We start from the raw sequence: 114,999 nt of genomic DNA, 5'->3' as shown, positions 1-114,999 counted from the left end.
AAGGAGTTCAACGAAAAAATTCAAGATTAAAGATCCGACCCTCGAGTGTTTAATTCCTTTGCCCCCATGTGAGTATCTGCTTTAGTATTTAGACTTTTTACTCTAGAAGTATTTACTCTACAACTTCTCGCAACCTCAATTAAGACTAAACTAAGCACGATATTGAGGAAAGAATTCTTCATCGGTAATGCCTGCATTAGTCTTCGAATTCTTTAATTTAAGTCGGACCAGTTTTTGATAGATATCATGAAGATGAATGTATCTATAGGTATAAAATGGGGATCGCTTTTCAGAAAAACCCGACTTAAAGGTAAATAGGTTATCTTTTGGATGGATACCGCCCCCTAAATGGAAATACTTTATACCTTTTTGTTGCGCCCACTTAGCAACTTCGTAAATCAGAAGATGATTGCTACATAAACGAAGAGAGTCGCTATTGGATCCAGAAAAATGGTAATGAATAAACTCTCCGCAATGTAAAAAAATTGATGCAGTTGCTACTTTTGCTTCATGTAATGCTACAAATAAAGAAGAATGCTCTCTCAGCAATTCTAGTGTATCTTTGAAGAAGCTCAAAGGAAAGAAATAAAAAGGCGAAGCTTGCTGCCTTTTCATGGTCTCTGTGTATAGATCGTAAAATTGATTTATGTAATTCTGGCTTTGGTCACGAATGACTTCGACTTTAAAACGAAGGGCTTTTTTTATGCTGCTTTTATGTCCTTTTCGAATACCCTTCCAAAGATTACCTTCATCTTGTTTCAAATCAATGAAAACTGTCTCATGATGAAAAACTTTGTTTGATTTTGGCATAACTTGGTGATTGCCCAGCAAAGGATGAAGTCGCGCAAATTCACTGACAATATGGTGATCGCAGCAATATGAGTGGAAACTTTTCAAAAAATCTTTGATAAGTCGATGTAGGGAAGATTCATTAGCAGACAAATAAATTGGCCCTCCATAACCATAAGGGGTTGTAATGTCATAACACTCATCAAAATCTTGAAATGTATGTATATCATTGATGCGACGCAACAAAAAAGAATATAACACCATGCCATCATCCGATTGATATACAAAACAACGAGAAGTTCCGTCACATTTTCGCTCATAAATTCCAGCATACTGCGGCAAAAAATACACGTCAGCACAAGGAATTTCTTTCAATAAGTGTTCCCACCGTTCAATGTCTTGTGGATCAGATCCGCTTAGCACTTCTATTTTACTCATAGTATCACCACACATTTAAAATTAGACCCTGGAAAGAGATCTATGTCGGCAAAAAGCCATCTTTCCCTCCATACGCTCGCATATGCTCGAATCATTATGTGTTGTTACCAAAAAATCATATAAATGCATTAGTATTATTGGAATATGTTATATTTCTGATTCGGTATCCATTCGTGTCCAGATACCTATATTAAATAATATTGATAAATAACGTCTCTAATTTTCTGAATGTCCTTGATGTCATATCTCTGATCACAAGGGATTGATAAAATCGTACGATAAATGTGCTTGCTAAGTGGATAGCTATTAATATCTACTTGTGGTGGGATGGGCCAATGTATTGGACAATATATATCTTCGCTGATAAGCAACTCTTTTAATTTGTTTCGTCCAGCGTGTACATATACTGGAAAAAAAAATGGGCAAGTAGCATTTGAAACATTTTTAAATACTGGTTCAATATCTTTGAGATTCTTTAAAGCATCATGTAAAAATACAAAATTTCCTCTACGCCTTGCAATTAAAACGTCTGTATCAAACTCGCTTATAATAGCATTAGAAACCTCATCTATCAAATAAGGGCCAAAGTCTTGATTTAAGATCTTTTCTGCTTTGTCAAACATATTTAGAAATTCTTTCTTTAATTTGCCATCGTTTGATTCTATATACTGCCTTTTTAATAATAAAGCTTTTTTTCTGATGCTAACAAAATTCCTTTGTGTATCAAAACAATAATTAACATCATCATATTTTGAAGCTATGAACCCACCACTGGGAAGGCCTGCCCACTTTCTTAGGCTGGCTACATAGTAATCGTTTTCAGGGTATCTTTCAAATTTCGAAAATAATGTATGAGTCACATCTTCAACAATTATTGTTCCGGATGCTTTTAAATCATTAATGATGGTGTATAAATTATCATTAGTTGAAAAACCAAAATATCCCATATGTAAAAATATACCTATTTCGAGTTTTAAGTAACTTTTTATACTTTCTATATTCGGCTTTAGGTCATAATTTATATCGTAAAAATAACAATTATATCCCTCTTTGATAAAAGGCATGATAACGGATTCGCAAATATATGCAGGCAACAATGCGATTTTAGATGTGACCCTATCTTTAACATGTTTCAACATTAACATTATAGCGCCCCTACCTGATGAAGTCAGTATATGATTTCCCCATTCATTTATCCATTCAGGGCTGCTATCTATATATTTATTTGGGACTTTAGTAAACCAAAATTCTCCCCCTATTTCTTTACTCATTAAATTCATCCTTTAAAATCGACCATACAATAACATCATGGTAATTGCCATTTTTATAAATCCTTTCTCGCAAAATACCTTCCTTTTTAAAACCAAGTTTTTCTACAACTTTTTGAGATGCAATATTATATTCAATAACCTTACAGTAAACACAATGTATATTAAGTTCGTCAAATGCATATTTAATAAGAGCTTTTACAGCTCTTGTGCCATATCCTTTACGCCTAACATCAATTCTGTTAGCAATCTTCCAGTGAGACTCGGCAGTACGATTTTTCCAATCTATATCGGTAAGCATCACTGTGCCAATAGCCCCATGCTCTTTGGTGTCTATAATTAATCTGAGTTCGTCTGATCTGTTAGCCAAACTTTCAAACCATTTTCTTTGTTGATATACAGACACGGGATAAGAATAACCACAAGTCATGCTTTCAATTTCGGGATCATTGATCATTTCTCTTAGTAATTCTAGATCGCTTTCTTCTATAGCTCTTAACGTTATATCCTCATACTCTATTATCATTTTTTATGCCTCCGACGGAACTTTTGTAGATGTAATTTTTAGGTTTTCTTATTTCATGTAAAGATTTATCGGGGAAATCTGCCCCCCTTACACCTATATCAGACTTCGTAAGAACTTTTTTTACAGTCATTAAAAAAATTTTTACATCAAACAGAAAGCTCACATTATTGACATATTCTAAATCGTATCTGAATTTTTCTTCCCAGGTTAGATAATTACGACCATTTACTTGAGCCCATCCACTAATGCCTGGCCTTATATTATGTCTATGTATCTCCTCATCTGTATAATAGGGTAAGTATATAACTGGCAATGGTCTAGGGCCTATGAAACTCATCTCTCCTTTAATAATATTTAACAATTGTGGCAGTTCATCAATACTCAATTTTCTTAAAATATTCCCAACCCTCAATAAACGATCTGCATCACTTAATTTGACCCCATTCTTTTCAGTTTTTACTATCATGGTACGAAATTTATAAAGCGTGAATATTTTATTATCTTTGCCTGCTCTCTCTTGCTTAAACAAAATTGGTCCACAAGGATCCTCTATTTTTATTGCTATTGCTGCAGCTAACATAACAGGAGAGAAAATTACTAATAATAAAATTGCGAAAAGAAAATCTAGCAACCTTTTTATATATTTTTTATACATCTTTACCATTCCTCCAGGTAGCTAGTAGATGCATTTAGGCATATCGTTAGTTTGATTTTAAGCAGTTAATTGCTTTTAATCTTATTTTATCGAATAACATCTAGATAGAACAACGATTTAAGCTTTTATAGTTTAATCGTATCAGGGTATGAGATTCATATTTACAAGCTCGCAATATTTATGTCAATTATTATTTTATGCTGCACAGCAAAATTTTTATTTATCATATAAAATTCTCGCATGCCTTTCATCCTCATTAAACATCTCATCTCCAAACCCCTTTAATTATTTCACATATCCTGTTTAGGTCATCGTCCGTCATTTTTGTATCGCTTGGAAGACATAAGCCATGTTCGAAGAGCTTTTGGGATACGCCGCTTCCCAAAAAGTCGCAATCCCTGTAAAAGGGCTGCATGTGCATGGGCTTCCATATGGGCCTTGATTCGATGTTTTCGCGCTCCAGAGCCTCAAGGATTTCTAAAGGCTTGACTTTGCCAGATAAGGTGATACAGCTCAGCCAAAAGTTAGGCTCGTTCCAGTCGTTTACGGGCATCATTTCTAGCCCTTCAAGATGGCTTAAGTTTTCTTTGTAAAATTCAAAGATGTGCTTTTTTTGGGCTAACCGACGGTCCAAAACTTTAAGTTGGCCCCTGCCGATGCCCGCCAGCACGTTGCTCATCCTGTAGTTGTAGCCAAGCTCGCTGTGTTCGTAGTGTCGTGCCTTGTCCCTGGCTTGGGTGGACCAAAATCTGACTTTGGCTATCCTTTCTTCGTCGTCTGAGACGAGCATCCCCCCGCCTGACGTCGTGATGATCTTGTTGCCGTTGAAGGAAAAGATGCCATATTTGCCAAAGGTGCCCGTGTATTTGCCCTTGTACTTTGTGCCCAGGCTTTCGGCGGCGTCTTCTATTAATGTGACGTTGTGGTCTTGACATATCTTCATGATCGGGTCTAAGTCTGCGGACAAGCCGTAAAGGTGAGTCAGTATGACCGCCTTGGGATTAGGGTATTTCTTGAAGGCGTCCTCTAAGGCCTCGGGGGCCATGTTCCAGGTCTTTAAGTCGCTGTCTATAAATACTGGCGTCGCGTTTTGATACACGATTGGGTTAGCCGTGGCCGAAAAGGTGAGAGACTGGCAAAAAACTACGTCGTCTTTTTCCACTCCTGCGGCCTTCAGCGCCATATGGATGGCGGCAGTTCCTGAAGAAAGCGCAGCGGCATGTTTCGCGCCAACCCAAGCGGCAAGCTCTTTTTCAAAGGCGTCCACGTTTGGTCCAAGGGGCGCTATCCAGTTGGTATTAAAGGCTTCTTTCACGTATTGCAATTCGTAGCCTTCACCGCTCATGTGCGGCGACGAAAGCCATATCTTTTTTGTCAACTTTATCCCTCACTTTTTAATTTCAAACTTTAAAATATTGCGTCCTTTGTTAGAATAAAAGCTCAAATACTTTTTTATTTGTTCACACCTCAACCGTCTGCTCCAACCTAAACGTCGGCACGATCATCTTTATGACCGAAAGTATTTCTTCTTTGTCGCCGTCTTGGGCCACCTTTAGCAGATATTCGAGCTTTTCGTCGAAGCTTTCGTCAATGTCGTTTTGGTTTGCTATATAGATCTTTTCGTGAGGAGACGGTATGGTGCCTTCTTCTGCTGTAAGTAACTCCTCGAATAATTTTTCGCCGGGCCTTAAACCGGTGTATATGATATCTATGTCTTCATGAGGCGTAAAGCCTGACAGCTTGATGAGGTCTTCTGCCAGGTTTTTGATCTTTACGGGTTCTCCCATGTCTAAGACGTAAACTTTCCCGTTACATGGCAAGGCCGCAGCCTGCAAGACCAGTTGGGCTGCCTCCGGGATGGTCATAAAATAACGTTTCATCTCGGGGTGAGTGACCGTAACTGGACCCCCACTAGCAATCTGGCGTTTAAATATGGGAATTACGCTTCCCCTGCTTCCCAGGACGTTTCCAAATCGTACGGAGACAAAGGTATGCCCTGGAGCAGCTTTTTCGGCCAATTTGCGCACTATCATTTCAGCGATGCGCTTGGAAGCGCCCATGACCGACGTGGGGTTTACGGCCTTATCAGTGGATATATTAACAAATCGCTCGACGCCCCATTTTAGCGCCAGCTCGGCTACGTTTTTGGTGCCGAGGACGTTATTTATTATGGCCTGATCCGCATTTGTCTCCATCAAGGGAACGTGTTTATGTGCGGCAGCGTGGAATACAACTTGAGGCCGAAATTTCTTAAAGACCCGCTCAAGCTTTTGGCGATTTTGGACGTCGGCAATGACAAGTTCATATTTCAATCTTGGAAATAAAGCTTTGATCTCAAGCTCAAGTTCAAATAAGCTGTTTTCTCCCCTGCCCAAAAGGACCACCTTTTCCGGTCCAAAACGCGCAACCTGCCTGACAATTTCGGAACCTATGGATCCCCCTGCTCCCGTAACGAGTATGCGTTTGCCCTTCAGGTATTTTGATATGGCATCGACGTCAAGGCTCACCGGTTCCCTGCCCAGTAAGTCTTCTATGTCTACCTCGCGTATCTGTGAAATGGAAACTTCGCCTGAAAGAACTTGATAAACGCCTGGGATGATGCGATAAGATACGCCCGCTTTACTGGATAAATCCACAATTCGACGCACAAGGCGACCATCGCCAGAAGGTATGGCAATTAAGACCTCTTGGATACGGTGGTTTCCGACCTCTATGGGCAGAGAATCGATGGGGCCAAGGACGGGAAGTCCTAAGATTTTCGTTCCCTCTTTTGAAGGGTCGTCATCCAAGAAACCCTGGGGTTTTAGGCCGGCCTCGGGATGGCGCAGCATTTCACGGGCAATCATGGTCCCGGCTTCGCCGGCGCCGACGATCAGGATGTTTTTGGGCTCGACTAAGGATTCCGTATTTTTATAGCCATGGTTCTCATGATAAAGCCTGAAAAGCGCCCGGGTACCGCCCAAGGCAAGCATCGCCAGAAAAGTATTTATTATGGGGATGCTGCGCGGCACGCGTAAGGAAGTACCACTTATGAAACACAGCCCAGAAACGGATAAACCAAAAATTACCATGGCCTTAAATAAAGTCACTAAATCGGGAATCCCGGTGCTTCGCCAAGAACGCAAAGGAAGCTTGTAAACAACTTCAACTAAAAGCAAAGATACGGCTGTAATCAAAATATATGGAGGAATTTGATTGCTGTAAGAAAGAAATCCTCCTTCAAGCCGCAAATAAAACGCCAAAAAAACACATACACCACAGGCTAATAATAAATCTATTGCAAACTTTGCAATGTAAGTTCTTCTAAAGATCTTCATTGCTAATCACCAAGCCTCGAGTTGCAAATTTGGGGCAGTAAATCCTGCTAGATGACAATCAGGGTGTTTACTCCCCCCACTTCATGCTATCATTTTATCTTACTTTGCGCATATTTTACAACTTCAATCTGTCTCGGCTTGATTTTGTCCGCCAATGGGGTCAGGTCTTTAATCTTGAATTTTAATTTATCACATGGAAATAGTCTGCCCCCAAATTCATGCAGACTTTAATGATATCAGTTAATTTTTGCTAATATATAGTGCGCCATCGAGAACCGCCGAATTTACGGCCTTGCCAGTGGCATTAGTGGGTGATTTGGTTCAATAACAAAAAGCCAGAGCGGTTCACAAAGGACCCACCGCCTATTTAGTGGTTTTATAATGGTAAACCCCAATGCACAACCCTAATACATAAAAAGAGATTCATCAAATATCGCTGTATCACTTAGCAAAAATTCTATTTTTCTGAAAGTATTTTTGTATAGTAACTCTGTCCCTTTACTGTCCAAGCAGCTTTAAAACTTCCTCTTTCGATTTGGCGTCAAGGACGGCTTCGGCTGCAGCATCAAGTTTGGATTCATCGGTGACGGAGCGGATCATCTTTTCGTCAGAAGACGACAGGCCAAATTTTCGGCGCAGTTGTTTTATAAGCAGATCTTGTTTACCTTTGATTTCTCCCTTGCTCATCAATTTCTCTGCCAGAGACGGCACGATTTCTTCACCTCCAAGTTCTTTTACTATCCGTTGCATGGTGGTCTTGGTCTACATCCACAGTGTAAAGCAGGTATAAAAACAGTATCTGTTTTTCTTCTTCAGGCAAGTTAATTATAACAGTTATCTTCGCGATATCCTCTATGTCACGTAAGGCTACAAGCTTCATGATCATCAGGCTTGCCATCAAAAAGGGTGTATCTTTTGCCCTTTGTTCTATCTCTTCGTTAGGAATTTGGGTTAGGTCCACTAATACGTAGTTGAACTCAGGGATGTAAGGTTTTATGGATTCACCTATATTTTGAAACTGTCCTTGAAAATGAGTGGTAACGTTCCAGCTTGAAGAGCCGTGATAGATGACCACGGGAATTATAGGTGTAAGTGGTTTATTCTTCTTTCTCTGTTCATCCCACGTTACGGTCATATAATTTAGTATTTGAAGTAAAACTCCAGGGTCAGGATATGACTTGTGTTCAAATACGAAGTAAACTTGTCCTTTAGTATTTGATATATGGCATTCAACGGCTATGTCCATGTAGTACTTGTTGTAGCCCTTGATCTTTTCTGTGGGAATGAGCTTCATTTCCTTTAAATCTATTTGACTTGAAAGCTCTTTTGGCAGGAATTCCTTTATGAACTGTCTTACGTTTGCTTCGTCAGACATTACCCTTTTAAAAAGCCTGTCGTGTGGGTCTTTGGGCGTTAGGTCGTCTTTTGGCACAGGCGAGGCCTCCTTTGGTTGAAAATAGGCAATATGATTTTATTTTTGGTAGCCGAAGAAGAAAAAGCCAGCATATGTTGCATCATTTGCTGATGATATCACAAAAAGATGCCGAACGTAACTTGATCTTTAGTCTAAATTAAGCCTTGGGAGCATTTAAAGGGAAATTAGGTATTTTTGATAGCCTCGTTAATTTACTAAATTAAAAATTCAAGATTCGAGACCTGATCAGATCTTGAGTTTTGAGTTTTTCATCGCTTGTCAATTTAACATTTTATTTTATCCATCACAAACTTGGTCTCTAAAATTCCTGCCCGGTTCTTAAATTGGAGGGTTGGTGAAGGCTTAACTTCGAGGATTGAGCCTTTGCCTGCCTAAAAATGCTTTTCTTACAAATTATCATGTTAGAGTAAAATTCAAAGCTAAAGATCTGAACCAAATATCTGACTCCAAAGACCTATTTTCTTCTAACTGAATCATTAATGGAATGATGGAAGCAATAAACTTCTCAAAATCGCCCAATTGCTCGGTTATAATTTCGTATAACAATTCCCGCGATACATCCTCGTAACCACGGACGAGACGATTACGCAGACCGACCATAGCAGAATAGGTGTCAAACTCCGAGGCCGAAATGACCTTTTTCTTGCTGAGCATTTTTAAGGCGTCACGTGCGTCACTCGGTGGGTAATTAAATTTTTTGGCAGCCACGTGATAGACTATGTCAATCATTGCTTCAATGCTCGTCTGCAAAAAATACTTTATGGCGCTCAGTATCAACGTGTCTTCGATTATTTTCTGTCGTCCGTAAGTTTTTACTATTTCGTTGATAGTATTCACTTGCTGACGAATGTAGGCTATCTTTCGTCTGTGGCGGGTCCGTGTCAAGAGTCATCGTTATGCCCCCACGATGCTCTTCAGGCATTCGATGTAGCGCGGGTAATTTTCCCCATAACGACGGCTCACGATCTCTATGAAATTGGTGATCGTTTCGTGATCTCGTTCGTAGATCAACCTTCTTTATAAGGTCCTCATCTATGCGAACCATGGTTCTCAACTTGCCTTTCTCTCCCTTTCGCCCTTTTAGCTTCCTCATTAATATATATTATACATATAAATAAACGAATGCTATCCGCGTTCTGCTTTAACTAAACCTTTTTTAAATTGGCTGGCCATGCTATATTTATTACGTCAAACTAAATCAATTATGCATAAATGGGGAGGATGCGATGAATTTGACACAAGCATTCGTCAACTTAAGTCCCGTGATGCAGGCGCTCATCGCAACGCTTTTTACCTGGGGAGTGACGGCCCTGGGGGCTGCGGCGGTCTTTTTGACCAAAGAGGTGAGCAAAAAGCTGCTCGACAGCATGCTTGCCTTTGCCGGAGGTGTCATGATAGCGGCAAGCTACTGGTCCCTGCTTGCTCCTGCCATCGAGATGTCCGAAGGAAAGCCAATACCGTCCTGGGTTCCGCCTGCCATCGGGTTTCTGGCCGGCGGAGTATTTATGCGCATTATAGACATGATACTTCCTCACCTTCATATAGGACTTGAAAAGTCCGACGCCGAAGGGATTAAAACCTCATGGCAGCGAAGCACGCTTTTGGTGCTTGCCATAACCCTTCACAACATCCCCGAAGGCATGGCTGTGGGCGTCGCCTTCGGTGCTTTGCATTATGGGCTGCCTTCGGCTTCCTTGGCGGGTGCCGTGTCTTTGGCCATCGGCATTGGTCTTCAAAACTTTCCCGAGGGCTTTGCCGTATCCATGCCCCTGCGCCGCGAGGGCGTTTCGCCATATAAAAGCTTCATGATGGGACAACTTTCTGCCATGGTCGAGCCCATAGCAGGCGTCATCGGCGCTAAGGCCGTCATGATAGCCCAACCGATCCTTCCCTATGCACTCGCTTTTGCGGCGGGAGCCATGATATTTGTGGTCGTCGAGGAAGTCATCCCCGAAGCCCAACGTAGCGGTGAAACAAACATCACCACCATGGCCGCCATGTTAGGTTTTACCGTGATGATGACCAAGGCGTCGCTTCCTTCCATGGTCTCGTATTCGTTTTGACAGTAAATGATCCTGTCTTCGATGTTTTTGAGCCTCCATTTGGCTTCCCTATGGGCTGCGGGGTCGTAGACCTTAAAGGTGGCACCTTTTTGGGCGAGCTCGTTTAGTATGGTTATGGAGGGTGCCTCGCGCATGTCGTCAGTGTTCGGCTTAAAGGCAAGCCCAAGCACTGCCAATTGCTTTCCCGATAAATCGCCTAAAACGCGCTCTATCTTTTGTGCGGCCAAAAGCTTTTGGCGTTCGTTTGCCTCGACGGTCTGCTCGACCAAGCTTAAAGTCACGCCGAATTTGCGCGCCATCTCGGCAAAGGCCCTGGTGTCCTTGGGAAAGCAGCTTCCGCCGTAGCCCGGCCCCGGGTGCAGGAACTTGGGCCCGATGCGGCCGTCCATGCCCATGGCCCTGGCGACGTCCTGCACGTTTGCCCCCACGTGCTCGCAAAGGTTCGCCACCTCGTTTATGAAGGTCACCTTCATCGCCAAAAAGGCGTTTGAGGCGTACTTTATCATCTCGGCCGTCTCTATGTTCGTCTCGACGAAGGGCGTCTCGTTTAAGTACAAGACCCTGTAGACCTGCTTCATCACCTCAAGGGCACGCTCGGAATCCGTGCCGATGACCACCCTGTCGGGGTGGGTGAAGTCGTGCACGGCCGAGCCTTCCCGCAGGAATTCAGGGTTTGAGACGACGTCAAACTCAAAGCTTGCCCCTCTTTTTGCAAGTTCTTCATTTATCCATTCTTTGACCTTCTTGCCCGTCCCGATAGGCACAGTGCTTTTGTTCACGATGACCTTGTAGCCGTTCATGTAGCGGGCGATGTCGCGGGCGACCTGCTCCACATACGTGAGGTCCGCGCTTCCGTCGTCTGCGGGAGGCGTTCCCACGGCGATAAATATCACGTCGCAGCTTTCGACGGCCTGCCTTAAGTCGGTGGTAAACTCAAGCCTCTTGTAGTAGACGTTTCTTTCGACTATCGGCTGTAAGCCCGGCTCAAAGATGGGGATCACGCCGCGCTTTAGGCCTTCGATCTTTTCTTCGTCTTTGTCCACGCATATCACGTTTAGCCCGAAATCGGACAAACAGCTTCCCGAAACAAGCCCAACGTAACCCGTCCCAACGACAGCTATCCTGTTCATGAACGTCCACTCCTTGCCCTTTAAACTTTATAATATTTCCTGTACCACTCCACGAACTTTGCCAAGCCTTCCTCTATTGGCGTCTCGGGCTTGAAACCGATGGCTTTTTCAAGGTCCGTCACGTCGGCGTAAGTCATTATAACGTCGCCCGGCTGCATGTCCAAGTATATCTTTTGGGCCTTTTTGCCAAGGCAATTTTCGAGGACGGCAATGAACCTTGAAAGCTTCACGGGGCTGTTGTTTCCCAGGTTATAGATCTTGTAGGGGGCAAAGCTTTCGCTTATCGGGCCTGCCTTTTCGTCCCAGTCGGGGTTTGCCTTTGGCGTGAGGCCAATAAGGCGGTAAAGGGCTTTTACCACGTCGTCAATGTAGGTAAAGTCGCGGCTCATCCTGCCGTGGTTGAAGACTTTAATAGGCACTCCTGCCAAGATGTCGCGGGTGAAGGAAAAATAAGCCATGTCGGGCCTTCCCCATGGGCCATAGACGGTAAAAGCCGCACCCCCGTCGAGGGGATGCCGTAAAGGTGAGCGTAGGTGTGGGCCATCAATTCGTTTGCCTTTTTCGTGGCAGCATACAAGCTCACGGGGTGGTCCGTGTTGTGCTCCGTCGAAAAGGGGACGGTCTTATTGCCGCCGTAAACGGAGCTTGACGAGGCAAAAAGCAGGTGTTTAACGGGATAACTTCGGCAGGCTTCAAGGACGTTTACGAACCCCACCAGGTTTGAATCCACGTAGGCGTAGGGGTTTTCGATGGAATAGCGCACCCCCGCCTGGGCCGCCAGGTTCACCACGTATTCGGGCTTGCAAGCGGCAAAAATTTCGTCCACGGCAGGTTTTTCCTTTAAATCTGCGCAGTAAAAGACGAAATTGCCATAGGCGCGCAGTATATCCAGGCGGTCTTCCTTGAGCTTGGGGTCGTAGTAGCTGTTTAGGTTGTCTAAGCCAACGACGAAATGCCCCCGCTCAAGCATGAACTTGGCGAGGTGAAAGCCGATAAACCCGGCAGCGCCGGTGATCAGGATTTTTGACTGTGTAGGTAAGGTATCGGTCATTTGGTGGTCTCCTTTGGTTAAATCTAAATTAGGCCTTTATGGGGCGCAAAGATTGCAAAATGGGTATTGCTGTAATGCTTAAGACATAGTGCAGCCGCGAAGGAAAATGAGGCATCTTTGCAGGTGTCGTTAACATTTTATATTAAAATTCAAGATTAAAGACCCGACCTGCATTGACACAAAACCCTGCCCAGGGGTTGCAGCTGTTGAATACTCTATATTACATGTTTAACCTATTAGGTAAATCCAAGATTCAAGACCCGACCCTGGGGCTTTTTCTTGATAAATAAAGGTCATATATATCGGACATCTCGGCCAGGACATTTTCCAAAGAATAATCGCGTATCTTTTTTTGCCCCGCAATGCCCATGGAAATTCGCAGTTGGCGATCCAAAATAAGTTTTTCAAACGCCTGAATTAATCCAGAAACATCTTCAAGTTCTACCAAAAACCCTGTACGCCCATGTTCCACTAGATCGCGGTTGCCGCGGACATTGCTTGCTACAACTGGTTTGCCTGCAGCCATGGCTTCCATCATGCATTTCGGCAGGCCTTCGTCGCTTGGAAACAAGGGTAGCGATATCAGTTTCTCTAAGAATTTGCGGAACATCGCCACGGTAGCCCAAAAAATAAACTCGCTTAAGTTGCTCTTTTATGACTCTTCTCTGTAACGTTTTCATTTTTTCTCCAGTGCCTACAAATAACAAATGAATGTAATCATGCCGACTTGCCAGATCACCCCAGGCATCTAATAAAAAATCTTGATTCTTATTTTCGTTTAGTTCTGCCACGCACGTAATCACTGATATCTTCCTGGCCAATTCCTAAGGATAGCACGAATGTTATTCTCGCTTACAGACGGGTTAGCATATTTGGATAAATCGACACCCACTCCATGCACGTAAAACAAATTTTCTTCGGCCTTGAAGTCAAGCTTTTGGGCATTCTCAAAATCCTCATCGTTCATAACAATTAACCCGTCCGTCCAGCGGGAGGCAATTTGCTCTGCAGTATGGTAGATAAGCCAGTTTCGCCTCGGAGCTCCCTTATAGAAGTGAAAACCGTGTGCAGTGTATAAAACCGGCCCCTGATGTGTTGATTTAGCTAAAAACCTTCCCAAAAAGGCAGCGACAGGCGTATGAACATGGATGAGATCAAAATGATGGTTCTTTAATAAAGATCTCAACTCAAGGAAAGCCTTAACATTAGCAGGGTTATAAGGAGAACGCTTGAAAGGGATCTCCCAACATATCACACCGGCATTTTCAACATCATCCCTGCGTCCTGTCACAGAAGAAGCTGCGGCATGAACCTCGTAGCCTTTTTCCTGCAGCATCTTCATAAATGGGATGTGAAAAGCTGCCAAGTGGTTATAGACGGTGGCGATGAAAAGGACTTTGCCTTTATTTTGGGAATGACTGTTTTTATTTGTCGCGTTACAAACTTGCACTTATGCCAATCTCCTTTTGGTTAAAAGCTCTTTGTAAAGTGCCTCCCACTGGTCTACGACATGCTCGAGGCTGTAGTTTGCTTCGATATATGCTCGACCTTACCTAGGGCAGGGAATACATTATCTTTATATTTTTCTTGCTTTCTTTCCCATCTTACAAGCATATGGCAGCTGCTTCTAAGACATTTTATCACTGGTATGGCAAAACTTTCTGCTCTTGTTGGACTACATAGTCTTAACTTCGTGTCCAGCAAATCGGGGGATCAACAGCTATAACAGAAAAAATAAGCATAGCCGCTAGCGATAGCCTTAGTCTACAAGTTTAGCCCAGTCCTGTGAAATAAGATTTACAGGCAATCGGCGCCCAGCTCCTGCAGGGGCTGTTCAAAGCCTGCCTCGGGCCCAAGACAAATAACTTTATGGCCCAGTCCAACCATGGCCCTTATCAAATCACCGCAGAAATTAACGAGCGACGGTGAATAATGCGAAATTATGACGACTTTAGCCAACTATAAATACCCCTTTCGATCCCGACTCTATATTTACTAAGATAGGCAAAATAGCAATTAAATACCATCTTTTACAATTTTTCAAAAAATAGTTCTTGTTCGTTTTGTTAATTAAGCATGCAAAGTAATGTCCTTCATTATCAATCACATATACCAATAGAAGCCTATAAAGTAGTACAGACTTAAACAAAGAATATTTCTGTGTTTATAAAAAAATGCTTCACATCCCTTTAAAGCTAAAAATATTTGACACAATTCACTATGTGTTGCCCAACATAAAGGTAATTCTGGTTTTTTAAAACATTATCCTACTATGTCAAGTTACAATCTTGATATATCCGTTAATTGATGTCTACCTTTCATGCTCAAGATTTACGTTTTGGGCATTATCTAGATTTATCTTTAATTTAATATTTAAAAAGAACATTATTATTTTGCAAAGAAACCAAACAATAAACAATTGTCCAATTATTAAAATAAGTCCCTTTTGTAGGGGAAAATGTGAAAATCCTCCAGTTATAGATTGTGTCTTAAAATACAATAACGTGGCCATAGGCCAACACAATCCTTTACCTATAACTCTTTTGAGCAAATCAATTAATATAGTTAACCCCAACGCAGTTGAAAATGCAACTATAATTGGCGATAGAAACACAAGCGGGAATCCTCCTATTGCGAAAGCTTCTGCGATAAAATATGAGTTTTTAACACCCATTTCCGAATACCCATACCCTTCGGTAACCATCATTAAGACCTTTTGAAAGTCCATGTAGTTTGCAAAAAACCGAGCACCTGGAAACATATGCCAATAAAAATTGCCCTCCGGAAATAAACCCGCTTTCCAGAGACCGAACGTTTCGTATACGCCCGCCATCTGACCAATGCCTAATCTATTTGTCAAATAAAATACATATTTTTCAAAAGTTAATTCAGGGATATATAATGATACGATATAATAAAGCATACTTATTATAAAACATGCAATAAGCGAAAAATACAATAATGCTTTTAAAGAAAATAACCTCTTAGGAGCTAAGGATCCTTTAGCTAATATCCAAATAATTAGCCCCCAAGCCGGGGGAGCTTTACTGCCAGAAGCGGTTAGAATAAAAAGAGCTACCATCAAGCAGACTAATGACTTTTTTAGATTTACCCGACCTTGATAGCCGGCAAGCGCTGCAATCAAATACCCTAATAAATCTATTATAGATTGAACTTGCGAAGGAACATGAGAGAAATATCTATTGGCAAGCCGTACCTCCGACAGCCTTTTCCCCTCTAAAATCGACGTAAGAAAAGCATGTTTATATCCTAAAAAATAAAAACCGGCTATGGACAATATTCCGACAAAACATAAAGAATACAACAGTCTTTTATTTGAAGGCGAAAATACCGGAGCTTCCATTGGTTTCGTTCTTTTTTTATAAAGTCCAAATAATCTAAGTGAAAACGCTAAAGTTACCACATACATCACTAACGTTATAATAACTAGAACAGCTATTTCTCCCTCAGTTCCTGGTACTGCCTTAAAAAAAATGGGTACATGATCAATACCAACAGCACTTACTATAATAAGTGGTATCAATACCAGCGCAAGCTCATAATACCACATTAGAGGCCAAGGGTTATTTTTAGGCGATGAGACATCAAGAATAGTTCCCTTGAGCAAAAAGTACGATATCAAAGGCACTAATATTAAACCTAACACAGAAATAATAAATGCTCCTTCATTCATTCCCTTTTACCCCTTTTTGAAGCTATAATCTGACGCAAGAGGTCATCTGTCTTTGCAGCACGACAATCCCATGAATGTTCTTCTTCAATTGCCTTACGACCTCGCACTCCCATATCCAATCTCATCGTTGGGTTGGCATAAATCGTTGCAACTGCTTTAGCCAACGCATCGGGATCATCGGGGGGAATTACCAATCCACAGCTGTATCGCCTTACCAAATCAGCCTGGCCGGGAAAGTCTGTAACAATAACAGGAGCACCACAGGCTATAGTCTCAAACAGTTTCAAAGGAAATAAGCCGGTAGAGGAGCGATCGCCTTGATTGTTTTTAGGTACAAGACTAGCCAAACTGTTGGCAACAATCCCAGCAATGTCAAGATATGGAACAGGTCCTAGATATGTAATTTTAGTATTATCGAGAGCTGCCTTTTCAACAACTTCACGTTCTGCGCCATCTCCAACTATTATCATGTTGACATCAGGGGGCCAATAAGGGCTATAGGCTGCTTTAATCAAAGTATCTATTCCCTGCCATCGCGCTAAAGCACCAAAAAAAACTGCATAGGGTTTGGGAAGATCATATTTTAACTGAGCCTGCGGCTGGAAAATTTCCGGGTTAGCACCATTGGGTATAATTTGAATTGATCGCTGTCCGGTTTCGCTTTGCACCCATTCTCCCAACTGCGGCGTCACAGCCACAACTGCATCCGCCCATTTTAGTTGTTTGCGTATTAGCCACTTAAATAGGGGCGCAAGCATTTTAGTTTTTGGCCAGGCTATAAATAAATCCTCATAAGGCCCGTTTACCTCCTGCACCACGGGTTTGCGCAATAGTTTAGCTACTAAAGCTGTAGGAAAAGTAGCAAAGTGATTTCTAATGTAAATAGCGTCCGGCTTGATCTTAATCAAATTAATTAACAGTATAAATTGAACTTTAATGAAAGCCAATAAACGGACGAAGGGGCCGGGTGTGTGATAGCTCTTTGAATAGGTTGGTTCAAATAACTGCACCTCCCATCCCCTTTTGCGAAGCCCCTTGATAATTTCATGTACATGAGCATAACTTGCCTGTCCTTGTTTAGTGGCCTGGAGAGACAAATATATTAGCCGTTTCACTCAAAGATGGCTCCTTTCATGTATCAAAAATAAACTATTTCAAGAGAAAATGCAAAACTTTCTCCGCCGAATTCCCCTTACCGTAAGGGTAATGCTCTGATCTATCATGATTTATATAATTGTAGCGAATACCTGCGATAATGGTTTCTTTCGATATAGGGGAGGTAAGAAAGTTCCACCCCAGCTCGACCAATTCCACCCATTCCGTCTCCTCCCGCAAGGTAACGCAGGGCACGCGATAGAAAAACGCCTCCTTTTGCACGCCGCCGGAATCTGTGGCGATGAGGCGGGCATTTTTTTCAAGCATCACCATATCAAGATAGCCAACTGGCTCAGTCAGGCAAATGCATGAAGCCACCTTATCGTACATGCCGCTTTTTATCAACGCCTCACCGGTACGCGGATGTAAAGGCAAGACCACCTTTATATCGCGGGCTATTTCACAAAATGCGTCAAATATGACCCGAAGCCTTACGGGATCATCCATGTTTTCGGCGCGGTGCACAGTAACAAGGACGTATTCCTTAGGTTTTAAACCCAGTTTATTTAATATATGGCTTTGCCGCTCGGCCTTTTTGCCATAATAAAGGGCAGCGTCGTACATCACATCTCCGACTAATTTAATCCTTTCTTCTGGGATTCCCTCGTGTCGCAAGTTCATAACGGCCGTCTTCGTGGGAGCAAAGAGCAAATCCGAGGCATGATCGGTAAGAACCCTGTTGATCTCCTCAGGCATTCGGCGATTAAATGAGCGCGGGCCCGCCTCAACGTGTGCCACCGGTATATGAAGCTTGACGGCCGCCAGCGCACCGGCCAGTGTGGAGTTTGTATCGCCGTAAACCAGCACCCAGTCAGGTTTTTCTTCCAACAAAACTTTTTCGATGGCTTCTAGCATTTTCCCAGTCTGCGCGCCGTGCGTGCCGGAACCGATACCCAGGTTGTAATCGGGCCTTGGTATCTCAAGCTCCTCAAAGAATACGTCAGACATATTTGTGTCGTAATGTTGACCCGTATGCACCAAGATTTCATTGACGCCTTCTGTTGCCCTAAGCACCCGCGATACTGCGGCAGCTTTGATGAACTGCGGGCGGGCACCGACCACAGACACTATCTTTAGCATAATACGACCACTCCGTTTTTTATGCCGCCTTCACGACTACGCCTCAAATTCAAACCCCCACCAACACCTTACCGTAAAGCTCCCTGTCCTTTTTTGAGAGCAAGCTGCTGTTATGCCATAACAACGTAAAATCGCCATTAAACATTTTACACGTTTCTGCCAGCTTTTGGATCAATGACAGGGACTTTTCATGCGAAAGTCCCATATATTGGCATCCTAGCATGCTTCCTTCCATCACTATCAAGGGCCTTTCGCGCAAGGCTAAAGGTTTCCGCTGCAGGACGTCGTAAACGGGATACTCAAAACACACTCCGCAGCGAAATCCGACGTGATCCGCAAAGGTCAATGTGCTGTCGGTAATCTAGCCCTGCTTCCTCCCACGCCCGCCACGTCGTCGGAGCCTCCCAGCGCAGGTAATGCTGCCTTCCGCCCCAAACGTCCTGGCAAATCCCCTCTTCTTCCGCAACCGAAATAAGCCTTTCAAACTCCCTCTTCACCTGATCCATGCTTCGAAAACTATTATAGCTTGCGTGCAGCCCTATTTCATGTCCCCGCCCGCAGATCTTTTTCATGAGCTTTCTAATCCATGGATCTTCAAGGCGGTAAATTCCGTCGATTCTACCCGCCGTATGGTCGGCGATGAAGTAAAAAGCGCTCCTTAAGCCCTTTCGTTCGCTCGCGTCCATGATGAAATCAAAGGTATTACTGATATCCGCATCGACGTTTCCCGTGCATACCTTTGCCAACGACATAAGCCTGCGCGTCAAAAGTTGCACATCTTTTCTTTTTAAGACATCTCCCGCTGCGGTTTTTAACACCCTTAGAGGATTGTTGCCGGCGACGCTCAAAGGCCAATCTACGTCATGGCTGAGACATACTCTGTAGCTTCTTTTTTTACGCTCAAGTCCAGGCCAAAGCTTCTTAATGGACCACCACAGAATCTCCAGGTATTCATTTACTATCGGGCGCATTAAAAAGCCCTCACGGTAAGCAAGCGATGCCCGGGCCGGAAAGCGCTCGTGCTCGTCTTTGACCGATTTAACGACCTCTTCGTATCGCGTGAGCATGAAAAAGGCGCTCCCAAAAATATCGAGGCCCAATTTAACTTTAGAATCTTGAACATCTATATAATTGCCGCTATCCAATCTGCTTCCGTAGATGATCGGGATAATATGATTTACACATGCAATATCGACAAGAACCTGAGATAAATCAAATGTCTCCAGCGGTTGGTTCGGCAAAGAATCGTCCTTAATCCATTTGTCCGTTGGAGTTTGAAATAAGACGTCTGAGACAAGCAATTCGCGGCCTTCTGTGTCATTCATGGTTATCAGGACGTCTTGTCGTTTCTCTGCAACGGAGCGATAATCCAGACCCAAGAACTCCTTTAGGATCACATGAAATGCATATAGTCGTTCATTTTCGAATGTTGGCGGATGTTTGATTAATAGTGTCAATGGTTGTATCACCTCGCAAATAGACCACGATATCTTAATATACCAAGACCGTATTTAACCAAGCCTCTTATGTCGGGAGATCTAAGCACATAAAACGGAACCAATGGTCCTCCCCAAGTAGCCTTTGCAGCTGCCACGCTTGGAATATTCGCTCCCGAATAATCAAACCCAATAGCACCTTCTGAAGCAAGATTTTCAAGAGCAAACGCAATTACAGCCTGAGTGGCTCCACTATTTAGGAATTCTCTTTTTGTACCGGCAACCCAATCAATAGCCCGGCTTCCATGAGAATGTAGGATTATACGAGCACTAGCAATCTCTCCGTTGGGGGCATAGCAACCATAGCATTTAAAGTGTTCCTCTCCCAAAAGGTCTTTGGCCAAACAAATGTCTGCAGTTGTTAGTCCATGAGAAAACCCCTGACGATCTTCCGTTTCCTTTAAACATTCTATTATTTCCTTTGGCGACGCGGCATCAGAACACTTGAAACCGCTTTTGGCGGTCTTTTTTAATTTGCTTGCGAACAGCGTGGTCAATCTGATTTTCATCTATAGGAAAGTTTAAGTAAAAAGTATATCGGACCTGCGCATGGAAACCTTGCCATTGAAAGGGTCTCATATCGGTTATGGTTGGTGAAAACGCAATTGATCCTCTTACCCCGCTGTGGCGCAGTTCTTCAGCCATCATAGCACCTAAAGCTAACCACTGCCGTCCAAGACGACCCAAAAGCTCTGTCGGTGTCGGCTGGAAATCTACAGGCAAGTACGGGTTTCTGGGAGGCATTTTTACACGGCCCTTACTATCATAATAAAGAACCGCTCTCAAAAGGGGCTGTTCCTTGTTATTTTCTCTGAATTCCACAACCTTGGGTTTTAGGTTCCACTTACGCTGGTTAAATTCTAACCATCCGTCCAAAAATAACGGAGATGTAATTAAAATTGAGGTTGACATAAAATCATTCCTTTCTAAGCAAATCAACAATTAACATTTTGGGTATCCCTTGAACAAGTAAGCAACGATTCATATTGCTAACATATCATTTAAAAGAACTCTTCCCTTTATTTATAGGCGCTCCTTTGTAAATTAGCTTGCATAAGCTTCCATTGGCACATAATAGATGTTAATAAACATTTTAAGTCCCTTATTCTTTAGAAATGGATTTTATGTATACATATAATTTTAAAACCGTTTTTTCCGTTAAACTTCAGCCACCCATCCAGAAAAAGGGCGGAGCAGCTAGTCGCAAGGTCCCTATAAAAAGGATCATGCATCAATTTAACTCATCCTTTTTTTCGGAAGGGCTCTTTCTTGTTCTTCATTCGTATTGCATTCCCTGTATGGCGCTAGGTCACAAATGAGATAAGCCCTTTCTTTGTCTCTGCTTTGATCAAAGTAACATTCTTTTATCTTGTATCCAACTTTTTGGCCACTTCTCAAGGAAGCCTGATTATCTAGATCTATTCGAGACGAAAGAGCTTTAATCGAAGGACAGCGAGCAAAATGGCACAAAATATGAAGTCGTTGTGCTGTGCCAATCCCCTTTCCCCTATAATCTGAATGCAGGCTAATATCCCCTTCGTGAATAGTGGCTTCTTTTATATCGCGGCGGTTGAAGTAATACAACGCATATCCAACGATTTGATTTGTCTTCTTGTCCCTTACAACAAGACACAACTTCTCTCCAGCCAAACTGTATAACGTTTTCTTATCAAGGCCGAGCTTTATGCCTTCATGGAATTGAGCGTAAAGGTTCGACACATAGGGCACAAGATCTTTCGTACAGGGAATAAATTCAACGTCATCATATGCCCCTTTGTTGATAACAGGGATTTTCCTAGCTTGCCACAGGTTTCTAGCAAGGAATGTGGTTATCCTAAAAAGAGCTTTAGGGAATCGTATAAGTTTTAAAAAATTCACTTGTCAGACTTCTCCTTTGCGCAAGTTGTCTTCTAGTCCTTTAATATAAAAATACGCAGCGATTCCATTCGAGGAATATGCTTGGCGCAGTAATTTGATTGCGTCTTTCCGAGGAAAGCAGCCCAACACTCCTATCGGATGATTTTTAATATGCCTCGTTAATATAGCTTCAGGCAACATCCAACGATATCCTTTTGGCAACCTAAGATATTTTTTGGCCATGTCTGGCAATATGCGCTTTGCTGCAGGTCTTATAATTTTCATTAAATTTACTCTTCTCGAAGATCCGTTTGTCAATTGTGCCCGTAATTTCTGCGGAAGTCTTCCATCTCTAAATAAGGGGTCTATATCGCCAAGAAGATTTAACTCTCGTGTAATTTTTGCCAGATATGACGTATACAATTTTTGCCTATACCTAAGTTGATGTGGCACGTTATACCAAAAGCTGGCAAACTCATCATCCCAATACGGCGTCCACCAGTCAAAACCAAAAAATTCATATACTCTAACGGAATTCAGCACAAATTTTGCTACCTTTTCTGTAGAAACCCAACACTCAAACTTTTCTCCATATGTGCCACCATAAGGTTTGTTGTTAATTATTCTATGAATCTTCTGCTCGATTACATGTTTAATATCCAGAGGAATATTGTTAAAAGGATATAATTCATAACTATAATTCAATATTAGCTTTATCAAATCATCTTCAGTTGCATTTGCTTCGTAAATAGATGGATATTTTTCTATAAAACCACCGGTGTTAAGATCGGCCGATATTCCTGGAACAAAAATAGCTGTCGCTATCAATGTCATTTTTTAACTGCAAAACAGCAGGCCAATCCTGTATGTGAGGCAGAGAACAAAAATTTCCCGCCATTTTAAAATAATGTCTCATTGTGTCAGTATTATACCATTGCCTCCAAAGCTCATTTGTATATTCTACAAATCTCCATCGAATATTAAGTTGATTAGCAATAAATTTGCTTATTAGGCTCTCCTCGTTGTTGGGTATTCCGTAGCTAAATGCGCAAATATTACCATAACCAAGTCTTTTTAGCATAAGGACAATGAATCTAGAGTCATACCCGCCGCTAAGGGGAACGAAAATTGTTCGCCCATTAGCTATTGTAATAAGCCGGTCAAAAATATTCGACATTACAACATCAAGCTGTTGTAATAAATATTCATTATCTGTGTCATAGTAGTGTGTATGAAAATAGTCGTAATAACGGGCAGATTTTAGATTTACACAACCTTCATCATTAAAAAAGATTACCTCACCAGCTTGCACTTGCTTAACATTCTCAAATAAAGTATCTGGTCCTGTAACGAACCCTGTGAGCAAGAATTCTTGGCGAGCTATAGGATGAATATCAAGATCACCGACTTGTTCTTTTACCCAACTGGCAACATCAGAAATAATCAGTGAATCTTTTTGTTTTCCATAAAAGAGGGGAAAACTTCGAATCCTATCCACAGCCATCCAGCCGTTGTTTTCATTAACATTAACAATGCTGAAATAACCATTAAGATGGCGAAGGCAATCTATAACTTTCGATTCCTCAAGCTCACTTAGCTTGTCAAAAACCTCTTCAGGTTTTAATATACGATTACCCTCAAATATAGTCCCTTTTATATAAATATTTTTAATTTTCTTCCAGCCATCGTTCAGGTTTATTTTCACATTAGTCATAAGTTTCACCCTTTATGATTCGGAATTTAATGAACATCTTTCATAAAAAGCCCCTTATAGAATCAATATCGTTCCCCTAAAATGGGGAATCCCCGGATGCCAATTTCTGGTCAAGTTAACGATAATTTTGCCGTTCATCAGATTCTCCCTCCGGCCATTTTAAACGATGCAAGAGCCCTCTTTGAATATGCGCCAAGCGATAATAATAAGGCTACTACAATGATTACAGGATGAAGTTCAAATAACATAGAGGCAATTGGCAGTACAAGCAGTAACCCCGTTTCCAGAAAAATGCTCATGTTTACCTTTAAAATATGTCTCATGTCATTGCCTGCCGCGGACAATATGTAGTTCATTCTAAAAAAAAGCACCGTAAAACCAACCAACCCAAAAAAGGCAGCTGCGAGCAATGGGCCACCAAATGTAGTGCCTGCCCAGAAGGCAAAAACTCTTGCTGAAATGTAAAAAATTTCAAAGATAAGCCCAGCTGCTTGGCGATCGAGTATTGAGTATAAATTGCTCATAGGGCTGTAGGCAAAGGAAAAAGCTATCCATGGTCCCAAAACGCGCGCAAAGGATCCTGCCTCAAGCCATCTTTCACCAAGCACGTATGCAAACAGAGGTGGCGCAAAAAAGGCAAGTAGAAGAATCGGAAACAACCCTAGTCTGAGAAGGATCATGTAGGTACGCATCGATAAATCCTTTAGGTTGCCCTGGTGGCGAGCTACGCTCGCACGCTGTAAAAATACTTGGCCTATGGCTTGTCCAATGAAGGCAGAAGGAAGACCAAGAAGGCTTTGAGCCATTGAAAAAAGCCCTGCAACATGAGTATTATAGAAACTCACTAAAAGAATGGGCATAATTTGCCTTCCTACCGTATTAAGCATGCCTGCCCATGCGTCATACATTGGAAACTTACGGTATCTAATTGCAACTCTTTTTATGTCAGGCCTTGTTGGCTTGGGGAGACCTTTCCCCTTTATCAGACCAAAGGAAAGTGTCGAAATGCCGCCCGCTTGCGACATTATAGAGCCCAACAAAAGGCCTATAGGTCTAAACCCCAGAAAACCCAAGGCAATTTTCGTCAAGGCACCACTCAACGATTGCGTTACCCTTGTCCTTCCTATAGTTGAAAAGAGCTTTTTCCTGATAGCCCAGTAGGTTAAGATCAAGTAGGTTCCCATGCCCAGAATACCTATGGGAATGAGAAATTGATAAGGTATCAAAACATCCATGGAGAATTTGGAAAGAATCGTTTTGCCGAAGACAAGAAGCACCAGGCTTATAATAACCACGAACAAAGCTTGAAGTAAAAAGCTCAACACGACAAGAGCATCTGCATAACGTTCCTGCTTTGGAAGCGGGATCGCAAAATGATAGCGAAGGCCCGATATTTCTACCAAAATTGATGTAACTGAGACAAATACAGCCATAACCCCAAAGTCTGCCGGCGAGTAAATACGGGACAATAAAGGCATTGTTACAATGCCGATGCCTTGGGCTATCGTCGTACCTCCGGCAACCAACGAAACGTGTCTTATTGCCGATCCCTTTGGCAGAAAACGGTCAATAAAGCTCTCCAAACGGGCTATCATAAAACTAATTTCTCCCTGAAACCGCTTTTAGGTAAACTGTCCTGCAAGTCTTGATATCATTCACCTCATAAATCCCTTTACCGCCTCCGCTACTTCCCCCTGCACATCCTCCTCTATATTCGGCCATATAGGGAGGCTTAAGACTTCGCTGCTCAGCCTTTCTGCGACGGGAAGCACAGGCGCGCCCTCCTTATATAGAGGGAGCCTGTGTACGGGTACGGGGTAGTAGACCATCGTGCCAATGCCGCGGTCGGCCAGGTGTTTTTGAAGTTCATCTCTTTTGCCGTCCAAGACGCGAATGGTGTATTGGTGGTAGACGTGTTTTGATCGTGCGTCTTCAAAGGGGGTTATTATCCCTGAGACACCCTTCAGTAAGTCGTTATACCTGTGGGCAGCCTTTCTTCTGGCTTCGTTTGCTTCGTCTATGTAGGGAAGCTTTACCCGCAGTATCGCGGCCTGTATTTCGTCCAAGCGTGAGTTGTAGCCGACTGTTTCGTTATAATATTTTTTCTTTGAGCCGTGGACTCGAAGCATCTTGGCCGTCTCTGCCACTTCGTCGTCGTTTGTAGCTATAAGGCCGCCGTTGCCAAAGCCGCCAAGTGTCTTTGAGGGAAAGAAGGAAAAGCAACCCACGTGGCCTATGGTTCCAAGCTTTCGACCCTTGTAGTCACCTCCAAAGGCCTGGGCGGTGTCTTCTATGACCTTTAGGCCGTAGGCATCAGCCAACTCCATGATGGGGTCCATGTCCGCGGCCTGGCCGTAAAGGTGCACGGGAAGTATCGCCCTGGTGCGCTTCGTTATGGCCTGCTTTACGAGGTCAGGATTGATGTTAAAGGTGCGTTCGTCTATGTCCACGAACACGGGCGTCGCACCCAAAGCCGTGATGGACTCGGCCGTAGCAAAAAAGGTAAAGGGCGTCGTTATGACTTCGTCATTCTCCCCTATTCCTGCAGCCCTAAGGGCAATTACCAATGCGTCGGTGCCCGAATTTACGCCTATGGCGTGTTTGACCCCATGGTAACGGGCGACTTCTTCCTCGAAGGCCTTTACGTTTGGTCCCATGATGAACTGGGCGGATCTCAGGACTTCCTCTATGGCCTTCATGTATTCGTTTAAGTGCTCGTTTATCTCAGGTTTCAGGTCTAAAACGGGGATCTTAAGCTCGCTCATGTCTTCACCTCATTTAATTCGAACTATGCACGCTTCGTTTTCCTTGCGGTATTCCTTCAGGCATTCAGGACATAGGGCATGTGCGTCGGCAAAGCGCAGCGGAAGGCCGCGACTCACAGGCCCAGCCGATGATCTTTGCGGGCACGCCCGCTACCAGCCCGTAAGGGGGCACGTCTTTCGTGACGACGGCGCCGGCGGCAACAAAGGCCCATTCGCCTATCGTCACACCGCAGACTATTGTGGCGTTTGCGCCTATGGAGGCGTTTCTTTTTACCAATGTCTTTACGTAATCTTCGCTTGTGTTTCGTGGGTAGGCGCAGCGGGGAGTCCTTACGTTGGTAAAGACCATGCTCGGTCCGCAAAAGACGTAGTCTTCAAGGATGACGCCCTCATATACCGAGACGTTGTTTTGTATCTTCACGTGATTTCCTATCTTCACGTTTTTTGCCACATATACGTTTTGTCCGATCGAGCAGTGAGAGCCTATCTCGCAGTCGCCGCTTATGTGGCAGAAATGCCATATCTTGGTGCCCTCTCCGATGCGCGCTCCGTCGTCTACGTAAGAAGATTCATGCACAAAGTAATCGCTCACACCTTCACCCCCAGCTTGTTGCTTGCTTCTTCCAAAATTTTGACTACCCCAACGGCGCTTTCGCCGTCGGAGTAGGGCCTTTGCCTGCTTTGGCAGCACTCTATAAAATGTTCGAGCTCTAGCTTCAGCGGTTCGCTGTTTCCTTTATATACGACTTGCTGGCCTTCGTCCATGTTTTCTAATTTTGAATTTATGTATTTTTTATGAAGCGTTACTATCTGGGCAATTTCGTCGTAGACGAGCATGCCCCGTTCGAATACGGCAGTCAATCTGCGGTGCTTTTCCGGCCAAAGCCATGAGGCGTGAAGGTGTGCCGCTACTCCCTCGGGAAAGGCGAGGTGAAGGTACACGTCGTCTTCAATGCCATCCTGGCAAAACGGGCTGGCCTACTACCTCGACTCTTTGTGGATTTCTTCCGACGAGGTCTAAAAACACGGCCACGTCGTGGACGCCAAGGCTCCAAAGCGCGTTTTCGCCCCTCCTTGCACGCCCCAGGTTTAACCTCTCCTGATGAAGGAAATACAACTTTCCCAAGGTATTTTTTAGGATGCAGTCTTTGATCCACCTTATGGCAGGCTGGTAAAGAAGGAGATGGCCCACCATGATTATGCGGCCTGAAGATTTGGCTAGCGTTACAAGCTCTTCTGCTTGACTTGCGTTTAATGTAAAGGGCTTTTCGACGAATACGTCCCTGCCCTTTGAAAGGGCTGTTTTTGTTATTTCGTAGTGAGTAGGCGCTGGCGTAGCTATTGCAACCGAGGGTATGTCCATCTTCCATAGGTCGTTTAAACTGGTAAGCAAATGCACACCCTTATAGTCTTTGCCTACTTTGTTTAGGCGGCCTTCGTCCTCGTCTACGACGGCAAAAAGCGCGCCGAGTTCGTAAAAGTTTTTAGCTAAGTTTTTGCCCCAGTTTCCTGCGCCAATTACGGCAACTTTAATCGAGTCCTGCAACTTCGGTGTCTCCTTTGGCATAAAAGTTTAAAGCAGATGAAGCTTCGGGCAGCTTTTAAGATCAACGCCAGTGACTTTTGAAATGACGTTTTTGGTGTCAAGTATCAGCGGTGAAGCTTCTAATACCAAATTGTAATCAACGCCCTTGGTGTGAGCGCAAGTTACTACGACGGCGTCGGCTTTTTTTAGCATATCTTCGTCTAAGGAGCACGACTCGTAAACTTTGCCTTTGCGCTTCACCGACCTGCAGTAGGGATCAAAGTAAGTGACGTCTGCTCCTTTGGCCTCTAGCTGGTCCCACACCTTCAGCGCGGGCGATTCGCGCACGTCGTCTGATGTCGCCCTTGTAGGCGATGCCTAAAAGTATGACCTTGCTTTCCCTTAGGGGCTTTCTTTCGTCGTTAAGCAGGTCCTGCAGCCTCGCGGTCACGTATTCGGGCATGTAGTCGTTTATCTCGCCTGCCAGTTCTATGAGCCTCGTGTGATAGTCGACAGACCTTGCCTTGTAGGTCAGGAAAAAGGGATCTATGGGGATGCAGTGGCCACCCACGCCCGGGCCGGGATAAAAGGGCATGAAGCCAAAGGGCTTGGTCGAAGCAGCCTCTATGACCTCCCAGATATTTATGCCAAGCTTCCTGCACACGATGGCCATCTCGTTTGCCAGTGCGCAGTTTACTATACGAAAGGTGTTTTCAAGTATCTTTGCCATCTCGGCTTCCTTTGGAGAAGATACGGCAAATATGGGAGCCTGCAGGACTGCCTCGTATAAGGCCTTGGCATGTTTAAGACATTGGGGCGTGCATCCACCTACCACCTTTGGCGTGTTTTTGGTCTTATAAAGCAAGTTGCCGGGGTCAACGCGCTCGGGCGAATAGGCAAGGTAAAAGTCGCGGCCTACCTTTAAGCCGCCTTTTGAAAGGATGGGAAGAAGCACCTCTTCCGTGGTACCGGGATAGGTAGTAGATTCTAGGACGACGAGCATGTCTTCGTGCATGAATGAAGACAGGGTATCAGCCGTATTTACTACGTAGCTTAAGTCGGGCTGCTTGAAGTTGTCCAGAGGTGTAGGAACGCATATCGCCACGACGTCACATTCGCCAATGCGGGAAAAGTTGTCCGTGGCCGAAAGGTGCCCGTTTTTGGTCAAAGTCGCCAGGTCTTCGGGGACGACGTCTCCTATGTAGTTTTCGCCGCGGTTTATTTTGTCCACCTTTTCGCGTTGGATGTCAAAGCCCAATACGCTAAAGCCCGCCTTTGCCTTTTCCACCGCCAGAGGAAGGCCCACATATCCAAGCCCGATTACGCCGACTTTCGCAGATTTCGTAGTGATCTTTTCGTACAACGTTGACATAAGTTTTGCTTCTCCTTCCAATTTCCAATTTGGGGTCACATCTTTAGTTTTGAATTTCCACCCTCACCCTCACTCACCCCTGTCGCTGCTCCACAGCTCTATTGCCTCTTCAAGCTTAAGCGTAGCTTTAAACTTTTCAAGCTCGTCTTCGCTTAAAGACAGGCAGCGTATTTTTCGGTGAAGCATGGGCTCGACCTTGTCTATTAAATTTTGTAGGTAAGCTTTGTCGACTTTGCCTACTAAGACGAGGTCAATTATACCCGAATCCATTCCCCTTGCGTAGTCGCCCACGTAGCAGGTCAAATATCAAGATTTTACCATAACAACTCATTTCAAGCCTTATCTTTGCCCCTTTCCGGCAGTGCTGCAGCGATGCCATACAAGGCCCAGAAAAGAAAGCCGATCTTTTGTCTTGCGGGAAATATACTTCCCCCCATGCTATAGACCAAGATAGCCAATATTGTGGCAAGGACTGCAGCGTAAAGATACTTATTTTCGCCTTTACAGCTTTTAAATTTCATCCAGGCAAGCCATGCGCCGCGAAGCATCAAGCCCACGACGACGATAAGAAGCGGAAAACCTCCATAAGTCAGCAGCTGAATGTACATGTTGTGAGGCTCAACGGGAATGCCTACTCCTGGTATCGCTTCAAAATTACTCATCAAAAACAAGGTCTTGTATCTAATCCATCCCCATCCCGTAATGGGCTTTTGGGAGATCAAGTGCGCCGTTTTTTCCCATATGCGCGTGCGATTGGTGGTAAATTTTGAGAAATCCCCCGAGAAAGAAATCAATTGAGATATCTCTCGTTTAAAGAGGTCAAGGTAAGTAGGTTGAATTAAAGCAAACGAAAATCCCAGAATGGCCGTAATTAAAAGGGGAATTAATAACCCCTTATATAAACCATATTTCCCAGGGCGAGCTATTATCAAGAAAAGCAAGATCTCTATCCCGCCTACCAGCCAGGGGCCGGAGCTAAAACTTAGAAAAAGCGCTATTAAATTAAGGACAACCGTCAAAGAAGAAATGACGTATAGCAGCCTTCTGTCATATCTTCGAACTGCAAAGTTAAGTGACATGGGAAGGGTCACGACGGCATACAAACCAAGGGTGTTGTGATGAGAAAAGACGCTAAACTTAAGCACATTCACTGCCTGCAAAATACATGCTACAAATATCAGGACGCTGGAAGCCCACCACACCTTTTGAAAACGCCCCGTACCTTCTTTAGACACGACGAACGCCGTCAGCCATATGCCAAAGACAGCCTCCAAAGGGTTTGATACCCCCTTGCCAAAATGGTACCATCCGTAAAAATTAAGCAGCGTGGTAAAAACAGACCATATTATCATTATATATATAATGATTTTTACCGCAGGGTCCAAAACCGGCCTTCGAAGCTTCGAGCCTTGAAGGATAAACAGACCGACTATCCCGATGATCGATAAAAGCCAACCAAAATACCTGGGAATGGGACCCCAGGGATCTAAAAAGAGGGAAAAGTAAAACCCAAAAGCAATTAAAGACATCGGCCACGAAGGGATTTTAGCAAGGGATTCATTCATCGTTTCATCCTCCATTATGTCAGATAATTAGTATCACTTACGCACAAAAAAAGAAACAGGGCATAAAATGCCAAAATATTTTATCACATATTACAAAAGAAAAGACGTAGCGCCTATAGAAAATTTGAGCGACACACCTTTATTTAAACCCTGTATAATAAAATAGTAACCCAAAGATCGGGAGGTTGTTACTGTGAGTGAAGAGATAAAAAAGCAGATACAAGATTTTTACGGGAAGTTAGCTAAAAACGCAAAAGAGGGAAATTCCTGTTGCTGCAGCGGCTCATGCTGCGGGCCCATCGCAAACGCACCGCTCATTTACGGCGAAGAGTTTCTCGAGGGTCTGCCTGAGGAGGCGTTGGCGGCCTCTCAGGGGTGTGCCAATCCGCTGGTATTCGCCGATCTAAAGGAAGGCGACGTGGTGCTCGATTTGGGAAGCGGCGGCGGAATCGACGCATTTTTGGCAGCAAAGATCTGTCGGAGACAGGGGAAAGGTTTACGGCCTTGACATGACAGACGACATGCTTGCCCTCGCCGAGGAAAACAGAAAAAAGGCGGGCCTTACGAACGTGGAGCTGATTAAAGGCTACATCGAAGATATCCCCTTGCCCGACGAATCCGTCGACGTGGTCATTTCAAACTGCGTCGTGAACCTGTCGGAGGATAAGGAGAAGGTCTTCAGGGAAATCTACAGGGTCATAAAGAAGGGCGGGCACCTGTCCATAGCAGACATAGTTACTTTAAAGGAGGTGCCCGACCGCGTCAGACAAATGACAGATCTTTGGGTGTCATGCATAGCCGGCTCCATGCCCGTCGACGAATTGAACAAAACGCTTGCCCACGTCGGCTTTAAGGACGTCACGATTTCCCTGGAACACGTGTATACCAAAGACGTGATAAAATCCATGCTCGGAGACGAGGCAAAGATCGATTCTGCCGATCTCGACCTGCTCGACGGGGCCTTCGGCAGCGCCGTGATAAAAGCCGTTAAATAAGCAGGTCTTGACATAAGGGGAGATCGGAATGTATCTCCCCGTTTTTTTACCCTAGCCCCACATCCATAACTATCATTATGGCAAGTCCAAACATGGTAGCCTGGTAGTGATGTTGATTTCACTGCCACGCCGTGCTTCGAGGATGACCTACTCGATTGCCACTTGCATGTATAATAAAAACGTGGAATTACAAGATCAAAAGGGGAGAAAAGCAAATTGAGAAGCATGGTTCGCATTGACGAAGATCGCATAAAAGAAGCTGTCGGTTCGGCATTAATGGATATGAAAGAAATTGCCGGAGTTTACCTCTTTGGATCTGCCCTTGAGTTGTGTCGCCCCGACAGCGATATAGATATCGGCCTGGTCATAAAACCCCTTTACGGCAAGCTGGACAAATATTATTTAGACATAGCCCTTGCCGCGGAGATACGCCTTGACCCCATCGATGGACACCCCTTCCAGGTTGTCCCCTTAAACATAACGGACTGCATCTTCGCCTTTAACGTCATCAGAAAGGGGCGGTTAATTCACGAGCCTGATCATGAGGCGGTGACCGATTTCACGGAGATAATAAGCCGTCGATACAGTGAAAATTACCCGCGTTACATCAAATATCTAAAGGAAATAGTGGGGGCATAATGATGACTCTCGATACGGAACGGGTCAGAAGAAAGATAGCCTATATTCGCCAGCAGATAAGCACTATAAACAACATAACCAAAACTTACAGCCGACAAGATATAATTGGAGATCCTTTGAAACTTTCCGCCTTAAAGTATTTGCTACAAACAAGCATCGAAGCAATGATAGATATTGCCTATCATATCACTGCCAAAAACTTCAACTATCCACCATGTGATGCTAGGGATGCGTTCAAAATGCTTAATACGAAAGGCATTATTCCATCTTCTGATTTTGACACTTATTCTGCAATGATAGGCCTCCGTAACCGTTTAGTTCATGGTTACGATGACGTACCGCCTGAAGTGCTGTATGACATAATAACCGAACAACTTGGCGATTTCGAGAAATTCATCTCTTCTATTATTCCACTAATTCAGCCATAGGTTTTACCACTTACTAACAAACCCCTTGGGACCTACAGCTTATTTAGTGGCTTTTGTAATGGTAGACCCTCAATCATATGAGAAATTAAAATATGCATAATTAAAAGAGAGGCTTTAACAATACGATCAAATCATAGTGATATAATCATAAAGAGCTGGCACCCTATCTTTGAATACTGGAACTTTGGTTCTTGCTTCAAGAACTTTGTCAGGATCAATGTCGACGAAATACAAACCTTCTTTGCTCCCGGCATCTAACAAAACCTCACCCCATGGATCGACGACCAGCGACCTCCCATCAAAGGTATTTTCCGTTGTGACTCCGCACCTATTACACGATATAACGAATACTTGATTTTCTATGGCCCTCGCTTTAAGCAGTATTTCCCAATGCTTTGCCCGTGCAGATGGCCATTCGGCACTTATGAAAAGAAGTTTCACCCCCTTTAAGGCATAACATCTCATCCATTCGCAGAATCGCAGGTCGTAGCATATTACACATCCTGCACTTACGCCTTCCCAGTCGAATATGCAATCCCTATCTCCCGCCACTAGATATTTGTCTTCTTCCATCAATGGGAACAAATGCACTTTATCATAAAAGGCGATCAGCTTGCCTTGCGGATCTATTACCTGAGCTCTGTTCGTAACACCTCTTTCTGTTTTGGCCAAGGTGGAACCACCGATGAACCAAACGCCGTATTTCCTTGCTAATTCTCCCAAAAAAGAGGCGGTCTCGTTTCCTTTAACTGAGGCAAGCATGTTAGCTTTATCCAAAGCATAACCGGTATCCCAAAGTTCTGGAAGTACGATCGCCGTCGGCAATTCAGATGGAACCCATGACCTTTCTATACATTCTTTTACGCGTATGAAGTTTGCTTCTCTATTACCCGCTTGAACGTCAAGTTGTAATACACCTACTCGAAGCATAATTTCCCCCTCGCTTTTATCTGGCAAAATTTGGACTTCGTAATGCTTTACTTAACCTATAGCATTTACCGAAAATAAAACTTTATTTTAACGTCTACCCCAGCGCCACGTCCAAAATCATCATTATGGTAAAGCCAAGCATGGCGGCCATGGTGGTGATGTTGGTTTCACCGCTGCGCTGTGCTTCGGGGATGACCTCTTCGACGACCACGAATATCATCGCTCCTGCCGCAAAAGCAAGCGCGTAAGGAAGGATTGGCTGGGCGATCATGACGGCCCAGGCACCTATGACGCCTGCAATGGGTTCGACCACCGCCGACATTTGACCCATCATAAAGCATTTTCTTGGAGAAATGCCCTCGCGGCGCAAAGGCATGGATACGGCAAAGCCTTCAGGGAAATTCTGAAGGCCGATGCCCAACGCCAAAGATACGGCTCCGGCCAGCGATGCCGTTGGCAGCCCGTATGCAAGCGCTCCAAAGGCGACGCCAACGGCCAGGCCTTCGGGGATGTTATGAAGCGTTATGGCAAGCACCAGCAAGGTGCTGCGCCGCCACGATGTCTGGATTCCCTCGGCGTCGGACCTTTCCAACCCTATGTGAAGGTGGGGAAGGACCATGTCGATGGCCCGCATGAAGGCTCCGCCGGCCAAAAACCCTACGGCAGGCGGAACCCACGACGGAATGTCCTTTCCTTCGGACATCTCGATGGCAGGCGCAAGCAGAGACCAGTAGCTTGCAGCTATCATGACGCCCCCGGCAAAGGCAAGCATGCTGTCGAGCAGTTTTTTGCTCACCTCTTTGGTCAAAAAGACCGCCGAAGCACCAAGGGCCGTCACACCCCAGGTAAAAAACGTGGCCAATAACGCCTGCACAATTGGGTTTAAGCTGACAAAAGTCTCAACCAGGTTCACGGGCATCCTCCCCCATTCTCGCAGAGTTTGTTTCGTTTGACGTTACAAATATACCATGCCCGGCCAATTTAAAAAAGGTTTAGTTAAAGCAGAACGTGGTTCGGCTTTGGGCACTTGTCGTCTCGACAGTTTAGGGGGCCATCCCTTTCAAATTGTTCCGTTGAACATAACAAACTGTATTTTCGCTTTCAACGTGATAAAACACAGGCGTTTGATCTAAGAACGAGACCATGGAATAATGACCAATTTCATAGAGGTCGCAAGCCGTCGATAGGGGGAAATTACCCGCGGTGCATCGAATGCCTGAAGGAAATATTGTGAAAACAATAAACAATAATGTTAACATCCATGTTAACAAACATGTTATAATATAGGCTGAAGATTATCTTATTTGGCAGTCGATGGAGGTGCTAATAATGGAAAAAGTAATAGGCGTAAACGAATTAAGGCCAAAGTTGGGCAAATATTTGGATGAGGCAGAAAAGGGCGAAACCTTCGTCATTTCATCAAGGTCAAAGCTAAAGGGCGTTTTGCTCAGTTATTCAAAATACAGGGAATTAAAAGAACTGACCGAAAAAGCAAAGCGGCTTGAAGTTTCCCTATTGGTCAACAAATTCAGAGACAGAGCCTCAAAGGCCGGACTGACCGAGGCAGATGTAGAGGAAGAGATCGAAAAAACAAGGAATTCGTGATGCGCATTGTAGTAGATACGAATGTGCTACTTTCAGGTTTCATAAGCAGGGAAAGTTATCCAGCCAATGTAATCGACAGTTGGATTGCCAAGAACTTTGAGCCTACAGTGAGCAGTGAGATCATTCAAGAATACTGCGAGGTCATGGTGAGAGATAAATTTTCGGCCCTGGGCACTACAGAAGAAAGGCTAAATCTAATTCACACGATGCTATCCTTTGAGCATGTAGTATTGGTAGACCCGAAAGAAAAATCTGCTTGATCGAAGACGATCCTAAAGATAATATCTTCATAGAATGCGCCTTAGCCGGCGAATGCAAGTTCATCGTTTCTGGAGACCATCATCTGTTGAAATTGAAGGAATACAAAGATATTAAGATCGTAACAGCAAAAGAATTTATGTCCTTGGGGTCAGATCTTTAATCTTGAATTTTTATTAGCCCATCGGGTAACTATCAGGGTCAGATCTTTAATCTTGAAAATATAATTTAACGGACTAATATCTATCGCAGCTATGTATTGGCATTATGGTGTTAATTACAAGGAGTAATTGTAACCAGCGCGGTCATTTTTATTGTATGGACTGAAAATTTTCAAACATACAGCATATCTCATAGGCTTACCTTGGGAAATACATTTGCCCCCGGGTGCGAGCATACAATATCGATAACGAAAACTATATCAAATATGACCGCTGCATATTCAAGCTTTACGTGCTTAAAATCCGTATTTGTTAAATCAAAGGAATAGCGAAATAATGAGGAAAATCAAAAATAAAGACCTGACCCCACAGATTGTCATGATTGTTAATATAATTGCTATAATGTCTTTAAAGAAAGAAGCTTAAGGGAGACATCAAAATGGATACAGATGCATTTACTGCAGGTTGGACTGAGAGGCTCGAGATCGAAAGAAAAAGCAGATGCAAACGAATGCGTGAAGCCTATATTGCTGCGCGCAAATGTGCGCACATACTTTACGACAAATACAGGGTCCGCAGAGTCTATCTGATCGGCTCTCTTGCCAATCCTGAGGATTTTCACGAAAGATCCGATATTGACCTCGCAGTCGAAGGGCTTCCGTCGCACCTCTATTTTAAGGCTCTTGCTGAACTTTGGCGTGAACTGCCCGCCGGCTTGGAGTTGGATTTGATTCCTTTAGAAGATGTCGAACCTGTTTTTTTGAGTCGAATATTAAAAGAAGGGGTAATTATTGATGACTAGATTTGCTGCGCTAAAAGCAGATATCGACCATGAATTACGCAACCTCAAAAGATTAGCCAAAGAATTAGACGACATACTTACAGCAACAAAAGAGAGGTCAATCGCAAGAACGCGTGCGGTCGGCAGCTTGCTTCACGACTTTTATACTGGAGTCGAAAAAATATTTAGCCAAATTGCAATAAAGATAGACCAAGACTTACCTGCAGGCGAAGGTTGGCATATTCAACTGCTCAAAAGGATGACAATTCCAATAGAAGGGATCCGACCTCAAGTAATTGACGAAAAATTAGAAAATGATCTCGAAGAATACCTTCGTTTTCGCCATCTTTTTTGGATTCAATTACATAAAGACCCCCTATCAAAGGAGAAAAGCAAATTGAGAAGCATGGTCCGCATTGACGAAGATCGCATAAAGGGGACCCTTGCTCGGCATTAAGGGCACCCCTTCCAGGTGGTCCCCTTAAACATAACGGACAGCATCTTCGCCTTTAGCGTCATCAGAACGGGGCGGTTAATTCACGAGCCTGATCATAAGGCGGTTACCGATTAAAGTAGACCCCGCTGGGTTAGGATTCGAATATTGTCTGTTCGGATATATCTGTCTGCAAAGCCTTTAAAGCCCGAAGCACGAGTTTTCTTCTCGTCTTTTTGTCCTCCTCTGGGCCTGCCTCGGGGTTGCCAACAGGATGAGGTATGGCAACGCCCGGCACGATCCGATTGGCCCCCACGGTAAGCATTATGGGCACTATCGTCGCTATCTGGGCAACGGGGATTTTGTGCCACCCTTTCTATTTCCCTCGTCATCGATGCGCCGCATCGCGTGCACGTCCCTCAGGTGGAGGTCAAAATTACGCCGTCCACACCTGCTTCTTTCAGTTCGCGGCCTATCTCTTGGCCAAAGCGCTCGGCGTTCGCGACTGACGTCCCCGTTCCTGTGGTCGTGTATAAATAAAGATGAAGTTTTCCAAACACCCCTTCCCCTTCAAGCTCCCTCATGACGTCTAAGGGCACTACCACGTCGGGGTCTAAGTTTGCCCACATCCGGTCGTATCCTCCGTGGATCGACTCAAATTCGTCGGGAGTCAAGTCATCCAGCCTCGAGATGTCGTATTTGGCATAACTTTCGGCCGAGGAAACGCGAAGCCTGTCGGGGTTGCCCCTAGGCACGATCCCGCCCGATGTGACCAAGGCTATGGTTGCATGTTTAATGTCCTTGATCGGAGGCGCTGGAGGGATCTTTTTAAAGGCGGGCATCTCGTATTCCGTGCGAAATTCTTGCCCTGCGATTTTTTGAAGCAGCATGTCGATGGCCCGAAGCGATCCTCTTTTTTCCTTGAAGAAGTTCTTGCGTATGCCGCGGTGGATGTAGCCTTCTTCGTATGCAGGGCCGAGCAGCTCGCCTTTTAACAGCTTAAGGCCGAGGCGCGCCATGCTCGTCAACGCCTGCTTCATGCCCCTGGCGCTGCCCTCGGTTTTAACGATGAACGTTTGGGCACGGTACAGCTCAACGCCCGGGTTTTCGGGAAACATGCCCGTTAGGGAAGGTATGCCTAAGCTTTGCGTTACGGCAGCACATATGTCGCCACAGGCCACACCGTAGCGACCGGCGTTGAAAGCCGGACCTGCGATGAAAAGGTCTGGTTTTAACTCTTCGACGATCTTCAAACACTCGACACGGGCTTTTTCGATGTGCTCGGCGTAGCAGCCGTCGCCGCAGATAACGGTGCCTATTACCCTTGCTTCGTCGCCAAATAACCTTTGAAGCTCAAGCCCCGGCCCCACGGGACCTTCGACGAGCTCGGGCTTGAAATCGGCAACTTCCTCTCCTCCCTTTCCTCCGTAAAATTGGTTTATGTAGCAAACCACGCGGTAAGACATCGCACTTCCCCCCTTATACCCACTCGCAGCCGACCTGGCTGTAGCCAATTTCCACCGTTGAGCCGATGACGGACTGAAGCTCAACGTACATGGAGCCGTCTTCCAGCAAGGATTCGGCAGAACCGCCCGAAAGCAGGGCTATTGCCTTGGCGTCGCCGATCACCTTTTGCACCGGCGGGACGACGATCATCTCGTTGACGTTTCCCGTCGACACAAAGGCATTCATCTCGGGCGTCGCGTCCGCCAAGCTCTGGCTTTTGCCGTCCGTGCCCGCTGCTTCGTCTGAGATGACGACCGTCCTGATGCCGGCTTCTTCGAAATATTTGGCCGTAAGGCAAAGGTCGGTATCGGGGTTGCCGTAACCTTCCTCGGTTATGACTGCCCCGCTAGCGCCAAGCTCTGCTCCTATGGCGGCGCTCATCCTGGCGTTTCTTTCCTTTCCCGCCAAAACGGTGCTTTCGGGCGAGATCACCACGCCAAGGAAGTTAATGTCCTTGCCGTGGCGCTCGTACAGGTCGCGCACGACGGGGTTATTTACGTGGTGATAGGTCGTGTTTTTGTCGCAGGCAGAGACGCAGTTTCCCGACACGACGGCGCCGTCTAAGACCTCGTTTGGGTGAAGCAAGAAAGGAAAGCTCATCTTTACGTCCGTGCCGTAGACGTAGGTATCGTGAAGCAGCCCTTGGGCTATGGACATGCATACGTAAAGAATCTTTGGAAGGCCCGGGAATTTCGCGCTTTCTTCAGCGATCGAACCCTTTTCGAAGGTTGCCACCTCGTCTGCCTTTGTGCCCATGCATGCCCTGGCCAAGTATGTGGCAAGCTTTAATCCTGCGATACGCAGGGCAGCTTCGTATTTGTGCTTATCCAGGCCATCGGTCGGCTCTACGACGAGGACTACGTTGTTAGTTTCAGAAAAGGGCGTGTAGCGTGCTCCTTGGCCGCTCATGTCGATGAAACCCTCCTGGAAGGCCACGATGGACCCACAGGTCACGACCGCAGCGCCGTCAAGCACAAGCGTTGCGCCCCTTCCTGTCCTTTGTAAAGGGGCACAAAAGCCGGGGAAGTATTCCTTTCCGCCCGATAACTTCACCCTCGGTTGGATGCAGTCCTTGACAGGGATTATCCTTATGCTTTCGCCAGGCCTTGCAAGCTCAAGGTCGACCTTGGCGAAGGCGTCGTCTGTTACCGCCTCTAAAGCGGACGCCTTATCTACGTACAAGACTCCTTCTTGGACCTTGGTGACGTCGTCCCAACGGATGTCGCGCACCTTTACCTTATGCAACTTTAGCTGCATGACAAGCCCTCCTCATGCGTAATGACTTAAAGATATTGTAAAATAGCGATGCTCAAAAAACATTGGGTGATAGCATAAATATATATGCTATAATTATTTTTATATAAGGCGGATGCATAATGCATTTGCCATGTCTCTGAGATAGAGGTGTGTTAAATGTTAAATCAGGTGGCACAGGATATTGCCGTCACGGTAAGCGACATCATCGGCCACGGAGTCCTGGTGACTGACGACAAAGGGGTCATAATCGAGTGCGACGATGTGTCTCGAATCGGAGTTTGCCACACACCGTCTCTTGAGGTAATGAAATCAAAGAAGTCCCTCGTGACAACCGAAGCCGAGGCCTCAAAGATGTCCGGAGTAAAACCTGGCTTCACGCTGCCGATCTTACTGGCTGAAGAAGTTGTCGGGTCCATCGCCATAGCAGGCGACCCCGATGAGGTCAAAAAGTTCGGGTTGCTCGTGCAAAAGCAGGCTGAAATAATGTTACGGCAACAGGCCCTCATGCAGCAGAACATGCTTCGCGAAAAGGCGCTCTGCGATTTGGCCGAAAGCATAGCGTCCTTCAATCCTGCGTACGGAAACGAGACGCTTATTTTGCTGCAGGGCGAAGAGCTCGGCTACGACCTTAAAACTGTGCCGCATAGCGATGATCGTAGAGCTTGAATCCTACGTCGGCGAACAAGTGGGATCCACGATGCGCCGTGTGCTGGACCGCTTAAAAGTGGCCTTTCACCATCCCAAAAACGTCTTCTGCCCCTTAAACAGCTTCTCTGCATGCGCATTCCTCGTAAACAACCGCAAACTTGACGACGACAAATTTGAACGTTACGTCTTCGCGCTGTGCCGCTCATGCATGAGCTTGCTTTCCAAAGAAGGCATTGCCATCTCGATCGGCATCGGGCAACCAGCTAAAGACATCGGAGAGCTTGCCGAATCCTACAGGAGGGCCAGAGAGGCCTTGACCCTGGGCAAAAAGATTTGCCAAAAAGGTGAGAGCTGCTTTTCTGCAAGCGACATCATCATGGAATGCGCCCTAGCGTCCATCCCTTTAAAGAAACAAAAAGACTTCGTTGTGCAAATCCTTGGCAAACTGACAGCTCATCCCGATTCTAATCAGCTCATCGAGACCTTTTGCGCCTGGTGCTACCATTCATTCAAGACGAACGAAGCCGCAAAAAGCCTGTCGTTGCACCGAAACACCCTTCTTTATCGCCTCAAAAAGTTAGAGTCCATCTCCGGCCTTTCCCCCTGGAACTTCAAGGACTGCATGAAGCTTGCCACGGCAATCTTCCTCAAATCCTTGGGGTCAGATCTTTAGTTTTGAATTTTTATTAGCCCATCGGGTAACTATCAGGGTCAGATCTTTAATCTTGAAAATATAATGTAACGGACTAATATTTATCGCAGCTATATGTTGGCATCATGGTGATAATTACAAGGAGGAATTGTAACCAGCGCGGTCATTTTTAATGTATGGACTGAACCTTCTCAAACATACAGCGTATCTCATAGGCTTACCTTGGGAAATGCATTTGACGCCGGGGGGTGGACATACAATATCGTTAACGAAAACTATATCAAATATGACCGCTGCATATTCAAGCTTTATGTGCTTAAAATTAGTATTTGTTAAATCAAAGGAATAGCAAACAATGAGGAAAATCAAAAATAAAGACCTGACCCCCACGGGCAGGCTCAAGTTTAGGAATTGCTGTCCTTTTGTTTTAAGATTACACTAACGGTGGAATAATGAAGGCCTAAAAACCTTGCAACTTCGGTTTGCGTGTAACCGTGTACGCGGACTGCCTCGTAAATTTTGCCGTTTCGCTCACGCTTATCATCAATCTTAATATTGGCAAATAGCTCCTTCAAAGTTGGACGTGCTGCCTTTCTTTGATAGATCGGATACTCGTTATCCTGTTGATAGTTGTCTAACAAAGGCTTCACAGCATCAAGAAAATTTTCGCTGCCAAGCACTACCCCGCCTTTGAGTTCTTCCCACGGGCCTGTTTTGCCATCATTTGCCACGAAAGCCCGATATAGCTGTCTTGCCCGCTCGCTGTTTTTGTCAAATTGATCCAGCAACCAGCTAGTATGCAAAAAGGGTGGAGCGCCTTCAATCCCCGCTGTCGCCCTGTAGCTACTCCAGGGCCAATCCTCTGGTCGCTTTACGAATCCCGCCCTCACGGGATTCAGCACAATATACCGAGTCAACTCAAGCAAATGACTGTCACGCTCTACCAGTATAGACTTATACCTGCCCTGCAGTACATGACCAACTCGATCGTGATTGCGATTGAAATATATCGTATACACACAATTGAGGTAATGCATCCCCTTTGAAATGTTAGCGTCCGGTGTTTCAACTAAAAGGTGGTAATGGTTATCCATTAAACAGTAAGCATGACACAGCCAATTGTATCGCTCGATGGTCTTGCCGAGCATACCCAAAAACATCGTGCGATCCTTGGTGTCGAGGAAAACGTCGTTTCTCGCGTTTCCGCGACAGGTAATGTGATATATTGCCCCCTCGAATTGAACCCTCAATGGTCGTGCCATGTATCAAATATACTACATATTTTACTTTTGCACATACATGAACACTACGAAAGTTGATCATTGCGATTTACGAATTTATTCTAGTAATGTGAGTAAAATACGAATTCAAAACTAAAGACCTGACCCCAAAAGTATTAGAAACTGTCGCAGCAGCTGAGGCAGCTCGCCCAGGGCGTAATCCCGCTCCAGCCTTTCAAGCCACGTATGCGCTCCCCTTCCCAGCGGCCCCAAGTTTATTATGGGCATGTTAAGCTTTTCCATCAGATCAAAGGGAAGGTCGTATATAACGCCCCAACCGGGGGTGTTTTCCTTCAAGGTCTGCCTTTCGTCTTTGTCTATCTCGCAACCTATGTAGCTTAAGTCGCACAAACCCCCAAAGGCGGGACACTCCATCAAAGGCCTGCCAAAGACGTTTTCGGCGTAAGATACCGTAGCCTCGACAGCACGATTAAAGCGCAGTTCCACTTCTGTCCGGCCGTAACTTGACCGATGGGGCATAAACGGAGGCAGAAACCCTATTATGATGGCAGGCTCTTTTTTGTCCCGCCAGGACATCTCCCATTCAAGTAAGGCAATGCCTTGCTCCCTTAAGTCCTTGCCTGATGATTTGAGCTTTAAGGCCATCTCGCGTTCTGCCCTTTCAAAGTCGCCGGGGTAGTTGCGGGCCGCCTGACGGCGAAGGTCCGCATAGTCAATTATCGAAACGTCGCCTCTTTCCCGTGCCGCTCCAGCGTAGCCAAAATTCTTCATTTCCTTATAGGAAGCGTCGATGTAGTCTAAGGCCCTTTTTGCACCCCTGGCGGTAGCCTCCTTAAATAGCCCAAGCACGTCACCGGGCGTTCGAGTCACGGTAAAGACGTTGAAGTAGGCCATGCTCAGGTGGGGAATGGAAACCGAATAAATTTCCTTCTGCCTGCATCTGTCGGTTGAGCGCAAAGGGCGGCAAGGTAACGCTTGCACCAAGAACGTCTCGAAGCTCGGGACGGGCTTCAATCTCCAGGTCGATGAAGTCCTGCAAAAGCGACGCGCTAAGGCCGCCAAAATAGCTGCCACCGTGTGCTTCTTTCCCTATGACGTAGGCCATTACCAGGGCCTTTCCCATGGTGCTTAAAAAATATCCCGGCCCTGAGGCACCCGGAAGGCCGGCGTCGGTTGGCTCGGTGTTTACGGCGCCGATAAAGTTCAAGCCTTCCCGCTCGGCCAAATCAACTAAAAAGGGCAAGGCCGAAATCATACCCTGGCTTGATCCTTCCTCGTCAAAGACCAAGGCAACGACAACATTTACGCCAAAAAGCGAAGGATCACGGGCAAATTCTTTGAGCAAGTCAAGCTCCAGGGCCACGCCGCACTTCATGTCCATGACGCCACGGCCAAAGATCCAGTTGCCGCTTTCAAGGTCTGCCCTTGCCTGCCCATCCATGGGCCGGCTCGCCATAACCTGCATCAAAGCTTCAGGGTCAAAGGCCTTGTCCGCCAAATCTCCATACACCTCAGCTCCTACCACGTCTAAATGTCCGATGAAAAGGACGGTATCTGGCACATTCAAAAAAGAGCGAACCAAGGCAACGACTGAATGGCGATGGCCGTCAGGGCCGGGCACCAAATTTAAGTGGCCTGGATGTTCCATGAAGTAGCGTTCTTGCTTCAGGCTATCATATATGTGCCTTGCTATCTCGACTTCACCGTCGGAACCCGTGACGCTTGGAATGCGAACAAGCTTTATCAGCCCTTCGTATATGCGATCTTCCACAGACATTGATGTAGCATCCCCTTTGCATGTAAAGTCCGCCTCACTTTAGTTAAAGGCCGCTTTCCCTTGAAGCCACAAGTTTAGGGGCTGCATTTCTCGCAGGCCTTGCATGGGCGGTGTGAAAATCTTTTATAGGTATTGTCATTGAACACGTTCTTTCGCAGTTGGTTTTAGACGCTTTAAGGAACATTCGCTTTGTTCGACGCCTATGCTTGGCCTGCTTGGCATCATGAAGATCAAGGGCACGGCCGCGACGAAGGCATATGGCAATGGCCAATAAAACACGATGGCGTAGCCTCTGAGAAGGGTCGCCAACGGTCTGGACGACCAGCGTGGCTATGGTGACGCTTAGCAGCGCCACCGATTTGGCGAAACATGCCTCTTATGCCCGTTATGGTGGCAGCCTTGTCGGGAAGAAGCTCAATACAGGCGTTGTTTGCTGTCGGTGACAACACCCCCACACCCACGCCCAACAGAAAGCATGATGAGGTACAAGAAAGAGCACGCTTGCAGGCTCCAAGCCCAAGAAATACAAGCCTGCACAACGGTACGCCGCTGTCGCCAATGATAAGCGGCCAGCGATAGCCCCATCTTCATTATGTAAGATGCTGGTCAGTAACCGAGGCTATTATCATGGCCACCGACCTGGGCGTAAGGAGCAGGCCGCACTCGGAGGGCGTCATGTCATAGATCGCTGTAGCGTACGTAGGAATAAGTGACAGCACGCCCACCACGGCACCACCGTAGATGAGGTTGTACAAATTGGCTGCAACGAAGGGCTTTCTTTTCAAGGATATCGAGGTCCAGGATGGGATCCTTCGAACCCTTATGTTCATGCCTTATAAAGCAAGAAGCCATAGAGATCACCGGACGCCACGAAAGGACGGCCATGCCCACCCCTTTAGCCGCTGAGCCGTAGCCCAAAAACGTCAGCCCAAGCATCAGCATTGCAAGGCCACCACCCCGCCAACCAACCCGGCGCCGAGGAAGTCTATACTACCCCTTTTTCGCTCGTCTGCCGGAAGCAAAAGAACGGACAAGGCCATCAGCAAGACGACGACTCCCATGGGCAGGTTGATCATGAAGACACGGACCTCCAGCCGAAGGAACCTACCAGCCATCCACCCACGTTCGGCCCGATGATCTGGCCTATTGGAAGGATGCTGCTGAAACAGCCCGATCATCTTTTGCCTCGACTCGGGAAATTCCTCGGAGATTATGCCGACGGCCGACGGCATGAACCCCCCGCCTCCGAAGGCCTGAATGCAGTCTGAAGAATACCAACAGCCCGACGTTTTTGACAACAGGCGCACGGCAGTAGAGGCAGACGACGAAGAGCACCAAACACAACTATAAACGTAGACTTTCTGCTGAACACGTCGCTTACCTTGCCGATTATGGGCATCGTAACGGTAAAGCCCAGCTGGTAAACGCTTATGATCCAGCCCGCAATTGTAAGCGGCACTCATGAAATAAGCCGTGATTATGGGAAAAGCCACGGCAATGGACGTAGCGCTGATCGAAGAAAGCATCAAAGCCACGCTTACCGTAGCAAATATCATGTAGTTCAATTTGACACGCCTCCGTTGATAAAAAAGCAAACCGCCCCTTTTGGCCGAAAGCCATTTAAGGCGGTTACGCAACTTTCACTATTATAACAAATATAACAAAATTATTACAAAAAGCGTCCTCTGTATTCAGGCCGAAGCCTTATGGCTTTGCCAAAATTCTGCCACTAATAGGACAAATCCCTTAAAAAGTCCACAGATGTTACCGAAGACTGCTCTTGCTTTACCGCTGTAAAACCGCTTTGCATGCTCAACTAACAGGGCGTGATATTCCTGATAAATAGCGACATCCTCGGGCAGGTTTGACTCAAACAGATTTTTAAGTTCCATGTAGCCTGCTTTTCTTTCGGCAAGGCCCAAGGAAGTAACGATGCGCTTCGTGTAGGCATCTATGACGAACTCAGGCCGTTTGTAGGCGTAAAGCAAGATCGAATCGGCCGTCTCGTTTCCCACGCCTTTGACGGACATAAGCTCCTTTCTGGATGGCGTCCTCCCCTTCAATACCACGAAAAAGTCGGCCATTTCCCTCAAATAAATCGCCTTCTGGTTGAAAAACCCTGCGGGCCTTATGGCTGATTTAAGCGCGTCCAAGCTTAAGGCAAGGATTTTATGAGGGTTCAACGCATCGATGCCCCTCAAATTTTCAAGCGCCCTCTCAACCGACGTCCAGGCCGTGTTTTGCGTGAGCACCGCCCCTGACGATGATCTCAAAGGCCTCTTCTTCGTTTCTGGGATATCCGTAGTCTCCCTGGTGGTAACTTCCTGCAACGGGCCACCATCCCTGTGGGCCGTAAGCATCAAGCAAAGCCTCGTAAATCGCAATTATCCCTTTGTCCATAGCATTATTCTACCAGATCCATCGGCAGGCCGAACTTATGGTAGCGTAAAATATTTGTAGGATATTTTTAAGGGAAAAAATAAGGGGACCGCGAACTTATCCGCTGATAGACAGAATAAACAAATGTAGTTAAAATACGGTAAATAAAGGAGGTATGGACTTATGAATTTTCAGGAAAACACATTGGCCCTCATCTGCGGAGGAGGACCCGCACCGGGCATCAACAACGTAATAGCTTCAGTCACCATAGAGGCTCGCAACAACGGTTGGGACGTACTTGGGCATCTGCGATGGATTTTCACAGCCTTGCTACGGCCAACAAAAAGGTCATCCCCCTTACCATCGACAAGGTCAGCCGCATCCACAAGGAAGGCGGAAGTATCATCAGGACCTCTCAGATTTAACCCCACCAAAAGCGAGGCGATCCATGCGCACCGTTGTGGAAAACCTAGTAGACCTGGGCGTTACCCACATCGTCACCATCGGCGGGGACGACACGGCCTACGCTGCACTACAAGGTCTCGGAGTTCGCTAGAGAAAGGCTGGGGTTAAACATCCACTTCGTCCACGTCCCCAAAGACCATAGATAACGACCTGCCTTTGCCGGAGGGCCTGCCCACCTTCGGCTTTGAGACGGCCAGGGCATTGGGTGCGGAACTGGTGATGAACCTCATGGAAGACGCAAAGACCATGGGACGCTGGTTTCTGGTGGTTACCATGGGACGCGTCCAGCGGGCATTTGGCCTTAGGTATAGGCAAAAGCGCAAGCGCCACACTCTACAATCATACCAGAGGAATTCGAAAGCGAAACCATAAGCCTGCAACACGTCATCGACATAATGAGCGGCGCCATCATAAAAAGGCTCGCCCTCGAGAAAGATCACGGCCTCATTGTGGCCGCCGAGGGCCTGATATCGAAGGTGTCCTCACAGGAACTTGTCAGCCATCGACTGCATCGAAAAAGACGACTTCGGCCACGTCCGATACGCCGAGATCAACTTCTCCGACGTGCTTAAAAAAGCAGCTCAACTGCGAGCTAAAAAAGATGGGCATTCCCATATCGGTCCAAAACAAAGAGATCGGATACGAAGTAAGATGCGCTCCCCCAAACCCCTTCGACGTAGAATACACGCGCAACTTAGGCTACGGAGCCTTTAAGTTTTTGGCAGACGGCGGCACCAACGCAATAATAACGATACAAAATAACCAATTAACCCCTATCATGTTCGATGACATCGTAGATCCCACGACAGGCAAGATGAAGATAAGAACCGTTGACATTAACTCCCTGCAGTACCGCATAGCCAGAGAATACATGATCAGGCTCACCCGGGATGACTTTGAGTCAAAATTCTTCGTCAACAAGATGGCCCGCATCGCCAACATGACGCCCCAGGACTTCATCGAAAAATACGGTTATTTGGTTGGGCTGGAATCGGAGTGACGACAAAAAGCCCGCAAAACCGCTGCCAATTTGCTGTTTAATTGCTTTCAAGCCACTTTCTTGAAGCTTCCTTAAAGTTGGTGTCAAAGACCACTGAGAAGTTATCCTTTACCTTTTCCATCACTTCGTCAAAGTTTACGTCTTTAACGAAATCGTCAAGGGAGACAACGGAAAACTCGGTTATTCCGCAGGGATTTATGAAGTTGAAATGGTCTTTGTTTACTTTTACGTTGAAGGCAAAACCGTGTGTCGTTATCCATTTGGCCACGGCTATGCCGATGGCTGCAATTTTTTTGTCGCCGACCCAAACGCCCCTGTATTTTGGCTTTCTGCCCGCCTTTATACCGTAATCTTTTAACACATTGATTATGACTTCCTCAAGGCACGTGACGTACCAGGGAAGGTCTTTTTTCCAATTCTTCAAGTCAAAGATCGGGTAAGCCACGATCTGCCCCGGACCGTGATAGGTTATATTTCCTCCCCTGTTCGTCTCATACAACTCTATCCCCGCGGTTTTAAGATATTTTTCATCGACGAGCAGGTTTTCCTTCCCGCCGGACCTTCCTATGGTAAAAACGGGCTTGTGTTCGAGCAACAAAAGTATGCCGTCAGCTTTTCCTGAAACAACCTTGTCAAAGGCTTTTTCCTGCAAAACCAGTCCTTCGCCGTAGCCTATAAGTCCCTTTAAGTTAACTACGAAGCATCGTCTATTCATGAAACAAACACCTCACGATACGAGATATATAAAAAATTTAATGATCGACCCTCAGTAACTTCAGTGGCTTTATACTTATTCTACACCTGTATGTATGAACGATGTCTTGGCCAAAAGTTTGCTTGAAAAAACTTGCAAATTTTCCTAAAATGCAGTAACGACGGCTTAACTGATGACAAAGAAAATTTTTTTGCATCAAAACAGGCGCCATTGTTACTTATTTCCTTTGAAAGGCGGTGAAGGAAGGCAAATGAAAAGTTATCGCACGAAATTTATTGTAGGTCTTCTTTTAGTTTTATGTTTTTGTCCCCTGAAAGCTCTGGCCTTCGAAAAACTGACGCCGAAGGTTTCACAAAACCCCTTTTACTATCTAAAAAGTGACTATGCCATGCCTTTGCTGTCAAAGGATGAGCAAAACAACCGCGCAAGTGGCGCAAAAGACCGGTTTTTCCTGCCCTGGTCCGGAGATTTCAGGCATTCAAAAGACGACCTTTTGTGGCCCTTTAACGCTTACTTGCCCGGCAAGGTTTACGGGGAAAATGAAAGACCGCGAGAAAAAAGGTGGTTTGACGAAATTTACAGCAAGGCGCACATCGAGGCATTTAAAGATATAAACGCACCGGGCATAACCATAGCCGAAGGCTCGCTAAGGGCCTTTCCCACTCATGATCCGATATTTCTGTCACCTGAACTTTCGGGCGAAGGGTACCCTTTCGATTACGGGCAAGTTTCCCGGGTGAACCCCGGAGAACCGATTAGAATCTCTCATTTCAGCCGTGACAATTCGTTTGCTTATGTGGAGACCTCCTTTGCCGCAGGTTGGATTGACTCCAGAAAAATCGCTTACGTTAACGAAGGCTTCATCGATAGATACATGCCTTTGCCGCTTGCGGTAATAGTAAAGGACGACAAAACCGTCAGCAAAGGAAACCTTTTTATCTTCAACGTCAAAATAGGGTCCCTTTTTCCTCTGAATGAAGAATTATTATATGATCTGGAGCTTTTGGTGCCAGCGGGCAAAGACGAGGCGGGGCTTGCAACGCTTGAGGCAGTCCGCTTGCCGAGGGACTTTGCAAAAAGATGGCCAATTGAATTTAGTCAATGGAATGCCGCCTCCTTGATAGACGAGATGATGGGTGAAACCTACGGCTGGGGAGGAATGTACGGCAAAAGGGACTGTTCGGCAACTACGAGAGATTTCTTTTTGCCCTTCGGCATATGGCTGCCAAGAAATTCAAGTGCACAGGCAAAAAGCGGGACTTTCATTTCCCTTGAAGGTCTAACGCCTCTTCAAAAAGAAAAGGCCATAAAAGAGGGTGGGACTCCCTTTGCAAGCATATTATACAAACCCGGGCATGTAATGTTGTACGCTGGATCTTACAGGGGAAGGGTCGTCGTGTTTCATAACCTGTGGGGGCTAAGGACCAAAAGCAAAGGTGTGGAGGGACGATACGTTATAGGCCGGTCGGTCTTGAGCACCCTTGACGTTGGAAAAGATTTACCGGACATAGATCCCGATGGCCTGTTAATCAACGCCATAACGGGGATGACAATCCTCCTTTAAAATTTAGCGGCAAGTTGCTGGGGCAATTGACGAAAAAGGGCTTAAAAACTGCAACTTTGCCCGATTAGCGCTACTTTAAAGGGGGGCGCCTGCCTCCTGGCACGCGATTTTGACATGTAAATAAGTGTAGGGACTTTGAGCTTAAATTTTTTGTCCCTACACTTATTTTTCTTGCTCTAATTTTCCTTGCTTTTTGTCTGAACTGCTATTTCAGTGACGTCAAAAGCATGAAGGGGTTTTCGATCATTTCCTTTAATTGCCTCAAAAATAAGGCTGCCTGTGCTCCGTCAACGATCCTATGATCAAAGGTCAATGACAAGGTCATCACCGGTTTAATTACGATCTCTTCACCGCAAACGCAGGGTTTGTCTTTCATCTCCCCAACCCCCAATATGGCACATTGCGGGGGATTTATTATGGGCGTGAAGTCCCTGATCCCAAACATGCCAAGGTTTGTTATCGTAAAGGTACCGCCTGTAACCTCGTCTACGGAAAGTTCGCCCTTTCTGGCCTTTTCTACCAAGGCATCTCCTTCTGAGGCAATCTGAAACATATCTTTGTTCCCAACATCTTTTATGACGGGGACTATTAGGGCGTCTTCTATTGCAACAGCAAGGCCTATGTTTATTTCATCAAGGAGCACCACTTCGTTTCCGTCCAGGTAGGAGTTAAGCATTGGGTGTTCCTTCAGTGCCAGGGCGCACATTTTCATCAATATGTAATTGTAGGATAGATTTAGACCTTTTTCCTTAAAAAGTGTCCTTAAACTTTCACGCATGTTTTTAAAGGAGGAACAATCCACATCGGCGTTTAAAGTGACCATGGGGGCGTTTTGCCAGCTAGCGCTCATCCTTTCCGCAATTACCTGGCGTACGTCCGACAGAGGAATTCTTTTAGGTTCTGCCGCTTTAACTGCCGGCGATGGCGCTGGAACGGCAGCTTTTTGCCGTTCTATGAAATCCAGTACGTCTTGTTCCACGATCCTGCCCTTTGGCCCCGTGCCCGTTACCAAGGCCAAATCGATGCCATGCTCTTTTGCTATTTTTTTGGCTATGGGAGTAGCTCTAATGAACACCTCTTCTGCTGCTGGTTTGGGTGCTTCCACTGCCGCCGGTTTAACTTCTTTGACTTCTTCCTTAGCCTCTGCGGGAACGGCTACCTCCTCTAAAAGCTCGCTTATGTCCTCGTCGGGGGCCGCTATTATCGCCAAAGGAGTTCCGATAGGGACCTTGACACCAGGCTGGGCTAGAATCTTTCTTATCACGCCGCTTTCTGCGGCCTCCACCTTGTAGGTAATCTTTTCCGTAGAAACCTCTAAGATCACCTCGCCTTTTTCTACCTTGTCGCCTTCCTTTTTGTGCCATTTAGCTACTGAACCGGAAGTCATAGTAAGGCCAAGTTTAGGCATTGTAACAACTAAAGCCATAAAAATCCACCTCCTTATTTGCTGCGACCGATCAATCCTTTATTTTGAACGGCAAGCCACATCGTCCTCTCAATGTCTATGACGCGAGGGCCATTGTTGCTCAAGCGTACTGAAGCTTTTCTGCCCGGCAAGATTTCGACCTCCCTTTCACCATCAAGGGCGATGACGGCCGGGTTTATATCAAAACCTATCTCGTCTCCAAGCGAGATCTCATTAAACTCAAGGACTCGTACAGGTTTTATCAGCCCCGGGGCGACGGGAGCCGTCACCTCGAAACCTTCCTTTGAGCCTTCCAAAGATCCCAATACTATGTGCAATCCTTCATCTTCGGCAAGATGCCGCTGCAAGATCATGCCCCCTACAGAAGACAGGCCTATGTTGCTTGGTTTGGCTTGCGTCAAGACCAGCTCTTTGACCTTGCTCATGTCCCATATGGCCTTTGATCCCAAGAATATATCGTCATAAAGGGCGGCATCCACCAGTGCAAGGTCTCTTAACTCGCCATCGATCAGGATATCCAAGCGTTTTGTCGGATATGTAGCCTCTTCGGCGGAGACGGTGCCCGCGGCGACGTAGCCTGCCGCCATGCCGGCGATGGTGCCTTCCACCATGCTGGGAAAGATGTTATTAGTCCCAGTTGACACGGGCATGAAGGGAACGGAAATGCTTCCCTTTGCCACCGCACGATTGGTACCGTCTCCTCCAAGCACGATGATACATTTAGCGCCCTCTTTTTCGAGCAACTTTGCAGCCAAGGTAGAGTCGTCCTGCGTTCCCTGGCAATACATTTTTAAAGGCTCTACGCTCATTTTAAGGCGAACGTGCTCCAACGCCCTGGGAACTATACCGAAGTAATCGGGCATGTAAAGCACCTTATCGACGCCCGTTGCCTCAAGCCCCAGCAGTATGCGCCTCGCAATGTTTACCTTTTCTATGTTGTCAAAGACCGAACCGTGAGCGACTAGCCTCCTGATGTCCTTTCCCGAAGCCGGATTTGCGATGATCCCAACTAGCGTCAAATATATCGATTCCCCTTTCTAGTCAGATTTAATCTTAATACGCCATCGACCCTCCATCGACGTTGACGGACTGGCCTGTCACATGTTCCGAGTAAATGAAAAATAATGCTAATTTCGCCATATCCTCGGGCGTTTGTTCAATACCCTGGGGTATCATGGTAGCTATGTTTCTCGCAAATGATTCATCCCAGGTTTCGCCAGGTTGCTTCCATACATCGGCCAGCAAAGTCCACATCTGAGTACGAACTATACCTGGACATATGGCGTTGACTGTAATGTTGTCCTTGGCAAGCTCCTTGGCCAAGGAATTAGTAAATCCCACAACCGCAAATTTAGATGCGCTGTAATGGGGAAGACCAGGAAATCCGGATTTCCCTGCAATGGATGATACATTTATTATTCGACCCCATTTATTTTTCTTCATGTGGGGAATGACCGCTTTGGAGAAAAGAAAGACGCCCTTTGCGTTTACGTTCATCGTCAAGTCCCATTCCTCTTCTTCTAAATTTTCGACGTTGGAAACCGTTATCACTCCCGCAGCGTTGACCAAAATGTCTATGGAACCTAGTTCATCCACGGTGCGCTTTACGGCCTGAGTGACTTGATCAGATTTGCTCACGTCGGCGTTTATGGCGATAGCCCGCCTGCCGAGTGCCTTTATCTCCTTTATTGCATCCTGGGCAGCCGTGTAACCTTTGATTTCCTTCGTGCCGTAATGGTTGTAAGGGCTGTCAAGGACTTCGGCTTCGACGATGGCGATATCAGCCCCTTCTTTCGCAAGGGCAAGCGCAATGCCCCGACCGATTCCTCGCCCTCCTCCCGTAACGATTGCAATTTTTCCCTCCAGGCTCATTTACCTTACCCCCCTTTAGGAATTCTTGGGATAGGTGTCCTCGGGTTCGGGGAATTCCCATCCTTCAGGCTGGTCATAAAGCTCCACGATCGTGGCCAAATCTTCCCTGGTGTCTAGATAGGTGTAAGTAAAACCAAACCATGTGCCGCCTTGAATTACACCCACTCCCCTCTCTTTGGCCAGTTCCATCGCCTCTTCGTAGTTTCTAACCCCCAGCGCTACATGGTGAAGGCCCTCGCCGTGTTCCTTCAAAAATTCCGCGTAAATGCTTTTGTCATCCAAAGGTTGTATGAGTTCCCACTGTACGTTACCTATCTCTGCCAGGGCAAGCCTCATGGCGTAATCTTCTCTTTTTCCTCGCAGAATCATGTCTTTCACTGTATTGGGATCAAATGTATAGACCTTCCAAGGCCCAATGCCCCACTTGTCCCAGTAGTTTTTCATGGATTCCTCGAGATCCTTTACCACTACTGCCACTTGAAGTACCTGGTTGAAAATTCCTTCTTTTGCCATCTTACTCTCCTTCTCTTTGCAACTTAAAAGAGGGGACGTCTTAAGGTTCGCTCACAACACGCCCCCTCTTTTGCAATACAAACGTTACGCCATGACCTCTTTTATTGCGGCAATTATCTTTTCCGTGCTTGGGATGTATGCTTGTTCAAGCACGGGGCTAAAGGGTACCGGCGTAAAGGGAGCGCCAACACGTTTTACCGGCGCATCCAAGTAATCAAAGGCTTCTTCGGCAATCATGGCAGCGATCTCGGCACCGGGACCTGCAAACTTGACGGCCTCGTGAACTACTACGACCTTGTGCGTCTTTTTAACGGAATTAATGATCGTCTCGTTATCCAGCGGCTGCAGTGTCCGCGGATCCACGACTTCAACGCTGATACCTTCTTTTGCAAGTTCCTCGGCAGCTTCCAAGGCCTTGTAAACCATGGCCATGGTGGCTACGACAGTTACGTCGGCTCCTTCTCTTTTGACGTCTGCCTTGCCTAGGGGTACGGTGTAAATTTCTTCGGGCACTTCTCCTTCGATATCGTATATGAACTTATGCTCTACAAAGATCACGGGGTTGTCATCTCTGATGGAACTTATCAAAAGACCCTTAGCATCATAAGCGGTGGAGGGAGCAACTACCTTTAAACCCGGAACGTGCATAAACCACGCCTCTAGGGATTGCGAGTGCTGTGCTGCCGCAGAACCTCCCGCCCCACAAGCCATTCTTATGACCATGGGAATCTTGGCCTTTCCGCCGAACATGTAGCGCATCTTGGCAGCCTGATTAAATATCTGGTCCATGGTGACGCCCACGAAATCCATGAACATTATTTCAGCTACAGGCCTCAGTCCCGTGGCCGCGGCGCCCAGAGAATTGCCTACTATGGCGCTTTCTGTAATGGGGGTATCTACAACCCGCTCAGGGCCAAATTCATCTATCAACCCGGCCGTTACCCCAAAACAGCCGCCGAATATGCCAACGTCCTCGCCAATCACATACACGTTGGGGTCGCGCCTCATCTCCTGACGCAGGGCCTCATTTATTGCAGCTCGAATCGTTAACTTCCTCATCCTCATCGCCTCCTCGCTCACGCGTATACGTCCTCAAGGACTTCTTCCGGAGATGGCCACGGGCTTTCTTCTGCGAACTTAACGGCTTCTTCGATCATTTCGGATACTTCCGAGCGAATCTTCTCCATCTGTTCTTCCGTCATTATTCCCATTTGAGAAAGTGTTGCTTCAAATCGCGGAATCGGGTCTTTTTTCCTCCATTCCTCGACTTCCTCATCGCTGCGGTAGACTGTCGGGTCGCCCTCAAAGTGGCCCCTGTAGCGATAGGTCTTGCACTCGATCAGAGTCGGTCCCTCTCCGGAGCGCGCACGCTTGACCGCCTCTTGGACGGCCTCGTAAACCGCCAATACGTCATTTCCGTCAACGACGAGTCCGGGAATGTTGTAAGCAGCAGCCCTGGCGGCCACATCGGGAACGTTCATCGATTTCTTCTGCGAAAGCGATATGCCGTAGAGGTTGTTTTCGTTGACGAATATGACCGGCAGCTTCCATATGGAGGCCATGTTTAAGGCTTCATGGAAGGTTCCCTGGTTTGACGCGCCGTCTCCAAAGAAGCAGGCCACCACGTGATCTGTGCCCTTGTATTTCGCAGTAAATCCTGCTCCCACAGCGATGGGGAAACCGCCACCAACTATTCCGTTTGCACCCAAGATCCCAAGCTCGACGTCTGCTATATGCATTGATCCGCCCTTGCCCTTGCAGTATCCCGTGCGCCTGCCGAAAAGTTCGGCCATCATGAGCTTCAGGTCGCCGCCTTTTGAGATCAGATGGCCATGTCCTCTGTGGGTGCTTGTGATGTAGTCTTCTTTGCGAAGATTTGCACACACTCCGGTAGCTACGGCCTCCTCTCCTACGTAAAGGTGAACGAAGCCGTAGCATTTGCCTGCGGCGAAAAGCTCCGCCACCTTCTCTTCAAAGTTCCTGATGGTCAACATGTTTTTGTACATCCACTGTAACTTTTCTTTTTCTACAGCCATGGAGACCCCTACCTCCTTTTGCTTGTAATTTTTTTAGCCAACAAAGGCCAGTTAAATGACTTTATCACCTCCCTTTTTAAAGGCTTTTTCATAGCAAATATCCGCCCTGTATGAGCTTCGAACCAAAGGCCCTGCAACCACGGACTTAAATCCCAACTCATAGGCTTTTCTTTCGTATTCTTCGTATTGAGCGGGGGAAACGTACTCCCTCAGTGGGAAGTGATGTGGGGACGGTTGCAGGTATTGTCCTATCGTGAATATATCGCATCCGGCACTTAAAAGATCTTCCATGACTTGGACTACTTCGTCGAAACGCTCGCCCAGACCGACCATTATCCCGGACTTGGTCAAGATATGTGGAGCTATTTTTTTGGCCTTTTCTATGAGGTTAATGCTTCTTTCGTATATGGCTTGTGGCCTTACCTTCGGGTAAAGTGATGGAACAGTTTCGACGTTATGTCCTATAACGTCCAAGGGAGCTTCAAGCAAGCACCGCAAAGCTTCCCAGTTGCCGCCAAGATCTGAGACCAAAAGCTCGACTTTCGCACCAGGGTTTAATTCCTTTACCTTTCTTACGACAGATGCCATGTGAAAGGCGCCGCCATCGCTCAAGTCGTCGCGCGTGACGCAGGTTAAGACGACGTATTTGAGCTCCAGCGTACGGCAAGCTTCGGCTACCCTTAGGGGTTCATTTTGGTCCAAGGGCATGGGCTTTCCGTGTTCTACGGCGCAAAAAGAGCAATTCCTGGTGCATACATCCCCCATCAGCAAAAAAGTCGCCGTATGGGAGCCAAAGCAATCTCCTGCGTTTGGACAGTTGGCCTCTTCGCACACCGTGTGAAGCGACAGGCCCTTTATAAGTTTTTGCATTTCATCAAGGACACCTTCGGCAGGTGCCTCTATTTTTAGCCAGTCCGGAAAATAACCTTTCAACTTGCTACCCCCTCCGCCAAATAGCTTTTACGCCTTGGGGAAGTGGATCGCCTTTCCTTGAAGTAATAGGGCCGCTTCCTTCAAAGCCTCTCCGACGGTTGGATGGGCGAAGATCAAGTTTGCAATCTCGTCCGCAGTAGCTTCTAACATGAGCGCCATGCCGGCGGTGGATATGAGCTCCGTCGCGTTGGGCCCCAAGATATGCACTCCTAAGACTTTTTCGTATTTTTCTTCAGCTACGATCTTTACCATTCCTATTGCTTCTCCAAGGGTTAAAGCCCTTCCATTGCCTACCATGGGAAAGCGTGATACCTTTATCGGTATCCCCGCGTCGAGGCAATCGGCCTCAGACATCCCAACCGAGGCGAGCTCAGGCTCTGTAAAGATGCACGACGGAACCGCCGTGTAGTCCATTGCGCGCACATTCCCAGCTATGTTTTCCGCGGCCACTTCACCTTCGGCCATCGCTACGTGAGCAAGCATAAAGGGAGAAGCGCAATCGCCGATGGCGTAAATGTGAGGAAGATTTGTCTTCATGTATTTGTCCACAACGACGCGGCCTCGCTCGGTCTTTATCCCTATGTTTTCCAGGTTTAAGGCACTGGTGTCGGGAAGCCGCCCGGCAGCCAGTAAAACGTTGCTGACTTCGACCTTTGACGTCTTTCCCCCTTCGCCTTCAAGCGTGACGGTCAAAATATTGCCTGATTTTTCGATCTTCGTGACCTTCGTTGACGCATGAATGGCGACTCCTTTGAAAGATAATATTTCGTGCACCATAGAGGCAAGCTCCTCGTCGATGTTCGATAAAATCCTGGGCAAAAACTCAACCACCGTCACGCTGCAGCCAAGGTTAGAAAACAGCGTGGCGAATTCGACGCCAATCACTCCGCCGCCCACTATGAGGATAGACGAAGGAAGCTCATCGATGCAAAGCGCATCATCGCTGGTCAAGACGCCCTCGCTCCGCAGCCCTTCTATCGGTGGCAGTGAAGTCCTTGAGCCGGTTGCTACGATGAAATTTTCGCCATTTATTTTTGTGGTTGACCCTTGCTCGTCTGTTACTGCAATGACGTGGGGTTCTACAAAGGAAGCCTCGCCGTATATTATTTCGATACCCCAAGATTCCAGGATGGCTTCTACGCCATCCGTTAGCTGTTTTACCGTGTCTTCCTTTCGCTGCATGAGCGTTTTCCAATCAAACGAAACGTTTTCGACTGAAAATCCATATTCTTGAGCTTTCTTGAAGCTATCACGAATGTGAGATGCATGAAGCAAGACCTTTGTGGGAATACATCCCCTATTGAGACAAGTCCCGCCAATTTTTACTTTCTCGATCAATTTCACGTCGCATCCTAATTGGGCCGCTCTAATAGCCGCAGTATAACCTCCTGGTCCGCCTCCTACTACGATGACATTCGTCACGACAACTCCCCCTTTGCAAGAACGATTAACTTTCCTCTCCTCATAAAGTTTAACGCCGCTGTATTTTATAAGTCCTAATATTCACATTTTGCTGCAACCACAGTAACCAGGGTTTTTAGCTGACCAGTTCACTTATTTTATTTTATGACAGTATTTTAAAGTTTAAACGTCTTTTAGCCTAATATACATTTGTTAGTGCACTGTAATATATATACTACCGCTAGTTTCAAAAGCCTGTCAAGAACCGGTTAAGTTTTTTGAAAGCCCTACAATGCAGGTGGCCCTGCTGGTCATTATCAACACCGAGGTCCGCGCCTGTCTCACCGCATCAAGATGTTCGGCAACCACAGGCTAATAGCCGGAACATAACAAATAACCGCTAAAGCCGCTATCGAAGCAAGGACGAAGGGAACGACGGCTCTCGAAATCTCGTCCATCGAAATGCCCGCGATATTGCACCCCACATAGAGATTGACCGCTACTGGCGGCGTAACTTGCCCTATAGCCAAGTTCACCGTCATAACTATGCCAAACCAAACTGGATCCCACCCAAAATGGGCCATAATAGGCATGAAGATCGGCAATAGCAAATAATAAATGGATATGGCATCTAAAAGTGCTCCCGCTATTATTAAGACCACGTTTATCAAAGCTATGACAACATAGGGGTTTGAGCTCAAGGATATAACCGCTTGCGATATCCTTTCTACCACACCAAGAACCGTCATGGCCCAACCAAAGATCCCAGCAAAGGAAACGACCAGCATCACAACCGCAGATGAGACACAGCTTTCCACTAATAGTTCATACAAATCCTTGAGGGTAAGTGTCCTATAAACCACAAAGCCCACAAAGAGACCGTAAACCACGCCCACAGCAGCTGCTTCGGTAGGTGTAAATATCCCACCGTATATGCCGCCCAATATTATGACGGGAGTAATAAGCGCCCAAAAAGCATCCTTGAAGGCGTGCAACACCTCTCGAGCGGTGCCAAAGCTTTCTCCTTTATACCCCCTTGCCAGAGAGATGAGGAAGGCAACAAATATGAGAAACAAACCCACGACTATCCCCGGGATAATGCCGGCTAGGAAGAGTTCACTTATTGATGCTCCGGTAATGACGCCATAGACTATAAAGCCTATGCTGGGTGGGATTACAATGGCCAAGCCACTGGCACAGGAAGTAAGCGCTGCAGCAAAAGACTTACTATAACCGGCTTTTACCATGCCAGGGATTAGTATTGTGCCCAAAGCAGCAACCGTAGCAGGCCCCGATCCCGAGACAGCCCCCCAAAAGAGCGCCGTTATTACCGTCACAATAGCCATCCCTCCGCTTATGGGACCTACCAAAAGCATTATGAGCCTGATGATCTTATCTGATATCTTCGCTCTACCCATGATGACGCCCGCTAGTATAAAGAAGGGAATGGCTAAAAGCGAAAACTTAGATATATTAGCAAAAAATACGGGAGCAAACATTTGTGCGCCTAGATCAAACCAATAGACGACAGCCATACCGGCTAAACCTAAGGCTATTGCTATAGGTACCTTAAAAGCCATCATGACGAAGAAAAGGCCGAGCAATATTATGCCAGGGTCGATGTTCATTTGATCTTCACCTCCGCGCTTGAGCTAATTTGATGCACATCTTGCAAAGAAAGCTCTTTCCATTCGATTACGCCTCTTTGAATTGTCCTTACGATGAGTAGAAAAGCGCACACCGGTACGGCAATGCCGAATATCCACATGGGCAGAGCCATAGAGTAAGTAGTCATCCCGGACCTATATTCCGACCTCACCATATCGACACCATGATACGCAAGGAGAATGAAGAGAACAACACCGCAAAGGGTAACCAACACGGACGCAGCTTTTTTAAACGCTACAGGTAAGCGATCAACTAAAAATGTGACACCTAAAAGTGCACCTTTTCGCATGGCTATGGAGGCCCCGAGCATTGTGATCCATACAAATAAGTTGACCAAAAGTTCCTCCGAGAAGGCGAAAGAAAAGGTCGTAAGATACCTTACCACCACATTGACGAAGGCCAGAATGGCCATGAAGAAAAGCATTATAGCGCATATCCACTCTTCAGCCTTATCGAGCAGTTTAAACATGCCATAACACAGCCCCTTTCTTAGCTGCACAAAACCTATTAAGCCGCTAAGCAAGAACATGGGGAGCCGCGCAAAACGCGGCCCCCTTTGCTTATCTACTTATCTTATCTGCTCCCAGCAACGGCCTCTTCAAAGACCTTTACCAAGTCTTGCCCTATGTTCGGCACCCACTTGTCGTAAACTGGCTTTGTGCGCTCGCGGAATGCATCTAATTGCTCGGGCGTGAGATCAGTAATGACCATGCCCTTTGACTTGAGGAACTCTAATCCGTCTTTCAAACCAACCCGGCTTACATCATGAATTTGCCAGTGCATCGAGTCCTCGGCTGCCTTTTTAATCTGCTTTTGGATCTCAGGATCGAAACCATCCCAAACTTGCTTATTGACGGCTAAAATGAGCGCGTCATATGAGTAGTGCCAATTTGTCAGATATTTTTGTACTTCGTAGATTTTGTTCGGAATAATGACGCCAACAATGGGGTTTTCCTGCCCGTCGATGACGCCCTGCTGCAAAGCGGTGAAGACTTCGCCCCAGTTCATGGCCACGGCATTAGCTCCGAGAGCCCTCATGATATCAACATAGATGGGGGTAACAACCCTTATCTTCAAACCTTTCAAGTCATCAGGATGAGCTACCGGTCGGACGTTGTTCGTAAGTTCGCGAAAGCCATTTTCGCCCCAGCCGATGCCAACCATGTTGTGCTTCTCCAGAGCCTGAAAAACCATATCTCCGCCTGCGGATTTGGTTGCAGCATCGACGGCCTCATGGTCTGGGAACATAAAGGGAAGGGAGAAAACGTTGCATTCCGGGATTATGGGGGCGATGTTGATCGTTGAGTTAAGCATGAAATCTATGGCTCCGCTTGAAACCATCTCTGCCTGACGGATCTGGTCGCCGCCCACAAGTTGGGCATTGGGATATACCTTCACGTTTACCTTGCCGTCGGTGTATTCCTTCACGAGCTCCGCAAATTTCACGCCACCCTTGCCCCACGCAGTATCGGTAGAGACATTCATCGTCAGCTTGTACTCTTTTTTGAGCGCTGCTTCAGACGCTTCATTAAGCCCGATTACTCCTAAAAGCAACACTACTGCCAAAACCATGCACAGCACCTTTTTCATTTTTTCTGCCCGGCTATGGCCGAACAATTCACCTTCCTTTCGCGATTTGATAAAGCCTTTTGCAGCACATGAACTTTCTCGTCCCTTTAATCCTTTTTCAAGCGCCACCCCCTTATTGTCTAGTCAAATAATGCTTTAATGCCGGAATAGATATCCTCAGCCTTCACCCTATAAGCTGCTTCCAAGGACCTGGCAAAGGGCACAGGCGTGAAAGGCGCACCGAAGCGTAATATAGGGGCATCTAAGAAGTCAATCCCTTCTTCCGCTACGATGGCCGCAATTTCGGCCCCAACACCGCCCTGTTTTACGGCCTCATGAGCTATTGCAAGCCTGTGAGTTTTTGCTACGGAATTTAGGATGGTTTCTTTATCGATGGGGGAAATTGTCCTTAAGTCTATTACCTCGGGGTCAATCCCGTCATTTTTCAACATGGAGACAGCATTCATTACAACTTTCATTGTGTATGAGTATGAAACGATGGTTATGTCCCTGCCCGGCTTTGTGAGGGCCGCCACGCCTATGGGCACAAGGTGTTCTCCGTCAGGAACCGGACCTATCTCCGAAAAAAGCATTTTATGTTCAAAGTATATGACGGGGTTATCGTCTCGGATAGCAGATTTGAGCAAACCCTTCGCATCGGCCGGGTTTGATGGAATTACTACTTTTAGACCTGGAATGTGCAAAAACCAGGCCTCTATAGATTGGGAGTGCTGAGCGGCGGCTTGATTGGTGAGGCCATCCGGTGCGCGGACCACTACAGGCACGGACCTTTGTCCGCCGAACATAAAATGTATCTTAGCCATTTGATTAAAGAGTTCATCCATGGCCACCCCCATAAAGTCAGCGAAGTGCATGTCAACCACTGGCCTCATGCCTCCAAGAGCTGCTCCTACTCCAGCTCCTACGATGGCCGTTTCCGAAATAGGCGTGTCCCTTACGCGATCGGTGCCAAATTTTTGCGGCAAGCCCTTGAACTGGCCAAATATACCGCCTTGGCGGGCAATGTCCTCGCCCAATACGAAGACTCGCTCGTCACGAGACATCTCTTCATCCATAGCTTCTAGCGTCGCCTGAGCAAACGTAATTTCTCTCATTGTATCCATCCCCTATGCATAAACATCGCTAAGAAGCTCAGAGGGATCGGGTTCTGGGCTCGCCTTAGCGAAGGCAAGCGCATTATCAATCACTTCTTGAGCCTCAAGCTTTATGTCATCGAGCTTTTTTTGACTCAATAAACCTTCGTTTAATACCTGCTTTTCAAATCTGGAGATAGGGTCCCTTTTCTTAAAGATTTCTTCAACCTCTTCCTTGGAGCGATAAAGCTCCGGATCGCCCACAAAATGTCCTTTTACTCGATACGTCTTGGCCTCAAGCAGAGACGGGCCTCCGCCGTTTCTAGCCCTTTCTATGGCTGCCTTCGCAGCCTCGTAGACGGCAAAGACATCGTTGCCATCGACCGCAACGCCGGGCATGCTGTATCCGTGAGCTCTGTCGGCTATGTCTTCTACTGACGTGGTAGTCTTATAAGGTGTGGTCGAAGCGTACTGGTTGTTTTCGCATAAAAATATTACGGGGAGTTTCCACACGCTGGCGAGGTTTGCAGACTCGTGAAAGGTACCTCTATTTGATGCACCGTCGCCAAAAAAGGCTACGGTAACTCTCTTTTGATCGAGCATGCTTATTGCCAGAGCTGCCCCCGCCGCTATAGGTAAACTGCCGCCCACAACTCCATTTGCACCAAGCATGCCTATGCTGAAATCAGCTATATGCATGGAACCACCCTTACCCTTGCAGTACCCTGTACGCCTGCCAAAGAGTTCGGCCATCATCTTGTTAACGTCAGCTCCCTTAGCTATGCAATGGCCGTGACCTCTGTGAGTGCTTGCTATGTAATCATCCTCGGTAAGATTTGCGCACACGCCTGTAGCAATTGCCTCTTCGCCTATGTACAGATGTACGAACCCCGGGATTTCTCCTGCAAGGAAGTGCTTTTCTACCGCCTGTTCAAAAAACCTGATGGTAACCATCGTCCTATAAAAGCGACACAACAAATCCTCATCCCACTCTGCCAACTGCAATCACCCCCATTACTTCTTCAAAGCCGGGGCTTTCAAAGATTAGCCCACAATTAGCCTCATCTTTCCACCTTTAAGATGCTCATCCATCTCCTTGGCAGCGGCTTCACCATCTCCTTTGCGCAAGGCCTCTAAAATCCTTTTGTGTTCGGCATAAAAGGTCCCCATATTTCCTGGTAGTTTGAGCATGTCTATATTGATGCCTTCTATGCGATCCCGAAGCCTCGCAATGAAATCGGTTATCATAGAATTGCCGTAAGCCCTCATCAGGTAATCATGAAAGTTACGATCTTCTTCATGGAAAGCAACTGCGTCCTTTTTTTTGCATGCCTCCTCCTGCTTCTTTAGGATCTTTTCCAGGTTGGAAAAATCCTTATCAGAAAGCATGTCTGCGAGCTCTTTTGTCACGAATTCTTCCAAAGCTATGCGCATGTCGTATATTTCTTTGACCTCATTTATGGAAACTTCTCGGATCACGACTCCTTGATTGGGGATTATCCTGACGAATCCATCCATCTCCAAGCGTCTTAAAGCATCCCTCACGGGGGTCCTGCTCATGCCGAGCATTTTAGCCAAGACATTCTCTGAAATGGACATATCATTGGAGAGCTTGCCGCTGAGGATGAGCTTTTTAATCTCTTCATAAGCTAAATCTCTTTTCGTCTTTTGCTGCATGATCAACCTCACTCTGGTTATATACAACCCCTATACTGGAGATATACAACCGTAATACAAGCAATCTACCATCGTTTATCCTGTTTGTCAATCGGTCATTCAGTTCTGGATCGCTTCAAGTGTTTGTCATTACTATTTTGAGTAATTCGGTAACAATGATCGCCAATCGTCACATTTCTATGGAGCATTCTCTTGCGCTTCCCCTTGCAGTATCTGCAAAGCTTTTTGAGTTGCAATGAGGACAATACATTTCTTCGAGGCTGGTCTGAACACGCATTATTACGGCATCTTATTTTTTAGATGCTTCATTGACGATCGAGTATTGATATATTGACAATCGAACAATGGACGAGATAATGAGATCTAAATACAATATTTTATTTTCGGAGGGATGAGTAAGAATGAGAAGGGTTTTAATGTTTTCAGCAATGTATGCGATTATCTCCATCCTATTAATATCACCTGCAATTGCGGACGCTCCCTATCACATTGGCATATGCACCGAGACTGTTTCACAGGCTGAAGATGACTTGCGAGGAGCAGAGCAAGCCGTGAAGGAATATGGCGACGTTGCTCAAGGTGGGATGATACAGCATCTAACCTATCCCGATAACTTTATGCAAGAAATGGAAACGGTAATAAGCCAAATTGCCGGTTTAGCCGATGACCCTTTGATGAAAGCCATAGTGGTTAATAACGCCATTCCAGGAACAACCGAGGCATTCAGGCGCGTCAAGGAAAAAAGGCCGGACATCTTATGTATAGCCGGTGAAGCGCACGAAGATCCTGGCGTAATTGGGTCCGTTGCCGATATGATAACCAACGTAGACGATATAAGCAGAGGCTATTTGATCCCGGTAGCTGCGAAAAAAATGGGCGCTAATAACTTCGTACACATCTCATTCCCAAGACACATGAGCTATGAGCTCCTTTCCAGAAGGCGTAATATTATGGAAGCGGCATGCAACGATATAGGCTTGAAGTTTCATTCTGAAACGGCTCCCGATCCTCTTAGTGACGTGGGAGTGGCCGGTGCCCAGCAGTTCATACTGGAGAAAGTACCTGCATGGCTCGAAAAGTACGGGAAGGACACGGCATTTTTCTGCACCAACGATGCACATACTGAGCCTTTGATAAGGCAAATTGTTGCTCACGGAGGATATTTTGTAGAAGCTGATTTGCCCTCACCGCTGATGGGATATCCCGGAGCTCTTGGAATAGACTTGTCGGCTGAGAAGGGAGATTTCCAGGCCATCGTTAAAAAGATCGAAGAGGTGGTTAAAGAAAATGGCGCTTCCGGAAGGCTAGGAACATGGGCCTTTTCTTACGGATATACAAATTCTATCGGATTGGTTGAACTTGCCCGTCGCGTCATAGATGGAGAGGCTCAACTTGACCTGAAAAGCTTAGTGGCCGCCTTCGAGAAATACACCCCCGGAGCTAAATGGAACGGAAGTTACTACGTTGATATCAACACCGGCATAGAAAATAAAAGGCATGTCCTTTTGTATCAGGACACCTATGTTTTTGGGAAGGGATATTTGGGATTAACGAGCTTGCAAGTCCCGGAGAAATATTTCGCCATACGCTAAAACAAGCAATTTATCAAAAATAAAGAGCGTCTGCCTTCCTAAATTTCAGGAAGAGACGCTCTATTTTTTACTGGTTGGTACTAACCGGTCTTTACATACATCAAGACCGTTGAGATCATAATTGTGCCGAAGCACTGCTAAGCGGACATTTTCAAAGGATTTTACTCTCGCTTAAATATGTACCTCTCGCTTCCACTTAATAAAGCCGGAATGCTCAAGAGGTCGCCTTCCTTCCCGCTTAACTTGAAAGTTTTTTCAATGGATTTTACTGCATTCCCTTCATCGTCCAGGACCTCTACCTTGATCTTGTGTTCGCCATAACCTATTAAAACCACCAAGTCAGCGCTTTTTTCTTTAAGTTCTAATTTATGTTCGTCATCAAAAATGACCCTAACCGGGCCTTGCACTTCAAAAGTTGTGCCCTCCATGGTGTAATCTTTGTTTTCAACGATGATTTGAAAGCCTTTGCCGATACGATATAAAAATATGCTCACGATTATCAGCAGCAAGACAAGGCCGATTTGCATTAATAGGCGTTTTTTCAAATAGATTACCTCCCCTTAGAGAAATATATATGCTCTACTGACGCTGCAAAGTTTATTTTTTAAGCCTCGCCTCTAAACATGCGTCTGGCATAGGCACGCTCTCTAGCACGACGCCACTCGTATATCACTAAAGCTACAGCCACCACGCCATATGATACGAAAACGCGGAAATATTCTCCCAGTTGCGCCTGCCCGATAAGGTATTTACCTGCCATAGGAGAGACGACAAACATGAGATGGAATAAAATTACGCCCACAAAGACGTTTGGCAGGGTTGCCTTTGCCACGCTCGCTCCTCCGACCAACAGTGCTGCGATGGCAAACATGCCAGCTTGCTCATGGCTGTTGTAGGTGTTAAGGGTGCCAATATTTTGTAAAAATATTATTTGTCCGTAGGCCGCCAACACGGTTGAGATCAAAATGGATATTAACCGAGTACGTTCAACCGGGATGCCTGCCGATCGAGCTACTTCCATATCTTGTCCTACGGCTCGCATGTCCTGTCCTAATTTGGTGCGACGAAACCAGATGATGAAAAAGCTGAAAACCGCTATAACGATGAAAGTCCCCAGGGGGATTTTTATCCCATGTATTGTAAGGGGTATGCAGTAGTCAAGGCAATTTCTGATCCCCAGGAGGTTTACGGCATTGCGGATCCCGTATCCTCTCGAGAGGACCAATTCCGGGCTACGTATGGGTACCAGGTAGCCAAATAGGTACAACACTACGAGTTGGTAAAGGCCGTTCACGAAGAACCCCAATATATATGAAGTGACCATCTCGCGTCCCTTTGCTTTATTTAAGATGGCACCGCACATCCACCCCAAAGCAATGGCTAAAGGAGTTGATATAATCGCCGCAAGTGCCATTCCGGGGAGGCCAATTACCTTCCAGTCGGAGACTAATATCAGGCCTATTTGTCCTGCCATAGCCCCCAGGACCATGCCAAAATTTAAGCCCATTCCGGCGATGATGGGTATCAAAAGTGAGAGCACGAGGAAGGAATTCCTCGCAAGTCGAATTAGCATCTCCTGTATCAAATAGCTTGCCGAAAATTGAGATATCGGTATGGCAAATATCGACAGCAATATAAATATGATTGGAACGATATTGGCCATTAGAAATCTTTTTAAGTTAAATGCAGCTTCTCTTTTTTTCATCGCGATTTCACCCTTACTCCTCTAGTCAATGCATAAAGGATCATGCCGTTTGAAACTATGATCCTTATTACCTCTGACATGTCCGTTTGAAGCATGCTGTTTATGACCGATGGCGTCATCGTCAAGATACCCTGAAATAAAAAGGTGCCTATTATCACATGCGTGAGACTTGCCCGATTGATAGAGGCCCCTCCGAGCAAAATAGCAGCCACCGAAGGAAAAGCCATGTAAAATGGTCCCATGTAAAGCTGAATGAACCCGAAACTTTGTTCATATACTATGATACCAATGGCACCAAGCAAAGTAGACAGTATAACCGAAAGGGTTCGCATTTTGTCAATGTGTATTCCTGCTGCCCTAGCAAACTCAGGATTCGCGCCGACAGCTGACATAGCGGACCCTGTTTTTGTGTGAAAGAACATCCATAGGAGCAAACACATCAACGCAAAGAAAAGTATTGTTCCCGTAGGCACGAAGAAAAACTCACCAACTCTTAACGATAGGAAGTTGTTTAGCACGCCTCCCCAGTATTCCTGAACGCTTATGGTCGTTCGCAATCCCTTTCCGGCATAACCCCACACCATCGTTGGGTTGCGGAATGGCAACAGAAGCCACATGATGCACATAAATGCTACGGAGGAAAAACCTACGTAGGTTGCTATCATCATTTCGCCGCCTTTGACCCTGTTTAAAAGCTGTCCGTAGCCAAAGCCAAAAACGACCGCAAATGGAATTGATATTGCAATGGCTGTAAAAAAGCCTAAGAACCCAAGGGCATTCAATTCCAAGCTTATGGTAGCGCCTAAAAGTCCTGCAATGATTCCCAGCGGCAGTCCAAAGTTTAGACCGCATCCGGATTGTACCATGGGTACCATTGCCAGGACCAAGATGCCGTTCATGCCAAACCTGACCAGAGTATCGCTTATAGATGAATCTATTCGCACATTTACGAATGGCGCCAGGACAAAAAGGGACAATAAAAATAGAGCAATGATGGCCCTTGGCCACCCAATGTCAGCAATAAATTTTTTAATCCTATCCAACTGAAATCACACCTTCCTCGACCGTTGGCTTTGCGCCCATGAGGAGAAGCCCAAATTCCGAGCTATCGGTTGAAGCAGGGAGTATGCCGGCAATCTTTCCTTCATGAACTATTGCAATGCGGTCACAAATAGCTCGCATTTCCTCAAGCTCTGATGAGGTTACGACTATTGTGGTTCCTTGCTCGCGGTTTCTTTTATATATCATGTCCAATACCAGCGATTTCGCCCCAACGTCTATGCCTCTGGTGGGCTCAGATACGAATAGAAGTTTAGGATTCAATGCGAAAGCTCTGGCGAGACACACTTTTTGCTGATTCCCTCCGGAAAGCTCTCTTACCTTTTGGTTTTCATGCAGGCACTTAATGGCAAGCATATTGATATATTCTCTGGCTGCCTTCATTATTGCCCTGTCGTCCCTCCATTTAACAACTCCGCCCAAGAATTTTTTAATATAGAGTTCATGTATCTGCATTGCGGTAAATGCGATATTCAATGCTATCCCTTCGTCGAGGATTAATCCTACCCCTCTTCTATCCTCGGACACAAAACCGATCCCTTTCTTTAAGGGGATAGTCGGATCATTTAACGGTAAAGGCTGTCCTTCAAAGGTTACCTTTCCTCCGGCCGGGTAAAGCCCCATTATTCCATTCGCTATACCGAGCTTCCCCTGTCCGGCCAGGCCGCCAATCCCTAAAATTTCACCCTTGTATATCGTTAAGTTTACGTCCCTTACCGTTTCTCCCGGCATGTCCACCCAAAGGTGTTCAATTGTCATGGTAGGAGTGCTAAACACCCTTTCTTGAGCGGCTCTGGTGGTTAACCCCTCAATTCTGCGTCCGACCATTGCGCTGGCTATCTCTCGAATGTTCGTTTCCGAAGCCTTTTTCTCCAGAGTGATTTCTCCATCCCTGAGGACTACTATGCGATTGGATACTTCGAGTACCTCTTGAAGTCTGTGGGATATGAAAATTATGCCTATCCCCTGTGACGCGAGGCGCTTCACGGCCTCGAGCAAAATTTCTGCCTCGGATTCCGTCAAAACTGCAGTGGGTTCATCTAATACCAACAATCTTGTGTTTTCCTTCTCTATCTCCCTGGCGATCTCGGTGAACTGTTTATGGCCCACCGGCATTTCGGAAATTATCATTTCAGGATCGATGGAAACTTCCAATCTTTTTATCGCCCGGATGGCCCTATCCTTCATCTTCGGGTAATCCAGCGTTGCAAGCCGTTCGCCAAATATTTCGACCAGAAAATTATACAAGGTAGATTCTCTGTTTAAAACGATGTTTTCTACTGCTGTAAAACCTGGTATCAATGAAAATTCCTGGTGCACCATCCCTATGCCGGCATCTAAAGCTTGCAGAGGACTAGTAAAGCACACTTCTTGGCCCTCCAAGTAAATCTTCCCCTCGAAGCCACCTGTTTCAAAAATAACTGGCAAACCGAAGAGAATATTCATTAAAGTTGATTTACCGGCGCCATTTTCACCAACCAAACCCAATATTTCTCCTCTTTCAAGTGTTAGGTTAACGTTGCGCAGTACCGTGTTCTCGAAAAAGGATTTTGTTATACCTTCCATACGTAAAAGCGTAGAAGACATATACAGTTCACCTCTTGCATATTTAGCCTTACGGCATCTCTGAGTAACAGAGGGGAAGCCCCGCTTCCCCTCTGTTAAGACAAAATTTGCTCGCTCTGTTTGCCGTGAAGTTATTTAATTGTAAGGTATTTTTCAGGGATTTCAACCTTGGTCATTTCAAGATAACCTTTTCCGAAGACGTAGGTATCTTGATATACCAACATATGGTTTTTCTTTTCAATGCCTGTGTTAAGATCTACGTAATAGCCGCAATTCCAAGAGGCACCAGGGGTGAACTTCTCATAAGAAGCAATTAAATCGCTCAGAGATATCGTGGCATTTCCGTCTATGATACGTTTTGCCAATTCTCCCAGTCCTACCGTAGTCGTATATCCAAAAGAGTAAACCCAGGTCCCGAGTCGTCCTGCAGCACCTTTTTCTACGATAACCTCTTCGATTTTCTTTGTAATTGCCTGGAAATCGCCCTTCTCAGCCGACAAGTCTATTCCCAGAGCTCCGGGATATCCCATCAGCGGTGAGGGCAAATCAGCTTCTACGAAATATCCCCCGTGAGCGACAATTTGCCTGATCAAAGGCTCTGTATGTGCATCGTTGGTGCAGAAAAATGCCGTGTCCTTCCCGTACTTTTCAAGCCATGCAGGTACTTTCTCCAGTATGAACTGCTGGGCACCGGCCACTCCCACGTCGCTTACGGGATCAGGAGCCGTCTCAAAATGAAACTTCAAGCCTATATCGTTGCATGCCACTTCCATAATATTACGCCTTCTGGACAGCAGCTCGTAGCTCATGTGTCTTGGAAAGGATATGTGAACAAAATCGGTAGCTCCCATTTTCTTTGCAGCAAGTGGAATAAGATATCCTCTGTAAATGTTGTGAACGTTTATTGCCAAATCAGCCACTGACTCTATCACGCCCGGGTCTTCGTGAGGTTCGCCTGCGAAACATAGGATATCCGGTCTCCTCTCTTTGACGCGCCTGAATGCTTCGGTCGTTCCGGGAATGGACTGATTGACGATGATGGCCTTCATTAAGGGGTCATCTGTAAGCCCAGCGATCTGGCTTATCGTCGTCTCCATTTCCTGCATGAAGTTGTCAGGGTAAGTAATGTGTTGGATTATACCCCCATTTGTAGCGCTACCGTACTCTTCGATCAATCGCTCCGCCCCGCGCAGTTCATCCTCACCCTGAGAAACGGTACCCGTGACTATGCCGATGTGGTATGGTGCCTCAGCAAAGGCTACGCCCACACCAACCAGAAGAAATACGGCTACCACTGCGACCGCTAACCCCTTAACCTTCCTCATTTACTCACCCTCCCTTTTAAAATATGTTGCCAAAATAATTATCTCACCGCATTAAGGCACGGTCAATGATTTGGTCCATATAGATCGCACAAACTTTTTGTGAGAAAGCCATTGAAATATAAAAGGTGATTGTTGGCCAATTTCCACCTCCACATAATCTTTTGCAATAAAATAAAACGAAAGTAGATGTAAAATTTCTGTTTATATGGTAATCTAACAAGGGTTATAAATCTATAAATTCCTTCCTCAAGAAAGGTGGTGGCAGTAAGTGGACGCTGGACCTGGTAGTTGCCGAGACAGCGCATGGAGTAATGTAGAAAAATTGCGAATCGACGTGTCTAATTTTAAGCGGGCTTTATTTTCCTTGGAAGGTCACAGCTTCCCTGCCGCTGCCGCCTTTTCCCTGCATTTTCGGTAAACAGGCGCCAATATCTCGCCAGCTTTTAACGCTGCCCTTTAAAGGTCAATAAAGGGGAAGCTCGCAGTGTCCTTGATGCTGGTAAAACACCTTCTAAGGAAAATGAAAACTTTGTTTTAACTCAGGGATCAAAATCGTGCAACCAAGGTACAAAAGGCGATCACGCCTTTGCCATGTCTTCTTGTAACAAACTGCCCTCTAGGAGGTGATTTCAATGGAACAAAGAAACATCGATTTCTTCAAAGAAGCAATCGAAGAGTTGCTCGAGGCGCGAGACTACGAAGCTTTGCGCGAGTACCTGGAGCGAGCTTCACCCATACGAAATAGGGACGCTTTTGGAGGAGTATGAAGAACCGGAACAGCTGGTCATTTTGTCTTTAACTCACTCCAGAGGTGGCAGCCGAGGCTTTAGAACATTTGGATTACGATGACCAGTACAGGCTTTTAGATCACTCGGAGGAAAGCGTGGCCAGGGAAATCCTTTCGGCCATGGACCGCGATGCAATAGCCGACCTTGTAATGGCAATACACCCTAACAAAGCACAAAAGATCTTGGAAATGGTGCCGCATGAATACCTCGATAGCATCAAATTTTTAATGACCTATCCCGAGGATTCGGCCGGCGGCATAATGTCTTTGGATTATATCCAAGTAAGACAATACTGGACGATCGAACGCGTTATAGACTATTTTCGAAAAGTCGGAAGAAAACAAAGCATCGCCAACTACATTTACGTCGTTGACAGCGTTGGAAAACCTGTAGGAGTGCTGTCGCTTAAAGAACTGCTTTTAAGCGATCCGAAGGAATTGGTGTCCGAGGTAATGCACAAGAACATCATAATTGTACAGGCCAACGCAGACCAGGAAGAAGCTGCAAGAATAATGAGCCAATACGACCTGATGATACTTCCCGTGGTAAATGAGCAGGGCCGTCTCGTTGGAGTCATTACTGCGGACGATATAATGGACGTCATCGAAGAGGAAGACACTGAAGACATCCACAAATTAGGCGGTAGCCGTCCTTTGGACCTGCCTTACCTGGAATCCGACTTAAAGACACTTTTCAGCAAGCGCATCGGGTGGCTTATAGCTCTTTTCGTCGTCCAAGCTGTAACGAGCAATATCTTAAAATATTATCAGGACGTTTTAAGCAGCATAATTACCCTGACCTTTTTTATCCCACTGCTTGGCTGACGTGGGCGGTAATTCAGGAACTCAGGCTTCATCTCTGGTCATCAGGTCCTTGGCTTTAGGCGAAGTTACGAGTAAAAGATTTTGCTGAAATCTTGTTCAAAGAACTGAGGGTAAGCGCCTTGATGGGCCTGGTGATGGGAATAGGAGGATACCTTTTCGCGTGGGCAGTTAGCGGTTCAACGAGCGTAGCGGTGGTGGTAGCTGTCACCCTCACCGTAGTTTTAATAGTAAGTTCTACCATTGGTGCCAGTACTTCCCGTCATAGGGAGAATGTTTAAATTAGATCCTGCAGTATTTTCTGCGCCGCTCATTACCACTGTTGTCGACATCACTGCGCTAGTGGTATACTTCAACGTAGCGATAAAGCTACTGAAGATAGTATAGCACTATAAACATAAAGGGCCGTCAGTGGTTTTCATATGACGGCCCTTTATGTTTTTTAGTCCAGATAAATTATATAAGGAAGAGGCCTTTCCCTGCCTCCCGGGGAATGATTTATGAGGACACCCTTCCACCAAAGGGCCGAAGAACCTCCGCCGTCCAAATTTACGGCGTCTTTGATGCCCAAGCGCTTGGCAACGCTTCTTAACTCGTGCAAAGTTACGCCCCTTGAATGCCACGGATCACGACCGTCCACGACAACCCAATAAACTTTACTTCCATCGCTTCCCCACAGCGTCCTGGGATGTCTTTTGTCGGTAAAACTAGGCTTGAATCCTTCGCTAACGTTAACATCCATCCCGTTAGTCAAAAGAAGGGGTCCGGCCTGAAAGGCCCACTTGGCGTGGTTAAATTCTTGAGGCTCGAGGGTGGATATTACCTCAACATCCGTGCCTAAAACGACGTTTGCAAAAAATTGCCTGCTATTTCCCCGAGCTACCAGTAAAAACCCGTCACGCGGTATGTAGTGATGAGCGGCCGTACCCGCACCCTGCTTCCAGGTTATCTTGCCGCCTCGAACCATCACTTCCAGGGCATCGGATTGCAAACCCCTGGCCTCGGGGCCGAACTCCGGCGTATAAATAGTTATCCCGTGATAGGTCGGGGCAACATTGACACCTTCTACATGAAATTCTGCACTTGTGCCTACTTTCACTTTAACCTTTGCCCTGACTTGGCCTATAAAAATCTTTCCCGAGTCATCCCATCCGATCGCAGTTCGACCGCTATAGGGCGTATAAACGACCTTGCCATCCATCATGACCAACCCTATGGGCTTTACGCCGCTGAAATATCCGCCATTAACGGCTGCCCTTGCGTTTTTCTCCCTGGCCATCTCGCTCAAAGGATTCGATGTTCCATATTCCGTGCTCGAAAGAGCGATCTTTGGGGTCACGCGAGCAGCATCAAAGGCCAGGGCGACCCAAAAAAGTGCCGGGCTTTCCTCAGCAGCCCCATAGGGAACAATTGAAGCGGTCAAGTGCTTTGGCAAAGAAGTTAAAACTTCATAGGCCTTGATGTAATTTGCAAAGGGACCTATGGTTACCTGAAAGGCCCATTCCTGCCGCACTACGAAAGCAGGAAGGCCCAAGTTTTTCAAGTAGCCTGCGAGATCACGAGCTTTCGCCTCGGCATCAAGAGGTATTTCATCGACCAAAACCAACCAAAGTTTTGGAGGGCGTCCAATTCCCTCCCTGTGCATCGTGACGGTAACTATGTCATCTCTGAGGGTTTTTTCAAAAATCAGACCATTTTTGCAGTTTTTTAACCAGGCAACGAGGGAATTTAAACCGGAGCGCGTTACGTTGTCCCTCGGGTTCGATAAAAATTCGTCCGGGGCCTTTGGGGTCATCTCACTTGCTATCGCCATGTAGGGCATAAGATGAAGCGGCACTCCGCTTTTGTCTCCTTCAAATTCGCATATCGAACTTAATATTTCAGCTTCGTTAAAGAGACCAAGGGCGCGCACGGCAAACATGACGGCCTCTGCGTTAGCCGCCTCTAAAGTAGGGTGAAAATGCTCGAAGGGCGGCAAAATTCCCAAGGCCTTTGCGGCCTGTATTGACTCTCCGTGAAGGGTGAGCTTTGAGACGTCGACAAATCCGGAGTCACCTTGAACGAGGGGCAACTCCAAGGCGGACATTATCTCGTAAACTACCTCTCCGCGAGATATGGCCGCCGCAGTGCTAGTTTGCAATAGGACCAAACAAAATACCAGGAGAATTATTGACCTTGCTTTTCCTTTCCTGCCTGACAACATGAAGCAGCCTCCTTAAGTCTTAGGTAAAGGTGAGCGACTTTCCGTTCGCTTCCGCTAAAAATATTTACCACGAATTTCATTATTTTAAAAGCAGCGGTTTTGCAAAGGGGAATCTACGAAGTTAGAATTACCCTTGCCCTTTGATGTCGAAGATGGCAAACTAAACATATACACACTTTTTAACAATTTTGACATTACTTGTCCGTGTAAAATCTCTGTTCTATAATATAATACGATATGAAATATATATACTAAACTAATGATAACATAACCCGGCAAATGCAGAGGTGCGAACTCGTCAGCATTATTCCTTTTTTGCTTGTAAACTTATGTTTATTGACAAAATACCACAAAGGGCTTTATATTGTTTCTATGGGTCATTTAAACCGAGAGCATTGGTACAATATCAGGAGGTGTTGGTAAATGAAAAAATGTTTACTTTATTTATCCGTCATAGTGATGGCCTTGTTCATGGTAGTTGCACCCGCCTTTGCAAAGACATACATTGTCGGCACGAGCGCGGATTTCCCGCCCTTTGAATACATCGAAAAGGGCCAAATAGTGGGATTTGACATCGACTTGATAAAGGCGATTGCCGAAAGCCAAGGCATCAAGGTCGAGTTTCAGGATATCAGCTTTGACTCCCTCATCCCCGGTTTAAATGCCGGCACAATCGATATCGTGGCTTCCGGCATGACCATTACCGAAGAAAGGGCAAAGGTCGTGGACTTTACGGAGCCTTACTACTCGGCAAATCAGGCCGTGCTGGTAAAAGAGGGAAGTGGAAAAAACGTCACTGTTTTGTTTGGAGACCACAAGCTGGCAGTGCAGACGGGAACCACGGGAGACCTTTGGGTGGAGGAAAACTTGGAGAAAACGGGCATACTGAAAGGCAAGGTAACCCGCTTTGATACCTTCGTTTTGGCAATTCAAGACCTCTTAAACGGAAATGTTGACGGCGTAGTCTTGGATACCCCTGTTGCCCTACGGTATGCGGCGGAAAACCCGGTCGTGATGGTGGCCGAAATAATCACCGGCGAGGAATACGGCTTTGCGGTCGCCAAGGGCAACAAAGAACTCCTCGAAAAGTTGAACAAAGGACTTGAAGAAGTGAAGGCGAGCGGCAAGATGGACGAACTTTTAAAGAAATATTTTTAAATAAAGTCGCGCAGACGAGGGATTTGTTTTGTTAGATTTTTTTGAACTGGTACAAAAGTCCCTCCCAACCTTGTTGGAAGGGACTTTTGTTACTATAAAACTTACGATCTTAATCTTAGCCCTGGGATTGGTGTTGGGTTTGATCATAGCTTTTTTTCAAACTTACGGCAACAAGCCCGTTCGCCTGCTGGCGGGCATTTACGACAGGATTTTCAGAAGCGTGCCGGAACTGGTGCTGCTCCTTTTGGTCTTTTACGGCCTCCCCAATATCGGATTTAGGCTGAGCCCCTTTTATGCCGCTGTGTTGGCCCTCGGCCTGCGTTCGGCGGCCTACATGGCTCAAATTTTCAGGGGAAGTTTCATGTCAGTTGGCTCAGACCAACTGACGGCGGCCTACTCTTTGGGCATGGGTGAATACAAAGCTTTTATATACGTAATTTTCCCGCAGGCGATCAGGGCCTTTATTCCCCCCTTCGCCAATGAATACGCCATAATACTCAAAGACACGTCCCTTGCTTACGCCATAGGAGTGGTCGAACTTTTAAGGCACGGCCAATACATCATCGCCGTAGAATATAAGCCTCTGCCTATATTTTTGGTAATCGCAGCCATCTACTTCGTCCTTACGTTTGGAGTGGCAAGGCTTTTAAAGATGCTTGAAAATAAACTCAAGATTCCAGGGATAGGAGTGTAAAAGTTAAATGTCGGACAAACCGCTGCTCAGGATAATAAACTTAAAAAAACGCTTTGGCGACAAGGTGGTACTCGACGGAATCTCTTTCGACTTAAATAAGGGAGAAACAAAAGTCATAATAGGCCCTAGCGGCACGGGAAAAAGCACGCTCTTAAAGTCCATAAACAGACTTGTCGTACCCGACGAAGGCGAGATCTGGCTAGGTGACACGGAAATCGTAAGGTGTAAAAACATCAACGCCATCAGGCAACAGATTGGCTACGTTTTTCAAGACTTCGGCTTGTTCAATCACCTGACGGCCCTGGAAAACGTCATGATAGGGCTGACAAAGGTCAAAAAAATCCCGAAGAAAGAGGCCTTGGAGCGGGCTCGCTACGAGCTAAACAGGGTGGGATTATCTGGGATAGAAGACCTTTACCCGGCACAGCTTTCGGGCGGGCAAAAACAAAGAGTTGCCATCGCACGGGCCTTGGCGATGGACCCCAAGCTGATGCTCTTTGACGAACCAACGTCCGCTTTGGATCCGGAGCTAATAGGCGAAGTTTTGGCGGTAATGCAGGAACTGGCCGAGTCCAACATGACCATGCTCGTCGTATCTCACGAGATGGGCTTTGCAAGGTCGGTTTCAGACGAAATCATATTCATAGAAGATGGGAAAATCGTGGAACAGGCTCCCCCTGAAAAGATGTTTAAAGATCCTGAAAATCCGCGCACCAGGGAGTTTTTATTTAAACTGAGCGAACTTTACGGAGAAGGCTAAAGGCAGGAGATTGACATGTCCGAATTTTTAAGACAGTTTATGATCGTAGATATTTTCGTAACCAACTTCGGGACCTTGATGCAAGGCCTGGTGTTCACCTTTGAGCTTGCCATAGTTTCAATGGTTTTTGGCACCATCTTTGGCGTCCTGCTTGCCTTGGGAAGAAGTTTTGGCACTAGGCTTCTGTCGTGGCTTTGTACCGCCTATATCGAAATTATCCGAGGAACGCCGCTTCTTGCTCAACTTTTCATACTCTACTTTGCGCTTCCTCCTTACGGCATAAGGCTGTCAGCGATAACTGTGGCATTTTTGGGTTTTACCTTAAATTCCGCGGCTTACCAGGCTGAGTATACGCGCGGCTCCATAGAAGCCGTGGGAGAGGATCAATACATGGCGGCTTATTCTTTGGGCATGAGCAGCTGGCAGACCATAATTTACGTAGTGCTGCCTCAGGCCATCAGGTGGTCGATCCCCGCATGGACGAACGAATTAATTTACTTGCTTAAATCCACGTCAATAGCTTACGTAATCGGAGCACCGGATCTTTTAACACAGGGAAAGTTCATCGCCAGCAGAAACTATCAATTTTTTAGGGTGTATTTGATCGTTGCCCTCATATACCTCGTAATAGTCCTGGCTGCCGCCAGGTTGATCGGCAAGATTGAAAAGAAAATCGAAATACCCGGTTTTGGTTATACAAAAAATCAACGTTGACGACTAAAACAATATAACATCAGTCGGTACGCTCTATTTCGATGGCGAACCAATAAATTGCCGATAAATTGCAGATATACAAGTATTACGTCAGATTTTTCCGGTGGCATTTTCCTTAAACGTATCCCTCGAAGCTTCATTTCAAATCAAATCCTGTCCTGCAAAAACATTCAGCCGACAAAAACTAGGAGCCAATTATTAGCTGAGTAAACTTCTGCATTTAAGTTGACAGGCATATAGATTGCTGCTATTCTTTTAAAAAATGGGACGTAATGTCCCATATTTGGGGGAAGAAAATGGCTAAGACCACTTTCAAAACCGATACAGTGAGCAAAGTAACGGCCATAATGGAGCTTTTGTGCTCTTCTCATAATAGCTATAGCCTCAGGGAGATAGAAAGCCTCACGGGAATACCCAAAAGCACTCTACATCGTTTGTTAAAATCCCTGGAAAGACAGGAATGGGTATACCAAGACCATGAGACAGATCAATTTCGCCCTGGAGTCAGATTCTTTCTCCTTCACAACGAAAAGCTTTTTCATCAAGCTTTGATCAATGCCGCTTCTCCCGAAATGAAGCGGTTGGTGCGTGAAACGCAAAAGACCGCCATATTAAGCGTTCTGGAAGGAACTGCCGGTTTGTGCATTTACCACGTCGAACCGGCATGCCCTGTCAAATACGTAGCTCACCGCGGGATGAGTATACCCCTTCATGTAAGCGCTACCGGAAAAGTGCTGCTGGCATTTAGCACAAAAGACCTCCAAGAACGCATCGTCTGTAACAACATCCCCCAAGAAATCAACAAAAACCGCTTTAAAGAGGAACTTGAAGAAATCAAAGAGCAAGGTTTTGCTTACAGCAGGGAGGAATGGATCCCCCACGCAGGAGACATAAGCGTGCCTCTTTTTGACTCAAGGGGTTTATTTGTGGCTCAGCTTGGTTTGGCTGGATTGGTTGCCAGTTTCGACTGTCAAGAAGAGGTAATCGTCAAAAAATTAAAGGATGCTGCAGCCCATATAAAAGAGAGGCTTTGACCACTTTAAAAAATTAAAAAAGGAGGTAGTTTGAGGTGAAAGAAATAAACATGTTAAACAGCAAGGCCATGACCATCAAGCTTGACCCCGAACTTCCCGAGTACCCTCCCTTTGAACCAAATATCAGAAGAGCACCCGACAGGGGCTTCACGCTGAGCCAAGATGAAGCAGAGCTCGCGCTGAAAAACGCCCTGCGCTATATCCCCGAGGAACTTCACGAAAAGCTTGCTCCCGAATTCATGGAAGAGCTCGCAACCCGAGGCCGTATTTACGGTTACAGGTTCAGGCCAAAGGGGCGCATTTGCGGACGTCCCATCGACGAATACAAGGGAAATTGCATCGAGGGCAAGGCCTTTCAAGTCATGATCGACAACAACCTGGACTTCGAAGTAGCCCTTTACCCCTACGAGCTTGTAACTTACGGCGAAACGGGCCAGGTATGCCAAAACTGGATGCAGTATCGGTTGATCAAAAAGTATCTTGAAATTTTAGACCAAAACCATACGCTTGTCGTGATGTCGGGCCATCCTTTGGGACTTTTTAAATCACACCCGGAGGCTCCAAGGGTAATCATAACAAACGGCCTGCTGGTGGGGATGTACGATGACCAGGAAAACTGGCACAGAGGAATGCAGCTTGGAGTCACAAATTACGGACAGATGACTGCCGGCGGATGGATGTATATAGGACCACAGGGAATCGTTCACGGTACTTACAACACCATACTTAACGCAGGAAGATTGCACCTGGGCCTTAAACCCGGCGATGACATGCGAGGTCACCTTTTTATATCCTCAGGACTGGGCGGCATGAGCGGAGCTCAACCCAAGGCCTGCGAAATAGCTGGGGCCGTGGGCATCATCGCCGAAGTGGATCCCTCGAGGATCGAGACGCGAAAAAAACAGGGTTGGGTGTCCCTCGTATCTTCTGATTTAGACGAAGTGTTTAGGGTTGCAAACAAACATCTTAAAGATAAAGAACCCATTTCCATAGCCTACTACGGAAACATCGTTGACCTGCTCGAGTACGTCGTCAAAATAGGAATAAATGCAGAGTTAATTTCCGATCAGACGTCTTGTCATGCCGCCTACGACGGGGGTTATTGCCCTCAGGGACTTACCTTCGAGGAAAGGACAAAGATGCTGTCGGAAGACAGAGAGAGATTCAAACAGCTGGTGGACAAGAGCTTGCGCAAGCATTTCGAACTGATTAAGACGCTTGTGGACCGCGGGGCGTACTTCTTCGATTACGGTAATTCCTTCATGAAGGCCGTATATGATGCGGGCGTCAAAGAAATTTGTAAAAACGGCATTGACGAAAGGGACGGCTTCATATTCCCCTCTTACGTAGAAGACATCATGGGGCCGCTTCTTTTTGATTACGGCTACGGACCTTTCAGGTGGGTCTGTTTATCCGGTAAGCGCGAAGACCTGCTTAAAACGGACAAAGCAGCCCTGGAATGCATCGATCCGAACCGCAGGCCCCAAGATAGGGACAACTACATTTGGATAAGAGATGCCGATAAAAATAACCTGGTCGTCGGTACTCAGGCAAGGATACTTTATGCCGACGCAGATCTCAGGCTTGCCATAGCGCGCAAGTTCAACGAAATGGTTCGAAGGGGCGAAATTGGGCCCGTCATGCTCGGGAGAGATCACCACGACACGGGCGGGACGGATTCACCCTTCAGAGAGACGGCTAACATAAAAGACGGGAGCAACATAACGGCGGACATGGCGGTACATTGCTACGCAGGAAACGCAGCTCGCGGGATGTCGTTGATAGCCCTTCACAACGGAGGCGGAGTCGGGATAAGCAAGGCCATAAACGGAGGATTCGGCCTTGTACTCGATGGAAGCGAGCGCATCGATAAGATCATAAACAGAGCAATCGCCTGGGACGTGTTGGTTGGCGTGGCGAGAAGATCATGGGCAAGAAACAGCGGTGCAATGGAAGTTGCCCGCGAGGTAAACGAAAACCAAAAGAGCGATTACCACATTACCCTCCCCTACGTACCCGATGAAGACTTAGTTGTCGAGACAGTGGCTAAGGTCTTCAAAAAATGAGAAATAAGTAGGTCAACAAACCCCTCCAGGCCCTTTGGCTAGGAGGGGTTTGTTTTTAATCCCTCTCTCGTCCCAGCTCAGCTGATCGCTCAGCGGCATCTGCCACTGCTCTTATCACCAATCCTCGGAAACCGCCATCTTCCAGTGCAGCTACGCCGGCAATGGTGGTACCGGCTGGAGAGGTCACCCTGTCCTTGAGACTGCCCGGGTGTTCTCCCGTTTCAATTACCATTTTAGCGGCGCCAAATACTGTCTGTGCTGCCAGAGTCATAGCTACCGGGCGCGGCAAACCGGCCATGACGCCACCATCGGCAAGTGCTTCAATAAAGATATATACATAAGCTGGTGCAGAACCGCTGAGCCCTGTCACGGCATCCAACAAGCTTTCATCCAAAACGACGACCTTCGCGACAGCGGACAACAGAGCTTTAACTTCGTCTACATCGGATTCTTTTGCATTCGGTCCCATCGCTATGGCCGCAGCCCCGGCCTGAACCAGGCAAGGTGTATTGGGCATAACTCTTATCAATCGTGCCGGCCCTGTGTACTTGTTTAAATAAGAAAGAGGTACACCGGCCATGATGGAAACTACCAAGTGTTTATCCTCCCAGAGACCCTTTAGTTCGGATAGAATGACAGGCGCCACCTGGGGCTTTACTGCTAGGAAAATTATTCGGGATTTTTCCAGTATCTCAGTATTGCTGGCAGTCGTTTGTACCCCCAATGACTCCTTGAGGTATGAAAGCCGATTAGCATCGATATCTGATACCCACACCTTATCCGGTTGAACTAAGCCCTTGGCCAAAATACCTCTAAGTAAGGCCTCGGCCATGGCTCCTCCGCCAATAAAACCTAGCATTTTGCCAGCCTCCCATCTCAGTTTTATCTGATTCTATCTTCTGAATAACCTCTTAAATTTTTAACACAAAATTGTGTAGTTGTCAAAATAACTACCGGCAGCGTTTAGCAAAAGTGCATGCTGCCGGTAGTTATTTTCTTCATTTTGTCTTAACCTTTATTTTTCGTCCATGAATGGGTATCTGTACCCTACTGGCGGATTGAGGTGTTCTTTGATGGCTCTCGGGCTTACCCAGCGCATCATGTTGATTTTGGAGCCTGCCTTGTCATTGGTACCTGAGGCTCTTGCTCCTCCGAAGGGCTGCTGAGCGATTACTGCGCCAGTGGGCTTATCGTTAATGTAGAAATTACCGGCGGCATGGGTCAGGCGCTTTTCGATCTTGACTATGGCTTCTCTGTCCTGAGCAAAAACTGCACCTGTGAGTCCATAGATTGAAGTTGAATCGCAAAGATCCAAAGCTTCCTCAATTTCCTCATCTTTGTAGATATATATTGTTAAAACCGGACCAAATATCTCTTCTTCCATGGTCTTGAAGCGAGGGTTGGTCGTTACTATTACGGTGGGTTCGATGAAAAAGCCAACGCTGTCGTCGGCGTTCCCGCCGCAGATTATCTCGGCTTCCGGAGACTCCTTGGCGTAGTCGATATACCCTTTTATTGACCGAAATGCCTGAGCATCGATTACGGCGCCCATGAAATTTGTGAAGTCTTCTATGTCACCCATCTTTGTCGTGCTTATCTCTTCAACGAGCCTTTTCTTCAACGCGGGCCACATGCTCTCAGGGACATAAGCGCGCGATGCCGCAGAACATTTCTGCCCCTGGAATTCAAAGGCCCCCCTGACCAAAGCTGTAACCAATGGCTCAAGATCCGCAGAGGGGTGAACGAAGACAAAGTCCTTTCCGCCTGTCTCACCTACGAGCCTAGGATAGGTCCTGTAATTTGGCAAGTTTTGTCCCACAGTTTGCCACATGGACTGGAACGTCGCCGTAGAACCCGTGAAGTGTACACCCGCGAGCCATGGATTTAAAAGGGCGATGCTTCCTAGTACATTTCCGGGGCCTGGAATAAAGTTTATAACTCCATCTGGAAGGCCCGCTTTTCGAAGGATAGTCATCACGTGATATGCTGAATACACGGCGGAGGAGGCGGGTTTCCAGAGCACCACGTTTCCGGCCATAGCAGCGCTGGTGGGAAGGTTGCCGGCGATGGAGGTAAAATTAAAGGGAGTTACAGCAAAGACAAACCCTTCAAGTGCTCTGTACTCCATTCGGTTCCAGGAGTCCTTCGTAGACTCGGGCTGTTCTTTGTAGATTTCATTGAGAAAATAAGCGTTAAACTTCAGCATGTCTATAAGCTCGCATGCAGAGTCGATCTCAGCTTGATATGCCGTCTTGCTCTGACAAAGCATTGTAGCCGCGTTAATCGTGCACCGACACGTTCCGGCGAGCATCTCGGCTGCCTTTAGGAAAATAGAAGCCCTATGCTCCCATGGCATTGACTCCCAATCGTGCCGTGCGGCAAGAGCTGCCTCGATAGCATCATTTACTTCCTTCTCCCCTGCCATATGGTACCTTCCAATCACCACTTCTTTGTTATGGGGAATTATGCACATACCCAACTTTCCGGTGCGCACTTCCTTGCCACCGATTATAAGGGGTATCTCAATCTCCTGGGTTCTGAGCTCAACCAAACGAGCTTTTAGTTCTTCTCTTTCCTTTGTACCCGGCGCATAGGACAACACGGGTTCATTCTTGGGTTTTTCTATCTTAAATACAGCATTGGACACCATCGCTCACCTCTCATTAAAGTGTTCAAACCTTAGTGCTCTCAGCTTCAACCACTCATAGGCCGGCTCCAAGCATATTTGCCATGCTTAACTGCATACTAAGGGCTTAGAGCATGAACCGGTAAAAACCTATGTTGCAGTTTTTCCCCGGTTTTATTCAGGGCCTTGCCAGTGCCAGCAGTTGCTCAGTAGTTAATCTATTTCAAGAGCATCCCTCCTTTATTAAAGGTCTATTAGTGCTGCTTTGTCTTTAAAATGAGAAAACCCCTTCCCGCCGGGAAGGGGTACAATAATATTCCTTTTCCTCCTTTCCAAGCGGGAGGCCTTTCCGTTTCCGAAAAGACCCTATCGGTCGATGCTCATAGGCCAAACGCCCTTAGAGACTTCGACTCGGAGGCTCTCATTTTATGAACACGGATTTTATTTAATCTTTACTTTATCAAAAAAGAACTCATCGCTGTTATTGATAATATCAAGTAAAGTGATTAAATGTCAACAAGAAGGGAGGCTCTGCGCACGTCCGCTCACCTAAGCATGTCTTGATCGCTAAAAAACGTGGCAGGAGCTTTAAAAGAACAGCATAGGAGCCCCTCCGAACTTTTTATGTCCTGAGGGGCTCCTTGTATTCATAATTCAGAGAAGAATAATTTTGCCAAGGAAAATTAAAATGGTCCGTATCCCACGATGTGAGCTACAATTACCACGATTGTCCCGATCACGTGCCAAAACACCATAAGAGGCCATATGAATTTAAACCATCTTTCGTAAGGGATCTTGGCCATGCCGAGAGTGGCCATCAGCACACCTGAAGTTGGAATGATCTGGTTAGTAAATCCGTCACCGTATTGGTAAGCCAGCACCGCGGTCTGCCGCGTAACTCCTATCAAATCAGCAATGGGAGCCATGATCGGCATTGTGGCCATCGCCTGCCCGCTTCCTGAAGGTATGAAGAAATTAATAATCGTATGGACCCAAAACATACCGGCAGCGGACAGCGCGCCAGGCAAGCGAGAAACCCAGTTGGCCAGGAAATAAATGACTGTATCGATTATCTGACCCTCGGTCATGACAACTAGTATGGCCCTTGCAACTCCCACCACCAACGCTCCAAAGGCTATGCTCTGGGAACCTTCGACAAATGCCCTTGCTACGGCGTTAGGATTAAGCCCTCCTATTAAACCGCATATGATGCCCATAGCTAAAAATATTGTTGCCAATTCCATGATGTAATAACCTTTCGCCATAACCCCGTATATCATATAGGCAAAGAACAATAGGAGCACCAGCAGTACAAGCTTGTGAATCGTGGTGAGCTTCGATTCCTCGTTTAACCTTTGTCCCGATATTTCCTCTTCTTTAAATAGATCGTAAACGATGCTTTCTTTAGGATTTTCTTTAACCTTGGAGGCATATCGCATCACGTAGTAGCAAGCCACAATGAATAGCACTGCAAATCCAACGATTCTAAGCCAGATCCCGGAGAAAAGTGGCAACTCGGAAATGCTTTGAGCCACGCCCACTGTAAAAGGATTTAGGATGCCGCCCGCAAATCCGACGGCAGCACCCGTAGAGATGATGGCTGTTCCAACGAGGGGATCAAAGCCGACGGCAGTGGCTAAAGCCACGCCCATGGGGATAAAGACGATGGTTTCCTCAGACATACCAAAGGACAATCCCCCGAGGGAAAAGACGAACATCGTTACAGGAATAAGCAATTTTTCTCTTCCCTTTAACATCAACACGATCTTTGATATCCCCGCATCAATGGCTCCTGTCGCCTGAATTATCGTGAAGGCTCCGCCCACGACAAAGATAAAAAAGATGACTTCCGCCGCCTCAATCATCCCCTTTGGGACGGAGGCAAAGACGTCCCAAAACCCGACCGGCGTGGGCTCGACGTAATGAAAGCTTTGTGGGTCCACGAGCGTTCGCCCCGTAGCCTCATCTTTAAATCTGTCAAACACTCCTGCTGGCACAACGTAAGTCCCAATAGCTACCACTATAACGATCAGAAATAAAAGCACGTAAGTATGCGGCACGACTAACCTTCGCATCTTTAACCACCCTTTCTAATGCTATCAAAGTTCAAAAAACCAAACCAAAATTTAGATATGATGTAGCTTTTTTAACATATGTTTATACCCTGTGTCAAGGAAACAAAGTAGAAGCCTTTAGCGATTATACCGTAACTTTTATGTAAAGGCAGGATAATAACATTCCATCTAGGCCCAGATGCTTCTGCAAGAAGGTGTTCTGCGCTAAAAGTTCCTCTTGCAGAATAAAGGGGTGTGCTTTATAATCGAAACAACAGTGGGCGACTAGCTCAGCGGGAGAGCGCTTCCCTCACACGGAAGAGGTCGCAGGTTCGAAACCTGCGTCGCCCACCATTTTTATTTTCAGGTCTTAAGTTTCCCCAAATAAGCCATCTTGACCCTCGGGTCAGAAAGCAATTCCATCGAAGGTCCTTGTATGATGACCCGCCCCGTCTGCATAACATATCCGCGATGGGACAGCATCAAGGCTTGCCTCGCGTTTTGTTCGACGAGCACAATTGTTACACCCCGCTTGTTTATCAACTTCAGCTCATCAAAAATTTCCTTTATGAGAATGGGAGCCAACCCTAAAGATGGTTCATCGAGCAACAAAACTCGCGGCCGCGACATTAGAGACCTAGCAATGGACAACATTTGCTGTTCTCCACCGGAAAGCGTAGCGCCGGGCTGATCTTTTCTTTCTTTAAGGCGAGGGAAAAGAGTGTAGACCCATTCCAAATCCTCCTGAACTTGCTCCTTGTCTTTTCTTAAAAAAGCCCCTACCATCAGATTTTCGCTGACGGTGAGAGGTCCAAATATTTTTCGCCCCTCGGGCACTAAGGATATCCCGCTGGCCACAACTTTATGGCTTCTTTTCGCCAATGGCTTGCCCTCAAACAAGATTTCACCCATTTCTATCGGCACAGCCCCCATTACGGAATTCAACAGCGTCGATTTGCCCGCCCCGTTTGCTCCGATGACACATACTATTTCGCCTTCATATACATCCATGGAAATGCCATGAAGTGCCTTTATCGCGCCATAACTTACAACGAGCTCTCGGATCGATAAAATTGGCTCAAGGGTCGTCATGGCTCATGCCTCCTCTCCAAGGTAGGCAGCCAACACTTCCGGGTGGCTTTGTATCTCATCGGGCGTTCCCTCGGCTATCTTTGCACCAAAGTTCATGCACGCAACACAATCACATATTTCCATCACGAGCTCCATGTGGTGTTCGATAACTATTATAGTTATGCCTAAATTGGTACATATGCGTTTGATAAGCATGTTTAAATCTTCTATCTCCTCCGGATTCATGCCCGCAGCAGGTTCGTCCAAGAGCAATAATTTCGGCTCCAAGGCCAAAGCGCGTGCAATCTCGACTCTTCTTTGATGGCCGTAGGGAAGCGTTCCGGCAGCCTGCAGCGCTTTGTCAGCCAAGCCCATAAAATCGAGAAGCTCTAGGGCGCGTTTCCTCGCTTCGGCTTCGGACAATTTCCACCGGCCTGCATGAAACAGGGCTTCGAGGAAGGAGTACTGACATTTGCGATATGCCGTTATGACGTTTTCCAAGGCCGAAACTCTCGCAAACAACCTTAAATTTTGAAAGGTTCTAGCTATCCCTCTAGGGATTATCTCGTAAGGTTTTAAAGGGCTCAAGTCTTCGCCCTGAAAGAAGATTTGACCATTGTCTACCGGGTAAAGCCCTGTTATCAGGTTAAAGACCGTCGTCTTCCCCGCCCCGTTTGGCCCAATAAGACCGACCAACTCGCCTTCTTGGACGGTGAGTGTAAAATTATGTACAGCCTTTACGCCACCGAAGGATTTATCGACGTTAAGGAGCTCAAGAAAGGCCATCGTTCCCACCCCTTTTTGATTTGGTGCGAACAAAAGAAAGGCCTTTAGATAAGTCCCATACCTCCCAAGAACCCATTATTCCCTCGGGCCTAAGCACCATTATAGCTACCAATATTCCTCCGTAGATTAGCATTCGGTATTGTGATATGGGACGGAATAACTCTACAACTAAAGTGATCACTGTTGAAGCCAAAAGCGTACCGCTCAAGGAACCCAATCCGCCAAAGACCACAACGGATGTGAGTTCCGTTGATTTCATCATGTCAAACATCACAGGCTGTATAAAAGTCATAAATCCTGCCATCAAAGCACCCGCTATACCGCAGTAAAAGCCCGATATGGCGAGGCTTAAAATTCTATAAAATGCAGTATTATAGCCCAGAAGCGATGCCGCCAGATAGTCATCGCGACATGCCTTAAAGGCCCTTCCGTAACGACTATTTATCAAATTGATCATCCCTATTGTCATGACGACAAGAAAGATCAAAGCCACCGGTAGCGTAGTAAACCCTTCAATGCCGGGATATCCTCTTGCTCCCTTTGTCAGGGATTGCCAGTTTTCCAGAATCAACCTTATCGATTCGACCAATCCTATGGAAGCAATGGCATAGTAGTCGCCCATTAACTTAAGGGTAGGTATGCCTATGAGATAGGCTATTGTCATGGAAATAACTCCGCCAGCTAAAATTGCCAAAAACCAATGGACACCGTATTGGACGGTAAGTATTGCCGTAGTATATGCGCCCAAAGCCATGTAGGCAGCGTGCCCCAAGGTAAATATTCCAGTGAAACCTGTAAGGAGCGAAACTCCCATTGCAGCTATAGAATTTATGCATAAAAGAATTATTATTCCGCCAAAATAGCCCATTTCATGCTATCCCCCTACACTTTTTCCAAGGGTTCTTTGCCGAACAAGCCGGTGGGCTTGACAAGCAAGGTTATGACCAAAAGTGAGAAGACCACCAAATCACGCAACTGACTGGATATGAAGCCTGCCGTTAACATTTCCGCAAGCCCCAATATGAGACTTCCAACGACCGCTCCAGGCAGAGAGCCAAGGCCGCCTACCACGGCGGCTACGAAGGCTTTTATCGTAATGGCTCCAAGTTGAGGATACAAAGTATAGCGAACGGAAAGAAATATCCCGCCCACTGCAGCCAAAACTCCCGCAACGAAAAACACTATGGATATGAGCATGTTTACGTTAACGCCCATCAAGCCGGCAGTCCTTAAGTCACAAGCGGCAGCCCTGATGGCCAGTCCCCATTTGCTCTTTTTGATAAAAAGTTGCAGCCCCGTCAAAAAAATCACGGCGACCACCATGGATAACAAGTCGAAGGCGCTCGTGGTCGTAATGCCGAAAAGACGAACGGGATTCGTTGGAATGACGGGCGGCAGCGCTCTAAAACGCCCACCAATGGTGACAACGAAGAGGTTTTCTATGACTATGCTCATCCCCAGCGAGGCGATCAAAAGGTAAAGCTTAATGTCAGTGCGCTCCCGTATGGGTCGATAAGCTATCCTTTCGGTCAAGGCAGCCGCGATCCCCGTCGCTAAAAGTGCAAGAAAACCCCCAACCCATATATTGTTGCCCATCGATCTTAAGGCATAATAGCATGTGTAGCCTCCTATCACTATAAAACCTCCGTGAGCGAAGTTGGAGAAAAGCAAGATCGAATAAACAAGCGAATACCCCACGGCTATCAAGGCATATACCGACCCGAGAGAAATGCCATTTATGAGCTGCTGTGCAAAAGTACCCAAGGATATCACTCCTTTATTTGGCGTATTGGCTTTTTATCATTGCTTTATTTAACAAAGGGAGGCGAAGAAGACACTTCACCTCCCTATTTTAACGCCAACTCCCACGCGCAAAAAGCGATTTGCGATTCTTCCTACTCCGGTTTTACCTTCATGAAGAACCTTGATTTCCCGTCCTTACACTCTAATATAACGGCATCTTTATCTTTAGGATTATGGTCTGCAGGATCGATCGTCAGCGTTGCGTGATTAAGCTGAACGCCACTCGTCGACTCGAGGGCATCTCGAATAGCTTTACGATCTGCTTTGCCCGCCCTTTCTACCGCATTTGCTACCCAGTGAACGGCATCATAGGCCAAGACTCCGTTGACGAATTCCTTGCATTCATCTTTGTACTTATCTTGATAAGCTGTGAAAAAGGGCTCCATTGCTGGATCTCCCGGGGCAACGTGGTTTACCCAGTAAGTACCTTCCATCGCATCGCCAGCGATTTCCCACATGAACTCGCCATAGCCGTCTCCGCCTATGATCAGTAGATCCTTCATTCCCAGCTCTCTGGCTTGTTTAATGGTAAGGGCCATCTCCTTGCCCATGTTTGGAAGGACCAATACGTCCGCACCCGAGTTTCTGATCTCGGTCAGCTGGGCCCTGAAATCCACGTCTACTCCGCCTCGAAAGCCTAAATCTGCTACCATTTGCCCACCATATTGCTCGAAATTCTTGATGAAGAATTCTCGCAAGCCTTGAGAATATTCGCTACCCACATCGTAAAGGATCGCCGCCTTTTTCTTTCCCATCTCACGAGCGGCAAAAAAGGCGAGAACCTTTCCCTGGTAGGGGTCCGTGAAGCATATCCTGAAAGAATAGGGGCGAACCTTTCCGCTTTCGTCCACGGTAACCAAGGGGTTTGTCGCTACGGTTGCAATTTGCGATACACCGGCACGATTGACGATCGGAGCCGTGGCTATATTGATACCGCTTGTGTTCGCTCCTATGATGACGTGGACTTTGTCTTGTTCTATCATCCTTCTAACTGCGTTTACCGCATCTTCGGCTCTGGTGCGAAAGTCGTATGGAACGATCTCGATCTTAATTCCATTTACGCCGCCTTTAGCGTTAATTTCTTCCGCCGCCAATTGAGCTGCCTTCACCTCAGTTTGACCATAAGCCGCCCAATCACCCGTTAGCGCCGCCAAATAACCGATCTTGACCGTTCCCTGAGCTGTTGCCATGCCAACAGCCAACAACACAATTGCAATTACAACGCCTACAAATAACCCCTTTCGCAAGGACGATCACCCCCGCTTAATTTCATAATATTTTTCCATCTTAGAAGCAACTATTCAGAATTATAAACAGGAGGTTTTATTTTGTCAATATGACATACTATTGCACTGACATAGAATGTACGTGAATTTGAGACTTTTCAAAATGATAGGATCAAATCAGATTAAATAAAGAGACATTTCTGTATGTATATTTGATTCTTTAGTCAAAACTACACACATTAAGCAAAATAAGAGAACCTAATCGCCAATTTTGCCATTTAAGCATAAATATAATAAGGACTTATACAATTAAACTTCTCAATTACATGCTATGGGGTGGCCGCATTTCTTCTATGTCATAAAGGCCGGATGATATGGAAAGAGTCGTGCTAATCTCGCATTCAAGTAAGGGCGCAAGGTAATTTGCACCTCCAAGGACGAGCATGTAGCCGCGAGTCCGATCCTTGACGCTCATTTGATACTTCGGGGGCATGAGGTACCCGATTTCAAAAAGGCCTCTCATGTTATCATTTCGGCAATTCTTGACGGCCTCTATCACGGTCTCATACATGAAAGAAGGAAATGTCTTTATGGCTGCTGTCACGCATCCTCTCCCAGTGCGCATAGCCGAAGTTACGTCGGTAAACCCTCCCCTTATCAAAAGCTCACCGGGGCTTAAAGTGGTCCCCGAGTGAGAGATGATGTCGACGAAGCCCTTGCCCTCATAATTTTGCAACCTAAAAAGTCCTGTAGCAATTGTCTCTATGTGCACACCACAACGTCTCAAAACTACATCGTAGTTTGCAGAAGAAAGGCAAAGGATCGCCTTTTGCCCCTCAGGGACCCTGTAATTCCATATCCGTCGGCCCCCCTCTAGTATAGCCACTAAAGGTGATACTATAACGTTGGAATTTGATATCTCCTTCAATAAGGATAATGCTTCGTCAAACCTTTCTTCTGGCACAGAAGTGATGTTTACGATGACTTTTCCCTTGTTGGCGCAAAGGTCGAGATCGCTTTTCACTATGAGCATTTCCGTCTCCATGGAAGACATGCCTATCCTGTCGAAGACAAAAATGGCCCTGGCCTCTTCACTTCCATCCGGAGTTAGCAAGACTCCCTTTCTCCCCAAGCGCGTTACCAAGCCGTCTTTTTCTAAATTAGATAAATGATAGCGAATGGTTCTGTCATCCAAAGTGAACCCGCATTTAGCCAACTGATCCCTTAACTCCACAGAAGTTAACGGATCTTCGGAAAAATAAAGACTTCTCAATATCTCTATAACAGTGGGAGGATACTCCTCTAAGTTATCGCCAATTCGTATTTCCACCACATACCATCTCCGTAAACATCAATATATAAAGCTAATCGGAGGGTGCCGGAAGCTGCGCCTGACGCCCTCCGATTATTTATACGATTTATAAAACAACGCTACAAGGATTCTCTGAAATAACCTGCGTTACATGCCTGAAATACGAAGTCACCTTAACTTAAGGGATATATTCAGGCAGAAATTTCTTTTCAAGCTCTCGATATTTGTTAAAGCCCACCAATTCCTTAAATTCAGCAAATGGGACAACTAGGTCAGTCCTTCCTTCGGCAATGCCATCTTTTATCACATCGAGGTAATTCATCATGCCCTTTACGGCTGCAAATAAAGGACCTACAGGAATGCTCACTCGAGCAACCCCCATTTCTTTCAGTTCATCGATATCTATGAGCGGAGTCTTGCCGCCGCTCACGGCATCAAACAGATTGATACTGATCGGCGCCTTAATTTCTTTTACCAGCCTTATTATATCCTCTCTGGTGCGCGGTGCCTCAATGAATATCAAATCAGCACCGGCCTCTGCATAAGCATTACCCCGCTTTATAGCTTCTTCTACGCCACTTACTGCAATGGCATCAGTTCTGGCGTTAACGACAAAATCGGGATCCAACTTCTTTTTGACTTCTATGCATGCCTTTATTTTCAACACCATTTCTTCCATTGGAATGATTTGCTTTCCCTCAAGATGTCCGCAGCGCTTCGGAAATACTTGGTCTTCTATATTCATGCCTGCTGCACCGATTTTAATAAACTCCTCAGTCACTCGCATGGCATTTACTGCATTGCCAAAGCCCGTGTCCGCATCGACCATGACGGGTATATTTACCGCATCTATGATGTTTTTAGAAAAGTTTAAGGCCTCAGCGAAGGACAAAAAAGCCATATCCGGAAGCCCCAAATAGGTCGCCGAAAGCCCAAAACCACTTACCTGACAAGCCTTAAATCCCGCACGCTCTATGAGCTTGGCAGACATTACGTCATGCGCGCCAGGACAAACAAGGGCTTTCTTTTCCATGATCATATTCTTTAATAGCGTAGACTTTTTCATGCTGATAACCCCTCCAGGTTGATTTTTTTATTCATCATTTTTTCAATTATTAACGTTACGATGGCAAGAGTCAGTCCTGCCAAGGAATACAAATGATGCGGGAATAGCAATAATAGCCCTCCAAGGAAAAACACGACCCTAAAAATAAGGTTTATCTTACTGTCTATATACCCAAAAAACCCGTAAGCCATAAAGATTGCTCCTAAAAATCCCGTTACAGCACAAATTAAGACCTCCAGGTGAGCACCGCGACCTACAAAGGCCGGATTCCTCACAAAGAAGAATGGCATTATGAAGGCAACGGCACCCAACTTCATCGCGTTAATTCCGGTTTTAAACCAATCTCCCTTAGAAATACCGGCCGCGACTATAGCTTGAGTACAAGTGGGAGGCGTAATCCCTCCGAGCAAAGACCAGTAAATGAAGAATAGGTGCAATGCTACCTCATCTGCACCAAGCTTTAGCAGTGGGGGCGCAAGGATGGAAAGGGAAAGTACATAAGTGGGAACGACGGGAAGCGATGTGCCAAGAAGAAAAGGAACGATTGTGCCGATCATGAGGGCGATGATGAAATTGTCTCTTCCAACTTCCATGATCAAACTGCTTATCTTTGGAGCGATGCCCGTTATGCCAACCATGTTGACCAAAATGCTCACAGATACCAAGATGGGAACGATCCTCGCAAGACTTACACCGCCGTCGTACAATGCATCAAGCATGTTGCGAAGACTTGCCCTTATCCCTTTCATAGGTATATCGTTTATAAGCATAAGTATTATAGTAGAAAGGCAGGTATAAAAACCCGCAGTGAGAAGCGGCCTTCCAACGGCTATCAATCCCAACAAAATAGCTATCGGAATTACAAGACAGGAAAGTCGCCTGAAAGTCAGTATATCTTTCCAATTCGGGATTTCGTCTTCCGGTATGGGAGCCAACCCCAGCCTTCCAGTCATAAATTGTACGCCGGCATAAATGCTAGTGTAATAAAGTACGCAAGGGATAATAGCATAACCTATGATCTTTAAATAAGATATCCCCAAAAACTCAGACATCATAAAGGCAGCGATGCTCATTATAGGCGGAGTTATGCCGCCGCCCGTCGAGGCAACAGCCTCAACGCCTCCGGCAAAGTCAGCAGGATACCCCAGTTTTTTCATCATTGGAATAGTGTAATTTCCAGTCACCGCGACATTTGCCACGCCGCTACCCGATATGCTTCCAAAAAGCGCGCTGGCCACAATGGCTGCTTTAGCAGGACCTCCACTCCATTTGCCAGTAAGGGCAAAGGCGATGTCTATAAAGGTCTTTCCTCCGCCTCCTGCAGACAGCAACGATCCGAATATTATAAAAAGCGAGATGAACGTTGCTGACATGGCTGTTACGCTTCCATATATACCCAACGGTGAGAAGTAAATAGAATTTACGACAAACTTCCACGACAAGCCCCTCAATTTCCACATGCCGGGGAATATATAACCGAACAGCGCATAAAATATCAACCCGATTACGATGATAGGAATGGCCCACCCGACGGCCCTTCTAGTGGCATCTAAAACGACGATGGCAAGCGCGATGCCGAGCAACAAATCGATTGTTCTTGCACTTCCGGGGTACATGTATATCTGAAGAGTCTTTAAATATATGTTTATATTCGCCGCAATGATGATGAGCAGTTCAACAATATCTAAAGTAGTTAACTTGTTTTCACGATATCTCTTAGAAAAGGGAAACACTAAAACGGCAAGCGACAATCCGATGCCGACATGGATAGCTCTCAGCTGCAAATCAAGCAAATGAAGGAATATGGGTACGGTTAACTGTACCACAGAAAGCGCGACTGCTGTCCAAAAAATGATGGAAGTCTTTATATCGGGAGCATCAATATTATCTTTAGTAGTCATGATAAACTGTTAATCCCCCTTTATTTTAGGCACATTTACGGCAGCCGACGAAAGTACATAGAAATTAAAAATGTAACGTCGGCTGCCAAACCTGTCTTAGCTACTTCTGCCTACTTTTTGTACTCAGGTGGAATGAATCTTTCAGGGACTTCTACGCCCTTCTCTTGAGCATAACGTATCAAGCCTGCATGGGCGTAAATTTCTCCGCCGGGAGGAACGTTTTCAAAGAAATCGGCTACCGGGTCCCATCCCTTTATGGCAGGATATGCCGATGCTACTTCTTCGAGACCTTCGACATAAGCTTTTACGATCTCATATCCCACTTCTTCGGGCAACCTTGTTGAAGCTACGGCTCCAACTATTGCACACTCTTCCACGACTGGTCCTACGTCAGGCAGTTGCTTAATTTTGCCCTTCGGTGTCTCCAAGAAAATCATGTAAGGATAGCGTTCCCTTATTTTTGCCACGTCGTCCTCGCTATATCCAATGACCGTGACGGGAAGAGTCAAGTTAACTTCGATCATTGAGGCATCTAAGCTGTCCAGTGGAGATGTCTTTTGCAATCCGACTATAGCGCCGTTTTTTAGGGCATCGATGGCATCGCCGTAAGCTGCGGGAATGAGCTGTATACCAGCACTCAAGAGTTCGTTGAACTTACGAATATACTCTGCCGATGCGGAACCGGGAATGCCGGGGCTGAATTTTTTGCCCTTCAGCTCGGTAAATGTGGTGACTCCTGAATCCTTCCTCACGTACAGACGATCAGCGGTGATGTTGCGCATAAAAAGCCACCGGATGTCTCCCCACTGCTCTTTTTCAAAGGTATCCATGCCTTTTACCATTTGAAAAGCGGAAGGCAGGTCAACACATAGTGCGAAATCAAAAACCCCTTCCTTGATCTTACGCAAGTTGTCTAATGCTGCACCGCTTTCAATAACAGTAACCTGGATATCGTTTTCGGCCTTGTTTACCACATTTGCAGTCGCGACGCACCAAGCATATACTCCCGAAGTAGATGAAGTGCTTCCCATGTTGAGATAATGTTTCTGAGCCATCGCTGGCGAAGTTAAAAGAAGTGCGAACATAACAACGAAGACAATCCAAAATCCTCTCTTTCTCATACTTTCCTCCTCCTTTTAATATGATATTTTTATATTGCTTCCAAACTTAAGCAAAAAATCCTACCCTTTTAACTACCCTATAGCCTAAATGCTGTTTACTTTCATTTTTACAATTTTTTTATAAAGGACGATTATTTTTCGCCCGAATTAGATCAGATTAATTGGCTTTCTTGATAAAATCGCCGTGTTTCTTTAAAAATGACACCAATCCACCCTCTTTTAAGATGTCTTTCATGATGGCAGGCATCGGTTCCATTGAAATCTCTTTATTGCGGGTGACGTTAAAAACAATTCCTTTTTCTAGGTCAATCTCCAATTCGTCACCTTTGTTAATTTCATCCGTATCGCAAATCAAGGCTGGAAGTCCGATATTGATTGCATTTCTAAAAAATATCCTCGCAAAGGACTTCGCCAAAACAGCTGAAATGCCCGATTCTCTTATCGCAACGGGTGCTTGTTCTCTGGAAGAACCGCAGCCGAAGTTTCTTCCTGCCACGACTACATCTCCGGGTTTTACTTTTTTGTAAAAATCAGGATCGATATCCTCGAACAAATGAGTTGCCAAATCACTCAAGTTTAACGTTTTGGTGTATTTGCCTGCTATGATGTAGTCAGTATTGATGTCATCTCCAAATTTGTGGGCCCGTCCTTTTAATGAAAAGTCGCTCATCTGTTATCACCTTTCTTTTAGATCGGTTCAGTGTAAGTATTTTCTCGGGTCAGCTATTTTCCCCTCGATCGCGGAAGCGGCACATGTCGCGGGAGAGGCCAAATATATATTTGATTTATTGTTTCCCATACGGCCTTTAAAGTTTCTGTTTGCGGTAGATATCACGTTTTCACCGTCTCCCGGGACACCTAAGTGGGTCCCCGGGCAAGGCCCACAGCCCGGCGGGATTATAGTAGCTCCTGCTTCGAGCAAGGAGGAAATGACGCCTTCTTTGGTTGCTTCAATCAAAATTCGCCTGGAAGCAGGACAAACGAGGAGTCTCACGTCCTTGTGAACACGACGGCCGCCTAAAATCGCCGCTGCTTCTTTTAAATCTTCCAGGCGCCCGTTGGTGCATGTTCCTATAAAGACTTGTTGAATTGGAGTGCCAATTGCATCTGTAATGGGGTGAACGTTGTCAACGGTGTGAGGAAAGGCGACTTGGGGTTCCAGCTTTGCCGCGTCAATGCGAAGGACGTCGATGAAATAAGCATCTTCATCGCTTTTCTGAGGAACAAAAGAGCGAGATGAACGACTGCGGACCCATTCAAGGGTTTTGGCATCGGGTGCCACTATTCCACCCTTTGCGCCAGCCTCTATGGCCATGTTGCACAAAGTCATCCTTTCTCCCATGGGCATGTCATCGATACATTCGCCAGCAAATTCAATGCAAAGGTAGTCCGCTCCGTCCGATTTTAATAAGCCGATAATATGAAGGATAAGATCTTTCGGATATACACCTTGCTGCAACTTGTTGTCTATTGCCAGTTTAATCGTATGAGGAACTTTCAACCATAGCTTTCCCGTTAGCAAAACACCGCTTGCATCGGTCGATCCAATGCCGAAAGAAAAAGCTCCCACCGCGCCGTAAGTGCATGTGTGGGAATCCGTCCCAAGGGCGATGTCGCCCGGAAGAACTAATCCTTTTTCTAACACCAGTTGATGGCAAATGCCCTCACCTACGTCAAAAAGCTGTATGCCTTGCTCCTTTGCAAAGCTTCGCAACATGTCATGCAAACCGCTGACTCTTTCGTTGGGGCTTGGCGTAGCGTGGTCCAAGACGAAAACGACTTTGGTCGGATCCCATACACGATCCTTTTCGAACTCCCTGAAGGCCTTTATGGCAAGGGGGCCCGTAGAGTCGTGACACATTAACATATCGACGGGCACTACGCAGAAATCTCCAGCCTTTACTTCTTCGCCTAGGTGCTTGGAAATGATCTTTTCCACAATCGTTTTTCCCACGTCTATGCACTCCTGTCGTTTTACTATCTTAAAATAAACGTTACGCGAGTCAAAGTACTGTACAATGATTAAAAAGGATTTAATGAAGAAAAATGTTTAAAGCATGCAAGATTGGAAATCAATTTCCATAAGTCAATAAAAAAATACCACGTATAAATTTTTTGTCAATAGCAAAACAACCTGTTCTTCGCAAATATATCTTAATGTTATAGGCGTTACTTGAGCTAACTGAGAAACAATAAATAGCTAAGTAAATAAATAATTCTTATATTACCTTTCCGGTTTTTATTTGCTCTCTCCGAGGCAGGATTTCAGGATTCATCATTTAAGAAAACCCCAATTAGTTTAATGATTCGTTCAAAGGAAAAGCCAAACAGGGTATGGCCAATTATCATAATGATGTTACTTTCTTTATAATGCTGTATGAAGGATACGGCAGAATTTTTTCACAATTTGTCTTCTCTTTGAATATTGACTAAATATAATATGCATGATAAGCTTTTTGCTGAGTGGAAATAGGTATCCGTTATTTATTACTTATGTACGAAAAGCATTACGACGCGATCGGAGGGATCGAATTGGAAAAAATTTCATTGTTAGTATCTACTGGGAACTTGGGCGATAACATCATCGAAGAGGGATCTTTCAACGAAGGGCTTAAGCGCCAAATTGATTGCTTTGCCGCAGACGCTGGGACTGCTGATGCAGGTCCAACATTCTTGGGCGCCGACATGCCTCACAACCCAATCGAGTGGGAAGAACACGACTTAGAGCTTCTTTTAGTGGAAAGCAGAAAAAGAAACGTTCCCATGATCGTCGGTTCATGCAGCACCACCGGGACCGATAAGACGGTTGACAGGTACGCAGATATTATAAGAAGGCTGGCCAAGAAACACAAGCTGGAACCCTTCAAAATGGCTTTAATTTACTCACAAGTCAACAAAGACGAACTCAAAAAAAGGCTAAAAGACATCGAACCTCTTGATGCCCCCTACGAACTCACCGAGGAAATCTTAGACCAAACTACAAACGTCACGGCATCCATGGGCGTAGAACAAATAATTCATGCCTTGGAGCAAGGCGCAAATGTAATACTGGCAGGCAGAGCCTGTGATGACGCCGTTTTAGCCGCTTATCCCATCTTTAAGGGATTTCCCAGGGGCATAAGCTTGCACATGGGCAAGGCGGCGGAATGTGCATCCTTGGTTTGCTGGCCTCAGATGGTCAAAGAGTCCATCATAGCGACCGTCACCAAGGAATACTTCTCCATCGAACCGATGCACCCGGCGCAACGTGCAACGCCTCACAGCGTCGCCGCTCACTCCATGTACGAAAGGACAAACCCCTTTGTGCAAGGTGTGCCTGGTGGCATTCTTGACATGCACGAATGCGAGTATGTGGCGGAAACGGACCGCATCACTAGAGTTTATGGCAGTAAATTTCTCCCTTCACCCGATGGCTCTTATAAAGTTAAACTTGAAGGGGCCGGAGAGGTAGGCTACAGGGTTTACCATTTGGTAGGCATAAGGGATACAAGGGCCATAGCTAACATAGACCAGATCTTAAAAGATACTCGAGCAAAAGTTTCCGATATAATAGGCCCCCACAGAGACAAAGACTACGATCTCTACTTCCATGTTTACGGCAAAAACGCGATCATGAAAGATTTTGAACCTCAAGAACAAATTACAAGCCACGAACTTGCCATCGTCATAGAGGCCATATCTAAAGACGAAGAGTTGGCCACTTCCGTCGCGAAGTGTGCGAAATTCCGTTTCTTCTACATGAGCTATCCGGGACAGATGAATGCATCTGGAGGATCAGTCGCTTTGTTGACGGACGAACCTCTATATCCCAGGAATAAATGCTACAGATGGACAATAGACCATCTCTTGCGCTTAGATGATCCTTTGGATGACAAGATATTCAGGTTTTCCTTTGAAACAGTAAGGGGAAAGTAAAAATGGGCTCGGCCGTTAACATAAAAGATACGCTGCTTTGTAAATTAGCCGATTATTACGCGTCGATTTCGTACGATGACATCCCGCTTAAGGTTATAAATAAGGCCAAACGTTCGTTAGTCGACTTATTGGGCGAGCTTGCCGCCGGTTTTTTCGTCGGCGAATTAGCCAAAGCGGTTAATCCTTATCTTGTAGAACTTGGCGGCAAAGAAGAATCGACGTTGCTTTGCATTGGCAAAAAGATGCCTGCCATGAACGCAGCCCTTGGCATGGGTGTAATGTCTCACGCCATAGAACTGGACGACGGACACAGATGGGGAACGTCACATCCTGCCGTGGCCATAATACCTGCCGTTTTGGCAATGGCCGAGAGGGAAAAAAGCTCCTTCGCCGAAATTCTTTTAGCCATAGTCATCGGTTACGACATGATGCTTCGAGCGGCAAGAGCGATAAACCCTGCACACCTTAAAAGAGGATTTCACTCAACGGGAACGTGTGGAGCTCTCGGAGCTGCAGCGGCATGCGCGAAACTTTTAGGATTGGATTCGACGGAAACGGCATACGCCATATCCATGGGAGGCCTTCAAAGCGCAGGATTACAAGAAATGCTTCACGACCATCCGGGCGTAAAGCCGCTTCAACCGGGAAAGGCTGCTGCTGCAGGTGTCCTTTCAGCCGACCTGGCGAAGCGCGGAGCAAAGGCTCCGAGAACTCTGTTTGAGGGTGAACACGGTTGGCTCAAGGCAATGTGCGACTCGGATTATTCCGAAGAAGCCCTGGTTGGTGATCTGGGCTCGCGATTTGAGATTCTTTACACCTACACGAAACTTTATCCAACTTGCAGACATTGTCATGCCGCCATAGACCTGGCACGAGAAGCCAGGGAAACGCTGTACTGTGACCCGGCAGATATAGAATCCATCGAAGTCAAAACTTACAGGCTTGGCATCGTGGAAGTTGGCCGGATACAGGTGCCAAAGACCCAGCAAGAGGCTATGTTTAGCCTGCCCTTTGCCGTAGCAATAGCGTTGACTCGAGGAAACGTCACGCTACAAGACTATACACCTGAGACGTTAAGTGATCCGAAGCTCATCTCCTTGGCAGAAAAAGTTCGTGTAATAGAAGATGAAAAATTAAATGACCTGTACCCCGAAGAAAGGGGTGCTCACATGAAAGTAGTTTTAAAGGACGGAAGAAGCTTTGAAAAATACATCCCCGTTGCCAAGGGAGAACCGGAAAATCCGGTAAGCGACGGAGACCTCAAGGAAAAATTAGAAGCAATGTTATCACCTTATTATCCGAAAGAGTTTTTAGAGGACCTATGGCAAATAGTGATAGAAAAAGAGACTGAAAAGCAGAGTTTCGATGATATCATTGAACACTTTGGGAGGTATTGTTCATGAAGACAAAAAATATTTGTGATTTGGCGCGAACTGTAAGGAGCAAAAATGCCGGAAGCTTCATGATAACCCTTGAAATCATATTCGACGATAGGGAAATTTACGAAAAGGTCAAAAAAAGCGGAGTCATCACCAGGGAAGCGATAGCTAAAGCTTATAACGTTGAACCTGAAAAGATCTTAGATTTCATGTTCTTTGATCCCGGCATGGGAATTAAAGCCAACTATCGACGTCCGATAGCAAGTGGCGGCCCGTCTGAAACTGACGTTTACGGCTGTCAGCAGTATGCTCCCCTCTTTTCGCTTGAAATACCCTGGGAGGAGTAACAATGAGCAAGACCATCGCCGAAACTTTGGCAGATTTCATACATGACGCAACTTACGAAAATTTGCCAAAAGAGGTTATCCATCAGGCTAAACGATGCCTGATGGATACTTGCGGAGCCATCATAGCCGGAAGTTTTCACTCAAAGTCCGGCAAGGTCGCGCAAAGTTACGCAAAGACTCTGGAAGAGCCACAAACCGCAACCATAATAGGGACCACCCTAATGCGGTCTCCTCAAACGGCTGCCTTTGCAAATGGCATCGCAGCACACGCCCTTGAGCTGGACGACGGCTCAAGGCATGCGACCTACCATCCGGGGTCCTCCATCGTACCGGCGTCGCTTGCCATATGCGAGGCCGAAGGAAAAACTGCTCAAGACTTGATCACCGCTATAGCGGTTGGCTATGAGGTATCGATAAGGATCGGAAAGTCGATGAACCCTCACCACTACCTTCGAGGATTCCATCCTACAGGAACGATTGCTCACTTTGGCACGGCAGCTGCCTGTAGCAAAGTCTTAGGCCTTAACATCGAAGAAATAACCAATGCCCTAGGGCTTGCCGGAAGCTTGGCCTCTGGCATAAATCAATACGAAATTGACGGTTCTCTGGTAAAACATTTACATCCAGGAAACGCGGCAAGAAACGGAATCTTGACTGCACTATTGGCCAAGGAAGGCCTAACAGGTCCAAAGGGCGTAATCGAGGGACGCCTTGGTTTTTGCCACTGTTTTTCCGATGAATACGATATTTCTTCCATCACGGAAGGTTTAGGAGCCCAATATGATATATTATCCATTTACTTCAAGCCTTACCCATCCTGCAGATACGTCCATTATGCCAACGAAGCCACTTTAAACATCCTGAAGGAACATCCCTTGACCCCAGATGACATTGACCAAATCCACATCCTAACGCACAAAAACGCCAAGCAGGGCTCTGACATCCCCGATTACCAAACGGTCTTACACGCACGCTTGAGCATCCAGTACGGAATAGCTTCCATATTAGTCAGGGGCAAGGCGGGGCTTCAAGAATACACAGAAGATGCGATAAAAGACCTGAGGGTGCGCGAAATTGCAAGGAAGATAACCATAGAAATCGATCCTGAAATTCAAAAGCTCTATCCAAATCCCAGGAGCATGATCGTAGAAATCAAAGATAAAAAGGGCAATGTCTATTCTTCTCGCGTGGATTATCCAAAAGGAGATCCCGAAAATCCCATGACAGACGATGAATTGATCGAAAAATTCGTCGATGTGACAGGACAAGTCATCTCGAAGGAAAGTCAAGCCAAGGTCATAGAAAATACGCTACGCATTGCACCTGACGCCAGGGTCAAAGAAATGATGAAGCTTTTTAGGTTTGAAGCCTGAGAGCATGCAGAAGAGTCCTTCTTAAACGATTAACTGATAACTTTTAACTTTGCGCTGCCGAAGCAATAACCGACTTGCAAACTTTAAAAGGCTTGCAAGCAATAAATTTCAATAATTTAATAATAAAGAGGGGGAAATGATATGTCAGAAAAACAAACAATGAGCCGACGACTATCCGAATTCGCAGTCAATCTAAAATACGAGGACATTCCTTCCGAGGTAATGGAACACCTTAAAAACGTCGTACTAGACGGCTACGGATGCGGACTTTTCGGATCCACCACTCCATGGATGAAGATCTACAAAGACGTCTTAACTGCGAGAACGGATCGAAAAGAAGCGTCTTTATGGGGAACGGGCGAAAAAACTTCGGTTACGGCTGCCATGATGATCAACGGATCGGCCATAAACTCCTTCGAGCTGGACGATACGCATACAGACGGGATAATCCACGTTTCCACAGGTGTTTTAGGATGCGTTACCTCCTTTGCCGAGATGCTTGAAAACGTAAGCGGAAAGGACTTTTTGGTTGCTACAGCCCTGGCCTACGAGATAGCCTGCCGCGTAGCCGCCCCGATCGGCATGGAGCTGGCCCACCAAGGCTTTAACAATACCGGAACGACATGCGTATTTGGTTCAACAGCCGGAGTAGGAAAACTGCTCGGATTAAACGCAGAACAAATGCAACATGCCATGGGCATTGCTGGAAACTGGGCAAGCGGCTTGCAAGCGGTACAGTTCGCGGCAATGGCAAAAAGAATTGTGCCTTCTAAATCTTCCGAAGGTGCAATCGTTGGAGCCTTGCTTGCAAAAGAAGGCTTTACCGGCATCGAAGACGTCCTAGAAAACGAATTCGGCGGATTTTACCACTGCTTCACCGATAGGATATATGACGAAGAGCGCACCTGCGGGGACCTTGGCGATCGTTGGGAACTCATGGGAATTGGCCTGAAATTCTACTCCACTTGCAGAAGCAAACATACGACGATAGACGGCTTGAGGAAATTCAGGGCAGAGCACCCGGACATAAAGCCTGAAGACATTAAAAAAGTTGTTGTTCACACGACATCTATAACCCGAAAATACTCCGTTGACGTAGACGACATCAAAAGCGTAGTTTCTGCACAGCTGAGCCATCCTTACGTATGTGCAGTTACGCTCTTAGAAGGAAATGCCTTTATCGACCAATTTACCGAAGACAAGATCAAAGATCCCAAGATACTGGAGTTCGCAAGAAAGGTAGAAGTCATTGACGATCCTGAGATAGAAAAATTACCAAGGGCATTGCGCTACACCGTAAAGATAGACATCCATCTAAATGACGGACGCGTATTCAACCTGGAGGTAAATTACCCCAAAGGGCATCCCAAAAATCCCTTTACAAAAGAAGAGCTGCTCTGGAAGTTCAAAACTCTGGGCTACAATGCAATCCCCAACGACAAAAAACTCGATGAGATTGCCGATACGCTATTTAACCTCGAGGAAGTTGAAAACGTCAGAGACTTCGTGGATCTTTTAAGAAAAGATTAGCTTAAAAATTTTGGCAAAAGAGGATTACTGCTCTAAAGATACATACTTACAATACGAATATTTTAAATTATCTATTTAGCGATTTATACGGTATAGACGTGGTTTTTTCATAATTTACCAAAGAACAACCCTCTTTTGCCATCCTAAACCCAGGAACAATACAAATTGATGTAGGCCTAATTTTTGGGTGCTCACGAATATCCAAATATAAGGAGGGATAGGAATTGAAGCGAAGGAAGGTTCTTTTATTAATTGCAACATTTGTTTCCCTCTGTCTGCTCGGAGCAACGTTGGGTTATGCAGCAGACATGGTAATTTTGGAAGGTAGCCCCTCAGAAGTAGGCGCCAAGTGGGGGAAAATTAATCGTGATTCTATCCTTGAAGCATATAACTCCTTCATGACTAAGGCTGAAGGCAAAGAAGAACAACTTAGACGCTTCGCCAAGCTTTCGATAGACCTCTCAAAAGAGATTAAATGTTCGTATTGGATAGAAGAACTGAACGCGATTGCCGATGCAGTTGGAATCGATAGGGAACTTTACATAGCTTTTACCTTTGGAAGATACAGGGACCTTGCCCTTTTATACGAAAGCTCCGGATGCACTTCCTTCGCCATAGCTCCACCGGCGACCAAAGGTGGACAGATAATTTTTCATAAGACAAGGGAAACCGCTAAGGATTTGCAGTCTGCCTATCTCAAAAAAATTACCAGCGTTCCAAAGGGAGATAAAAAACCTTACAAATTCTTTGGCTCTATGGGTACGGCAGATACGGGAGTGTCATTCTTTGTAAATGAGAAAGGACTTGCCGGAGGTGCCGACGTGCCTGCGCAATGGCAACACAAGGAATGGTACGTAGGAGAATACGAAGGAGAGTTTCCCCATGTAGATCCCCCAAAATACGATGGATTTATGAATCACTACGTCCCTCGCTACATAGCAGAACACTGCAAAGACGTCGATGAGGCCAAGGCGGTCATGCATTCCTTTGCCGAAAAAGGATACCTGGCCAGCGGAAACAGGGGCACAAACTACCTATTTGTCGATGCCAACGGCAAAATTCTCCAAATAGCCGATAATTGCTACAAAATCATTGAAGAGCAAGTTAATCCTTCCCTGAAAAAAGATGGCGAGGAATATAAGGGTATTTATTTCACCGTATCTCGTGTAAACGACTACGGATCGCCCGAGGATGCACTCATCTCAAATTACGGCAACATAACAATTGAACTGGCCAACTCTCCAAAAGTATCGAAACATCCGGCAATGTGGAATTTTGAGAGAGCTCAATCAAGTGCAACAATTTTGATAGATCCTGAATATCCTGAAACTTTAACAACCATTTTCGTGACGTTACCAGCCTACGGATACTCCATACCATTTTTAATGGGGGCCAACGCTACCCCTCGCGCGCTCATGGACGGCACTGTGTATGAAAAGCAAAGAACAAGCTTTGAATACAGCGAATTTCATGAGGCCGGCATCAACGATATGTGGAGAAAGTTCATATATGGCGTGAGGGCTGACCTAAAGGAAGGAAAAGACGTACAGGAAGAGTTAAACGAGAACTTCCAAAAAATGGTCGATTTCATCTTGGCGATGAACGATTAGAAAAGATCACAACTTACTAAAAAATACCGAGCGGTTGCCTCATCCCGCTCGGTATTTTAATTTGAAGTCAACAATCTCTATCGCAGAGCCTAACGCCAATTGACAAAGTAAACATTAAAAAGTAGTCTATAACTTACACCAAATACTGTATGGCAATCTGGAGGGAGAACATTGGATAAGGTCAAGTTTATTGTAGCTGCAACGCTTTTTATATTTCTTATAGCAAGCGGGGGCATTGTTTATGCTGACGCACCGTATCATATTGGCATCGTAACCGGGACAGTTTCACAGGGTGAAGATGAACTTCGCGGCGCTGAAAAGCTTATCGAAGATTACGGTGATGCATCGTCTGGTGGCATGATAGCCCATGTGACCTATCCTGATAATTTTATGCAGGAAATGGAAACAGTGATAAGCCAAATAGTTGGCCTCGCCGATGATCCTTTAATGAAAGCTATTGTCGTCAATCAATCAATACCCGGAACTACAGAGGCCTTTAGGCGTGTTAAGGAAAAGAGGCCGGATATTTTGTGCTTTGCTGCCGAAGCCCAGGAGGATCCTGGTGTTATCAGCTCCACAGCCGATTTGGTGACAAGTGTTAATGACGTCTACAGAGGCTATCTTATTCCCGTAGCGGCTAAAATGATGGGAGCCACGGATTTTGTACATATATCTTTCCCAAGACATATGAGTTATGAACTGCTTTCTAGGAGACGCAACATAATGGAAGCTGTCTGTAAGGACATAGGCGTTAATTTCCATTTTGAGACTGCACCAGATCCAGTAAGCGACGTCGGTGTGGCGGGAGCCCAGCAATTTATACTGGAAAAAGTTCCCGCTTGGCTAGACAAATACGGCCCGAAAACAGCATTTTTTAATACTAATGTAGCCCATGTCGAACCGCTCATCAGGCAGATAGTAGCTTATGGGGGATATTACGTCGAGTCGTCCGTTCCTTCTCCGCTAAGAGGATACCCTGGTGCGTTAGGCCTAGATCTGACGGCCGAGAAGGGTAACTTCCCAGCAATAATGAAAAAAATAGAAGAAGTAATTATACAAAAGGGTGCTAGCGGGCGGCTTGGTACGTGGGCTTATTCTTGCGGCTACGCCGAGTCAGCGGGTTTAGTTGAGCTGGCACGAAGAATCATCGATGGCGAAGCCGAAATGACTATTGAAGATCTTGTCGATGCTTACGAGAAATATACGCCGGGCTCGGAATGGAATGGGAGCTATTACGTTGATTTGAGCACTGGAATCGAGAAGACAAATTATATACTTGTCTACCAGGATACATATGTTTTCGGCAGAGGCTATCTCGGATTAACAAAGCTAGAAGTGCCCGAGAAATATCTTACAATTAGATAATAGATAAAAATCTGGGGACAATATAGGCGACCATATAAACAAGTTATACAGATGGACCAAAAGGAGGGGATCCTAAAACCATGGCAGAAAAGATCAGCCCGCAAGAGGCAAGGCAAGAAGTGCAATCGGGAAAGGCGTTGTTAGTTTGCGCATACGAGGATGAAGAGCGTTACAAAAAGGTACGCCTTGAGGGTGCTATATCCTTGAAGGAATTCCGCAATAAGGAGCAAGATTTAAGCAAAGATCAAGAGATCATATTTTACTGCGCCTGACATAACGATGCTACGTCTGCCCGTGTGGCAGAATCTTTCGAAGCTCAAGGCTTTTCGAACGTAAAAGTTTTGGCAGGTGGTGTAAACGCCTGGATCAATGCCGGTTATCCGGTTCTTTAAATACAAATGCGACAAATTTGAGCGTATCTCTTCTACATAAGCATTCCAAGGTAGAATCTCGCTATAGACGCTAAGCTCGCCCTTTAAAACAGAGGTTACCAGGGGGGGAGACCTTGATATCAGAGCTCCCTCCCTTTCAAACTGTTTACCTCAGCGCTCGGAACTTTCGACTAACTAGGCAACTCCTCCAAAGCCACGGTAATACTTTTGCTGTTGAGCATAGACGCCAACCTTGTGGCCTTTGCTTCGTCTACATCGCAAATGGTCTTTAACCTTACGTCAATCTTGCCTACCCGCTCATATCCCTTGCAGTGCAGATAAGAAGCATATCCGCTTCCTACTATCCCTACAACAACAGGCCCAGGTAACCTTCTCATGTCAGCGTTTGCTTCCTTCGATATCAGCTTCAAAGTAATGTCTTGCGGTTTCCAAACACCTTCGCGCATGTTCTGTATAACCGCAATCTCGTACCTGCGGAACTTTTCTTTAGGTATGTCATCGAACTCGGACAAACTAACCAACGAGCGATAAAAATGTTATGTATCTATTAAATATCCCGCGTTATCCCGCTTCACGGTATTGAATTATCTGCTTAAAATCCAAAGTAATTTTTAAAAGTCCGCTTCATCAACTCGACTGTCGGAATCTATCCCGAACCATAGCTTAAAGGCAGCTGCCGCCTGGTATACAAGCATGCCATCTCCGCTTAAGGTCTTGCAGCCTGCCTTCTTGGCATCGGCTAGCAGCTTGGTCTCGGGCGGGTTATAGATGACGTCACAAACGAGCTGTCCTGGGCGAAAGCTGTCCGGCAACACCAGGGACTGATCTTCCATCTCGCCCTTCATGCCAACCTTCGTGGCGTTAACGATGATATCTGCCTCGGCGATTCCATCGGGAGGTACTGGCTTTTTATTTAGTGGCCTCCACTCACATTTGCCGGGGAAGAATTTTTCTACCCTTTCCACCAATGACATGGCCCTGCTTTGGCTGTTGTTGTAAACAATTATCTTTGAAACCCCGGCGTTCAGGAAGGCAAAGGCAACGGCCTTGGCAGCTCCTCCTGCACCTATCAAAAGAAGGGTCTTTCCTTCGGGGCTTACTTTGAACTCTTCGATGAAGGAATTAAGAAATCCCATGCCATCTGTGTTGTAGCCAATCAACCCTTTTTCAGTAGTAACGACGGTGTTGACCGCACCGCACTGCTCGGCGCTTTTGTCCAAGCCGTCTAAAAGCTCTATCACCTTTTCCTTGTAGGGCATGGTGACGTTAGCGCCTATTACGTTAAATATGTGCATGGTCTTCAATGCCTTTGACAGATCCTCGAAGCTCTGTATCTCAAGTGGGTAATACAAGTTGTTCATCTTTTTCGACTCAAATACCGTATTGTGAAGTAATGGCGACAAAGTCTGCTTTAACGGGTTGCCGAAAATTACGACATATCTTGTATTTGCATTTGGACAAAGCATCCTTACCCCTCCTTGTTAGTTTATCATCCATAAACCTGCCAAAAGGCTTCTAGTTTGATGGGCATCCTCTCTGGTAGTAAATATTTTAATACCTTAGCTATATTTATGGAGGTCTAGGGGCGTAATTAGGTTCTTGCTAGAGAACGGATTAGCACTCTTTGGCCATGTTCGTCCATGGCTATGATGAAAAGAGGGGTGGATCTTTCGGCAGACCTACATTTTATGGCGACAAAACATACGTTATTTAAATTTAACATGCCTTATACTTGCTCATCGCTTTTCTAATCGTTCAGGTAAAGGGAATAAAGCAGCTTGTAAACCTCTCTCAGCTCATCAGCTGGTATCTGTCCAGGGGCAGATGAGGCTACGCCTACCGCAAAGGTCAGATCCGAACCGAAGAGCCAGCCTGCGATCCTCGTGATGGAACCGAGCGACCCCATGGACATGGTTATCAAGGGGGTTTCGGGGAACTCGCGCCTCGCCAGCAACGTCGCTGCCATCAGGATCAGCACGTCTTCCATGGACTGGGGCATTACGGCGACCTTGGCGACGTCCCCGCCAAAGGCGATCTCCTTGGCTATGGTTGCAAAAATGACTTCTTTAGGAGGGGTTTTCTTGAAATCGTGAAAGGAGACAATTAAATAAACGCCGTGGGGAGCAGCGATTTGCTTTAAATTTCTAATTTCTTCGTAGCCGCTTATAAGTTCGATGTCGACGAGGTCCACCAATTTTTCCTCGATTGCACCTTTATATAATGCATTCCTCACATCCGTCGAAACTTCCTGAAATCCGCCCTCATGGTGGCTTCTGCAAGTCAAAAGCAAGGGAATATCGGTCAATTTTCTTATATCCCCAAGAACCTTCAAAGAAGTTTGCCTGTCTGTTATGAAGCTCCAGGCGTCAACTCTAAGTTCGATCACGTCGGGAGACCCTGCAATCGCCTTTCTTGCTTCCTCAAGAGCACCTTCAGGAGTTTTTCCCACCAGAGGAAAGCAAATTAAAGGTTTATCTCCTCCAAGTTTCTTTCCCCTAACGACAACTGGCTTGGCTGCTTCCAGTCTCACGGATTTGTCCTCCTTTTTTGTATTTGTATAAAATGTAAGGTATATACAAAATATTCAGACATGATTACATAAAATTTTTATTTTTTGCAAACCCCTAATTCCTGCCGCCTAACATTGCAGCTTCTAAATCTTTGGAATAACCTAACTGATAGGAAATCTCACTTGCTGCGTTTTTTACCGCCTCTATTACCTGGGGAGTGATTTCAAAACGAGAGACAGGGCCACTAACGCTTAAGGAAGCCAGTATTTTGCCTTCTTCGTCAAAGACCGGCGCAGATACTGCTGCTACCTCGATGTCTCGCTCGCCGTGGCTTACTGCATATCCCTGCATTCTTATCTTGGCAAGTTCCTTTTTAAAGAGTACGACATCGGAGATGGTGTTTTTCGTCAAAGGTTTAAGTCGTGTATGGGAAATCAACCTTTCGATGAAATCCTCAGGTTGCCAGGCTACCAACACCTTCCCGGCGGCACCGCAATAGGCAGGGATCTTTTGACCCAGGCGAACCACTTGTCTAACCAGGTGAACGCCTTCAGCCTGCTCTATGCACACCCGATCAAAGCCATCCAAAACATATAGATTTACGGTTTCTTCCGTTATGTCGCGCAATCGCTCCATTACAGGTTGGGCTACGTAATTAATATCCATAGTGTTAGTTGCAATAGAGCCTAAATGAAAGAGCTTTACACTCAAGCGATATTTGTTGGTCTTCGGGTCCTGGCAGACATAACCTTCATCCTGGAGGACTTGAAGCAGCCAGTGAACTGAACTTTTTGGCAAGTCAAGTTTCTTGGCGATTTCACTCACTCCAAGAAAAGGTTCTTCCAATGAAAACGCAGAAAGCACCTTTAAAGCTCGTCGGATCGATGTGCCCTGTTCCCTTTTAGCCATCTGTCCAGCACTCCCTTATATAAGTTAGCCCTAGTGAAGTTCCGACTTCGCCTTTTCTAAACCATCACGGCTCTGATATCTCATAGTTATCTCTTCCTCCGTGAGATAACGCGACTCTAAGTCCCTGATCTCATCCAGCTTTACAAGGCCTGCAAATTCTTCGAAACCGATCACGCCCGGCAGGTCTTTTATGGTTCCTTTCTCCTTTATGTATTCCAATGCCTGCTTTACTCCCCATGCTGCCGCCATCACCGAAGTGACAGGTATACTGACCCTGGCAGCTCCCCATTCCTGAAGCTCTTGGATGGTGACGAGAGGCGTCCTTCCTCCCTGAAGTAGATTTATCGAGACGGGAGCATCGATGCCCTTTATCACCCGCTTGATTCCCTCCACTGACGTTACTGCCTCGACAAAGATGAGGTCAGCGCCTGCTTTGGCATACATGTTGCCTCGACGGATGGCCTCCTCCTCTCCGTAAACCATGTAAGCATCGGTGCGTGCGTTTATCACGAAGTCGGGATCCTTGGCAGCTTCCCTTGCCGCCTTTATCTTTAAGACCATCTCCTCGGCGGAGATGCACTGCTTTCCCGTTATATGGCCACACCTTTTGGGGCTAATCTGATCTTCCAGGTTGATGCCTGCAGCACCGGCAGCTTCAAATTCTCGAACCGTGTAATAGGTATTTACGGCGTTTCCAAACCCGTTATCACCGTCGGCCATAACGGGAATATCCACTGCGTGGCAAATGTTGCGCGTAATTTCAAGCATCTGCGTGCTGCTTAAAATCCCAATATCGGGCAATCCCAGCAGTGAAGCGGCAAAGCCAAATCCTGAGCACTGTACAGCTTTGAAACCGGCAGCTTCAATTAGTCGAGCCGAGAGGACGTCATAAGCGCCAGGCATCACCAGGATCTCTGGGTCATTTATCAGCTTTTTCAACAAGGTAGTTTTCTTCACTAAAATCGCCTTCTTGTTCAATATTATAGAACAGCGTTCTACGATTTTGTAATCTAATTGTATTCTATCAAAATTTCTTTCTTTGTCAAGCTTCTTCTTTGCAGAAAAATGGACAAATGTATGGGTAATCCTGCATCATGATGGTGCTGTAGGATAAAGTATATAATTCAGGCAAGAAAGACATTGGAGGTTGGCAAAATGGCGAGTCACGTCACGGGTCCAGGAAGGGACGGGGGAATATCGGAATGGTAGTTTAAATTCAAAACCGCGGTGGGCAACAAGCTTACCGGGTGAGCAATTCCCTCACAGGGAAGAGCGAGAACAACGCCGTGGCACAATCAGTAACCCGGATGGTATCTAGCACAATAGCCAGTCCGGCTTTACATGCCTGATCGCAATCGCTGCACCTCAAAGGCCAATTTCCTCTTGCACGCAAACGACGCCATCAATACGGGCCCATTCGCGCTCATCACCCAACACGCCGCATAGAAACGCTAGGTACTTGAGTCTTTTTTTAAGCCTTTCCTTCATAATTCTCTCTCTAACGCTGCAAGATGATTTAAAAAAGGAGAAGAAGCTAGACGCTTCTCCCCCTCCGCAAGTTTTTAATTAGAAAGAAAATCTATAACCGTAGCGCTCAATAAAAGTGCGCCTTCCCACAGGACGTTCTCGTCAACATCGAACTTAGGGTTGTGATGGGGATGTATCTGTCCGTCCACCTCTTTGCAGCCAGCGAGGAAAAAGAATGTCCCTGGGACCTCATTCAAGAAGTAAGCCATATCCTCTCCACCCATAGAAGGTTCAGGAATTTCTTTAACCATATCCTTGCCCAGAATTTCCGTTGCCACCTTCACAAACCTCTTCGTGAACTCAGGATCGTTGGAGAGCGGTGGATATCCGTAAGTATAGATATAATCAACTTCGGCTCGCATTCCGGATGCAACGCCCTTGATTATTCCACCGATGCGTTCGTACAAAAACTCCCGAATGTCTTGCTTTAAGGCCCTAACTGTCCCCTCGAAGGAAACTTCCTGCGATATTATGTTGTAAGCCGTCCCACCTTGAATTTTGCCGATGGTCACTACTACAGGCTCAAGCGGATTAACCTCGCGACTGATTACCGTCTGGACAGCTGAAATGGCATGGGAAGCAACCGAGATGGAATCGACTGATTTGTGGGGCGTCGCTCCGTGAGCACCCTTTCCTTTGATTGTAACATCGATCCTGTCCATGCAAGCCATCATAGGACCGTAGCTCACAAAGACCTCTCCAGTCTTCTCGTAATCCCAAAGACAGCCTGTATGCAAGCCAATGATTGCATCTACCTTGGGATTCTCCAAGGCGCCGTCTTCAATCATCGGCTTTGCTCCGCCAGGGCCTTCTTCGGCAGGCTGGAAAATGAACTTGACGTTGCCTGCAAGTTCTGAAGCAATCTCAGAAAGCAGTTTTGCAGCACCGAGAGCTATGGCCGTGTGAGCATCGTGACCACAGGCATGCATGCGCCCCTCAATTTTGGATGCAAAGGGAAGTCCCGTTTCTTCCTTTAGGTTTAAGGCATCCATATCTGCCCTAATTGCCATGGTTGGACCGGGTTTTGATCCCTTAAGGACTGCCACGACCCCGTGGCCAGCAACTCCCGTTCTAACCTCAAGGCCCATTTCTTTGAGTCTTTCGGCAACAAACTTCTCCGTCTCCGGTAACTCTAAACCTACTTCGGGATATTGGTGAAAATGGCGTCGCCAC

121 protein-coding genes, 1 tRNA gene, 4 pseudogenes and 1 riboswitch are annotated in these 114,999 nt (G+C 46.2%); of the genes and pseudogenes, 37 read left to right on the top strand and 89 right to left on the bottom strand.

The window, feature by feature from the left end:
- Positions 1-150: 150 nt before the first annotated feature.
- The 9 genes from AC5SXE_RS04660 to hepT (AC5SXE_RS04620) all read right to left on the bottom strand — a co-directional run bounded on the left by AC5SXE_RS04660 (position 151) and on the right by hepT (AC5SXE_RS04620) (position 9,313).
- A complete protein-coding gene (locus tag AC5SXE_RS04660) occupies positions 151-1,227 on the bottom strand; it encodes a lipid II:glycine glycyltransferase FemX (RefSeq protein ID WP_493916772.1) in 1,077 nt (358 codons plus the stop codon).
- Positions 1,228-1,412: 185 nt separating this feature from the next.
- Complete coding sequence (locus tag AC5SXE_RS04655; protein WP_493916771.1) at positions 1,413-2,498, bottom strand: hypothetical protein; 1,086 nt, start codon at positions 2,496-2,498, stop codon at positions 1,413-1,415.
- A complete protein-coding gene (locus AC5SXE_RS04650) occupies positions 2,491-3,021 on the bottom strand; it encodes a GNAT family N-acetyltransferase (RefSeq protein WP_493916770.1) in 531 nt (176 codons plus the stop codon). Before AC5SXE_RS04650 ends, AC5SXE_RS04655 begins: the two co-directional genes overlap by 8 nt.
- The gene (locus tag AC5SXE_RS04645; RefSeq protein WP_493916769.1) at positions 3,005-3,676 is read right to left on the bottom strand and encodes a sugar transferase; all 672 of its coding nucleotides are present in this window, start codon (positions 3,674-3,676) and stop codon (positions 3,005-3,007) included. Before AC5SXE_RS04645 ends, AC5SXE_RS04650 begins: the two co-directional genes overlap by 17 nt.
- Positions 3,677-3,941: 265 nt before the next feature.
- Positions 3,942-5,054, bottom strand: a complete 1,113-nt coding sequence (locus AC5SXE_RS04640; protein WP_493916768.1) for a DegT/DnrJ/EryC1/StrS family aminotransferase — start codon at positions 5,052-5,054, stop codon at positions 3,942-3,944.
- 82 nt (positions 5,055-5,136) lie between these two features.
- Positions 5,137-6,993 (bottom strand): polysaccharide biosynthesis protein, encoded by a 1,857-nt coding sequence (locus AC5SXE_RS04635; protein WP_493916767.1) that lies wholly within the window; start codon positions 6,991-6,993, stop codon positions 5,137-5,139.
- 498 nt (positions 6,994-7,491) lie between these two features.
- Positions 7,492-7,704 carry a DUF4351 domain-containing protein gene (locus tag AC5SXE_RS04630; protein ID WP_493916766.1) on the bottom strand — a complete coding sequence of 71 codons (213 nt, stop codon included), beginning with the start codon at positions 7,702-7,704 and terminating at the stop codon, positions 7,492-7,494.
- A gap of 7 nt (positions 7,705-7,711) precedes the next feature.
- The gene (locus AC5SXE_RS04625; RefSeq protein WP_493916765.1) at positions 7,712-8,425 is read right to left on the bottom strand and encodes an Rpn family recombination-promoting nuclease/putative transposase; all 714 of its coding nucleotides are present in this window, start codon (positions 8,423-8,425) and stop codon (positions 7,712-7,714) included.
- 399 nt (positions 8,426-8,824) lie between these two features.
- Positions 8,825-9,313, bottom strand: coding sequence for a type VII toxin-antitoxin system HepT family RNase toxin (gene hepT, locus AC5SXE_RS04620; RefSeq protein ID WP_493916764.1), 489 nt, complete (start codon positions 9,311-9,313; stop codon positions 8,825-8,827).
- Positions 9,314-9,654: 341 nt separating this feature from the next.
- On the opposite strand from hepT (AC5SXE_RS04620), the gene AC5SXE_RS04615 reads away from it, so the two are divergent.
- Positions 9,655-10,491 carry a ZIP family metal transporter gene (locus tag AC5SXE_RS04615; protein ID WP_493916763.1) on the top strand — a complete coding sequence of 279 codons (837 nt, stop codon included), beginning with the start codon at positions 9,655-9,657 and terminating at the stop codon, positions 10,489-10,491.
- On the opposite strand, the pseudogene AC5SXE_RS04610 reads toward AC5SXE_RS04615, so the two are convergent.
- The 25 genes and pseudogenes from AC5SXE_RS04610 to AC5SXE_RS04490 all read right to left on the bottom strand — a co-directional run.
- A pseudogene (locus tag AC5SXE_RS04610) lies at positions 10,476-11,621 on the bottom strand (UDP-glucose dehydrogenase family protein); the annotation flags it as partial. The gene AC5SXE_RS04615 and the pseudogene AC5SXE_RS04610 overlap by 16 nt on opposite strands.
- Positions 11,622-11,641: 20 nt before the next feature.
- Positions 11,642-12,591 (bottom strand): annotated as a pseudogene (locus AC5SXE_RS04605) (NAD-dependent epimerase).
- Positions 12,592-12,925: 334 nt separating this feature from the next.
- Positions 12,926-13,282, bottom strand: coding sequence for a glycosyltransferase (locus AC5SXE_RS04600; RefSeq protein WP_493916762.1), 357 nt, complete (start codon positions 13,280-13,282; stop codon positions 12,926-12,928).
- A gap of 13 nt (positions 13,283-13,295) precedes the next feature.
- Positions 13,296-13,463: pseudogene (locus AC5SXE_RS04595) on the bottom strand (glycosyltransferase); the annotation flags it as partial.
- An 8-nt stretch (positions 13,464-13,471) separates the two neighbouring features.
- Positions 13,472-14,122, bottom strand: coding sequence for a glycosyltransferase (locus AC5SXE_RS04590; protein WP_493916761.1), 651 nt, complete (start codon positions 14,120-14,122; stop codon positions 13,472-13,474).
- 347 nt (positions 14,123-14,469) lie between these two features.
- The gene (locus AC5SXE_RS04585) at positions 14,470-14,631 is read right to left on the bottom strand and encodes a hypothetical protein (RefSeq protein ID WP_493916760.1); all 162 of its coding nucleotides are present in this window, start codon (positions 14,629-14,631) and stop codon (positions 14,470-14,472) included.
- A 352-nt stretch (positions 14,632-14,983) separates the two neighbouring features.
- A complete protein-coding gene (locus AC5SXE_RS04580; RefSeq protein ID WP_493916759.1) occupies positions 14,984-16,366 on the bottom strand; it encodes a hypothetical protein in 1,383 nt (460 codons plus the stop codon).
- Positions 16,363-17,481 (bottom strand): glycosyltransferase family 4 protein, encoded by a 1,119-nt coding sequence (locus AC5SXE_RS04575; protein ID WP_493916758.1) that lies wholly within the window; start codon positions 17,479-17,481, stop codon positions 16,363-16,365. Before AC5SXE_RS04575 ends, AC5SXE_RS04580 begins: the two co-directional genes overlap by 4 nt.
- Before the next feature lie 34 nt (positions 17,482-17,515).
- Positions 17,516-18,601, bottom strand: coding sequence for a non-hydrolyzing UDP-N-acetylglucosamine 2-epimerase (gene wecB / locus AC5SXE_RS04570; protein WP_493916757.1), 1,086 nt, complete (start codon positions 18,599-18,601; stop codon positions 17,516-17,518).
- 49 nt (positions 18,602-18,650) lie between these two features.
- Positions 18,651-18,911, bottom strand: coding sequence for a polysaccharide deacetylase family protein (locus tag AC5SXE_RS04565; protein ID WP_493916756.1), 261 nt, complete (start codon positions 18,909-18,911; stop codon positions 18,651-18,653).
- Positions 18,901-20,058 carry a DUF7033 domain-containing protein gene (locus tag AC5SXE_RS04560; protein WP_493916755.1) on the bottom strand — a complete coding sequence of 386 codons (1,158 nt, stop codon included), beginning with the start codon at positions 20,056-20,058 and terminating at the stop codon, positions 18,901-18,903. The genes AC5SXE_RS04565 and AC5SXE_RS04560 overlap by 11 nt, the downstream gene beginning before the upstream one ends.
- A gap of 8 nt (positions 20,059-20,066) precedes the next feature.
- Positions 20,067-20,594 carry a GNAT family N-acetyltransferase gene (locus AC5SXE_RS04555; RefSeq protein ID WP_493916754.1) on the bottom strand — a complete coding sequence of 176 codons (528 nt, stop codon included), beginning with the start codon at positions 20,592-20,594 and terminating at the stop codon, positions 20,067-20,069.
- Complete coding sequence (locus tag AC5SXE_RS04550; protein ID WP_493916753.1) at positions 20,533-21,009, bottom strand: hypothetical protein; 477 nt, start codon at positions 21,007-21,009, stop codon at positions 20,533-20,535. The genes AC5SXE_RS04555 and AC5SXE_RS04550 overlap by 62 nt, the downstream gene beginning before the upstream one ends.
- 324 nt (positions 21,010-21,333) lie before the next feature.
- Positions 21,334-21,975 carry a GNAT family N-acetyltransferase gene (locus AC5SXE_RS04545; protein WP_493916752.1) on the bottom strand — a complete coding sequence of 214 codons (642 nt, stop codon included), beginning with the start codon at positions 21,973-21,975 and terminating at the stop codon, positions 21,334-21,336.
- Between the two features lie 3 nt (positions 21,976-21,978).
- Positions 21,979-22,782 carry a hypothetical protein gene (locus AC5SXE_RS04540; RefSeq protein ID WP_493916751.1) on the bottom strand — a complete coding sequence of 268 codons (804 nt, stop codon included), beginning with the start codon at positions 22,780-22,782 and terminating at the stop codon, positions 21,979-21,981.
- Complete coding sequence (locus AC5SXE_RS04535) at positions 22,736-23,668, bottom strand: hypothetical protein (RefSeq protein WP_493916750.1); 933 nt, start codon at positions 23,666-23,668, stop codon at positions 22,736-22,738. The genes AC5SXE_RS04540 and AC5SXE_RS04535 overlap by 47 nt, the downstream gene beginning before the upstream one ends.
- A gap of 137 nt (positions 23,669-23,805) precedes the next feature.
- Positions 23,806-25,263, bottom strand: a complete 1,458-nt coding sequence (locus tag AC5SXE_RS04530) for a lipopolysaccharide biosynthesis protein (protein WP_493916749.1) — start codon at positions 25,261-25,263, stop codon at positions 23,806-23,808.
- Positions 25,264-25,323: 60 nt separating this feature from the next.
- On the bottom strand, positions 25,324-26,433 hold the full coding sequence (locus AC5SXE_RS04525) for a DegT/DnrJ/EryC1/StrS family aminotransferase (protein ID WP_493916748.1): 1,110 nt from the start codon (positions 26,431-26,433) through the stop codon (positions 25,324-25,326).
- 64 nt (positions 26,434-26,497) lie between these two features.
- Positions 26,498-27,025 (bottom strand): acyltransferase, encoded by a 528-nt coding sequence (locus AC5SXE_RS04520; RefSeq protein ID WP_493916747.1) that lies wholly within the window; start codon positions 27,023-27,025, stop codon positions 26,498-26,500.
- Positions 27,022-27,375: a hypothetical protein gene (locus tag AC5SXE_RS04515; RefSeq protein WP_493916746.1), complete on the bottom strand. Its 354-nt coding sequence runs from the start codon at positions 27,373-27,375 to the stop codon at positions 27,022-27,024. Before AC5SXE_RS04515 ends, AC5SXE_RS04520 begins: the two co-directional genes overlap by 4 nt.
- 7 nt (positions 27,376-27,382) lie before the next feature.
- A complete protein-coding gene (locus AC5SXE_RS04510) occupies positions 27,383-27,979 on the bottom strand; it encodes a Gfo/Idh/MocA family protein (protein ID WP_493916745.1) in 597 nt (198 codons plus the stop codon).
- Between the two features lie 27 nt (positions 27,980-28,006).
- Positions 28,007-28,282: a UDP binding domain-containing protein gene (locus AC5SXE_RS04505; RefSeq protein ID WP_493917278.1), complete on the bottom strand. Its 276-nt coding sequence runs from the start codon at positions 28,280-28,282 to the stop codon at positions 28,007-28,009.
- A complete protein-coding gene (locus AC5SXE_RS04500; RefSeq protein WP_493916744.1) occupies positions 28,236-29,330 on the bottom strand; it encodes a nucleotide sugar dehydrogenase in 1,095 nt (364 codons plus the stop codon). Before AC5SXE_RS04500 ends, AC5SXE_RS04505 begins: the two co-directional genes overlap by 47 nt.
- Positions 29,331-29,399: 69 nt before the next feature.
- Complete coding sequence (locus AC5SXE_RS04495; protein WP_493916743.1) at positions 29,400-29,600, bottom strand: hypothetical protein; 201 nt, start codon at positions 29,598-29,600, stop codon at positions 29,400-29,402.
- A gap of 62 nt (positions 29,601-29,662) precedes the next feature.
- Complete coding sequence (locus AC5SXE_RS04490) at positions 29,663-30,895, bottom strand: O-antigen ligase family protein (RefSeq protein WP_493916742.1); 1,233 nt, start codon at positions 30,893-30,895, stop codon at positions 29,663-29,665.
- A 193-nt stretch (positions 30,896-31,088) separates the two neighbouring features.
- Between AC5SXE_RS04490 and AC5SXE_RS04485 the strand changes: the two genes are divergently transcribed.
- From AC5SXE_RS04485 to hepT (AC5SXE_RS04470), 4 genes are all read left to right on the top strand, one after another.
- Positions 31,089-31,403, top strand: coding sequence for a hypothetical protein (locus AC5SXE_RS04485; protein WP_493916741.1), 315 nt, complete (start codon positions 31,089-31,091; stop codon positions 31,401-31,403).
- Between the two features lies 1 nt (position 31,404).
- Positions 31,405-31,890 (top strand): methyltransferase domain-containing protein, encoded by a 486-nt coding sequence (locus AC5SXE_RS04480; RefSeq protein ID WP_493916740.1) that lies wholly within the window; start codon positions 31,405-31,407, stop codon positions 31,888-31,890.
- 225 nt (positions 31,891-32,115) lie between these two features.
- Positions 32,116-32,529 carry a nucleotidyltransferase domain-containing protein gene (locus tag AC5SXE_RS04475; RefSeq protein WP_493917277.1) on the top strand — a complete coding sequence of 138 codons (414 nt, stop codon included), beginning with the start codon at positions 32,116-32,118 and terminating at the stop codon, positions 32,527-32,529.
- A gap of 2 nt (positions 32,530-32,531) precedes the next feature.
- Positions 32,532-32,957, top strand: a complete 426-nt coding sequence (gene hepT, locus AC5SXE_RS04470; RefSeq protein WP_493916739.1) for a type VII toxin-antitoxin system HepT family RNase toxin — start codon at positions 32,532-32,534, stop codon at positions 32,955-32,957.
- Positions 32,958-33,083: 126 nt separating this feature from the next.
- Here hepT (AC5SXE_RS04470) and AC5SXE_RS04465 read toward each other — a convergent pair whose 3' ends face one another.
- Positions 33,084-33,887, bottom strand: a complete 804-nt coding sequence (locus AC5SXE_RS04465) for a carbon-nitrogen family hydrolase (protein WP_493916738.1) — start codon at positions 33,885-33,887, stop codon at positions 33,084-33,086.
- A 94-nt stretch (positions 33,888-33,981) separates the two neighbouring features.
- The gene (locus tag AC5SXE_RS04460; RefSeq protein WP_493916737.1) at positions 33,982-34,806 is read right to left on the bottom strand and encodes a ZIP family metal transporter; all 825 of its coding nucleotides are present in this window, start codon (positions 34,804-34,806) and stop codon (positions 33,982-33,984) included.
- Between the two features lie 410 nt (positions 34,807-35,216).
- On the opposite strand from AC5SXE_RS04460, the gene AC5SXE_RS04455 reads away from it, so the two are divergent.
- The 5 genes from AC5SXE_RS04455 to AC5SXE_RS04435 all read left to right on the top strand — a co-directional run bounded on the left by AC5SXE_RS04455 (position 35,217) and on the right by AC5SXE_RS04435 (position 37,149).
- The gene (locus tag AC5SXE_RS04455) at positions 35,217-35,492 is read left to right on the top strand and encodes a type II toxin-antitoxin system Phd/YefM family antitoxin (RefSeq protein WP_493916736.1); all 276 of its coding nucleotides are present in this window, start codon (positions 35,217-35,219) and stop codon (positions 35,490-35,492) included.
- On the top strand, positions 35,492-35,752 hold the full coding sequence (locus tag AC5SXE_RS04450) for a putative toxin-antitoxin system toxin component, PIN family (RefSeq protein WP_493916735.1): 261 nt from the start codon (positions 35,492-35,494) through the stop codon (positions 35,750-35,752). The genes AC5SXE_RS04455 and AC5SXE_RS04450 overlap by 1 nt, the downstream gene beginning before the upstream one ends.
- Positions 35,749-35,913: a PIN domain-containing protein gene (locus AC5SXE_RS04445; RefSeq protein WP_493916734.1), complete on the top strand. Its 165-nt coding sequence runs from the start codon at positions 35,749-35,751 to the stop codon at positions 35,911-35,913. The genes AC5SXE_RS04450 and AC5SXE_RS04445 overlap by 4 nt, the downstream gene beginning before the upstream one ends.
- 437 nt (positions 35,914-36,350) lie before the next feature.
- Complete coding sequence (locus tag AC5SXE_RS04440; RefSeq protein WP_493916733.1) at positions 36,351-36,713, top strand: nucleotidyltransferase family protein; 363 nt, start codon at positions 36,351-36,353, stop codon at positions 36,711-36,713.
- Entirely contained in the window at positions 36,706-37,149 is a 444-nt protein-coding gene (locus AC5SXE_RS04435; protein WP_493916732.1) for a ribonuclease toxin HepT-like protein, read from the top strand. The genes AC5SXE_RS04440 and AC5SXE_RS04435 overlap by 8 nt, the downstream gene beginning before the upstream one ends.
- Positions 37,150-37,279: 130 nt before the next feature.
- Here the strand turns inward: AC5SXE_RS04435 and AC5SXE_RS04430 are convergent.
- Both AC5SXE_RS04430 and AC5SXE_RS04425 read right to left on the bottom strand, forming a co-directional pair.
- Positions 37,280-38,591: pseudogene (locus AC5SXE_RS04430) on the bottom strand (glycine/betaine/sarcosine/D-proline family reductase selenoprotein B).
- A 13-nt stretch (positions 38,592-38,604) separates the two neighbouring features.
- Positions 38,605-39,888 carry a glycine/sarcosine/betaine reductase component B subunit gene (locus tag AC5SXE_RS04425; RefSeq protein WP_493916731.1) on the bottom strand — a complete coding sequence of 428 codons (1,284 nt, stop codon included), beginning with the start codon at positions 39,886-39,888 and terminating at the stop codon, positions 38,605-38,607.
- A gap of 156 nt (positions 39,889-40,044) precedes the next feature.
- Between AC5SXE_RS04425 and AC5SXE_RS04420 the strand changes: the two genes are divergently transcribed.
- Positions 40,045-40,554, top strand: a complete 510-nt coding sequence (locus AC5SXE_RS04420) for a sugar diacid recognition domain-containing protein (RefSeq protein ID WP_493916730.1) — start codon at positions 40,045-40,047, stop codon at positions 40,552-40,554.
- A complete protein-coding gene (locus AC5SXE_RS04415; protein WP_493916729.1) occupies positions 40,538-41,209 on the top strand; it encodes a PucR family transcriptional regulator in 672 nt (223 codons plus the stop codon). The genes AC5SXE_RS04420 and AC5SXE_RS04415 overlap by 17 nt, the downstream gene beginning before the upstream one ends.
- A gap of 383 nt (positions 41,210-41,592) precedes the next feature.
- On the opposite strand, the gene AC5SXE_RS04410 is transcribed toward AC5SXE_RS04415, so the two are convergent.
- The 4 genes from AC5SXE_RS04410 to AC5SXE_RS04395 all read right to left on the bottom strand — a co-directional run bounded on the left by AC5SXE_RS04410 (position 41,593) and on the right by AC5SXE_RS04395 (position 44,515).
- Positions 41,593-42,450 (bottom strand): REP-associated tyrosine transposase, encoded by an 858-nt coding sequence (locus AC5SXE_RS04410; protein WP_493916728.1) that lies wholly within the window; start codon positions 42,448-42,450, stop codon positions 41,593-41,595.
- Positions 42,451-42,561: 111 nt separating this feature from the next.
- Entirely contained in the window at positions 42,562-43,323 is a 762-nt protein-coding gene (locus tag AC5SXE_RS04405) for a hypothetical protein (protein WP_493916727.1), read from the bottom strand.
- Entirely contained in the window at positions 43,280-44,206 is a 927-nt protein-coding gene (locus AC5SXE_RS04400; RefSeq protein WP_493916726.1) for a M20/M25/M40 family metallo-hydrolase, read from the bottom strand. The genes AC5SXE_RS04405 and AC5SXE_RS04400 overlap by 44 nt, the downstream gene beginning before the upstream one ends.
- Before the next feature lie 135 nt (positions 44,207-44,341).
- Positions 44,342-44,515, bottom strand: a complete 174-nt coding sequence (locus AC5SXE_RS04395; RefSeq protein ID WP_493916725.1) for a hypothetical protein — start codon at positions 44,513-44,515, stop codon at positions 44,342-44,344.
- A gap of 69 nt (positions 44,516-44,584) precedes the next feature.
- On the opposite strand from AC5SXE_RS04395, the gene AC5SXE_RS04390 reads away from it, so the two are divergent.
- Positions 44,585-44,785: a hypothetical protein gene (locus AC5SXE_RS04390; protein ID WP_493916724.1), complete on the top strand. Its 201-nt coding sequence runs from the start codon at positions 44,585-44,587 to the stop codon at positions 44,783-44,785.
- A 99-nt stretch (positions 44,786-44,884) separates the two neighbouring features.
- On the opposite strand, the gene AC5SXE_RS04385 is transcribed toward AC5SXE_RS04390, so the two are convergent.
- The 4 genes from AC5SXE_RS04385 to AC5SXE_RS04370 all read right to left on the bottom strand — a co-directional run bounded on the left by AC5SXE_RS04385 (position 44,885) and on the right by AC5SXE_RS04370 (position 46,606).
- The gene (locus AC5SXE_RS04385) at positions 44,885-45,148 is read right to left on the bottom strand and encodes a hypothetical protein (RefSeq protein WP_493916723.1); all 264 of its coding nucleotides are present in this window, start codon (positions 45,146-45,148) and stop codon (positions 44,885-44,887) included.
- The gene (locus AC5SXE_RS04380; RefSeq protein ID WP_493916722.1) at positions 45,142-45,771 is read right to left on the bottom strand and encodes a hypothetical protein; all 630 of its coding nucleotides are present in this window, start codon (positions 45,769-45,771) and stop codon (positions 45,142-45,144) included. The genes AC5SXE_RS04385 and AC5SXE_RS04380 overlap by 7 nt, the downstream gene beginning before the upstream one ends.
- 126 nt (positions 45,772-45,897) lie before the next feature.
- Complete coding sequence (locus tag AC5SXE_RS04375; RefSeq protein ID WP_493916721.1) at positions 45,898-46,458, bottom strand: endonuclease III domain-containing protein; 561 nt, start codon at positions 46,456-46,458, stop codon at positions 45,898-45,900.
- Positions 46,424-46,606 carry a hypothetical protein gene (locus AC5SXE_RS04370; RefSeq protein ID WP_493916720.1) on the bottom strand — a complete coding sequence of 61 codons (183 nt, stop codon included), beginning with the start codon at positions 46,604-46,606 and terminating at the stop codon, positions 46,424-46,426. Before AC5SXE_RS04370 ends, AC5SXE_RS04375 begins: the two co-directional genes overlap by 35 nt.
- A 266-nt stretch (positions 46,607-46,872) precedes the next feature.
- Here AC5SXE_RS04370 and AC5SXE_RS04365 point away from each other — a divergent pair, with 266 nt between their 5' ends.
- Positions 46,873-47,010: a hypothetical protein gene (locus AC5SXE_RS04365; protein ID WP_493916719.1), complete on the top strand. Its 138-nt coding sequence runs from the start codon at positions 46,873-46,875 to the stop codon at positions 47,008-47,010.
- Positions 47,011-47,154: 144 nt separating this feature from the next.
- Here AC5SXE_RS04365 and AC5SXE_RS04360 read toward each other — a convergent pair whose 3' ends face one another.
- Positions 47,155-47,490 carry a hypothetical protein gene (locus tag AC5SXE_RS04360; protein WP_493916718.1) on the bottom strand — a complete coding sequence of 112 codons (336 nt, stop codon included), beginning with the start codon at positions 47,488-47,490 and terminating at the stop codon, positions 47,155-47,157.
- Positions 47,491-47,651: 161 nt separating this feature from the next.
- Here AC5SXE_RS04360 and AC5SXE_RS04355 point away from each other — a divergent pair, with 161 nt between their 5' ends.
- Entirely contained in the window at positions 47,652-48,050 is a 399-nt protein-coding gene (locus AC5SXE_RS04355) for a hypothetical protein (protein WP_493916717.1), read from the top strand.
- Positions 48,051-48,087: 37 nt separating this feature from the next.
- Here AC5SXE_RS04355 and lipB read toward each other — a convergent pair whose 3' ends face one another.
- Positions 48,088-48,765, bottom strand: a complete 678-nt coding sequence (gene lipB / locus AC5SXE_RS04350) for a lipoyl(octanoyl) transferase LipB (RefSeq protein ID WP_323720690.1) — start codon at positions 48,763-48,765, stop codon at positions 48,088-48,090.
- A gap of 250 nt (positions 48,766-49,015) precedes the next feature.
- On the opposite strand from lipB, the gene AC5SXE_RS04345 reads away from it, so the two are divergent.
- Positions 49,016-50,329: an SH3 domain-containing protein gene (locus AC5SXE_RS04345; protein ID WP_493916716.1), complete on the top strand. Its 1,314-nt coding sequence runs from the start codon at positions 49,016-49,018 to the stop codon at positions 50,327-50,329.
- A gap of 205 nt (positions 50,330-50,534) precedes the next feature.
- Here the strand turns inward: AC5SXE_RS04345 and AC5SXE_RS04340 are convergent, their stop codons facing one another.
- The 14 genes from AC5SXE_RS04340 to AC5SXE_RS04275 all read right to left on the bottom strand — a co-directional run bounded on the left by AC5SXE_RS04340 (position 50,535) and on the right by AC5SXE_RS04275 (position 64,518).
- Positions 50,535-51,755 carry a dihydrolipoamide acetyltransferase family protein gene (locus AC5SXE_RS04340; protein ID WP_493916715.1) on the bottom strand — a complete coding sequence of 407 codons (1,221 nt, stop codon included), beginning with the start codon at positions 51,753-51,755 and terminating at the stop codon, positions 50,535-50,537.
- Between the two features lie 14 nt (positions 51,756-51,769).
- Positions 51,770-52,774, bottom strand: a complete 1,005-nt coding sequence (locus tag AC5SXE_RS04335; RefSeq protein ID WP_493916714.1) for an ATP-NAD kinase family protein — start codon at positions 52,772-52,774, stop codon at positions 51,770-51,772.
- A 34-nt stretch (positions 52,775-52,808) separates the two neighbouring features.
- Entirely contained in the window at positions 52,809-53,627 is an 819-nt protein-coding gene (locus tag AC5SXE_RS04330) for an SDR family NAD(P)-dependent oxidoreductase (RefSeq protein ID WP_332635749.1), read from the bottom strand.
- Positions 53,628-53,642: 15 nt separating this feature from the next.
- Positions 53,643-54,140 (bottom strand): VOC family protein, encoded by a 498-nt coding sequence (locus AC5SXE_RS04325; protein ID WP_332635748.1) that lies wholly within the window; start codon positions 54,138-54,140, stop codon positions 53,643-53,645.
- An 84-nt stretch (positions 54,141-54,224) separates the two neighbouring features.
- Positions 54,225-55,199 carry an alpha-ketoacid dehydrogenase subunit beta gene (locus tag AC5SXE_RS04320; RefSeq protein ID WP_493916713.1) on the bottom strand — a complete coding sequence of 325 codons (975 nt, stop codon included), beginning with the start codon at positions 55,197-55,199 and terminating at the stop codon, positions 54,225-54,227.
- 17 nt (positions 55,200-55,216) lie between these two features.
- The gene (gene pdhA, locus AC5SXE_RS04315) at positions 55,217-56,176 is read right to left on the bottom strand and encodes a pyruvate dehydrogenase (acetyl-transferring) E1 component subunit alpha (protein WP_303881044.1); all 960 of its coding nucleotides are present in this window, start codon (positions 56,174-56,176) and stop codon (positions 55,217-55,219) included.
- Between the two features lie 51 nt (positions 56,177-56,227).
- Positions 56,228-57,109 carry a lipoyl synthase gene (gene lipA, locus AC5SXE_RS04310; protein WP_493916712.1) on the bottom strand — a complete coding sequence of 294 codons (882 nt, stop codon included), beginning with the start codon at positions 57,107-57,109 and terminating at the stop codon, positions 56,228-56,230.
- Between the two features lie 27 nt (positions 57,110-57,136).
- Positions 57,137-58,531, bottom strand: coding sequence for a dihydrolipoyl dehydrogenase (gene lpdA, locus AC5SXE_RS04305; RefSeq protein ID WP_323720696.1), 1,395 nt, complete (start codon positions 58,529-58,531; stop codon positions 57,137-57,139).
- A gap of 320 nt (positions 58,532-58,851) precedes the next feature.
- Positions 58,852-60,138, bottom strand: coding sequence for a TRAP transporter large permease (locus AC5SXE_RS04300; RefSeq protein ID WP_303881652.1), 1,287 nt, complete (start codon positions 60,136-60,138; stop codon positions 58,852-58,854).
- Positions 60,135-60,647: a TRAP transporter small permease gene (locus tag AC5SXE_RS04295; protein WP_303881653.1), complete on the bottom strand. Its 513-nt coding sequence runs from the start codon at positions 60,645-60,647 to the stop codon at positions 60,135-60,137. The genes AC5SXE_RS04300 and AC5SXE_RS04295 overlap by 4 nt, the downstream gene beginning before the upstream one ends.
- Before the next feature lie 104 nt (positions 60,648-60,751).
- Positions 60,752-61,768 (bottom strand): DctP family TRAP transporter solute-binding subunit, encoded by a 1,017-nt coding sequence (locus AC5SXE_RS04290; protein ID WP_493916711.1) that lies wholly within the window; start codon positions 61,766-61,768, stop codon positions 60,752-60,754.
- Positions 61,769-61,887: 119 nt separating this feature from the next.
- On the bottom strand, positions 61,888-62,862 hold the full coding sequence (locus tag AC5SXE_RS04285; protein WP_310846481.1) for an alpha-ketoacid dehydrogenase subunit beta: 975 nt from the start codon (positions 62,860-62,862) through the stop codon (positions 61,888-61,890).
- Between the two features lie 12 nt (positions 62,863-62,874).
- Positions 62,875-63,840: a thiamine pyrophosphate-dependent dehydrogenase E1 component subunit alpha gene (locus AC5SXE_RS04280; protein ID WP_303881656.1), complete on the bottom strand. Its 966-nt coding sequence runs from the start codon at positions 63,838-63,840 to the stop codon at positions 62,875-62,877.
- A 45-nt stretch (positions 63,841-63,885) separates the two neighbouring features.
- On the bottom strand, positions 63,886-64,518 hold the full coding sequence (locus AC5SXE_RS04275) for a GntR family transcriptional regulator (RefSeq protein WP_493916710.1): 633 nt from the start codon (positions 64,516-64,518) through the stop codon (positions 63,886-63,888).
- Positions 64,519-64,919: 401 nt separating this feature from the next.
- Here AC5SXE_RS04275 and AC5SXE_RS04270 point away from each other — a divergent pair, with 401 nt between their 5' ends.
- Positions 64,920-66,110, top strand: a complete 1,191-nt coding sequence (locus AC5SXE_RS04270) for a DUF3798 domain-containing protein (RefSeq protein WP_310846488.1) — start codon at positions 64,920-64,922, stop codon at positions 66,108-66,110.
- A gap of 161 nt (positions 66,111-66,271) precedes the next feature.
- Here the strand turns inward: AC5SXE_RS04270 and AC5SXE_RS04265 are convergent, their stop codons facing one another.
- From AC5SXE_RS04265 to AC5SXE_RS04245, 5 genes are all read right to left on the bottom strand, one after another.
- On the bottom strand, positions 66,272-66,655 hold the full coding sequence (locus AC5SXE_RS04265) for a DUF6672 family protein (protein WP_303882785.1): 384 nt from the start codon (positions 66,653-66,655) through the stop codon (positions 66,272-66,274).
- A gap of 59 nt (positions 66,656-66,714) precedes the next feature.
- Entirely contained in the window at positions 66,715-67,815 is a 1,101-nt protein-coding gene (locus tag AC5SXE_RS04260; protein ID WP_303882786.1) for an ABC transporter permease, read from the bottom strand.
- A complete protein-coding gene (locus AC5SXE_RS04255; protein ID WP_303882787.1) occupies positions 67,812-68,858 on the bottom strand; it encodes an ABC transporter permease subunit in 1,047 nt (348 codons plus the stop codon). The genes AC5SXE_RS04260 and AC5SXE_RS04255 overlap by 4 nt, the downstream gene beginning before the upstream one ends.
- Positions 68,851-70,461 carry a sugar ABC transporter ATP-binding protein gene (locus tag AC5SXE_RS04250; RefSeq protein WP_303882788.1) on the bottom strand — a complete coding sequence of 537 codons (1,611 nt, stop codon included), beginning with the start codon at positions 70,459-70,461 and terminating at the stop codon, positions 68,851-68,853. The genes AC5SXE_RS04255 and AC5SXE_RS04250 overlap by 8 nt, the downstream gene beginning before the upstream one ends.
- A 110-nt stretch (positions 70,462-70,571) precedes the next feature.
- Positions 70,572-71,765 carry a DUF3798 domain-containing protein gene (locus tag AC5SXE_RS04245; RefSeq protein WP_310846496.1) on the bottom strand — a complete coding sequence of 398 codons (1,194 nt, stop codon included), beginning with the start codon at positions 71,763-71,765 and terminating at the stop codon, positions 70,572-70,574.
- Positions 71,766-72,397: 632 nt separating this feature from the next.
- Between AC5SXE_RS04245 and AC5SXE_RS04240 the strand changes: the two genes are divergently transcribed.
- From AC5SXE_RS04240 to AC5SXE_RS04220, 5 genes are all read left to right on the top strand, one after another.
- Positions 72,398-72,532 carry a hypothetical protein gene (locus AC5SXE_RS04240; protein ID WP_493916709.1) on the top strand — a complete coding sequence of 45 codons (135 nt, stop codon included), beginning with the start codon at positions 72,398-72,400 and terminating at the stop codon, positions 72,530-72,532.
- A 68-nt stretch (positions 72,533-72,600) separates the two neighbouring features.
- Positions 72,601-73,377: a magnesium transporter gene (locus tag AC5SXE_RS04235; RefSeq protein ID WP_493916708.1), complete on the top strand. Its 777-nt coding sequence runs from the start codon at positions 72,601-72,603 to the stop codon at positions 73,375-73,377.
- A 1-nt stretch (position 73,378) separates the two neighbouring features.
- The gene (locus tag AC5SXE_RS04230; protein ID WP_493917276.1) at positions 73,379-73,465 is read left to right on the top strand and encodes a hypothetical protein; all 87 of its coding nucleotides are present in this window, start codon (positions 73,379-73,381) and stop codon (positions 73,463-73,465) included.
- 4 nt (positions 73,466-73,469) lie between these two features.
- Positions 73,470-73,655, top strand: a complete 186-nt coding sequence (locus AC5SXE_RS04225) for a hypothetical protein (protein ID WP_493916707.1) — start codon at positions 73,470-73,472, stop codon at positions 73,653-73,655.
- A complete protein-coding gene (locus AC5SXE_RS04220; protein WP_493916706.1) occupies positions 73,648-73,761 on the top strand; it encodes a magnesium transporter in 114 nt (37 codons plus the stop codon). Before AC5SXE_RS04225 ends, AC5SXE_RS04220 begins: the two co-directional genes overlap by 8 nt.
- Positions 73,762-73,816: 55 nt before the next feature.
- Here AC5SXE_RS04220 and AC5SXE_RS04215 read toward each other — a convergent pair whose 3' ends face one another.
- Positions 73,817-75,577, bottom strand: a complete 1,761-nt coding sequence (locus tag AC5SXE_RS04215; RefSeq protein ID WP_303883260.1) for a phosphodiester glycosidase family protein — start codon at positions 75,575-75,577, stop codon at positions 73,817-73,819.
- Between the two features lie 423 nt (positions 75,578-76,000).
- Between AC5SXE_RS04215 and AC5SXE_RS04210 the strand changes: the two genes are divergently transcribed.
- From AC5SXE_RS04210 to hutU, 6 genes are all read left to right on the top strand, one after another.
- Complete coding sequence (locus AC5SXE_RS04210; RefSeq protein WP_303883259.1) at positions 76,001-76,735, top strand: basic amino acid ABC transporter substrate-binding protein; 735 nt, start codon at positions 76,001-76,003, stop codon at positions 76,733-76,735.
- A gap of 28 nt (positions 76,736-76,763) precedes the next feature.
- Positions 76,764-77,429 (top strand): amino acid ABC transporter permease, encoded by a 666-nt coding sequence (locus AC5SXE_RS04205; protein WP_303883258.1) that lies wholly within the window; start codon positions 76,764-76,766, stop codon positions 77,427-77,429.
- 7 nt (positions 77,430-77,436) lie between these two features.
- Positions 77,437-78,189 carry an amino acid ABC transporter ATP-binding protein gene (locus AC5SXE_RS04200; RefSeq protein ID WP_303883257.1) on the top strand — a complete coding sequence of 251 codons (753 nt, stop codon included), beginning with the start codon at positions 77,437-77,439 and terminating at the stop codon, positions 78,187-78,189.
- 15 nt (positions 78,190-78,204) lie between these two features.
- Positions 78,205-78,903 (top strand): amino acid ABC transporter permease, encoded by a 699-nt coding sequence (locus tag AC5SXE_RS04195; protein WP_310846508.1) that lies wholly within the window; start codon positions 78,205-78,207, stop codon positions 78,901-78,903.
- Between the two features lie 296 nt (positions 78,904-79,199).
- Positions 79,200-79,937 (top strand): IclR family transcriptional regulator, encoded by a 738-nt coding sequence (locus tag AC5SXE_RS04190; RefSeq protein WP_310846512.1) that lies wholly within the window; start codon positions 79,200-79,202, stop codon positions 79,935-79,937.
- 50 nt (positions 79,938-79,987) lie between these two features.
- Positions 79,988-82,003 carry a urocanate hydratase gene (gene hutU / locus AC5SXE_RS04185; protein WP_310847132.1) on the top strand — a complete coding sequence of 672 codons (2,016 nt, stop codon included), beginning with the start codon at positions 79,988-79,990 and terminating at the stop codon, positions 82,001-82,003.
- A gap of 55 nt (positions 82,004-82,058) precedes the next feature.
- On the opposite strand, the gene proC is transcribed toward hutU, so the two are convergent.
- The 3 genes from proC to AC5SXE_RS04170 form a co-directional block, all read right to left on the bottom strand.
- Positions 82,059-82,862 carry a pyrroline-5-carboxylate reductase gene (proC, locus tag AC5SXE_RS04180; protein WP_303883254.1) on the bottom strand — a complete coding sequence of 268 codons (804 nt, stop codon included), beginning with the start codon at positions 82,860-82,862 and terminating at the stop codon, positions 82,059-82,061.
- Positions 82,863-83,018: 156 nt separating this feature from the next.
- Positions 83,019-84,653: an L-glutamate gamma-semialdehyde dehydrogenase gene (pruA, locus tag AC5SXE_RS04175; RefSeq protein WP_332635740.1), complete on the bottom strand. Its 1,635-nt coding sequence runs from the start codon at positions 84,651-84,653 to the stop codon at positions 83,019-83,021.
- 285 nt (positions 84,654-84,938) lie between these two features.
- Positions 84,939-85,058: riboswitch (molybdenum cofactor riboswitch) on the bottom strand.
- A 254-nt stretch (positions 85,059-85,312) separates the two neighbouring features.
- Positions 85,313-86,704, bottom strand: coding sequence for a YfcC family protein (locus AC5SXE_RS04170; RefSeq protein ID WP_310846517.1), 1,392 nt, complete (start codon positions 86,702-86,704; stop codon positions 85,313-85,315).
- 258 nt (positions 86,705-86,962) lie between these two features.
- Between AC5SXE_RS04170 and AC5SXE_RS04165 the strand changes: the two genes are divergently transcribed.
- Positions 86,963-87,037 (top strand) — tRNA-Val (locus AC5SXE_RS04165).
- Positions 87,038-87,046: 9 nt separating this feature from the next.
- Here the strand turns inward: AC5SXE_RS04165 and AC5SXE_RS04160 are convergent.
- The 11 genes from AC5SXE_RS04160 to AC5SXE_RS04110 all read right to left on the bottom strand — a co-directional run bounded on the left by AC5SXE_RS04160 (position 87,047) and on the right by AC5SXE_RS04110 (position 98,923).
- On the bottom strand, positions 87,047-87,775 hold the full coding sequence (locus AC5SXE_RS04160; RefSeq protein ID WP_303883251.1) for an ABC transporter ATP-binding protein: 729 nt from the start codon (positions 87,773-87,775) through the stop codon (positions 87,047-87,049).
- A 3-nt stretch (positions 87,776-87,778) separates the two neighbouring features.
- Positions 87,779-88,540, bottom strand: coding sequence for an ABC transporter ATP-binding protein (locus AC5SXE_RS04155; RefSeq protein ID WP_310846521.1), 762 nt, complete (start codon positions 88,538-88,540; stop codon positions 87,779-87,781).
- Complete coding sequence (locus AC5SXE_RS04150; protein WP_303882773.1) at positions 88,527-89,408, bottom strand: branched-chain amino acid ABC transporter permease; 882 nt, start codon at positions 89,406-89,408, stop codon at positions 88,527-88,529. Before AC5SXE_RS04150 ends, AC5SXE_RS04155 begins: the two co-directional genes overlap by 14 nt.
- Positions 89,409-89,422: 14 nt before the next feature.
- The gene (locus tag AC5SXE_RS04145) at positions 89,423-90,304 is read right to left on the bottom strand and encodes a branched-chain amino acid ABC transporter permease (RefSeq protein WP_310846524.1); all 882 of its coding nucleotides are present in this window, start codon (positions 90,302-90,304) and stop codon (positions 89,423-89,425) included.
- A 131-nt stretch (positions 90,305-90,435) separates the two neighbouring features.
- Complete coding sequence (locus AC5SXE_RS04140; RefSeq protein WP_493917275.1) at positions 90,436-91,533, bottom strand: ABC transporter substrate-binding protein; 1,098 nt, start codon at positions 91,531-91,533, stop codon at positions 90,436-90,438.
- A gap of 358 nt (positions 91,534-91,891) precedes the next feature.
- Entirely contained in the window at positions 91,892-92,899 is a 1,008-nt protein-coding gene (locus AC5SXE_RS04135; RefSeq protein ID WP_310846528.1) for a DUF128 domain-containing protein, read from the bottom strand.
- A gap of 160 nt (positions 92,900-93,059) precedes the next feature.
- Positions 93,060-93,947, bottom strand: coding sequence for an isocitrate lyase/PEP mutase family protein (locus tag AC5SXE_RS04130; protein WP_303882768.1), 888 nt, complete (start codon positions 93,945-93,947; stop codon positions 93,060-93,062).
- Positions 93,944-95,848 carry a TRAP transporter permease gene (locus tag AC5SXE_RS04125; RefSeq protein ID WP_493916705.1) on the bottom strand — a complete coding sequence of 635 codons (1,905 nt, stop codon included), beginning with the start codon at positions 95,846-95,848 and terminating at the stop codon, positions 93,944-93,946. The genes AC5SXE_RS04130 and AC5SXE_RS04125 overlap by 4 nt, the downstream gene beginning before the upstream one ends.
- Before the next feature lie 110 nt (positions 95,849-95,958).
- Positions 95,959-96,969: a TAXI family TRAP transporter solute-binding subunit gene (locus AC5SXE_RS04120; protein WP_310846536.1), complete on the bottom strand. Its 1,011-nt coding sequence runs from the start codon at positions 96,967-96,969 to the stop codon at positions 95,959-95,961.
- 157 nt (positions 96,970-97,126) lie between these two features.
- Positions 97,127-97,639, bottom strand: coding sequence for a 3-isopropylmalate dehydratase small subunit (locus AC5SXE_RS04115; RefSeq protein WP_303882764.1), 513 nt, complete (start codon positions 97,637-97,639; stop codon positions 97,127-97,129).
- Positions 97,640-97,666: 27 nt separating this feature from the next.
- Entirely contained in the window at positions 97,667-98,923 is a 1,257-nt protein-coding gene (locus AC5SXE_RS04110) for a 3-isopropylmalate dehydratase large subunit (RefSeq protein WP_310846539.1), read from the bottom strand.
- A 578-nt stretch (positions 98,924-99,501) separates the two neighbouring features.
- Between AC5SXE_RS04110 and AC5SXE_RS04105 the strand changes: the two genes are divergently transcribed.
- The 8 genes from AC5SXE_RS04105 (at position 99,502) to AC5SXE_RS04070 (ending at position 108,760) form a co-directional block, all read left to right on the top strand.
- Positions 99,502-100,884, top strand: a complete 1,383-nt coding sequence (locus tag AC5SXE_RS04105) for an acyclic terpene utilization AtuA family protein (protein ID WP_303882763.1) — start codon at positions 99,502-99,504, stop codon at positions 100,882-100,884.
- Between the two features lie 2 nt (positions 100,885-100,886).
- A complete protein-coding gene (locus AC5SXE_RS04100; protein WP_310846543.1) occupies positions 100,887-102,287 on the top strand; it encodes an MmgE/PrpD family protein in 1,401 nt (466 codons plus the stop codon).
- Positions 102,284-102,610: a DUF4387 domain-containing protein gene (locus AC5SXE_RS04095; RefSeq protein ID WP_303882761.1), complete on the top strand. Its 327-nt coding sequence runs from the start codon at positions 102,284-102,286 to the stop codon at positions 102,608-102,610. Before AC5SXE_RS04100 ends, AC5SXE_RS04095 begins: the two co-directional genes overlap by 4 nt.
- A 2-nt stretch (positions 102,611-102,612) precedes the next feature.
- Complete coding sequence (locus tag AC5SXE_RS04090; protein WP_310846546.1) at positions 102,613-103,983, top strand: MmgE/PrpD family protein; 1,371 nt, start codon at positions 102,613-102,615, stop codon at positions 103,981-103,983.
- Positions 103,984-104,124: 141 nt separating this feature from the next.
- Positions 104,125-105,513, top strand: coding sequence for an MmgE/PrpD family protein (locus AC5SXE_RS04085; RefSeq protein WP_303882758.1), 1,389 nt, complete (start codon positions 104,125-104,127; stop codon positions 105,511-105,513).
- Between the two features lie 224 nt (positions 105,514-105,737).
- Positions 105,738-107,123, top strand: coding sequence for a carcinine hydrolase/isopenicillin-N N-acyltransferase family protein (locus AC5SXE_RS04080; protein WP_310846549.1), 1,386 nt, complete (start codon positions 105,738-105,740; stop codon positions 107,121-107,123).
- Positions 107,124-107,333: 210 nt separating this feature from the next.
- Positions 107,334-108,488 carry a DUF3798 domain-containing protein gene (locus AC5SXE_RS04075; protein WP_303882858.1) on the top strand — a complete coding sequence of 385 codons (1,155 nt, stop codon included), beginning with the start codon at positions 107,334-107,336 and terminating at the stop codon, positions 108,486-108,488.
- Positions 108,489-108,568: 80 nt separating this feature from the next.
- A complete protein-coding gene (locus AC5SXE_RS04070; protein ID WP_303882857.1) occupies positions 108,569-108,760 on the top strand; it encodes a rhodanese-like domain-containing protein in 192 nt (63 codons plus the stop codon).
- Between the two features lie 290 nt (positions 108,761-109,050).
- Here the strand turns inward: AC5SXE_RS04070 and AC5SXE_RS04065 are convergent, their stop codons facing one another.
- The 7 genes from AC5SXE_RS04065 to AC5SXE_RS04035 form a co-directional block, all read right to left on the bottom strand.
- Complete coding sequence (locus AC5SXE_RS04065) at positions 109,051-109,392, bottom strand: hypothetical protein (RefSeq protein ID WP_310846551.1); 342 nt, start codon at positions 109,390-109,392, stop codon at positions 109,051-109,053.
- 99 nt (positions 109,393-109,491) lie between these two features.
- Positions 109,492-110,346, bottom strand: coding sequence for a shikimate dehydrogenase (aroE, locus tag AC5SXE_RS04060; protein ID WP_493916704.1), 855 nt, complete (start codon positions 110,344-110,346; stop codon positions 109,492-109,494).
- 281 nt (positions 110,347-110,627) lie between these two features.
- A complete protein-coding gene (gene aroD, locus AC5SXE_RS04055) occupies positions 110,628-111,410 on the bottom strand; it encodes a type I 3-dehydroquinate dehydratase (RefSeq protein ID WP_303883057.1) in 783 nt (260 codons plus the stop codon).
- Positions 111,411-111,504: 94 nt separating this feature from the next.
- The gene (locus AC5SXE_RS04050) at positions 111,505-112,299 is read right to left on the bottom strand and encodes an IclR family transcriptional regulator (protein WP_310846557.1); all 795 of its coding nucleotides are present in this window, start codon (positions 112,297-112,299) and stop codon (positions 111,505-111,507) included.
- Positions 112,300-112,329: 30 nt separating this feature from the next.
- Positions 112,330-113,256, bottom strand: a complete 927-nt coding sequence (locus AC5SXE_RS04045; RefSeq protein ID WP_493916703.1) for an isocitrate lyase/PEP mutase family protein — start codon at positions 113,254-113,256, stop codon at positions 112,330-112,332.
- A gap of 408 nt (positions 113,257-113,664) precedes the next feature.
- Positions 113,665-113,787: a hypothetical protein gene (locus tag AC5SXE_RS04040; RefSeq protein WP_493916702.1), complete on the bottom strand. Its 123-nt coding sequence runs from the start codon at positions 113,785-113,787 to the stop codon at positions 113,665-113,667.
- Between the two features lie 74 nt (positions 113,788-113,861).
- Positions 113,862-114,999, bottom strand: a 1,138-nt coding sequence (locus AC5SXE_RS04035; RefSeq protein WP_493916701.1) for a M20 metallopeptidase family protein, incomplete at its 5' end; no start/stop codon positions are given.

It is taken from the genome of Acetomicrobium sp., assembly GCF_059026225.1.
This window is presented reverse-complemented; position numbering and strand designations above follow the sequence as displayed.

Coding starts and splice junctions, on each gene's coding strand:
- AC5SXE_RS04090 (WP_310846546.1), top strand. CDS start 102,613: ATGAGCAAGACCATCGCCGAAACTTTGGCAGATTTCATACATGACGCA.
- aroE (WP_493916704.1), bottom strand. CDS start 110,346: ATGCTTTGTCCAAATGCAAATACAAGATATGTCGTAATTTTCGGCAAC.
- AC5SXE_RS04480 (WP_493916740.1), top strand. CDS start 31,405: ATGACAGACGACATGCTTGCCCTCGCCGAGGAAAACAGAAAAAAGGCG.
- AC5SXE_RS04370 (WP_493916720.1), bottom strand. CDS start 46,606: ATGGACAAAGGGATAATTGCGATTTACGAGGCTTTGCTTGATGCTTAC.
- AC5SXE_RS04040 (WP_493916702.1), bottom strand. CDS start 113,787: ATGAAGGAAAGGCTTAAAAAAAGACTCAAGTACCTAGCGTTTCTATGC.
- AC5SXE_RS04475 (WP_493917277.1), top strand. CDS start 32,116: ATGGTTCGCATTGACGAAGATCGCATAAAAGAAGCTGTCGGTTCGGCA.
- AC5SXE_RS04250 (WP_303882788.1), bottom strand. CDS start 70,461: ATGTCTTCTACGCTTTTACGTATGGAAGGTATAACAAAATCCTTTTTC.
- AC5SXE_RS04190 (WP_310846512.1), top strand. CDS start 79,200: ATGGCTAAGACCACTTTCAAAACCGATACAGTGAGCAAAGTAACGGCC.
- AC5SXE_RS04550 (WP_493916753.1), bottom strand. CDS start 21,009: ATGTCAACCTCAATTTTAATTACATCTCCGTTATTTTTGGACGGATGG.
- AC5SXE_RS04385 (WP_493916723.1), bottom strand. CDS start 45,148: ATGCTGATGCTTGGGCTGACGTTTTTGGGCTACGGCTCAGCGGCTAAA.
- AC5SXE_RS04580 (WP_493916759.1), bottom strand. CDS start 16,366: ATGAATGAAGGAGCATTTATTATTTCTGTGTTAGGTTTAATATTAGTG.
- AC5SXE_RS04125 (WP_493916705.1), bottom strand. CDS start 95,848: ATGACTACTAAAGATAATATTGATGCTCCCGATATAAAGACTTCCATC.
- AC5SXE_RS04085 (WP_303882758.1), top strand. CDS start 104,125: ATGTCAGAAAAACAAACAATGAGCCGACGACTATCCGAATTCGCAGTC.
- AC5SXE_RS04220 (WP_493916706.1), top strand. CDS start 73,648: ATGTTTAAATTAGATCCTGCAGTATTTTCTGCGCCGCTCATTACCACT.
- AC5SXE_RS04420 (WP_493916730.1), top strand. CDS start 40,045: ATGTTAAATCAGGTGGCACAGGATATTGCCGTCACGGTAAGCGACATC.
- AC5SXE_RS04050 (WP_310846557.1), bottom strand. CDS start 112,299: ATGGCTAAAAGGGAACAGGGCACATCGATCCGACGAGCTTTAAAGGTG.
- AC5SXE_RS04450 (WP_493916735.1), top strand. CDS start 35,492: ATGCGCATTGTAGTAGATACGAATGTGCTACTTTCAGGTTTCATAAGC.
- AC5SXE_RS04320 (WP_493916713.1), bottom strand. CDS start 55,199: ATGAGGAAGTTAACGATTCGAGCTGCAATAAATGAGGCCCTGCGTCAG.
- AC5SXE_RS04115 (WP_303882764.1), bottom strand. CDS start 97,639: ATGAGCGACTTTTCATTAAAAGGACGGGCCCACAAATTTGGAGATGAC.
- wecB (WP_493916757.1), bottom strand. CDS start 18,601: ATGCTAAAGATAGTGTCTGTGGTCGGTGCCCGCCCGCAGTTCATCAAA.
- AC5SXE_RS04455 (WP_493916736.1), top strand. CDS start 35,217: ATGGAAAAAGTAATAGGCGTAAACGAATTAAGGCCAAAGTTGGGCAAA.
- AC5SXE_RS04655 (WP_493916771.1), bottom strand. CDS start 2,498: ATGAGTAAAGAAATAGGGGGAGAATTTTGGTTTACTAAAGTCCCAAAT.
- AC5SXE_RS04070 (WP_303882857.1), top strand. CDS start 108,569: ATGGCAGAAAAGATCAGCCCGCAAGAGGCAAGGCAAGAAGTGCAATCG.
- AC5SXE_RS04170 (WP_310846517.1), bottom strand. CDS start 86,704: ATGCGAAGGTTAGTCGTGCCGCATACTTACGTGCTTTTATTTCTGATC.
- pruA (WP_332635740.1), bottom strand. CDS start 84,653: ATGGTGTCCAATGCTGTATTTAAGATAGAAAAACCCAAGAATGAACCC.
- AC5SXE_RS04500 (WP_493916744.1), bottom strand. CDS start 29,330: ATGTCAACGTTGTACGAAAAGATCACTACGAAATCTGCGAAAGTCGGC.
- AC5SXE_RS04405 (WP_493916727.1), bottom strand. CDS start 43,323: ATGGCCTACTTCAACGTCTTTACCGTGACTCGAACGCCCGGTGACGTG.
- AC5SXE_RS04660 (WP_493916772.1), bottom strand. CDS start 1,227: ATGAGTAAAATAGAAGTGCTAAGCGGATCTGATCCACAAGACATTGAA.
- AC5SXE_RS04160 (WP_303883251.1), bottom strand. CDS start 87,775: ATGACGACCCTTGAGCCAATTTTATCGATCCGAGAGCTCGTTGTAAGT.
- AC5SXE_RS04495 (WP_493916743.1), bottom strand. CDS start 29,600: ATGGATTCGGGTATAATTGACCTCGTCTTAGTAGGCAAAGTCGACAAA.
- AC5SXE_RS04275 (WP_493916710.1), bottom strand. CDS start 64,518: ATGCAGCAAAAGACGAAAAGAGATTTAGCTTATGAAGAGATTAAAAAG.
- AC5SXE_RS04460 (WP_493916737.1), bottom strand. CDS start 34,806: ATGCCCGTGAACCTGGTTGAGACTTTTGTCAGCTTAAACCCAATTGTG.
- AC5SXE_RS04650 (WP_493916770.1), bottom strand. CDS start 3,021: ATGATAATAGAGTATGAGGATATAACGTTAAGAGCTATAGAAGAAAGC.
- AC5SXE_RS04140 (WP_493917275.1), bottom strand. CDS start 91,533: ATGGCAACAGCTCAGGGAACGGTCAAGATCGGTTATTTGGCGGCGCTA.
- pdhA (WP_303881044.1), bottom strand. CDS start 56,176: ATGGCTGTAGAAAAAGAAAAGTTACAGTGGATGTACAAAAACATGTTG.
- AC5SXE_RS04345 (WP_493916716.1), top strand. CDS start 49,016: ATGAAAAGTTATCGCACGAAATTTATTGTAGGTCTTCTTTTAGTTTTA.
- AC5SXE_RS04435 (WP_493916732.1), top strand. CDS start 36,706: ATGACTAGATTTGCTGCGCTAAAAGCAGATATCGACCATGAATTACGC.
- AC5SXE_RS04325 (WP_332635748.1), bottom strand. CDS start 54,140: ATGGCAAAAGAAGGAATTTTCAACCAGGTACTTCAAGTGGCAGTAGTG.
- AC5SXE_RS04645 (WP_493916769.1), bottom strand. CDS start 3,676: ATGTATAAAAAATATATAAAAAGGTTGCTAGATTTTCTTTTCGCAATT.
- AC5SXE_RS04195 (WP_310846508.1), top strand. CDS start 78,205: ATGTCCGAATTTTTAAGACAGTTTATGATCGTAGATATTTTCGTAACC.
- AC5SXE_RS04130 (WP_303882768.1), bottom strand. CDS start 93,947: ATGAAAAAGTCTACGCTATTAAAGAATATGATCATGGAAAAGAAAGCC.
- AC5SXE_RS04240 (WP_493916709.1), top strand. CDS start 72,398: ATGGAACAAAGAAACATCGATTTCTTCAAAGAAGCAATCGAAGAGTTG.
- AC5SXE_RS04525 (WP_493916748.1), bottom strand. CDS start 26,433: ATGAGCGAGCTTAAGATCCCCGTTTTAGACCTGAAACCTGAGATAAAC.
- AC5SXE_RS04290 (WP_493916711.1), bottom strand. CDS start 61,768: ATGAAAAAGGTGCTGTGCATGGTTTTGGCAGTAGTGTTGCTTTTAGGA.
- AC5SXE_RS04490 (WP_493916742.1), bottom strand. CDS start 30,895: ATGAATGAATCCCTTGCTAAAATCCCTTCGTGGCCGATGTCTTTAATT.
- AC5SXE_RS04215 (WP_303883260.1), bottom strand. CDS start 75,577: ATGTTGTCAGGCAGGAAAGGAAAAGCAAGGTCAATAATTCTCCTGGTA.
- AC5SXE_RS04155 (WP_310846521.1), bottom strand. CDS start 88,540: ATGGCCTTTCTTGAGCTCCTTAACGTCGATAAATCCTTCGGTGGCGTA.
- AC5SXE_RS04295 (WP_303881653.1), bottom strand. CDS start 60,647: ATGTTTAAACTGCTCGATAAGGCTGAAGAGTGGATATGCGCTATAATG.
- AC5SXE_RS04300 (WP_303881652.1), bottom strand. CDS start 60,138: ATGAACATCGACCCTGGCATAATATTGCTCGGCCTTTTCTTCGTCATG.
- AC5SXE_RS04600 (WP_493916762.1), bottom strand. CDS start 13,282: ATGTTCCGCAAATTCTTAGAGAAACTGATATCGCTACCCTTGTTTCCA.
- AC5SXE_RS04245 (WP_310846496.1), bottom strand. CDS start 71,765: ATGAGGAAGGTTAAGGGGTTAGCGGTCGCAGTGGTAGCCGTATTTCTT.
- AC5SXE_RS04410 (WP_493916728.1), bottom strand. CDS start 42,450: ATGGCACGACCATTGAGGGTTCAATTCGAGGGGGCAATATATCACATT.
- proC (WP_303883254.1), bottom strand. CDS start 82,862: ATGCTAGGTTTTATTGGCGGAGGAGCCATGGCCGAGGCCTTACTTAGA.
- AC5SXE_RS04150 (WP_303882773.1), bottom strand. CDS start 89,408: ATGGGCTATTTTGGCGGAATAATAATTCTTTTATGCATAAATTCTATA.
- AC5SXE_RS04615 (WP_493916763.1), top strand. CDS start 9,655: ATGAATTTGACACAAGCATTCGTCAACTTAAGTCCCGTGATGCAGGCG.
- AC5SXE_RS04425 (WP_493916731.1), bottom strand. CDS start 39,888: ATGCAGCTAAAGTTGCATAAGGTAAAGGTGCGCGACATCCGTTGGGAC.
- AC5SXE_RS04100 (WP_310846543.1), top strand. CDS start 100,887: ATGGGCTCGGCCGTTAACATAAAAGATACGCTGCTTTGTAAATTAGCC.
- lipB (WP_323720690.1), bottom strand. CDS start 48,765: ATGAATAGACGATGCTTCGTAGTTAACTTAAAGGGACTTATAGGCTAC.
- AC5SXE_RS04270 (WP_310846488.1), top strand. CDS start 64,920: ATGAGAAGGGTTTTAATGTTTTCAGCAATGTATGCGATTATCTCCATC.
- AC5SXE_RS04120 (WP_310846536.1), bottom strand. CDS start 96,969: ATGAGAAAGAGAGGATTTTGGATTGTCTTCGTTGTTATGTTCGCACTT.
- AC5SXE_RS04440 (WP_493916733.1), top strand. CDS start 36,351: ATGGATACAGATGCATTTACTGCAGGTTGGACTGAGAGGCTCGAGATC.
- AC5SXE_RS04530 (WP_493916749.1), bottom strand. CDS start 25,263: ATGATAGCCCGTTTGGAGAGCTTTATTGACCGTTTTCTGCCAAAGGGA.
- AC5SXE_RS04635 (WP_493916767.1), bottom strand. CDS start 6,993: ATGAAGATCTTTAGAAGAACTTACATTGCAAAGTTTGCAATAGATTTA.
- AC5SXE_RS04355 (WP_493916717.1), top strand. CDS start 47,652: ATGGGCATTCCCATATCGGTCCAAAACAAAGAGATCGGATACGAAGTA.
- AC5SXE_RS04095 (WP_303882761.1), top strand. CDS start 102,284: ATGAAGACAAAAAATATTTGTGATTTGGCGCGAACTGTAAGGAGCAAA.
- AC5SXE_RS04260 (WP_303882786.1), bottom strand. CDS start 67,815: ATGAAAAAAAGAGAAGCTGCATTTAACTTAAAAAGATTTCTAATGGCC.
- AC5SXE_RS04415 (WP_493916729.1), top strand. CDS start 40,538: ATGATCGTAGAGCTTGAATCCTACGTCGGCGAACAAGTGGGATCCACG.
- AC5SXE_RS04535 (WP_493916750.1), bottom strand. CDS start 23,668: ATGACTAATGTGAAAATAAACCTGAACGATGGCTGGAAGAAAATTAAA.
- AC5SXE_RS04400 (WP_493916726.1), bottom strand. CDS start 44,206: ATGTCTGTGGAAGATCGCATATACGAAGGGCTGATAAAGCTTGTTCGC.
- hutU (WP_310847132.1), top strand. CDS start 79,988: ATGTTAAACAGCAAGGCCATGACCATCAAGCTTGACCCCGAACTTCCC.
- hepT (WP_493916739.1), top strand. CDS start 32,532: ATGACTCTCGATACGGAACGGGTCAGAAGAAAGATAGCCTATATTCGC.
- AC5SXE_RS04465 (WP_493916738.1), bottom strand. CDS start 33,887: ATGCTTCGAGTAGGTGTATTACAACTTGACGTTCAAGCGGGTAATAGA.
- AC5SXE_RS04285 (WP_310846481.1), bottom strand. CDS start 62,862: ATGAGAGAAATTACGTTTGCTCAGGCGACGCTAGAAGCTATGGATGAA.
- AC5SXE_RS04200 (WP_303883257.1), top strand. CDS start 77,437: ATGTCGGACAAACCGCTGCTCAGGATAATAAACTTAAAAAAACGCTTT.
- AC5SXE_RS04340 (WP_493916715.1), bottom strand. CDS start 51,755: ATGGCTTTAGTTGTTACAATGCCTAAACTTGGCCTTACTATGACTTCC.
- AC5SXE_RS04210 (WP_303883259.1), top strand. CDS start 76,001: ATGAAAAAATGTTTACTTTATTTATCCGTCATAGTGATGGCCTTGTTC.
- AC5SXE_RS04390 (WP_493916724.1), top strand. CDS start 44,585: ATGCCCGTTATGGTGGCAGCCTTGTCGGGAAGAAGCTCAATACAGGCG.
- AC5SXE_RS04330 (WP_332635749.1), bottom strand. CDS start 53,627: ATGAGCCTGGAGGGAAAAATTGCAATCGTTACGGGAGGAGGGCGAGGA.